The organism is Tsukamurella asaccharolytica, from assembly GCF_007858435.1.
Classification (GTDB): domain Bacteria; phylum Actinomycetota; class Actinomycetes; order Mycobacteriales; family Mycobacteriaceae; genus Tsukamurella; species Tsukamurella asaccharolytica.
Genome location: NZ_VIGW01000002.1, coordinates 166,520 through 277,391, shown reverse-complemented (window position 1 = coordinate 277,391; position 110,872 = coordinate 166,520). Strand labels below are relative to the sequence as shown.

The 110,872-nt window shown below is 71.4% G+C and carries 115 protein-coding genes, 2 pseudogenes and 1 riboswitch (2 of these 118 cut by a window edge); of the genes and pseudogenes, 72 read left to right on the top strand and 45 right to left on the bottom strand.

What is annotated here, in order from left to right; all coding sequences use genetic code 11:
• Positions 1–474, bottom strand: the beginning of a protein-coding gene (locus FK529_RS04575; RefSeq protein ID WP_438947175.1) for a (Fe-S)-binding protein. 2,751 nt of this gene lie to the left of the window's left edge; only the first 474 of its 3,225 coding nucleotides appear in the window; the start codon lies at positions 472–474; its stop codon lies off the left edge, out of view.
• A 194-nt stretch (positions 475–668) separates the two neighbouring features.
• Here FK529_RS04575 and FK529_RS04570 point away from each other — a divergent pair, with 194 nt between their 5' ends.
• The 4 genes from FK529_RS04570 (at position 669) to FK529_RS04555 (ending at position 3,136) form a co-directional block, all read left to right on the top strand.
• On the top strand, positions 669–1,244 hold the full coding sequence (locus FK529_RS04570) for a SanA/YdcF family protein (protein ID WP_146559842.1): 576 nt from the start codon (positions 669–671) through the stop codon (positions 1,242–1,244).
• 81 nt (positions 1,245–1,325) lie between these two features.
• Positions 1,326–1,832 carry an SRPBCC domain-containing protein gene (locus FK529_RS04565; RefSeq protein ID WP_146559841.1) on the top strand — a complete coding sequence of 169 codons (507 nt, stop codon included), beginning with the start codon at positions 1,326–1,328 and terminating at the stop codon, positions 1,830–1,832.
• A complete protein-coding gene (locus tag FK529_RS04560) occupies positions 1,829–2,350 on the top strand; it encodes a TetR/AcrR family transcriptional regulator (RefSeq protein WP_231702919.1) in 522 nt (173 codons plus the stop codon). Before FK529_RS04565 ends, FK529_RS04560 begins: the two co-directional genes overlap by 4 nt.
• Positions 2,351–2,629: 279 nt before the next feature.
• The gene (locus FK529_RS04555; protein ID WP_146559840.1) at positions 2,630–3,136 is read left to right on the top strand and encodes an FBP domain-containing protein; all 507 of its coding nucleotides are present in this window, start codon (positions 2,630–2,632) and stop codon (positions 3,134–3,136) included.
• A 6-nt stretch (positions 3,137–3,142) separates the two neighbouring features.
• On the opposite strand, the gene FK529_RS04550 is transcribed toward FK529_RS04555, so the two are convergent.
• Positions 3,143–4,003, bottom strand: a complete 861-nt coding sequence (locus tag FK529_RS04550) for an exodeoxyribonuclease III (protein ID WP_146559839.1) — start codon at positions 4,001–4,003, stop codon at positions 3,143–3,145.
• A 59-nt stretch (positions 4,004–4,062) separates the two neighbouring features.
• Between FK529_RS04550 and FK529_RS04545 the strand changes: the two genes are divergently transcribed.
• Entirely contained in the window at positions 4,063–4,881 is an 819-nt protein-coding gene (locus FK529_RS04545; protein WP_146559838.1) for a phytoene/squalene synthase family protein, read from the top strand.
• 58 nt (positions 4,882–4,939) lie between these two features.
• On the opposite strand, the gene FK529_RS04540 is transcribed toward FK529_RS04545, so the two are convergent.
• Genes FK529_RS04540 through FK529_RS04525 form a run of 4 tightly spaced genes read right to left on the bottom strand, consistent with a single transcriptional unit; the run spans position 4,940 to position 8,757 of the window.
• The gene (locus FK529_RS04540) at positions 4,940–5,809 is read right to left on the bottom strand and encodes an alpha/beta fold hydrolase (RefSeq protein ID WP_146559837.1); all 870 of its coding nucleotides are present in this window, start codon (positions 5,807–5,809) and stop codon (positions 4,940–4,942) included.
• On the bottom strand, positions 5,806–6,702 hold the full coding sequence (locus FK529_RS04535; protein WP_146559836.1) for an alpha/beta fold hydrolase: 897 nt from the start codon (positions 6,700–6,702) through the stop codon (positions 5,806–5,808). Before FK529_RS04535 ends, FK529_RS04540 begins: the two co-directional genes overlap by 4 nt.
• 10 nt (positions 6,703–6,712) lie before the next feature.
• Complete coding sequence (locus FK529_RS04530; RefSeq protein ID WP_146559835.1) at positions 6,713–7,849, bottom strand: PDR/VanB family oxidoreductase; 1,137 nt, start codon at positions 7,847–7,849, stop codon at positions 6,713–6,715.
• Positions 7,846–8,757, bottom strand: coding sequence for a metal-dependent hydrolase (locus tag FK529_RS04525; RefSeq protein ID WP_146559834.1), 912 nt, complete (start codon positions 8,755–8,757; stop codon positions 7,846–7,848). The genes FK529_RS04530 and FK529_RS04525 overlap by 4 nt, the downstream gene beginning before the upstream one ends.
• Positions 8,758–8,913: 156 nt before the next feature.
• On the opposite strand from FK529_RS04525, the gene FK529_RS04520 reads away from it, so the two are divergent.
• Positions 8,914–9,252 (top strand): ArsR/SmtB family transcription factor, encoded by a 339-nt coding sequence (locus FK529_RS04520; protein WP_146559833.1) that lies wholly within the window; start codon positions 8,914–8,916, stop codon positions 9,250–9,252.
• An 11-nt stretch (positions 9,253–9,263) separates the two neighbouring features.
• The gene (locus FK529_RS04515) at positions 9,264–9,743 is read left to right on the top strand and encodes an SRPBCC family protein (RefSeq protein ID WP_146559832.1); all 480 of its coding nucleotides are present in this window, start codon (positions 9,264–9,266) and stop codon (positions 9,741–9,743) included.
• A 75-nt stretch (positions 9,744–9,818) separates the two neighbouring features.
• On the opposite strand, the gene crtI is transcribed toward FK529_RS04515, so the two are convergent.
• Entirely contained in the window at positions 9,819–11,267 is a 1,449-nt protein-coding gene (gene crtI / locus FK529_RS04510; protein WP_146559831.1) for a phytoene desaturase family protein, read from the bottom strand.
• 68 nt (positions 11,268–11,335) lie between these two features.
• On the opposite strand from crtI, the gene FK529_RS04505 reads away from it, so the two are divergent.
• From FK529_RS04505 to FK529_RS04485, 5 genes are all read left to right on the top strand, one after another.
• The gene (locus tag FK529_RS04505) at positions 11,336–13,360 is read left to right on the top strand and encodes a heavy metal translocating P-type ATPase (protein ID WP_146559830.1); all 2,025 of its coding nucleotides are present in this window, start codon (positions 11,336–11,338) and stop codon (positions 13,358–13,360) included.
• A gap of 415 nt (positions 13,361–13,775) precedes the next feature.
• Positions 13,776–15,620, top strand: a complete 1,845-nt coding sequence (gene dnaK, locus FK529_RS04500) for a molecular chaperone DnaK (RefSeq protein ID WP_146559829.1) — start codon at positions 13,776–13,778, stop codon at positions 15,618–15,620.
• Entirely contained in the window at positions 15,620–16,171 is a 552-nt protein-coding gene (grpE, locus tag FK529_RS04495; protein WP_146559828.1) for a nucleotide exchange factor GrpE, read from the top strand. Before dnaK ends, grpE begins: the two co-directional genes overlap by 1 nt.
• A gap of 15 nt (positions 16,172–16,186) precedes the next feature.
• Positions 16,187–17,422: a molecular chaperone DnaJ gene (gene dnaJ / locus FK529_RS04490; protein WP_146559827.1), complete on the top strand. Its 1,236-nt coding sequence runs from the start codon at positions 16,187–16,189 to the stop codon at positions 17,420–17,422.
• Positions 17,422–17,820 (top strand): heat shock protein transcriptional repressor HspR, encoded by a 399-nt coding sequence (locus FK529_RS04485; protein WP_146559826.1) that lies wholly within the window; start codon positions 17,422–17,424, stop codon positions 17,818–17,820. Before dnaJ ends, FK529_RS04485 begins: the two co-directional genes overlap by 1 nt.
• An 81-nt stretch (positions 17,821–17,901) precedes the next feature.
• Here the strand turns inward: FK529_RS04485 and FK529_RS04480 are convergent, their stop codons facing one another.
• Positions 17,902–19,050, bottom strand: coding sequence for an FAD-binding oxidoreductase (locus FK529_RS04480; protein WP_158635046.1), 1,149 nt, complete (start codon positions 19,048–19,050; stop codon positions 17,902–17,904).
• 188 nt (positions 19,051–19,238) lie between these two features.
• Here FK529_RS04480 and FK529_RS04475 point away from each other — a divergent pair, with 188 nt between their 5' ends.
• The 3 genes from FK529_RS04475 to clpB all read left to right on the top strand — a co-directional run bounded on the left by FK529_RS04475 (position 19,239) and on the right by clpB (position 23,674).
• Complete coding sequence (locus tag FK529_RS04475) at positions 19,239–20,147, top strand: SGNH/GDSL hydrolase family protein (protein ID WP_158635045.1); 909 nt, start codon at positions 19,239–19,241, stop codon at positions 20,145–20,147.
• Positions 20,148–20,238: 91 nt separating this feature from the next.
• Entirely contained in the window at positions 20,239–20,880 is a 642-nt protein-coding gene (locus FK529_RS04470) for an SGNH/GDSL hydrolase family protein (RefSeq protein WP_146559823.1), read from the top strand.
• A 241-nt stretch (positions 20,881–21,121) separates the two neighbouring features.
• The gene (gene clpB, locus FK529_RS04465; RefSeq protein WP_146559822.1) at positions 21,122–23,674 is read left to right on the top strand and encodes an ATP-dependent chaperone ClpB; all 2,553 of its coding nucleotides are present in this window, start codon (positions 21,122–21,124) and stop codon (positions 23,672–23,674) included.
• Positions 23,675–23,734: 60 nt separating this feature from the next.
• On the opposite strand, the gene FK529_RS04460 is transcribed toward clpB, so the two are convergent.
• Positions 23,735–25,207 carry an FAD-dependent oxidoreductase gene (locus FK529_RS04460; protein ID WP_146559821.1) on the bottom strand — a complete coding sequence of 491 codons (1,473 nt, stop codon included), beginning with the start codon at positions 25,205–25,207 and terminating at the stop codon, positions 23,735–23,737.
• 65 nt (positions 25,208–25,272) lie between these two features.
• Between FK529_RS04460 and FK529_RS04455 the strand changes: the two genes are divergently transcribed.
• Positions 25,273–26,301, top strand: a complete 1,029-nt coding sequence (locus FK529_RS04455; RefSeq protein WP_146559820.1) for an alpha/beta hydrolase — start codon at positions 25,273–25,275, stop codon at positions 26,299–26,301.
• Entirely contained in the window at positions 26,298–26,675 is a 378-nt protein-coding gene (locus FK529_RS04450; RefSeq protein WP_146559819.1) for a PPOX class F420-dependent oxidoreductase, read from the top strand. The genes FK529_RS04455 and FK529_RS04450 overlap by 4 nt, the downstream gene beginning before the upstream one ends.
• Here FK529_RS04450 and FK529_RS04445 read toward each other — a convergent pair.
• The 4 genes from FK529_RS04445 to FK529_RS04430 all read right to left on the bottom strand — a co-directional run bounded on the left by FK529_RS04445 (position 26,672) and on the right by FK529_RS04430 (position 29,296).
• On the bottom strand, positions 26,672–27,586 hold the full coding sequence (locus FK529_RS04445; protein WP_193559667.1) for an aminoglycoside phosphotransferase/kinase family protein: 915 nt from the start codon (positions 27,584–27,586) through the stop codon (positions 26,672–26,674). The two genes, FK529_RS04450 and FK529_RS04445, sit on opposite strands and share 4 nt — an antisense overlap.
• A gap of 190 nt (positions 27,587–27,776) precedes the next feature.
• A complete protein-coding gene (locus FK529_RS04440) occupies positions 27,777–28,526 on the bottom strand; it encodes a type IV toxin-antitoxin system AbiEi family antitoxin (RefSeq protein WP_146559817.1) in 750 nt (249 codons plus the stop codon).
• Positions 28,527–28,634: 108 nt separating this feature from the next.
• Entirely contained in the window at positions 28,635–28,913 is a 279-nt protein-coding gene (locus FK529_RS04435; protein WP_146559816.1) for a DUF202 domain-containing protein, read from the bottom strand.
• On the bottom strand, positions 28,910–29,296 hold the full coding sequence (locus tag FK529_RS04430; protein WP_146559815.1) for a YidH family protein: 387 nt from the start codon (positions 29,294–29,296) through the stop codon (positions 28,910–28,912). The genes FK529_RS04435 and FK529_RS04430 overlap by 4 nt, the downstream gene beginning before the upstream one ends.
• A 115-nt stretch (positions 29,297–29,411) precedes the next feature.
• Here FK529_RS04430 and FK529_RS04425 point away from each other — a divergent pair, with 115 nt between their 5' ends.
• From FK529_RS04425 to FK529_RS04405, 5 genes are read left to right on the top strand one after another with little or no spacing between them, the layout of a single operon-like run.
• Positions 29,412–29,855: a hypothetical protein gene (locus tag FK529_RS04425; protein ID WP_146559814.1), complete on the top strand. Its 444-nt coding sequence runs from the start codon at positions 29,412–29,414 to the stop codon at positions 29,853–29,855.
• Positions 29,856–29,887: 32 nt separating this feature from the next.
• Positions 29,888–30,583, top strand: a complete 696-nt coding sequence (locus FK529_RS04420; protein ID WP_146559813.1) for a TtfA family protein — start codon at positions 29,888–29,890, stop codon at positions 30,581–30,583.
• Entirely contained in the window at positions 30,580–31,143 is a 564-nt protein-coding gene (pyrE, locus tag FK529_RS04415) for an orotate phosphoribosyltransferase (RefSeq protein ID WP_231702918.1), read from the top strand. The genes FK529_RS04420 and pyrE overlap by 4 nt, the downstream gene beginning before the upstream one ends.
• Before the next feature lie 10 nt (positions 31,144–31,153).
• Positions 31,154–31,846, top strand: coding sequence for a TrmH family RNA methyltransferase (locus FK529_RS04410; protein WP_146559812.1), 693 nt, complete (start codon positions 31,154–31,156; stop codon positions 31,844–31,846).
• A gap of 57 nt (positions 31,847–31,903) precedes the next feature.
• Entirely contained in the window at positions 31,904–33,019 is a 1,116-nt protein-coding gene (locus FK529_RS04405) for a glycoside hydrolase family 76 protein (RefSeq protein WP_146559811.1), read from the top strand.
• 11 nt (positions 33,020–33,030) lie between these two features.
• Here FK529_RS04405 and FK529_RS04400 read toward each other — a convergent pair whose 3' ends face one another.
• The 5 genes from FK529_RS04400 to FK529_RS04380 form a co-directional block, all read right to left on the bottom strand.
• Complete coding sequence (locus FK529_RS04400) at positions 33,031–33,921, bottom strand: oxygenase MpaB family protein (RefSeq protein ID WP_146559810.1); 891 nt, start codon at positions 33,919–33,921, stop codon at positions 33,031–33,033.
• Positions 33,922–34,135: 214 nt separating this feature from the next.
• On the bottom strand, positions 34,136–35,788 hold the full coding sequence (locus tag FK529_RS04395) for an ABC-F family ATP-binding cassette domain-containing protein (protein ID WP_146559809.1): 1,653 nt from the start codon (positions 35,786–35,788) through the stop codon (positions 34,136–34,138).
• 21 nt (positions 35,789–35,809) lie between these two features.
• The gene (locus FK529_RS04390; RefSeq protein ID WP_146559808.1) at positions 35,810–36,445 is read right to left on the bottom strand and encodes a DedA family protein; all 636 of its coding nucleotides are present in this window, start codon (positions 36,443–36,445) and stop codon (positions 35,810–35,812) included.
• A gap of 9 nt (positions 36,446–36,454) precedes the next feature.
• The gene (locus tag FK529_RS04385) at positions 36,455–37,177 is read right to left on the bottom strand and encodes a DedA family protein (RefSeq protein WP_231702917.1); all 723 of its coding nucleotides are present in this window, start codon (positions 37,175–37,177) and stop codon (positions 36,455–36,457) included.
• 31 nt (positions 37,178–37,208) lie between these two features.
• Positions 37,209–39,080, bottom strand: a complete 1,872-nt coding sequence (locus FK529_RS04380; RefSeq protein ID WP_146559807.1) for a Na+/H+ antiporter — start codon at positions 39,078–39,080, stop codon at positions 37,209–37,211.
• A 47-nt stretch (positions 39,081–39,127) separates the two neighbouring features.
• Between FK529_RS04380 and fbaA the strand changes: the two genes are divergently transcribed.
• A complete protein-coding gene (gene fbaA, locus FK529_RS04375; protein WP_146559806.1) occupies positions 39,128–40,156 on the top strand; it encodes a class II fructose-bisphosphate aldolase in 1,029 nt (342 codons plus the stop codon).
• A gap of 1 nt (position 40,157) precedes the next feature.
• On the opposite strand, the gene FK529_RS04370 is transcribed toward fbaA, so the two are convergent.
• A complete protein-coding gene (locus FK529_RS04370; RefSeq protein ID WP_146559805.1) occupies positions 40,158–40,676 on the bottom strand; it encodes a hypothetical protein in 519 nt (172 codons plus the stop codon).
• Entirely contained in the window at positions 40,673–42,604 is a 1,932-nt protein-coding gene (locus FK529_RS04365) for an Rv0361 family membrane protein (RefSeq protein ID WP_146559804.1), read from the bottom strand. The genes FK529_RS04370 and FK529_RS04365 overlap by 4 nt, the downstream gene beginning before the upstream one ends.
• A 152-nt stretch (positions 42,605–42,756) precedes the next feature.
• On the opposite strand from FK529_RS04365, the gene FK529_RS04360 reads away from it, so the two are divergent.
• Both FK529_RS04360 and FK529_RS04355 read left to right on the top strand, forming a co-directional pair.
• Positions 42,757–43,176 (top strand): DUF3151 domain-containing protein, encoded by a 420-nt coding sequence (locus FK529_RS04360; RefSeq protein WP_146559803.1) that lies wholly within the window; start codon positions 42,757–42,759, stop codon positions 43,174–43,176.
• A complete protein-coding gene (locus FK529_RS04355; RefSeq protein WP_146559802.1) occupies positions 43,136–44,326 on the top strand; it encodes an FUSC family protein in 1,191 nt (396 codons plus the stop codon). The genes FK529_RS04360 and FK529_RS04355 overlap by 41 nt, the downstream gene beginning before the upstream one ends.
• 4 nt (positions 44,327–44,330) lie before the next feature.
• Here FK529_RS04355 and FK529_RS04350 read toward each other — a convergent pair whose 3' ends face one another.
• Positions 44,331–45,527 (bottom strand): FAD-dependent oxidoreductase, encoded by a 1,197-nt coding sequence (locus FK529_RS04350; protein ID WP_146559801.1) that lies wholly within the window; start codon positions 45,525–45,527, stop codon positions 44,331–44,333.
• Between the two features lie 61 nt (positions 45,528–45,588).
• Between FK529_RS04350 and FK529_RS04345 the strand changes: the two genes are divergently transcribed.
• Positions 45,589–46,068: a MarR family winged helix-turn-helix transcriptional regulator gene (locus tag FK529_RS04345; RefSeq protein ID WP_146559800.1), complete on the top strand. Its 480-nt coding sequence runs from the start codon at positions 45,589–45,591 to the stop codon at positions 46,066–46,068.
• Here the strand turns inward: FK529_RS04345 and FK529_RS04340 are convergent.
• A complete protein-coding gene (locus FK529_RS04340; protein ID WP_146559799.1) occupies positions 46,061–46,702 on the bottom strand; it encodes a hypothetical protein in 642 nt (213 codons plus the stop codon). The two genes, FK529_RS04345 and FK529_RS04340, sit on opposite strands and share 8 nt — an antisense overlap.
• A gap of 84 nt (positions 46,703–46,786) precedes the next feature.
• Between FK529_RS04340 and FK529_RS04335 the strand changes: the two genes are divergently transcribed.
• Entirely contained in the window at positions 46,787–48,073 is a 1,287-nt protein-coding gene (locus FK529_RS04335; RefSeq protein WP_146559798.1) for an adenylosuccinate synthase, read from the top strand.
• A gap of 308 nt (positions 48,074–48,381) precedes the next feature.
• Here FK529_RS04335 and FK529_RS04330 read toward each other — a convergent pair whose 3' ends face one another.
• Positions 48,382–49,320 (bottom strand): PfkB family carbohydrate kinase, encoded by a 939-nt coding sequence (locus FK529_RS04330; RefSeq protein ID WP_146559797.1) that lies wholly within the window; start codon positions 49,318–49,320, stop codon positions 48,382–48,384.
• 57 nt (positions 49,321–49,377) lie between these two features.
• On the opposite strand from FK529_RS04330, the gene purT reads away from it, so the two are divergent.
• Complete coding sequence (gene purT / locus FK529_RS04325) at positions 49,378–51,102, top strand: formate-dependent phosphoribosylglycinamide formyltransferase (protein WP_231702916.1); 1,725 nt, start codon at positions 49,378–49,380, stop codon at positions 51,100–51,102.
• Here purT and erm read toward each other — a convergent pair.
• The 3 genes from erm to FK529_RS04310 all read right to left on the bottom strand — a co-directional run bounded on the left by erm (position 51,099) and on the right by FK529_RS04310 (position 53,516).
• Positions 51,099–51,863, bottom strand: coding sequence for a 23S ribosomal RNA methyltransferase Erm (erm, locus tag FK529_RS04320; protein WP_146559795.1), 765 nt, complete (start codon positions 51,861–51,863; stop codon positions 51,099–51,101). The two genes, purT and erm, sit on opposite strands and share 4 nt — an antisense overlap.
• 213 nt (positions 51,864–52,076) lie before the next feature.
• Positions 52,077–52,799, bottom strand: coding sequence for a siderophore-interacting protein (locus FK529_RS04315; protein WP_146559794.1), 723 nt, complete (start codon positions 52,797–52,799; stop codon positions 52,077–52,079).
• A gap of 9 nt (positions 52,800–52,808) precedes the next feature.
• On the bottom strand, positions 52,809–53,516 hold the full coding sequence (locus FK529_RS04310) for an SDR family oxidoreductase (RefSeq protein WP_146559793.1): 708 nt from the start codon (positions 53,514–53,516) through the stop codon (positions 52,809–52,811).
• An 80-nt stretch (positions 53,517–53,596) separates the two neighbouring features.
• On the opposite strand from FK529_RS04310, the gene FK529_RS04305 reads away from it, so the two are divergent.
• The gene (locus FK529_RS04305) at positions 53,597–53,905 is read left to right on the top strand and encodes a winged helix-turn-helix transcriptional regulator (protein WP_231702915.1); all 309 of its coding nucleotides are present in this window, start codon (positions 53,597–53,599) and stop codon (positions 53,903–53,905) included.
• 141 nt (positions 53,906–54,046) lie between these two features.
• On the opposite strand, the gene FK529_RS04300 is transcribed toward FK529_RS04305, so the two are convergent.
• Positions 54,047–54,451 carry an ArsR/SmtB family transcription factor gene (locus tag FK529_RS04300; protein WP_146559792.1) on the bottom strand — a complete coding sequence of 135 codons (405 nt, stop codon included), beginning with the start codon at positions 54,449–54,451 and terminating at the stop codon, positions 54,047–54,049.
• Between the two features lie 63 nt (positions 54,452–54,514).
• Between FK529_RS04300 and FK529_RS04295 the strand changes: the two genes are divergently transcribed.
• Positions 54,515–55,228, top strand: a complete 714-nt coding sequence (locus tag FK529_RS04295) for a hypothetical protein (RefSeq protein WP_146559791.1) — start codon at positions 54,515–54,517, stop codon at positions 55,226–55,228.
• A 102-nt stretch (positions 55,229–55,330) separates the two neighbouring features.
• On the opposite strand, the gene FK529_RS04290 is transcribed toward FK529_RS04295, so the two are convergent.
• The gene (locus tag FK529_RS04290; protein WP_146559790.1) at positions 55,331–56,719 is read right to left on the bottom strand and encodes an FAD-dependent oxidoreductase; all 1,389 of its coding nucleotides are present in this window, start codon (positions 56,717–56,719) and stop codon (positions 55,331–55,333) included.
• A gap of 143 nt (positions 56,720–56,862) precedes the next feature.
• Here FK529_RS04290 and FK529_RS04285 point away from each other — a divergent pair, with 143 nt between their 5' ends.
• The 4 genes and pseudogenes from FK529_RS04285 to FK529_RS04270 form a co-directional block, all read left to right on the top strand.
• Positions 56,863–57,330, top strand: a complete 468-nt coding sequence (locus FK529_RS04285) for an Rv0361 family membrane protein (protein ID WP_146559789.1) — start codon at positions 56,863–56,865, stop codon at positions 57,328–57,330.
• Complete coding sequence (locus FK529_RS04280; protein WP_146559788.1) at positions 57,327–57,740, top strand: rhodanese-like domain-containing protein; 414 nt, start codon at positions 57,327–57,329, stop codon at positions 57,738–57,740. The genes FK529_RS04285 and FK529_RS04280 overlap by 4 nt, the downstream gene beginning before the upstream one ends.
• Before the next feature lie 10 nt (positions 57,741–57,750).
• A complete protein-coding gene (locus FK529_RS04275; protein WP_146559787.1) occupies positions 57,751–58,953 on the top strand; it encodes an O-succinylhomoserine sulfhydrylase in 1,203 nt (400 codons plus the stop codon).
• A gap of 202 nt (positions 58,954–59,155) precedes the next feature.
• A pseudogene (locus tag FK529_RS04270) lies at positions 59,156–59,497 on the top strand (GNAT family N-acetyltransferase); the annotation flags it as partial.
• Between the two features lie 52 nt (positions 59,498–59,549).
• Here FK529_RS04270 and FK529_RS04265 read toward each other — a convergent pair.
• On the bottom strand, positions 59,550–60,224 hold the full coding sequence (locus FK529_RS04265) for a copper homeostasis protein CutC (protein WP_146559786.1): 675 nt from the start codon (positions 60,222–60,224) through the stop codon (positions 59,550–59,552).
• Positions 60,225–61,049: 825 nt separating this feature from the next.
• Positions 61,050–61,162, top strand: a riboswitch (SAM riboswitch).
• A gap of 52 nt (positions 61,163–61,214) precedes the next feature.
• Between FK529_RS04265 and FK529_RS04260 the strand changes: the two genes are divergently transcribed.
• The 6 genes and pseudogenes from FK529_RS04260 to FK529_RS04240 all read left to right on the top strand — a co-directional run bounded on the left by FK529_RS04260 (position 61,215) and on the right by FK529_RS04240 (position 67,303).
• Complete coding sequence (locus tag FK529_RS04260) at positions 61,215–62,516, top strand: aminotransferase class V-fold PLP-dependent enzyme (protein WP_146559785.1); 1,302 nt, start codon at positions 61,215–61,217, stop codon at positions 62,514–62,516.
• A gap of 14 nt (positions 62,517–62,530) precedes the next feature.
• Positions 62,531–62,914: a hypothetical protein gene (locus FK529_RS04255; protein WP_146559784.1), complete on the top strand. Its 384-nt coding sequence runs from the start codon at positions 62,531–62,533 to the stop codon at positions 62,912–62,914.
• Positions 62,915–63,025: 111 nt separating this feature from the next.
• Positions 63,026–63,502, top strand: coding sequence for a MarR family winged helix-turn-helix transcriptional regulator (locus FK529_RS04250; protein WP_146559783.1), 477 nt, complete (start codon positions 63,026–63,028; stop codon positions 63,500–63,502).
• Positions 63,499–65,190: pseudogene (locus tag FK529_RS20485) on the top strand (MDR family MFS transporter); the annotation flags it as partial. The gene FK529_RS04250 and the pseudogene FK529_RS20485, both read left to right, overlap by 4 nt.
• 48 nt (positions 65,191–65,238) lie before the next feature.
• The gene (locus FK529_RS20480; protein WP_231702947.1) at positions 65,239–66,576 is read left to right on the top strand and encodes a tRNA-ribosyltransferase family protein; all 1,338 of its coding nucleotides are present in this window, start codon (positions 65,239–65,241) and stop codon (positions 66,574–66,576) included.
• Between the two features lie 109 nt (positions 66,577–66,685).
• On the top strand, positions 66,686–67,303 hold the full coding sequence (locus tag FK529_RS04240) for a hypothetical protein (protein ID WP_146559781.1): 618 nt from the start codon (positions 66,686–66,688) through the stop codon (positions 67,301–67,303).
• A 103-nt stretch (positions 67,304–67,406) separates the two neighbouring features.
• On the opposite strand, the gene FK529_RS04235 is transcribed toward FK529_RS04240, so the two are convergent.
• Positions 67,407–67,910 (bottom strand): inorganic diphosphatase, encoded by a 504-nt coding sequence (locus FK529_RS04235; RefSeq protein ID WP_146559780.1) that lies wholly within the window; start codon positions 67,908–67,910, stop codon positions 67,407–67,409.
• 106 nt (positions 67,911–68,016) lie between these two features.
• On the opposite strand from FK529_RS04235, the gene dacB reads away from it, so the two are divergent.
• From dacB to FK529_RS04210, 5 genes are read left to right on the top strand one after another with little or no spacing between them, the layout of a single operon-like run.
• Positions 68,017–69,387 carry a D-alanyl-D-alanine carboxypeptidase/D-alanyl-D-alanine endopeptidase gene (dacB, locus tag FK529_RS04230; protein WP_146559779.1) on the top strand — a complete coding sequence of 457 codons (1,371 nt, stop codon included), beginning with the start codon at positions 68,017–68,019 and terminating at the stop codon, positions 69,385–69,387.
• Positions 69,378–70,424, top strand: coding sequence for a zinc-dependent metalloprotease (locus FK529_RS04225; protein ID WP_231702914.1), 1,047 nt, complete (start codon positions 69,378–69,380; stop codon positions 70,422–70,424). Before dacB ends, FK529_RS04225 begins: the two co-directional genes overlap by 10 nt.
• A complete protein-coding gene (gene tilS / locus FK529_RS04220; RefSeq protein ID WP_193559660.1) occupies positions 70,403–71,359 on the top strand; it encodes a tRNA lysidine(34) synthetase TilS in 957 nt (318 codons plus the stop codon). Before FK529_RS04225 ends, tilS begins: the two co-directional genes overlap by 22 nt.
• Positions 71,356–71,922, top strand: a complete 567-nt coding sequence (hpt, locus tag FK529_RS04215) for a hypoxanthine phosphoribosyltransferase (protein ID WP_438947174.1) — start codon at positions 71,356–71,358, stop codon at positions 71,920–71,922. The genes tilS and hpt overlap by 4 nt, the downstream gene beginning before the upstream one ends.
• The gene (locus tag FK529_RS04210) at positions 71,919–73,229 is read left to right on the top strand and encodes an amidase (protein WP_146559777.1); all 1,311 of its coding nucleotides are present in this window, start codon (positions 71,919–71,921) and stop codon (positions 73,227–73,229) included. The genes hpt and FK529_RS04210 overlap by 4 nt, the downstream gene beginning before the upstream one ends.
• Before the next feature lie 20 nt (positions 73,230–73,249).
• On the opposite strand, the gene FK529_RS04205 is transcribed toward FK529_RS04210, so the two are convergent.
• Positions 73,250–73,810: a LysR family transcriptional regulator gene (locus tag FK529_RS04205; protein WP_158635044.1), complete on the bottom strand. Its 561-nt coding sequence runs from the start codon at positions 73,808–73,810 to the stop codon at positions 73,250–73,252.
• 333 nt (positions 73,811–74,143) lie between these two features.
• Between FK529_RS04205 and ftsH the strand changes: the two genes are divergently transcribed.
• From ftsH to hsaB, 16 genes are all read left to right on the top strand, one after another.
• Positions 74,144–76,627: an ATP-dependent zinc metalloprotease FtsH gene (gene ftsH, locus FK529_RS04200; RefSeq protein ID WP_146559775.1), complete on the top strand. Its 2,484-nt coding sequence runs from the start codon at positions 74,144–74,146 to the stop codon at positions 76,625–76,627.
• Entirely contained in the window at positions 76,627–77,223 is a 597-nt protein-coding gene (gene folE, locus FK529_RS04195) for a GTP cyclohydrolase I FolE (protein WP_146559774.1), read from the top strand. The genes ftsH and folE overlap by 1 nt, the downstream gene beginning before the upstream one ends.
• Before the next feature lie 26 nt (positions 77,224–77,249).
• Complete coding sequence (folP, locus tag FK529_RS04190; protein ID WP_146560137.1) at positions 77,250–78,059, top strand: dihydropteroate synthase; 810 nt, start codon at positions 77,250–77,252, stop codon at positions 78,057–78,059.
• Complete coding sequence (gene folB / locus FK529_RS04185) at positions 78,059–78,439, top strand: dihydroneopterin aldolase (protein ID WP_146559773.1); 381 nt, start codon at positions 78,059–78,061, stop codon at positions 78,437–78,439. Before folP ends, folB begins: the two co-directional genes overlap by 1 nt.
• Positions 78,436–78,924, top strand: a complete 489-nt coding sequence (gene folK / locus FK529_RS04180; protein ID WP_146559772.1) for a 2-amino-4-hydroxy-6-hydroxymethyldihydropteridine diphosphokinase — start codon at positions 78,436–78,438, stop codon at positions 78,922–78,924. The genes folB and folK overlap by 4 nt, the downstream gene beginning before the upstream one ends.
• Positions 78,921–79,448 carry a DUF3180 domain-containing protein gene (locus FK529_RS04175; RefSeq protein WP_146559771.1) on the top strand — a complete coding sequence of 176 codons (528 nt, stop codon included), beginning with the start codon at positions 78,921–78,923 and terminating at the stop codon, positions 79,446–79,448. The genes folK and FK529_RS04175 overlap by 4 nt, the downstream gene beginning before the upstream one ends.
• Positions 79,449–79,484: 36 nt before the next feature.
• Positions 79,485–80,732, top strand: a complete 1,248-nt coding sequence (locus FK529_RS04170) for a DUF6779 domain-containing protein (protein WP_146559770.1) — start codon at positions 79,485–79,487, stop codon at positions 80,730–80,732.
• 110 nt (positions 80,733–80,842) lie between these two features.
• Complete coding sequence (locus tag FK529_RS04165) at positions 80,843–81,805, top strand: Rossmann-like and DUF2520 domain-containing protein (protein WP_146559769.1); 963 nt, start codon at positions 80,843–80,845, stop codon at positions 81,803–81,805.
• Positions 81,802–82,734, top strand: a complete 933-nt coding sequence (panC, locus tag FK529_RS04160; protein WP_146559768.1) for a pantoate--beta-alanine ligase — start codon at positions 81,802–81,804, stop codon at positions 82,732–82,734. The genes FK529_RS04165 and panC overlap by 4 nt, the downstream gene beginning before the upstream one ends.
• Complete coding sequence (panD, locus tag FK529_RS04155) at positions 82,734–83,141, top strand: aspartate 1-decarboxylase (RefSeq protein ID WP_146559767.1); 408 nt, start codon at positions 82,734–82,736, stop codon at positions 83,139–83,141. Before panC ends, panD begins: the two co-directional genes overlap by 1 nt.
• A complete protein-coding gene (locus FK529_RS04150) occupies positions 83,141–83,971 on the top strand; it encodes a type III pantothenate kinase (RefSeq protein WP_146559766.1) in 831 nt (276 codons plus the stop codon). The genes panD and FK529_RS04150 overlap by 1 nt, the downstream gene beginning before the upstream one ends.
• A gap of 162 nt (positions 83,972–84,133) precedes the next feature.
• Positions 84,134–84,508, top strand: a complete 375-nt coding sequence (locus FK529_RS04145) for a rhodanese-like domain-containing protein (protein ID WP_146559765.1) — start codon at positions 84,134–84,136, stop codon at positions 84,506–84,508.
• Between the two features lie 121 nt (positions 84,509–84,629).
• Positions 84,630–86,408 carry a lysine--tRNA ligase gene (locus FK529_RS04140; protein ID WP_231702913.1) on the top strand — a complete coding sequence of 593 codons (1,779 nt, stop codon included), beginning with the start codon at positions 84,630–84,632 and terminating at the stop codon, positions 86,406–86,408.
• Between the two features lie 185 nt (positions 86,409–86,593).
• Complete coding sequence (locus tag FK529_RS04135) at positions 86,594–86,938, top strand: histone-like nucleoid-structuring protein Lsr2 (RefSeq protein ID WP_146559763.1); 345 nt, start codon at positions 86,594–86,596, stop codon at positions 86,936–86,938.
• Positions 86,939–87,224: 286 nt separating this feature from the next.
• Complete coding sequence (locus tag FK529_RS04130) at positions 87,225–89,807, top strand: ATP-dependent Clp protease ATP-binding subunit (protein ID WP_146559762.1); 2,583 nt, start codon at positions 87,225–87,227, stop codon at positions 89,805–89,807.
• A gap of 194 nt (positions 89,808–90,001) precedes the next feature.
• The gene (gene hsaB, locus FK529_RS04125) at positions 90,002–90,553 is read left to right on the top strand and encodes a 3-hydroxy-9,10-secoandrosta-1,3,5(10)-triene-9,17-dione monooxygenase reductase subunit (RefSeq protein WP_146559761.1); all 552 of its coding nucleotides are present in this window, start codon (positions 90,002–90,004) and stop codon (positions 90,551–90,553) included.
• A gap of 171 nt (positions 90,554–90,724) precedes the next feature.
• On the opposite strand, the gene FK529_RS04120 is transcribed toward hsaB, so the two are convergent.
• Entirely contained in the window at positions 90,725–91,060 is a 336-nt protein-coding gene (locus FK529_RS04120) for an antibiotic biosynthesis monooxygenase family protein (RefSeq protein ID WP_146559760.1), read from the bottom strand.
• 41 nt (positions 91,061–91,101) lie between these two features.
• Between FK529_RS04120 and FK529_RS04115 the strand changes: the two genes are divergently transcribed.
• Together FK529_RS04115 and FK529_RS04110 are read left to right on the top strand one after the other, a co-directional pair.
• Positions 91,102–91,872: an alpha/beta fold hydrolase gene (locus tag FK529_RS04115; protein ID WP_146559759.1), complete on the top strand. Its 771-nt coding sequence runs from the start codon at positions 91,102–91,104 to the stop codon at positions 91,870–91,872.
• A gap of 2 nt (positions 91,873–91,874) precedes the next feature.
• Positions 91,875–92,669 (top strand): DNA-formamidopyrimidine glycosylase family protein, encoded by a 795-nt coding sequence (locus tag FK529_RS04110; RefSeq protein ID WP_146559758.1) that lies wholly within the window; start codon positions 91,875–91,877, stop codon positions 92,667–92,669.
• Between the two features lie 22 nt (positions 92,670–92,691).
• Here FK529_RS04110 and FK529_RS04105 read toward each other — a convergent pair whose 3' ends face one another.
• Both FK529_RS04105 and FK529_RS04100 read right to left on the bottom strand, forming a co-directional pair.
• Positions 92,692–93,399, bottom strand: a complete 708-nt coding sequence (locus FK529_RS04105) for a DsbA family oxidoreductase (RefSeq protein WP_146559757.1) — start codon at positions 93,397–93,399, stop codon at positions 92,692–92,694.
• Positions 93,400–93,440: 41 nt separating this feature from the next.
• Positions 93,441–93,995 carry a TetR/AcrR family transcriptional regulator gene (locus FK529_RS04100; protein WP_146559756.1) on the bottom strand — a complete coding sequence of 185 codons (555 nt, stop codon included), beginning with the start codon at positions 93,993–93,995 and terminating at the stop codon, positions 93,441–93,443.
• A gap of 51 nt (positions 93,996–94,046) precedes the next feature.
• Between FK529_RS04100 and FK529_RS04095 the strand changes: the two genes are divergently transcribed.
• The gene (locus FK529_RS04095; RefSeq protein WP_146559755.1) at positions 94,047–95,054 is read left to right on the top strand and encodes an NAD-dependent epimerase/dehydratase family protein; all 1,008 of its coding nucleotides are present in this window, start codon (positions 94,047–94,049) and stop codon (positions 95,052–95,054) included.
• Here FK529_RS04095 and FK529_RS04090 read toward each other — a convergent pair.
• The gene (locus FK529_RS04090) at positions 95,038–95,877 is read right to left on the bottom strand and encodes an SDR family NAD(P)-dependent oxidoreductase (protein ID WP_146559754.1); all 840 of its coding nucleotides are present in this window, start codon (positions 95,875–95,877) and stop codon (positions 95,038–95,040) included. The two genes, FK529_RS04095 and FK529_RS04090, sit on opposite strands and share 17 nt — an antisense overlap.
• A gap of 72 nt (positions 95,878–95,949) precedes the next feature.
• Complete coding sequence (locus FK529_RS04085) at positions 95,950–96,870, bottom strand: iron-sulfur binding domain-containing protein (protein WP_146559753.1); 921 nt, start codon at positions 96,868–96,870, stop codon at positions 95,950–95,952.
• Between the two features lie 9 nt (positions 96,871–96,879).
• On the opposite strand from FK529_RS04085, the gene FK529_RS04080 reads away from it, so the two are divergent.
• Both FK529_RS04080 and FK529_RS04075 read left to right on the top strand, forming a co-directional pair.
• Entirely contained in the window at positions 96,880–97,533 is a 654-nt protein-coding gene (locus FK529_RS04080) for a carbonic anhydrase (protein WP_146559752.1), read from the top strand.
• A 69-nt stretch (positions 97,534–97,602) separates the two neighbouring features.
• The gene (locus FK529_RS04075; protein ID WP_146559751.1) at positions 97,603–98,421 is read left to right on the top strand and encodes a hypothetical protein; all 819 of its coding nucleotides are present in this window, start codon (positions 97,603–97,605) and stop codon (positions 98,419–98,421) included.
• Between the two features lie 13 nt (positions 98,422–98,434).
• Here the strand turns inward: FK529_RS04075 and disA are convergent, their stop codons facing one another.
• Genes disA through FK529_RS04060 form a run of 3 tightly spaced genes read right to left on the bottom strand, consistent with a single transcriptional unit; the run spans position 98,435 to position 101,533 of the window.
• Positions 98,435–99,508, bottom strand: coding sequence for a DNA integrity scanning diadenylate cyclase DisA (gene disA, locus FK529_RS04070; RefSeq protein WP_146559750.1), 1,074 nt, complete (start codon positions 99,506–99,508; stop codon positions 98,435–98,437).
• Between the two features lie 9 nt (positions 99,509–99,517).
• Positions 99,518–100,921 carry a DNA repair protein RadA gene (radA, locus tag FK529_RS04065; protein WP_146559749.1) on the bottom strand — a complete coding sequence of 468 codons (1,404 nt, stop codon included), beginning with the start codon at positions 100,919–100,921 and terminating at the stop codon, positions 99,518–99,520.
• A gap of 21 nt (positions 100,922–100,942) precedes the next feature.
• Entirely contained in the window at positions 100,943–101,533 is a 591-nt protein-coding gene (locus FK529_RS04060) for a hypothetical protein (protein WP_146559748.1), read from the bottom strand.
• 282 nt (positions 101,534–101,815) lie between these two features.
• Here FK529_RS04060 and FK529_RS04055 point away from each other — a divergent pair, with 282 nt between their 5' ends.
• From FK529_RS04055 to FK529_RS04030, 6 genes are all read left to right on the top strand, one after another.
• Positions 101,816–102,304, top strand: coding sequence for a CarD family transcriptional regulator (locus FK529_RS04055; RefSeq protein WP_068523712.1), 489 nt, complete (start codon positions 101,816–101,818; stop codon positions 102,302–102,304).
• Positions 102,301–102,963: a 2-C-methyl-D-erythritol 4-phosphate cytidylyltransferase gene (ispD, locus tag FK529_RS04050; protein WP_146559747.1), complete on the top strand. Its 663-nt coding sequence runs from the start codon at positions 102,301–102,303 to the stop codon at positions 102,961–102,963. Before FK529_RS04055 ends, ispD begins: the two co-directional genes overlap by 4 nt.
• Positions 102,960–103,433, top strand: coding sequence for a 2-C-methyl-D-erythritol 2,4-cyclodiphosphate synthase (gene ispF / locus FK529_RS04045; protein WP_146559746.1), 474 nt, complete (start codon positions 102,960–102,962; stop codon positions 103,431–103,433). The genes ispD and ispF overlap by 4 nt, the downstream gene beginning before the upstream one ends.
• A 284-nt stretch (positions 103,434–103,717) precedes the next feature.
• A complete protein-coding gene (cysS, locus tag FK529_RS04040) occupies positions 103,718–105,130 on the top strand; it encodes a cysteine--tRNA ligase (RefSeq protein WP_146559745.1) in 1,413 nt (470 codons plus the stop codon).
• The gene (gene rlmB, locus FK529_RS04035) at positions 105,130–106,095 is read left to right on the top strand and encodes a 23S rRNA (guanosine(2251)-2'-O)-methyltransferase RlmB (RefSeq protein ID WP_146559744.1); all 966 of its coding nucleotides are present in this window, start codon (positions 105,130–105,132) and stop codon (positions 106,093–106,095) included. Before cysS ends, rlmB begins: the two co-directional genes overlap by 1 nt.
• A 25-nt stretch (positions 106,096–106,120) precedes the next feature.
• On the top strand, positions 106,121–106,729 hold the full coding sequence (locus FK529_RS04030) for a TetR/AcrR family transcriptional regulator (protein WP_146559743.1): 609 nt from the start codon (positions 106,121–106,123) through the stop codon (positions 106,727–106,729).
• Here the strand turns inward: FK529_RS04030 and FK529_RS04025 are convergent.
• From FK529_RS04025 to FK529_RS04000, 6 genes are all read right to left on the bottom strand, one after another.
• Positions 106,726–107,481 (bottom strand): LamB/YcsF family protein, encoded by a 756-nt coding sequence (locus FK529_RS04025; RefSeq protein ID WP_146559742.1) that lies wholly within the window; start codon positions 107,479–107,481, stop codon positions 106,726–106,728. The genes FK529_RS04030 and FK529_RS04025 overlap by 4 nt on opposite strands.
• The gene (locus FK529_RS04020; protein WP_146559741.1) at positions 107,478–108,380 is read right to left on the bottom strand and encodes a metal ABC transporter permease; all 903 of its coding nucleotides are present in this window, start codon (positions 108,378–108,380) and stop codon (positions 107,478–107,480) included. Before FK529_RS04020 ends, FK529_RS04025 begins: the two co-directional genes overlap by 4 nt.
• Positions 108,380–109,150 (bottom strand): metal ABC transporter ATP-binding protein, encoded by a 771-nt coding sequence (locus FK529_RS04015; protein WP_146559740.1) that lies wholly within the window; start codon positions 109,148–109,150, stop codon positions 108,380–108,382. The genes FK529_RS04020 and FK529_RS04015 overlap by 1 nt, the downstream gene beginning before the upstream one ends.
• The gene (locus tag FK529_RS04010) at positions 109,147–110,043 is read right to left on the bottom strand and encodes a metal ABC transporter solute-binding protein, Zn/Mn family (protein ID WP_146559739.1); all 897 of its coding nucleotides are present in this window, start codon (positions 110,041–110,043) and stop codon (positions 109,147–109,149) included. Before FK529_RS04010 ends, FK529_RS04015 begins: the two co-directional genes overlap by 4 nt.
• A 103-nt stretch (positions 110,044–110,146) precedes the next feature.
• Entirely contained in the window at positions 110,147–110,557 is a 411-nt protein-coding gene (locus FK529_RS04005) for a nuclear transport factor 2 family protein (protein ID WP_146559738.1), read from the bottom strand.
• A gap of 119 nt (positions 110,558–110,676) precedes the next feature.
• Positions 110,677–110,872: the final stretch of a pirin family protein gene (locus FK529_RS04000; protein WP_146559737.1), read on the bottom strand. It continues 776 nt past the right edge of the window; the window shows 196 of its 972 coding nt (coding positions 777–972); its start codon lies off the right edge, out of view; its stop codon occupies positions 110,677–110,679.

Genomic DNA, 110,872 nt, shown 5'->3' with positions numbered 1-110,872 from the left:
GATCGTGTACGCGGGCAGGAACTTGCTGCCGGCGAAGCGCGAGAACAGCGCGGGATTGCGCGGGTGCTTGACCTGGCGCACCACGATGAGCACGAGGATGCCGAGGAACGTCGCGATGCCGAGGACCTCGTCCATCAGGCGGTACACCGGCCACGAGCCGACGACCGGCCAGTGGAACGTCGGGTCGAAGGTCTGCGGGAGCGCCTCGAACCAGAAGACCATGCCGGCGAGGAAGCCGACCATGACGAACCAGTGGGCGATGCCCACGGTCCGGTTCTTGATCATCTTGGTGTGGGCGAGGAACTCGACCACGACCTCCGCGGCGCGGGGGATGAAGGGGAGCCAGCGGTCCTTCGCGGACTGGCCCTGGGCGATGATCCGCACCATGCGGAATGCCCCGCGGAAGAAGATTGCCCAGGCGACGGCAAAGGCGACTGCGCCGATCGTGCCGAGGGCGATGTTCAGCGGGGTGATGTCGGACTCGGCGGCGGCCAAATACGTCTGGTCCACGTCGTGCACCTTTCTGCCTCGCGGGCTGGGCTCAACGCCTGATGTTACTCGTCGGTAATATTAGCGCGAAACCACTGCGTCTGGCCTAACGGTAGATCGCGGACCTGCAGGGCTTCGCGTGAAGGTTCACCTAACTACGTGCTCAGTACGATGTGATCATGCGTTCCGTCGCGTCGTCAGGCGCCCGCCCGCTCGGGCGGATGCGTTCCGTGGTGACCGGCATCACGGGCGCGGGGCCGCTCTACCCGCCGGCGTCAGCGCCGCCCGCCCCCGTCGCGATCGCCCTGGGAGCCTCCGTGCGGGGCGGTCGGCCCGGCTCCTTCGTCGAGGGCCGACTCGAGGCGTCGCTGCAGCTCCTGCGATTGGGGAAGGTCGAGAAGATCCTGGTCTCGGGGAACTCCGAGGGGCTCTCCGGTGATGAGATCGCCGTCATGACGGGCTGGCTTCGCGCGCGCGGCGTGCCCGACTCGGCCCTGCTCACCGACGGCGCCGGCCTCGACACCTTTCTCTCCTGCCTCCGCGCGCGCGACGAGTTCGGGATCCATCGCGTCCTGCTCGTCTCCCAGGGCTTCCACGCCCGACGGGCCGTCGCCCTCGCTCGGCACCTCGGCCTCGACGCCGACGCCGTCCGCGCGGAGTGCGACTGCACCCGTCGCGCGTGGGTCCGCAACCTCGCGCGCGAGTACCTCCTGTCCCGACCCAAGGCCGCCCTCGACATCGCCCGGGGGCGCTGACCTGCCTCCGGCCGCCCCCGCCGTGCGAAGCTAACGTTGTTCGCCTATCCTTGGGCTAACAACGTTAGCCAAGGAGGAACAATGAAGTGGATCCTGTCCGTCGCCGCGGTGATCGTGCTGCTCGTGGGGGTGGGTGTGGTGCTGTACCGCGAGCGCACGGTCGAGCGGTCGGTCGAGATCGCCGCGTCCCCGGCCGAGGTCTGGCGCGTCCTCGTCGACTTCGCCGCGTACCCCCAGTGGAACCCGTTCGTGATCCGCGCCGCGGCTCCCGATGGTCTGGAGGTGGGGCGCGACCTCGACGTCCGGATTCGGAACGACGGTTCCGAGACCGGCTTCCGGCCGGAGGTCCTGGCGGTGGAGCCGGAGCGCGAGCTGCGATGGGTGGGCCGTGTGCTGGTGCCCGGGCTGCTCGATGGCGAGCACTCCTTCCGGCTGGAGGCCACCGCGGGTGGCACGCGGTTCACCCAGGCCGAGCGCTTCCGCGGCGTGCTCGTGCCCGTCGTCGGCGCGTCGATCGACGTGGCGAGCGGCTTCGACGCGATGAACTCCGCGTTGCGCGATCGGGTGCTCGCTACGATCGCCCGGTGATCCCAGACGAGCTGATACCGCTGCGCACGGCGTCCCCGCGTGCGCGCCAGATCGTGGAGGTCGCCCGCGCGCTGCTCGAGCGCGACGGCTGGGAGCGCGTCACGATGCGCGATCTCGCGGACGAGGTCGGCATCCGCGCACCGTCGCTCTACAAGCACTTCGCGGGCAAGGACGCCCTCAAGAGCGCGCTGGTCGCCGTCGCGCTCGCCGAGTCCGGCGCGGCGCTGCGCCCCGTCTCCGATGTCGCGGCGCTGCTCCGGGACTACCGCACCGTCGCGCGTGAGAACCCGAACCTGTACCGGCTCGCCACCGTCGGACCGCTCGACCGGGAGGAGCTGCCGGACGGCCTCGAGGAGTGGTCGGGACACCCGTTCTTCGAGGTGACCGGTGATCCGCATGCCGCACAGGCCCTCTGGTCGGCCGCGCACGGGATGGCGATCCTGGAGATCGACGGCCGCTTCCCCGGCGGCGGCGCGCCCGACGCGACCTGGGACGAGCTGGCCCGTCGCTTCGCGTGAACGGTGTCCGTGAATCCACGGCGCAGACCGACACGAGGCCGAATTCGGCCTCCCGCCGCTGTGAGCCGTGGATTCACAAAAGCGGCCTCGAAGCTCTTGCCGAAAAATTCGCGTGACACGGAGCGTAGGCTGGGGGACATGAACCGAGGAGGAGTGTCCGGCGCCCTGCGCCACGGCAGATGAACCCGCCCCGCAGCCGATCCACCGGACCGGCTGCGCAGCTCTGCCCTTCACACTCCCTCACCCGCGACATCGCGGGTTCACCAGAACGGTTCACTCATGGATCCCGTAACCCAGCAGCAGGTCATCGACGCCTTCCGTGGCGCCACCAAGAGCGAGGTCAAGCGCGTCACGTTCCCGACGGACTTCGACGACCTCGACTTCGCCGCGCTCGAATACGTCGGATGGCGCGACAAGAAGATTCCGCGCCGCGCCTACGTCAGCGTGCCCACCGGCGGGCCCGACGGCGAGGGCCTCGTCACCCTCCTGCTCACCCAGGCCGAGACCAAGCCCAAGGCGAAGGCCATGTGCACCTGGTGCCGCGACGTCACCATCACCAGCCAGGCCGTCCTGTACACGGTCCGACGGGGCGGTCCGGCCGGGCGCAAGGGTGACACCATCGGCGTGCTCGTGTGCGAGGACTTCCGCTGCGCCGCCAACGCGCGCAAGCTGCCGCCCGCCTTCCACAAGGGCACCGATACCGAGGAGATCCGCGAACAGAACCTCGCGGATCTGCGCCGGCGGGTCACCGGCTTCGTCGCTGAGGTGCTCAGCACGGAGGAGTAGCGGCGATCAGTCCCTGGCCTGGGGGAGCTTCGCGCCCCGGGGGGACACCCGCCCCGCCGACGGCGGCGGCACCATCGGGCCGACGTCGCCGTCGGGCGCGGTGTCCAGGTCGAGCATCACGGGGGCGTGATCCGACGGACCCTTGCCCTTGCGGGCCTGCCGGTCGATCCAGGCCGCCGCGGTGCGGTCGGCGACGTCGTCGCTGGCCAGGATGAGATCGATGCGCATGCCCAGGTTCTTGTTGAACATGCCGGCGCGGTAGTCCCAGTACGAGAACACCTGCTCGTCGGGCCAGTGCTCGCGCACCACGTCCCGGAGGCCGAGCGCCGTGAGCGCCGCGCGCTCGGGCGGGGTCACGTGGGTGTGCCCGACGAACGCCGCCGGGTCGAAGACGTCCGCGTCGGTCGGCACGATGTTCAGATCGCCGCAGACCAGCTGGGGCACGGTGTCCGCCTTCACCTGCGCGGCGAGCGCCGCGAGCCACTCCAGCTTGTAGGCGTAGTGGTCGGAGTCGACCTCGCGGCCGTTCGGCGTGTAGAGCGAGTGCACCCGGATCCCGTCGCACACGCCCGAGACGGCGCGCCCCTCGACGATCCCGTTGAACGCGGGTGCGCCGGGGATGCCGACGACCACATCCGCGAGGCCCACCCTGGACAGTAGTGCCGAGCCGTTCCACTGCGGTTGGCCCGCCGTGGCGAACTCGTAGCCGCGCTCCTCGAGGTCCGGCCCGATGAGGGTCGCGAAGGCGTCATCGGTCAGCTTGAGTTCCTGCAGGCAGACGACGTCCGGCCGGCGCGCATCCAGCCACTCGAGCAGCCTGCCGTGCCGCTGCTTGACCGAGTTCACATTCCAGGTGGCGACGCGCATGCACCCACCGTATCGGGGTGCCCTGACAGGCCCGAAGGGCCGGTCGGGACACTGGAGGCATGGATCCGAGTGAGCAGTACAGTCGCGCCGCCGTCGCGGCCTCCGCGGTGGTGATCCGCGACTACTCCACGTCGTTCTCCCTCGCCGCGCGCCTGATGCCGCGGCGCGTGCGCCACCACATCACGTCGATCTACGGGCTGGTCCGGGTCGCGGACGAGATCGTCGACGGTGCCTGCCCCACCGATCCGCGGGCCCACCTCGACGCGCTGGAGGAGGCGGTCGAGCGGGCGACGGACGAGGGCTTCAGCGCGAACCTCGTGGTGCACGCCTTCGCCCAAACCGCCCGCGAGACCGGCTTCGGCACCGAGCTGACCAGGCCCTTCTTCGCCTCCATGCGCGCCGACCTCACGCCCGCGCCGCATACGCCGGATTCGCTCGCCGCGTACATCCACGGCTCCGCCGAGGTCGTCGGGCTGATGTGCCTGCGCGCCTACCTGGTGGGGGTGGCACCGTCGGACTACGACCGGCTCGCGCCCGACGCTCTGCGCCTCGGCGCCGCCTTCCAGAAGGTCAACTTCCTCCGCGATCTCACCGACGACGAGCTGCGCCTCGGCCGCGCCTACCTGCCCGAGCTCACGCAGCAGGCGTTCGACGTAGCCCTCGACGACGCCGCCGCCGACCTCGCCGCCGGGCGCGCCGGCATCGCGCGGCTGCCGGGCGACGTCCAGCGCGGCGTGCGCGCCGCCGCCGACCTCTACGGCGAGCTCCTGCGCCGGCTCCGCGCCGCCGGGCTCGACGGTGCGCGGTCCGGCCGCATCCGCGTACCCACTGCGGCGAAGGCCGCCGTGATCGTCCGCGCACTGTCGCCCGCCCGATGATGCGGCACCCGTCCGCATACCCCTCCGTGAACGAGGGAGCCCCCTGCGGGCCGCGGACCTACTGCGACGCGGACTTCGGGAGCTCGGCCACCTGATTCCGCAGGAACGAGGCGATCAGGGCGACGAACTCGTGCGTGCACTCGATCTGCGGCATGTGGCCGACGCCCGGGATGAGGTGGGTCTCGGCGTGCGGCATCAGCTTCCGTGCGTGCTCCAGATGGGACGGCGGCAGGACCCGGTCGCGGGAGCCCCACAGCACCATGGTGGGCCGCGGCGTCGCCGCGATGGTCCGGTGCAGCTCGTCCCGCCACTCCTGGCGCACCCCGCCCAGCACGGTGCCGAGCGCGTCGGCCGTCTTCCAGGTGGTGAGTCCGGCGTCGGTCTCCCGGGCGATCGCCATCGCGTGATCGATCCGCGCGCGGGTGGCGAACGACGTGTCGGTGAAGATCAGCCGCTCCTGGACGATCGCACTCAGGCGGCTCGGGGTGGTCGCGATGAGCTTGCCCAGCACCGGAATCCCGAGCAGCCGGAGCAGCGGCGTGACCTCTTTGCCGAAACCGGCCGACGCCACCAGGGTCATCGACGCGACCAGCTCCGGGTGCCGGGCGAGCAGCGTCATGGTGACCGCGCCGCCCAGAGAATTGCCCGCGACGTGCACGGGTCCCGAGACGTTCAGCGCGGCCAGCGTCTCCGCCACCCCGTCGGCGAGCGCGGCGAGGTCGGCGCCGTCGGGGTGGGGCGCCGACCAGCCGGAGCCGGCGAGATCGGGTGCGATGAGCCGGTATTCGCCGTCGAGTGCCTCGAACGTCGGGTCCCAGTCCTCCAGGCTGCGCGTGATGCCGTGCAGCAGGACCAGAGTCGGTAGCGAGGCATCACCGGACTCGCGGACCCGCACCCAGCGGCCACGGACGGGGATGCGGCGGATCATCGGTTCGCCTCGATCCACTCGACGGTGGCGTCGGCCAGCGGGCCGGGATTCTGCGCCACCACCCAGTGCCCGCCGGGCACCGAGACGTGCCGCGAGCGCGGCGACTTCTCCAGGCCGGCCAGCTGCAGCGGCGGCGTCACGAACAGGTCGCCCTCGGGCGTCACCACCTGCACCGGTACCGACGTGGTGGCGTCCTCCGGCTTGAGGAACGGGGCGGGCATGTTGGCGCGGTACAGGTTCAGGCCGTTGGTGAAGTCGCGGTCGCTGCGCGTGTAGCCCTCGGCGACCTTGCCCCCTGTGCCGCGCTTCTCCAGCGTCTCGATGAGCTTCTGGCCCCAGCCGCGCTTGTACAGCGAATCCGCCAATCCGGGGATGAGGAAGAACGGGATGTACGTCGAGCCGGCGGCCTGGCGCAGCCGCGCCGGCAGGTCCTTCGCGCTGCGGACGCCCTGCAGGTACTCGCCGGCGTGGTTCAGGTTCGGCCCGGACACCGAGGTGTACGAGGCGGTCTTGTCCGCGACCGCGGGATCGACGACGGCGTGCCAGCCCTGGATCGAGCCCCAGTCGTGGCCGATGAGGTGCAGCTTCGAGCGGTCGCCGCTGACCTCGCGCACCGCGTCGATCACCCGCGAGATGTCCGAGATCAGGCGGTCGAAGCGATACCCGGTCTTGCCCGCCGGGGCCTCCGACTCGCCGGCGCCGCGCACGTCGAAGGCGTACACGTTCACGCGACCGTCGAGGGCCGCGGCCAGGCCGTCCCACACGTGGTGGTTGTCGGGGTAGCCGTGGATCGCGAGCACCGTCGGACGGGCGGCGTCGTGGTTGCCGTAGCGGAAGCCGGCCAGGGTGAGGCCGTCGGACGTGGTCACGTCGAAGCGGTGCTGCTCAGTCATGATGTGCGCCTTACAGATCGATGGTCAGATGATCGCCGGCCGCGCGCGAGACGCAGGTCAGCATCTGGCCCTGTTCCCGCTCGAAGGGCGTCAGGGTCTTGTCTCGATGATCGACGATGCCCTCGGTCACCGTCATCCGGCAGGTGCCGCAGAAGCCCTGCTTGCAGGAGTACGGGGTGTCCGGCTTGACCTTGAGGATCGCGGCCAGCAGTGTCTCGTCGGCGGCCACGCCCAGGGTCAATCCGGACTCGGCCAGGGTGGCGGTGAAGGGCCGTCCGCCGATCACCGGCGGCGCGGAGAAGCGCTCGTAGTGGAGTTCGACGTCGGTGCGCCCGATGAGGCCCACGCGCAGCGATTCGAGCATCGGGATGGGCCCGCACGCGTACAGCGCCGTCGGGCCGGGGGTGTCGCCGATGAGGACGTCGGCGGTGGGGATGCCGTGCTCGTCGTCCGTGCGGATCTCCACCTTGTCGCCGAACCGCGCCACCTCGGCGATGAACGGGATGGTGTCGGCCGATCGGCCGGTGTAGAGCATCGACCAGTTCAGGCCGAGCCGCTCGGCGGCGATCATCATCGGCAGGATCGGCGTGATGCCGATGCCGCCGGCGACGAAGCGCAGGTGCTCGGCGGAGGAGCCGTAGCCGGGCACCGCCATCGGCATGCCGTTGCGGGGCCCCTTGACGGTCACTGTCGAGCCGACGTGCAGGGTCTCGTGCACCTCGACGGACCCGCCACCGCCGCCGGGGATCCGCCGCACCGCGATGCGGTAGGTATCGGGGTCGGCCGGGTCGCCGCACAGCGAGTATTCGCGCATGCGGCCCGAGGGCAGGAGCAGATCGAGGTGCGCGCCGGGCGTCCAGCGGGGGAGCGGGGTGTCATCGGCCGAGACGAAGGTCAGGGCGACGACGTCCTTGTCGTGGGCGACGATCTCGCGTGCGACCACCCGCAGGTCGCGGCTGGTGCTGGGCTCGGCCAGGTTGCGCGGCTTCATCAGGTGCGCGAACGCAGGAATCGTCACGCCGAAGAAGGCGTTGGCGAAGCGCAGCAGCGGGTCGTGCTTCCACCGGCCGTAGAGGTGCGGGGGGATCTCGGTGACGGGCTCCCCCCAGGGGCGGAAGACCGACGGTGCCTTTCTCTTGCCGGTCATCCGTTCGCCGCCCGGGCGGCCGGCGACGTGGCGAGGTACGCGACGGCCTGCGCGGTCGAGCCGATGGAGGCGGGATCGAAGTTCGGCTTGAAGTAGATGAGCGTGAACTTCAGGACGTCGCGCAGCTTCGGCAGGATGTTCTTGCGCGAGCCCTTGAGGTACTCCCACCACAGGCGCGGGTACGAGTAGCTGAAGTTCGGGTCCTTGCGGAGCATGTAGCCGGACGTGCGGTGCAGGGCGAGGACCAGGAAGACGATGCCCACGATCATCGCGCGGCAGCGGTGGAAGTAGCTGGGGTCGAAGTACGTCGCCACGTCGTGCGCGACGGACCGGTGCTCGACCTCCTCGGCGCCGTGCCAGCGACAGATGTCGGCCATGGTCGGATCGACGTCGTAGTCGTCCCACGCGTTGTTCAGGGCGAAGACGCCGAGGATCGCGGTGTAGTGCTCGACGGCCGCGATGAGCCACAGGCGCTGCACCATGTCGTTGTACTGGGCGCGATCCGAGCGATAGGTCCGCGGCGCGAGGATCCTGCGGAAGACGTACTCGAACTGCCGGGCCACGGGCGCGGTATCGATACCGCAGCGCTCGAGGTACTCGGAGAGGGCACGGTCGTGCGACTCCGCGTGCATGGCCTCCTGGCCGATGAAGCCGCGCATGGTGCGGGCGAGGTTCTCGTCCTTCACGTAGGGCAGCGCCTCGGTGTAGACCTCGCAGAACCAGCGCTCGCCCTCGGGAAGCACAGAGTGCAGGACGCTGCTGATGATATCGCTGGCCACGGGCTCGCCGGGGATCCATTCCAGCGGCACATCGTCCCAGTCGAACTCCACGTTGCGGGCGTGGATCTCGACCTCCGCGGGCTCGTGCTGGTGAGCCGATGCGCGTGAACTCGATGTACGCGAACTCATCGTCCGACTCCTTCCACAGGGGTGTCTTGACATTCAACACCCTGATGTTCACTGAGCGCCACGGCGGTGAGAGCGCTCGGCACGGAACCTATCACTTTCCGGCGGACGCGCCGAAGCGCTTGCGGCGCGGATGTGACGCCGGTAACCTACAACCCGATGGTTGTAGATGATTTGGCGCCGGACGAGGCGGACCGCCTCTTCCACGCCCTCGCGGATCGCACCCGGCGCGACATCGTCGTCCGGGTGATCGAGCGGGAGTGCTCCGTCTCGGAGCTCGCCCGCGGCTACGAGATGAGCTTCGCCGGGGTACAGAAACATGTGGCCGTGCTGGAGAAGGCGGGCCTGGTCGTCAAGACCCGTCGGGGCCGCGAAGCCCTGGTCGGCCCGGACGTCGACACCATCGCGCGCGGCAGTCGGCTGCTGCGCGGCTACGAGGACCTGTGGCGGGGACGGGTGGCGCGCATGGACGCGCTGCTCGTCTCCCCGAACGACTGAGGAGTTCCGCCATGCCCGTACTCACCACCGGCGCCGATCGCGAGGCGCTCACCTTCACCCTCGAGGCGGAGTTCGCCGCCTCCCCGGAGCGGGTCTGGCAGCTGTGGGAGGACCCCCGGCTGCTGGAGAAGTGGTGGGGCCCGCCCGGATGGCCGGCCACCTTCGTGCGCCACGAGCTGCGAGCCGGCGGCGAGTCCCGCTACTACATGACCGGCCCGGACGGCACACGGGCCGGCGGCTGGTTCTCGACGGTGTCCGCGGACGCCCCGTCGACGTTCACCTTCCGGGATGGCTTCGCCGGGGAGGACGGCGAGCCCGTCGACCCCGAGGACTACTCGACGACCACGGTCGTCATCACGCCCGACGGCGACGTGACGCACATGACTCTGACCGCGACCCATCGTTCGCTCGAGCAGCTCGAACAGGTCCTCGAGATGGGCATGGAAGAGGGTATGACCCAGGCGATGAGCCAGATCGACGCCCTGCTGTAGAAATCCGTCGTGAAATCAGGCGAATTCTGCGACACGAGGCCGAATCGTCCCTCGTGATCGAAGAATCGCCCGGTTTCACGACGAGCTGAGCGCCTCCGCGGCCAGCCGGCCGGAGATCAGGGCGGGCGGCACGCCGACACCGGGGTGCGTCATCGACCCGGCGAGCACGGCGTTCGCGATGCCGGGGACGCGCTGCGGGCGACGCAGCGGCCCCGTCTGGCGAAGGGTGTGCGCCGCGGCGAACGGGGTGCCCGCGGACATACCCTGCCGCGCCCAGTCCGCGGGGGTGTCCACGTGGAGCACCTCCGCGTCGAGGATGCCGCGGTAGCCCCGGGCCTCCAGGGTTCGCAGCAGCTCGCGCACGTAGTCGGCGCCCAGCGCATCCCAGTCCAGCGGCGCCGACTCCAGATTCGGGCACGGCGCGAGCACACTCACCGGGCCGGGCTCGCCCGTCGTGATCGACGGCCGGGTGATGAGGAACGACGGGTCGCTCATCAGCGTGCCGCGTCCCCGTGTCGCGGTGATCTCCGCGAAGGTCTGCTCCCACGCCGCGCCGAAGTCGAGCGTGTGGTGCGCCTGCGTCGGCCAATGATCCTGCAGGTCCGGGTCCACGTCGAGGTGGGCGACCACCGCCGACGGCGACAGCCGCACCCGCCGCGGCGCCCGCCCGCCGAGCGGCGCGATGAGCCGGTCGGTGACCGGGGCGTCGGCGGTGATGATCACCCCGTCGAAGGGCAGTTGGTGCACGCGGGCCGACGTGCGGGCCCGCAGCCCGGTGACCCGGCCCCGTCGACCGTCCAGGCCGATCACCTCGTGGTCGAGCAGGACCCGGCCGCCGGCCCGCTGCACCTGACGGGCCATGACGGACGCCACCCAGCCCATGCCCGCCCGCGGGTACCAGACGCCGAGGCCCACATCCATGTGCGAGATGACGGCGTAGACGGCGCGCGCCGCGGACGGCGCGATCCCCGCGTACAGCGCCTGGAAGGTGAGCATGCGGCGGGCGCGCGGGTCGTCGACGCGGCGGTCCACCTGGTGCTGCATCGACCGCAAAGCGCCGAGGCGCACGAGCCGGCCGAGCGCGGCGAGATCGCGCGGATTCGCGTAGGAGGCCCACGCCGCGTCGCCGCCGATGAACCGCTGGTAGGCGGCGTCGAACATGCCCTGCTGCCAGGCCATGTGTTCGGGTTCGTCCAGTTCGTCGGGCACGTGGAGCACGCTGGGCGGGCGTCCGTCGAGCGCGGGGAAGCGGCCCGCGTACGCGGGCGTGACGGGCAGGAGGTCGAGCTCGTCCTCGGCATCGCCGCGGCCCAGCCCGCCCGCGGCGAGGGCGTCGAAGACCAGCCCCGGCATGGTCAGCACGCTCGCGCCCGGGTCGACGAGGTGCCCGCCGATCCGCACCGTGCCCGCGCGGCCACCCACCCCGCGCGACCGCTCGATCACGGTGACCTCGTGGCCGGCACCGATCAGATGCAGCGCCGCCGACAGCCCGGACAGGCCTGCCCCGATGATTCCGATGTGCACGGGACGAGTCTAGGAAAACCCGCCAGCAACACATTGCAATGTATGCATATATCCAATACGCTGAGGCCATGAGCGCAGAACACGACCACAAGTCCGGTCACTCGGCGCGGTGGGAAATCGGCTTCGCCATCGCCTCGGGTGTCACCTACACCGCGGGCATGATCGCCGAGTACGCCATGAAGCTGCCCGACGTCGGCACCGCCTTCTTCCTCGCGACCTACTTCTTCGGCGGCTTCTTCACCATCCGCTCCGCCATCAGGTCGACGCGCAACGGCAAGTTCGAGGTCGACTTCCTCATGTTGGTCGCGGCGATCGGCGCCGCCTCCATCGGGCGGTTCGCCGAGGGTGCGGTGCTGCTGTTCCTGTTCAGCCTCGGCCACGCGCTGGAGGAGCTGGCGCTGGCCCGCGCGTCGAAGTCGATCGAGGCGCTCGCCGGGCTCGCGCCCCGCACCGCACTGGTGCACGTCGGCGGACCGTCGACCACGGCGGGCGAGTTCGTCGACCGGCAGGTGGAGGACGTCGCCGTCGGCGACCTCGTGCTGATCCGGCCGAACGCCCGCGTCAGCTCCGACGGCGTGGTCGTGGACGGCCGGTCGGCGATCGACCAGAGCGCGGTCACCGGCGAGTCGATGCCGGTCGAGAAGGAGCCCCTGGATCCGGCCCGCGCCGGCCGCGTGGCCGACGAGAACAAGGTCTTCGCGGGCACGGTCAACGGCTCCGGCGCGCTCGTGGTGCAGGTCACGGCGCTGGCGAAGGACTCGACGCTGAGCAAGGTCGTCGAACTCGTCGCGTCCACCGACCAGGCCAAGTCGCCCACGCAGCGCTTCCTCGACAAGTTCCAGCGGATCTACGTCCCCGCGGTGATCGCCTTCGTCATCGGCGTCTTCGCCGTCGGCTACTTCGCGCTGGGAAATCCCTTCGACGATGCCTTCTACCTCGCGATGGCCGTGCTCGTCGCCGCGAGCCCCTGCGCGCTGGCGCTCGCCACCCCGGCGGCCGTGCTCGCCGGCGTCGCCCGGGCGGCCCGCGCCGGCGTGCTCGTCAAGGGCGGCGCCCCGCTCGAGACCCTGGGCCGCGTCACGTCGATCGCCTTCGACAAGACCGGCACGCTCACCTGGGGCGAGCCGCGGGTCACCGACACCATCGCCGCGCCCGGTGTCGAGCTCGACGAACTGCTCGCGACCACCCTGGCCGTCGAGAAGCTGTCCGATCACCCCCTGGCGGCCGCGGTCACCGAGGCCGTCGCCGCCCGCACGACGACGGTGCTCGCGGCGTCCGACCTGCAGTCCGTCACGGGGCGCGGCGTCCGCGCCGTCGTCGACGGGGAGAGCGTCGAGATCGGCAACGAGCGGCTCTTCACCGACGCCGGTGTCGCGCTGGACGGTGCCGTCGCCGCCGACGTCGAGCGGCTCCAGGCGGCGGGCCGCACGCTGATGATCGTGCGCCGCGGCGACCGCTTCCTCGGCGTGATCGGCGTCATGGACACGCCCCGTCGGGAGGCGGGACAGGTGCTGGACCGCCTGCGCGAGTCCGGCATGACCGACATCGTGATGATCTCCGGCGACCACCAGCAGGTCGCGGAGGCGGTGGGCCGCGAGGTGGGCGTCGACCGGGCGCTCGGCGGGCTGCTGCCCGAGGACAAGGTGACGGAGGTCCGGCGCCTCTCGGGGACCGCCGCGGGGCAGGATGTCCGACGGTGCGCCATGGTCGGCGACGGCGTCAACGACGCTCCCGCGATGGCGCAGGCCGACGTGGGCATCGCGATGGGCGCCGCCGGCTCCGCGGTCGCGCTGGAGACGGCCGACGTCGCGCTGATGAGCGACGACCTGGGTCGGCTGCCCTTCGCGGTGCGGCTGAGCCGGCAGACCAGCCGCATCATCCGGCAGAACCTCATCGCCTCGCTGGGCATCGTGGTCTTCCTGGTGATCGTCACCTTCCTCGGCATGCCGATGGGGCCGGTGGTCTTCATCCACGAGGGCTCGACGCTCATCGTCGTGGCCAACGCGCTGCGGCTGCTCCGATTCGAGGTGGGGCGGGAGCACGAGGGCGTGGAGCACGAGGCACGCCCCGAGAAGGTGCCCGCCGCGGCCTGATCCGCGGAGGTCGCCGCCACGTTCGACGGTGCGGGCGGGTCGCTACGGCGGCCCGCCCGTCGTCGTGCCGTGGGTGTGTGCGCTCGGCGGGGAGAGCCGGCTTCTGGTGGGGGAGCGGACGCCGCGCGGGGGACGGTCGGTCCCCCGTCGGGCGATCGGCGTCTGATGGGGGAGTGAACGGATGCGAGGGGATTCGGCGCGGCGCGGGGGACGACGACCTGGGGGAATGCTACTTGAGCGAACTGCGCTCAACTTTTTTCGAGAATCGGGAACATTCTCGTCCGGCCGCCCGTTGGACATGACGTACTACTTGAGCGTGATCGGCTCAATGGGGTAGAACGGAAGTGGTTCGCCCCTTGAGCCAGGGGCGCTGAAGTCTGGATCTGTAGCAGAACTACTCAGGAGGCAAATCAATATGGGACGTGCAGTAGGCATCGACCTCGGCACCACCAACTCGTGCGTCGCTGTCCTCGAGGGCGGCGACCCGGTCGTGATCGCGAACGCCGAGGGCTCGCGGACCACCCCCTCGGTGGTCGCCTTCGCGCGCAACGGTGAGGTCCTGGTCGGGCAGCCCGCCAAGAACCAGGCCGTCACGAACGTCGACCGCACCATCCGCTCGGTCAAGCGCCACATCGGCACCGACTGGTCGCAGAAGATCGACGACAAGGACTACACCAGCCAGGAGATCAGCGCCCGCACGCTGATGAAGCTCAAGCGCGACGCCGAGGCCTACCTGGGCGAGGACGTGACCGACGCCGTCGTCACGGTGCCCGCGTACTTCAACGACGCGCAGCGCCAGGCCACCAAGGAGGCCGGCCAGATCGCGGGCCTGAACGTGCTCCGCATCGTCAACGAGCCCACCGCCGCCGCGCTCGCGTACGGCTTGGACAAGGGCGAGAAGGAGCAGACCATCCTGGTCTTCGACCTCGGTGGCGGCACCTTCGACGTCTCGCTGCTGGAGATCGGCGACGGCGTCGTCGAGGTCCGTGCGACCTCGGGCGACAACAACCTCGGCGGTGACGACTGGGATCAGCGCATCGTCGACTGGCTCGTCGAGAAGTTCAAGGCGCAGCACGGCATCGACCTGACCAAGGACAAGATGGCCATGCAGCGTCTGCGTGAGGCCGCCGAGAAGGCGAAGATCGAGCTGAGCTCGGGCCAGAGCACGTCGATCAACCTGCCGTACATCACGGTGGACGCGGACAAGAACCCGCTGTTCCTCGACGAGAACCTGAGCCGCAGCGAGTTCCAGAAGATCACCAGCGATCTGCTCGAGCGCACCCGCAAGCCCTTCCAGGCGGTCATCAAGGACGCCGGCATCGCCGTGGGCGACATCGACCACGTCGTGCTCGTCGGTGGTTCCACCCGTATGCCCGCCGTGACCGAGCTGGTCAAGGAGCTCACCGGCGGCCAGGAGCCGAACAAGGGCGTCAACCCGGACGAGGTCGTCGCCGTCGGCGCAGCCCTCCAGGCGGGCGTGCTGCGCGGCGAGGTGAAGGACGTGCTGCTGCTCGACGTCACCCCGCTGTCCCTCGGCATCGAGACCAAGGGCGGCGTGATGACCAAGCTCATCGAGCGCAACACCACCATCCCCACCAAGCGGTCCGAGACCTTCACGACGGCCGACGACAACCAGCCGTCGGTGCAGATCCAGGTCTTCCAGGGCGAGCGTGAGATCGCCACGCACAACAAGCTGCTCGGCAGCTTCGAGCTCACCGGCATCGCGCCGGCGCCGCGCGGCGTGCCGCAGATCGAGGTCACCTTCGACATCGACGCCAACGGCATCGTGCACGTGACCGCGAAGGACAAGGGCACCGGCAAGGAGAACACCATCAAGATCTCCGACGGCAGTGGTCTGTCGCAGGAGGAGATCGACCGGATGATCAAGGACGCCGAGGCTCACGCCCAGGAGGACAAGGCGCGCCGCGAGGAGGCGGAGACCCGCAACCAGGCGGAGTCGCTGGTCAACCAGACCGAGAAGTTCCTCAAGGAGAACGAGGACAAGGTCCCGGCCGAGAACAAGACCAAGGTCGAGGCCGCCATCAAGGAGGCGAACGAGGCGCTCCAGGGCACCGACATCGCCGCCGTGAAGGCCGCGGTCGAGAAGCTCTCGACCGAGTCGCAGGAGCTGGGCCAGGCGCTGTACGCGCAGGCCGGCGCCGCTGAGGCGCAGGCTGACGGTGCCGCCGCCGGCGCGCAGCAGGACGACGGCGTCGTGGACGCCGAGGTCGTCGACGAGGACCCGAAGGACACCAAGTAATGACGAGTCCCGAGAATCCGGTGGATCCGGAGGAGGTGACCCCGGAGGCGGAGGTCGCGGCGGAGGAATCCGCCGCGGCCCCGGCCGACGCCGAGGTCGTGGAAGAGGCCGCGCCGGACAAGGAGGCGGAACTCACCGCCGATCTGCAGCGCGTGACCGCGGAGTACGCCAACTACCGCAAGCGCACTGCGCGCGACGTGGTGGACGCCCGCGCCGCGGGCAAGGCTTTCGTGGTCGGCGAGCTGCTGGTGGTGCTGGACGATCTCGAGCGCGCCCGCAGCCACGGCGACCTCGATGCCGGACCGCTGAAGTCGGTGTCCGACAAGCTCGACGGCGTGCTCAAGACCCTCGGGCTCGAGTCCTTCGGCGTGGTGGGCGACCAGTTCGATCCCTCCGTCCACGAGGCCGTGCAGCACGAGGGCGAGGGTGCCGATCCCGTGGTGGGAGCGGTGCTCCGTCAGGGATATCAGATCGATGGCAAGGTGATCCGTAACGCGATGGTCGCAGTGGTCGACCGTCCGGCGGAGGCCCCGAGCCAGGACGAGCAATAGAGGAGGTGATGCCCAGTGGCGCAGAGGGAATGGGTTGAGCAGGACTTCTACAAGGAGCTGGGCGTCAGCTCCAGCGCAAGTGCCGACGAGATCAAGAAGGCCTACCGCAAGCTGGCCCGCGAGCTGCATCCGGACGCGAATCCGGGCAACACGAAGGCCGAGGAGCGGTTCAAGCGGGTCTCCGAGGCGCACGCCGTGCTCTCCGATCCGGCCAAGCGCAAGGAGTACGACGAGACGCGACGCCTGTTCGGCGGCGGTCGATTCGGCTCCGGCGGCGCGGGCGGCTACGGCGACGGCGGTGGATTCGGCTCCGGCGGCTTCAGCAACACCGGCGGCGGCGCGGGCGGGTTCTCGTTCTCGGACATCTTCGAAGGTGCCGCGTCCGGCAACGGCGGGGGCGGCTTCGGGGACATCTTCGAGGGCCTGTTCAACCGTGGCGGCGGCGCCGGGCAGGCGTCCGGCCCGCAGCCGACGCGGCCCCGTCGGGGCAGTGACCTGGAATCCGAGCTGACGCTGGGCTTCCGGGACGCGACGCTGGGCGTGACCACCCCGATCACGCTGACCTCGCCGTCGCCGTGCACCACCTGCCACGGGTCCGGCGCCAAGCCGGGCACCAGCCCGCGGGTGTGCCAGTCCTGCAACGGCTCCGGTCTCGTGAGCCGGAACCAGGGGGCCTTCAGCTTCTCCGAGCCGTGCCCGGATTGCCGCGGCACCGGCTCGGTGATCGACGACCCCTGCACGGACTGCAGCGGGACCGGCGTCACCGTGCGCACCCGCACGGTGAACGTGAAGATCCCGCCCGGCGTCAAGGACGGCCAGCGCATCCGCCTGGCCGGCCAGGGGCAGGCCGGTATGCGCGGGGCGCCTTCGGGCGACCTGTTCGTCACGGTCCACGTCGGCGCCGACGACGTCTTCACCCGCAACGGCGACGACCTGCTCGTCACCCTGCCTGTGAGCTTCGCCGAGCTGGCGCTGGGCGCCACCGTCACCGTCCCCACGCTGGGACAGCCGGTGGGCGTGAAGATCCCGGCCGGTACCACCGACGGCCGCACCCTCCGGGTGCGCGGTCGCGGCGTGCCGAAGCGGGCCGGTGGGCACGGCGATCTGCTCGTCAAGGTGCAGGTCGCGGTGCCCTCGACGCTGAACGAGCGGGCCCAGCAGGCCCTGCGCGATTACGCGGAGGCCGAGCGCGCCGGGGGCTTCGACCCGCGGGGTGGCTGGGCCGGCAGCGCGAGCACCGCGGGGGCGTAATGATGAACGTCGACCAGCAGTTCCCCGACGATCCGGACGCGCACGTGTTCATGATCTCGGTGGCTGCGCAGCTCGCGGGGATGCACGCGCAGACCCTCCGCACGTACGACCGGCTCGGGCTCGTGACGCCCGAGCGGTCGGCGGGCGGGGGCCGGCGCTACTCCTCGCGCGATGTCGACCTGCTCCGCGAGGTGCAGCGGCTCTCGCAGGACGAGGGCGTGAATCTCGCCGGGATCAAGCGGATCATCGACCTGACGAACCAGGTGGACGCCCTGCAGCGGCGGGTCGAGGAGCTCGCCGCGCAGGTCGAGAACGTACGCCGCGGTGGGGAACTCGTGCACGTGCCCAAATCCAACGCCATGGTGGTGTGGCAGCCGCGGAGCCGCCGGAACGGTTGACGCGGCCCCGCCGATACGGCCCCGGGAGTCCGACGACCCCCGGGGCCGTCCCCTGTCCCGAGCCGAGTGGCCGCCGACCACTTACAACGGGTCGTACACCACGTCCTCGGGCGCGGCGCCCCGCTCCGCGGCCTTCTCGCTCGCGGCGCGCAGCAGGCCCCTCGGGCCGGCGATCAGCACGCGGTGGCCGGTGAGATCCAGTCCGTCCATGGCGTCCAGCAGCGAGCCGTGCCGCAGCGGCAGCGCGCGGTAGGCGGTGGCGGGCCGCTTGAGCCACCACGGATCCTGCCGTGCGTCCGTCACCTGCGTCACCTTGAGCCACGGGTTGGTCGCCGCCAGCGGCGCCAGCGAATCCGAGTCGTACAGCAACCCCGGTGATCGCGCCCCCACCAGGAGGTGCACGTCGGGGTTGTGGGCGTTCATGGACATCGCCAGCAGGATCGACTTCATCGGCGCGAGGCCGGTGCCCCCGGCGATCATCGTGAGGGGCCGGTCACCGTCGGGCCGCAGGAGCCCGTGGACCTGCCCGAACTGCCACACGTCGCCCGGGCCGCTCTCGGCGAAGACGGTGCTGGAGAGATAGCCGCCCGGCACAGAGCGGATGTGGAACTCCAACTGCCCCTGGGTGTTCGGCGGCATCGCCAGCGACAGCGGGCGCCACACGCGGGGCACCTGCGGGATCTGGGTCTCCACGTACTGGCCGGGCCGGAACAGCAACGGCTCGTCGGCCACGAGACGCACCACCGACAGCCCGGGGTGCGGGCGCAGGACGTCGACCACGCGGGCGGTGCGGCGGGCGGGCGTGGGATCGGAGTGCGCACCGCCGCGCATCACGCCGGTGAGGAGCCGGACGCTCTGCTCGAGCACCGCCGTGTCCTCCTCGTCGAGCCCGCCGTGCGCGGCGTAGAAGGCGTGCACCTCCGCGATGAGTGCCGCCGACATCGTCGCGTAGTGGTCCTCGGTGAGCCCGTACTTGCGGTGGTCACGGCCGAGCTGCGCGAGGAAGTCGACGAGCTCCTCGTGCCCGGTGGTCTTCGGGATCGAGGTGAAGACGTGATCGAGCACGCGCAGGAAGGTCGCGCGGTGCCCCGACATGTTCGCGGGGAAGAGGTCGCGCAGCGACGGGTCCATCGCGAAGAGGCGGGCGAACAGGCCCTTGGTGAAGTCGTCCGCCACCGGGCGGATATCGAGGGCGATCTGCGTCAGACCGTGCCGTGTGTGCGCACCCACTGCCGATCCGCTCCTGCCTTCCGAGCCCCGCATTGACGGATCTAGTCTAGCTGCGGCTTTGTCTCGGCCACACCGCCCGGCGCACGGCGCGTCCTATGCAGCGCGGCACCGCGCATTCGAGTATGTTTCTCGCGGGCGCGCACACCGTGCCGAGGGATCGACGAGCTCGAAGAGAGGGTTCCACCGCCATGATCGCTGTGCGAGTCAGCTGCCGCATGCGCCGCATCGGATACGGCATCGCTTTCGGGGCGGGTATCGCCCTCGCGCCGATCGCGGCCGGGGCCGCGTCCGCCGACCCCGGGCCGGTCGCCGATGCCCCCGCGCCGCCACCCGTGGCGGCGCAGCGCGTGCAGCCGGTCGTCGTGCCCAAGCCCGTTGCCCAGCCCGTCGCCGCGAAGCCGGTGGCCGCGAAGCCGGTGGCCGCGCAGCCCGTGGCCGCGAAGCCGGCGGTGGCGAAGCCGGTCGCTGCGAAGCCCGCGGCCAGGCCCGTCGCCGGACAGGCGGTCGCGGCCGAGCTCGCCGCGAAGCCGGCTGTGAAGGCGTCCGTCGCGCCCGCGGTGCGTGCACGCACCGTCGACACCCGCCCGGTCGTCGTGATCGGCGCCTCCGTCTCCTCGGGTAAGGAGGTCTCCGCGTCGGAGGCCTACCCGGGCCGGGTCGCCGCGATCTCGGGGCGCCCCGTGCAGGTCAGCTCCCGCGTGGGCGCCGGCTACGCCGACGGCTCGATCGCCGGCCTCACCCGCGCCGCGAACCTGCCCGCGCAGAATCCCTCGCTGGTCGTGCTGCAGGCCGGCACCAACGACGTCGGCGCGCCGCCGGCCCTCGTCGCGGGCCAGGTGCGCCAGGTGGTGACGACGGTGCGACAGCAGGCACCCGGGGCGAAGATCGCCTTGGTCACCGTGTTCCCGTCGATCCACAACGGCGCCGCGGCCCGGAGCACCGACGCCGCGATCACCGGTGCCGCCCGGTCCGTCGATCCGAGCGTCGCCGTGATCTCGCCCCTCGCCGAGGGCTGGATCTACGCCGCCTCGGAAGACGGTCACCCGGGTTCCTCCGCGCACGAGCGCATCGCCCAGCGCGTCTCCGGCCTGGTCTGAAGAATTCCGGGCTCGCTGGGGCGCACGATGCCCCTGTGATGATTTGCGGCGATTGTTACGCGTGTGACATGTGGTGTGTCACTATGTCGGCATGAGCGTGTCGCGTTTCGGTGCACTGATCGGAATCGGAGCCGTGGTGATCGCGTCGGCGGGCGGAATTTCCGCCGGTAGCGCCGCCGCCGACCCCGGCTCGGTCGTGCGCGCCACGGATGCCCGGCCGATCGTCGTGATCGGAGCGTCCATCTCGACGGGGTACGAGGTCGAGGGCGTCGTCGCCTATCCGCGAACGGTCAGCGCCATCGCCGGGCGATCGGTCTACCTCAGCGCCCGGAGCGGCGCCGGTTACAGCGACGGCAGCATCGCCGGCCTGACGCGCGCCGCGAAGCTCGCCGAGCGCGATCCGGCGTTGGTCGTGGTGCAGGCCGGCTCCAACGACGTGGGCGCCTCGACGGCCGCGATCGCCAACCAGGTCCGGCAGGTGATCACCGCGGTGCGATCCCAGGCGCCGAACGCCCGAGTCGCGCTGATCACGGTGTTCCCGACGGTGCGCGGGAGCGGCCCCGATGCCCGCGCCACCGAGGCCACGATCGTCGGCGCCGCCCGCGCCGTCGACCCCTCGGTGGCGGTGATCTCGCCGCTCAGCGAGGGATGGGCCTACGGCGCCAGCAGCGACGGTCATCCGGACGCCGCGACGCACCAGAAGCTCGCCGAACGCGTCGCCGCCCTGTCCTGACGGATCGTTCGACGGCCGCACCGTCGACCGCTCGGTGGCCTCCCGGCGGCCACCGGACGCTCTCTCCGGTTGCTCTCGCTCACAAAGCATGATGCGCTGCAGCGTGACGCGAGTCACCGCGGGCTCAATCATTGAGCGGAACAGACTCAAGTTTCTGTGCGTTGAGAAATGTAGAAGGCATACTTGAGTGGAGAACGCTCAAGGTGTGCGATCGTGTTCGAAACGACCCAGGAGGAAGTACGTGGATTCGTTCCAGCCCACCACCAAGACGCAGGCCGCACTGACCTCGGCTCTGCAGGCGGCGTCCGCCGCGGGGAACCCGGAGATCTCTCCGGCGCACCTGCTGGTGGCGCTGCTCGACCAGACCGACGGGATCGCCGCGCCGCTGCTCAAGGCGGTGGGCGTCGATCCCGTCGCCGTGCGCAACAGGGCGCAGGAGATCGTGGACCGCAAGCCCAAGGCCAGCGGGTCCAGCTCCACGCCGCAGCTCAGCCGCGAGTCCATCGCGTCGATCAGTGCGGCCCAGAAGCTCGCGACCGAGATGGGCGATCAGTTCGTCTCCACCGAGCACGTGCTCTACGGGCTCGCGGAGGCGGGCGGTGAGGCCGCGCAGGTCCTCACCTCCGCCGGCGCCACCCCGCAGGAGATCCGTGAGGCCTTCACGGCCGTCCGCGGCAGCGCGAAGGTCACCTCGCAGGACCCCGAGGGGCAGTACCAGGCGCTCGAGAAGTACTCGACCGACCTCACCGCGCGGGCCCGTGAGGGCAAGCTCGACCCGGTCATCGGGCGCGACAACGAGATCCGTCGCGTCGTGCAGGTGCTCAGCCGCCGCACGAAGAACAACCCGGTGCTCATCGGCGAGCCCGGCGTCGGCAAGACCGCCATCGTCGAGGGCCTGGCCCAGCGCGTCGTCACGGGCGACGTGCCCGAGTCGCTGCGCGACAAGACCGTGCTCTCGCTGGACCTCGGCGCCATGGTCGCGGGCGCCAAGTACCGCGGCGAGTTCGAGGAGCGGCTCAAGGCCGTCCTGGACGAGATCAAGGAGTCGGCCGGGCAGATCATCACCTTCATCGACGAGCTGCACACCATCGTGGGCGCCGGCGCGACCGGCGATTCCGCGATGGACGCGGGCAACATGATCAAGCCGATGCTGGCCCGCGGCGAGCTGCGGCTCGTGGGCGCGACCACGCTCGACGAGTACCGCCAGTACATCGAGAAGGACGCCGCGCTCGAGCGCCGCTTCCAGCAGGTGCTCGTCGGGGAGCCGTCGGTGGAGGACACCGTCGGCATCCTGCGCGGCCTCAAGGAGCGCTACGAGGTGCACCACGGCGTGCGCATCACGGACTCCGCGCTGGTCGCCGCCGCGTCGCTGTCGGATCGCTACATCACGTCGCGGTTCCTGCCCGACAAGGCGATCGACCTCGTCGACGAGGCCGCCTCGCGCCTGCGGATGGAGATCGACTCGCGTCCCGAGGAGATCGACGCCGAGGAGCGGTTGGTCCGTCGCCTCGAGATCGAGGAGATGGCGTTGTCGAAGGAGACGGACGCCGCGTCCGTCGATCGGCTGGAGAAGCTGCGCGGCGAGCTCGCCGACCACAGGGAGAAGCTGGCCCAGCTCACCTCCCGCTGGCAGAACGAGAAGGGCGCCATCGACTCGGTGCGCACCCTCAAGGAGCAGCTCGAGACGCTGAAGGGCGAGTCGGAGCGCGCCGAGCGCGACGGCGACCTCGGCCGCGCCGCGGAACTGCGCTACGGCCAGATCCCGGCGCTGGAGAAGCAACTCGACGAGGCCGTGGCCTCCTCGGGCGCCGCGTCCGACGGCGACGTCATGCTCAAGGAGGAGGTCGGCCCCGACGACGTGGCCGATGTGGTCTCCGCCTGGACCGGCGTTCCCGCCGGCCGCATGCTCGAGGGCGAGACGGCGAAGCTGCTGCGCATGGAGTCGGAGATCGGTAAGCGCGTGATCGGCCAGGAAGCCGCGGTCACCGCCGTCTCGGATGCGGTGCGCCGCACCCGCGCCGGTGTCGCGGACCCGAACCGGCCCACCGGCTCGTTCCTGTTCCTCGGGCCCACGGGCGTGGGCAAGACGGAGCTGGCGAAGGGCCTCGCGGAGTTCCTCTTCGACGACGAGCGCGCCATGGTGCGCATCGACATGTCCGAGTACGGCGAGAAGCACTCCGTCGCCCGGCTCGTCGGCGCGCCTCCCGGGTACGTCGGCTACGAGGCCGGCGGCCAGCTGACCGAGGCCGTGCGGCGCCGCCCCTACACGGTGGTGCTGTTCGACGAGGTCGAGAAGGCGCACCCGGACGTCTTCGACGTGCTGCTGCAGGTGCTCGACGAGGGCCGGCTCACCGACGGACAGGGGCGCACGGTGGACTTCCGCAACACGATCCTGATCCTCACGTCGAACCTCGGCGCGGGCGGCACGCCCGAGCAGGTGATGGCGGCGGTGCGTGCGAAGTTCAAGCCGGAGTTCATCAACCGCCTCGATGACGTGCTGATCTTCGACGCGCTCAGCTCCGACCAGCTGACCGGCATCGTCGACATCCAGCTCGACCAGCTGCGCAAGCGGCTCTCGCAGCGTCGCCTGGAGCTCGAGGTCTCCGACGAGGCCAAGGGCTGGCTCGCCGAGCGCGGTTTCGACCCGCTCTACGGCGCCCGTCCGCTGCGCCGCCTGGTGCAGCAGGCCATCGGCGACCAGCTCGCGAAGGCGCTGCTCGCGGGCGACGTCCGCGACGGCGACGCGGTGAAGGTCACCGTCAGCGCGGACGGCGACCGGCTCATCGTCGGCTGACGCACAGCACTAGGGCGGGCGCGACCACTCCGGTCGCGCCCGCCCTTCGTCGTCTCCGGTCTACTCCGCGGACGGAGCCGACAGCACGCCGGCGTGGAAGTCGGCGATCAGGGCGTCGACGGTGCCGCGGGCGTCGAACCGGTTCGTGCCGATGACTCCGGTCGGGCCGCGCTTGCACCAGCCGGCCACGTAGACGCCGGGGAGGACGGCGCCGTCGGGACCGAGGACGCGCCCGTCGGCGTTCGGGATGGTGCCGGTGGCCTCGTCGTACGGCACGCCCGGCACGGACGTGCCCTTGAGCCCGATCGAGGGCAGGACCAGTCCGCACGCCAGCTCCGACGGTGCGCCGTGGTCGTCGAAGGCGACGGTGAGCCCGCCGTCGGAGGCGGCGACGGCGGTGGGCGTCGTGCCGAACCGCAGGACCACCCGCCGCCCGTCCGGGGCGGATCCGGCGGCGGGCAGCGACCGCAGGAGCTCCACTTTCTGCGCGCGGTAGTAGCGGGCCTGCGCGGCGGTGGGCTCGTCGCCGTCGTCGTCCAGATCGCCGGGCTCGACGACGACCGGCACGGTGCGTGCGAGTCCCACCAGCTCCGGCGCGGTGAAGGCGGCGTGGCCCGGGCCCCGTCGGGCGAGGACCACGACCTCCCGCACCTGCGAGGAGCGCAGCGCCGATAGGGCCTCGTCGGTCATGTCGGTGCCGGCGAAGGTCTCGGGGTCGGCGGTGAGGATCCGCGCGACGTCGAGCGCGACGTTGCCGTTGCCCAGCACGACGACCCGCTCGTGCCCGAGGTCGGGTGCGAGCCCGGCGAAGTCGGGGTGGCCGTTGTACCAGGCCACGAAGTCCGCGGCGGCGGTGACGCCGGGCAGGTCGGCGCCCGGGAGTCCCAGGTCACGGCCGTGCAGCGAGCCCACCGCGTACACGACGGCGTGATGCGCAGCGGACAGCTCCGCGGCCGAGACGTCCTCGCCGACCCGCACGCCGAGGTGCGTCGTGACGCCCGACTGCGCGCGCGACGACGCGAACTGCTCCTGCACCTTCTTGGTCTCGGCGTGATCGGGGGCCACCCCGAAGCGCACCAGCCCGCCCGGCTCGGGGAGCCGCTCGTAGACGTCGATCGTCGCGCGGACGTCGATGCGGTGCTGCAGCTCGCTCACCACGTAGTGCCCCGCCGCCCCCGCGCCCACGACGGCCACGCTCAGCGTCTCGGCGTCCGACGACGGGCGCCTGCGGCCGATCCGGGGGTCGGTGAACGAGTGATCGCGGTCCGCGGCCGACCCCACCGCCGCGTAGTAGTCCGCGTTCATCGCCTCGAACGGGGCCATCTCCGCGGTCAGCTCGTAGTCGGTGGTGATCGCCGAGACCGGGCAGGCGTCGATGCAGGCGCCGCAGTCGATGCACACGTCCGGGTCGATGTAGAGCATCTCCGCCGTGGCGTAGTCGGGCTCGTCGGGCGTGGGATGAATGCAGTCGACGGGGCACTCGGGGACGCACGACGCGTCGTTGCAGCAGTTCTGGACGATCACGTGGGGCATGCCTTCGATACTGGGCCGCGGGCCGCTCGCGGGCAAGTGGTCGCGCCGCGTGTCAGGCTGGTTCCATGACGCCCCTCACGCCGCACATCGCCTCGACCGAGCGGCACACCACCGCCTACCTCGCCGCGGGTCCGGCCGACGGTCCGCTGCTGGTCTTCGTGCACGGCTGGCCCGAGCTCGGCTACACCTGGCGGCATCAACTGCGGGCCCTCGGCGCCCTCGGCTTCCGGTGCGTCGCGCCCGACATGCGCGGCTACGGCTCGTCGACGGTGCACGCCGAGAAGGACGCCTACCGGCGCGAGGAGGCGGTCACCGACATGCTGGAACTGCTCGCCGCGCTCGGCCGCGATTCCGCGATCTGGATCGGCCATGACTGGGGCGGGCCCGTGGTGTGGAACATCGCCACCCACCACCCCGAGGTCGTCGACGCCGTGGCCTCGCTCAACGTGCCGCACTTCCCGTCGAGCGGAGCGTCGCCCTTCGACCTCATCGACCGCGAGAAGTACCCCGCCGACGAGTACCCGTACGGCCAGTGGGACTACCAGGTGCACTACCTCAAGTCCTTCGACGAGGCCACGGCGCAGTTCGAGAGCGACATCCCGGCCCTTATCGCCGCGCTGTTCCGTCGCGGCGAGCCCCGGCATCTCGACGGTCCCGCGCCCACCGCCGTCATCACGCGCGACGGCGGCTGGTTCGGCGGCCGCCCCGTGCCGCGGCTGCCGCTGGACCCGGCGGTGCTCACCCCCGAGGATCACGCCGTCTACGTCGCGGCCTTCGAGCGCAACGGCATGGCCGGCCCGAACTCCTGGTACGTCAACGCCGCAGCCGACGCGGAGTACGCGAAGACCGAGCTGAACGGCGGCCGCATCGACGCCCCCGCCCTGTTCCTGCACGGCCGCTACGACGCGATCCTCGACACCGTCGGCACGCGGCTCGCCGACCCGATGCGCGCCGCGTGCACCGATCTCACCGAGGTGATCGTCGACTCCGGGCACTGGATGGGGGAGGAGAAGCCCGCCGAGGTCAGCGCCGCGATCGCGGGCTGGATCGCCCGCAGCGTCCCCGCTTCCTGGCCGGTTACGCTGGGAGTATGACCGCCACCGTCGGCTCCGTCGCGGATGCCAAGTACGTCCTGCTGACCACCTTCCGCAAGGACGGTACCCCCGTCGCCACGCCCCTCTGGGCGGTGCGCGACGGCGCCGACCTCGTGGCGTGGACCGTCGCGGACTCCTGGAAGGTCAAGCGGCTGCGGCGTAACCCGTCGGTGCTGGTCCAGGCCTGCGACGTGCGCGGGAAGAAGACCACGGGCCCCGAGGTCGCGGGCACCGCCGAGGTGATCGACGGCGGCGAGGCCGGGGCGAAGATCGCGAAGAAGTACGGGATCCTCGGCCGGCTCACGGTGACCGGCTCCAAGCTCCGCCGGGGCGCGGGCGGCACCGTCGGGATCCGGGTGCGCGACGCCGCCTAGGCGTTCCGCCACCGCTCGACGACGGGCTGCAGGTACTGGGCGAGTTCCGGAAGCTGCGGGACCAGCGCCAGCGTGCTGACCGCGCGCAGCACGCCGACGGCGTTGACGAACTCCAGCACGTCGGGACGCAGGCGCCGGATGCCCGCGGCGACCGCCCCGCGGTCGTAGGCGGCCTCCAACTCGGGGCCCAGCGCGGCGAGGTCCCACTCGACGGGGCCCAGCGTGACCAGTTCGAAGTCCGCGTACCGGATGCCGTCGACGGCGGCGAACATGTTGGCCGGCGGGCAGTCCCCGTGGATCGGCTGCAGGTCCACGTCGGGAAAGCGCTCCGCGAAGGCGTCGCGGGACCGGACCGCCGGTTCGAGCGCGGTCCACTCGGCGCGGGCGCGGGCGACATCGCCGGCGGGCAGCAGGTCCGGGCGGCCGGCGAGGAGATCGAGGCCGGCCGTGACGCCGTCCGGGTCGGCGGACGCGAGGAAGCCCAGCTCGCCGGGGTAATCGCGCAGTGCTGCGTGCAGCCGCGCGGTGCTCTCCGCGTTCGCGGCGTAGTCCGGCTCGGCGGTGCGGTCCTCCTCCGTGTACTCCCAGAAGGTCATCGAGAGCCCGTCGCGCTGCACCGGGACGGCGGGGACCAGCGGCGACGGCCGCAGCACCGGGACGCCCCGCGCGGCGAGCCACGCGGTGACGGCCAGCTCGTGGACCTGACGCCGAGCGAGAGTGTCCAGGGTCTCGGTCGCGGGCACCACCGTCGGGACGCGGACCACGACGGGCGCCGGTTCCAGCCGCACCACCACGGAGAACAGGTCGTGCAGCACCGTCGCGCCCGTGACGTCGAGGCCGAGCTCGCGGGCGGCTCCGATCGCGGCGTCGACTGCGGCGGAGGTCCGGGAGGTGCGCTCGGTGGCGGTCATGTCGTTCACGCGGGCCATGGTGTCCGATTCGCGGCGCGATGTCGAAGGATTTGCAGGTTGCGGCGGTGTCGCCCCGGCGTGTCGTCGCCGGAACCTGCAAGAACTCAGCCCTGCCACCCTCGCTTCGTCAGCGCCGCGCGCACCTGACGGAGGAACTCGGGGCGCCCTGTCCGAAGGATGTCCTTGGTGATCACGAGGACGTCCCAGTCGAAGTCCTGCCGTAGGCTGTTCCGTCGCGCGGCGTCGAGTGCTTGTTGCCCGGGATCGCCGTGGTCTCTACCGTCGTATTCGACCGCGACCAGGTAGTCCTCCGCACCGAGATCGAGCCGGCGGCGGCCACCGTCGACCTCGATCTGCGGGACGAACATGGAAGGCCGGCCCGGTGGAGCATCAGCCGCACATGGGTCTCCTGTGGTGACTCGGCGCGACCGTCGACCTCCCGCAGAACCTGGAGGACGCGCCGGCCCCGGTGCAGGTGCGGGTGGCTCGCGACGTACGCGGCGAGTTCGTCGACCGTGGTCATCGACCTTCCGTAGCGGTCGCGCCGGACGGCCTGATCGACGGCTGCGATCGCGCCGTCGCCGTCGATGAAACGGGCGAGGTCAATGCCGGTGCGCACCGGCGTGGTCAGAAGCATCGCCTCCCGCTCGAGGACGTCCTCGTCCGGCATCGCACCGCATCGGACGACGATGCCGGCTCGGGACCGTCGCGCGGGCAACCAGATCTCCACCGGCATATCGGCGGTGAACGCCATACCGTGCAGCGCGGCCGCCGTGAATCCACAGAGGACCGCCGACGGGTACAGCAGTCTCGCGGCGTCGATGCGTTCACGCAGGCCGGGGACGGTGTGGGCGGGGCCGCGCACCCCGCGGTAGATCACTCGGAAGTCCCGGCGGATCGCGTGCGCCGTCGCGACCGCGTCGAGCTCTGTGCGCCGCACCCCCATACTCATTGGACGCACCAGACCGCCGCGCGGATCCCGGGGAAATCTTCTGCAGGTTGTGGTGGTGCGGCCCCGGCGTGTCGTCGCCGGAACCTGCAAGAGATGTCAGGAGCCGAGGATCCCGACCATCGCGAGCGCGACCACACCTCCCGTGAGCACGAGGTGGGAGAGGGGCGGACGCGTCCCCAGGGTCGCGACGGCGGCGACCGCCACGCCGAGGCAGACCAGCGCGACGGGCGTGCTGGGCGCCGCGGCCCGCGCGACGATCGCGCAGGTCATCACCAGAGCAATGGCGGTGCGCACGCGCGCTAGGAGGGTCCGCTCCACCGCCTGGGTCGACGGCCGCCCCGCGTCGCCGGTCCCCGCGTCGCCCGACGGGCTCACGTGACCAGCAGCGCGACGGCCAGGACGACCCCGGCGAAGACGATGAGCGCGGCGAGGACCAGCGTCGCCGGAGTTCCGCTCAGCTCGCGGCGGGTGCGCAGCGCGCCCTCGACGGACAGCCACCGTCGGAACGCGTATCCGGCCAGCGCGGCCGCGACGAGGAGCAGCACCACGACGAGCGGCGTCCGCACGGACTCGGGCACGACGTGCGGCGCGAAGGCCTCGAGAGCGACGGCCGCGGCGACCAGCCCGAGCGACGTGCGGATCCAGGCGAGGAAGGTGCGCTCGTTCGCCAATGTGAAACGCGCGTCCGGCGCCTCACCGTCGGTGAGGGCGCGCGGCGGCCACAGTCGTCCCACGGAGACAACGTTAGCGGGGTGCATAGAGATTGGCCCGCCGCATTCACAGGCCCGTCTCAGACACGACGAATAGTTTCGCCAAGTGCGCTCGATGAGGCGCACGATGACGGCAGGACAGTGACGCGAGGAGGTGGTCGCCGTGGGCGGAGACGCGCGCTCCCGCGGCCCCTGGCCCGTCGTGCTGCTGTGCCTTCTGGGCATCGGCATCGTCGGCGCGGGCCTCGCGTACGCACTGCACATGTCCGCCGAACTGGGCAGCGCGCGGCGCACTCTCCCCGCCGCACAGTCCGCCGGGATCTCCGTCAACGACCAGCGGAGCGTCGCGATCACGCCCGGCCGCGAGGTCATCGGGGCCATCACCTCCGTCGGTGGCACCGCGATCACCGTGCGCTCGGCGCCCGACGGTGCCACCGTCGTCCTGAGCACCGGCCCCACCACCCAGGTGACCACCACGCACGGCAGCACGCTGTCCGATCTGGAGGTCGGCGATGTGGTCATGATCCAGGTGAGCGCCGACGGCAAGTCGGCCCTGGCGATCTACGCCGGTCAGATCTCGGTGGCCGGAAGCCCGTCTGTCGGGTGAACCCCCCGGTCGACGCGCTACTGTAGGTGGCGATGTCGTACGTAGTGTTCTTGATTCTCGCGGTGGTCTGCGCGGCGCTGGCCGCCGCGCTCATCTGGTATGAGCGCAACCACTCGCCCGCCATGAACTCCGATCGCGCCGATTGGGCCGCCGAGCGGGAATTCGTCTACAGCGCGGCCGACCCGTCGCTGCACGACGAGTTCCACCGCGGTGGCATGGCGATCCCCGGCGATCCCGCGATCGTCGACGTGGCCTACGGCAGCTACTTCGGTGCCGCCGCCTACGTCTTCGACCTGCGGGAGACCGCGACGATCGTCGCCGTCAGCCGGGGCGTCTCGTCGGGCGCGCTGCTCGACCTGCGGCCCGAGGCGCAGCACGCCCCGGGCGAGCCCGGCATGGAGCCGCTGGGCGCGCTGGGCCCCCGCGTCCTCTACACGAACAACGCCGAGGTCGCGCGCCGCGTCGCCGACCGCCGGATGATCACCTTCGCCGAGCAGGTGCCCGACTACATCGAGTCGCTGTGGAACGAGGGCGAGTGGACGCTGGCGTCGATGGAGGTCACCGACGATCCCGACGACCTCGACGAGGCGCTCGAGGCCGTCCGCCGCTTCGGTGACCTGCTGCGCGTCCTCCCGCCGGAGGGCCACGCCCGCGTCGTGACCGCGGGCGGGCCCCGCGATCCCGGCCAGCCCGTGCCCGTCCGCTCGGGCACGGAGTCCGGACGGTGACCTCACCGCTCGGCGCCGTGCCACTCGACTCCGTCGCCAAGGCCCGGCTGGCCGAGCTGGTGCGCGCGCTGGCCGTCGTGCACGGCAAGGTCACGCTCTCCAGCGGCCGCGAGGCGGACTACTACGTGGACCTGCGCCGCGCCACCCTGCACCACGAGGCGTCCGCCCTGATCGGCGCGCTGCTGCGCGAGCTCACCGCCGACTGGGATTTCGTCGCCGTCGGCGGCCTCACCCTGGGCGCCGACCCCGTGGCCACCGCCGTCATGCACGCGCCCGGTCGGCCTATCGACGCCTTCGTCGTCCGCAAGGCCGCGAAGGCGCACGGCATGCAGCGCCAGGTGGAGGGCCCCGACGTGGTCGGCAAGCGCGTCCTCGTCGTCGAGGACACCACCACCACCGGCAACTCGCCGCTCACCGCCGTCCGCGCACTACGGGACGTCGGCGCCGAGGTCGTCGGCGTCGCGACCGTCGTGGACCGCGCCACCGGCGCCGCCGACGTCATCGCCGCCGAGGGCCTCGAGTACCGCTCGGTGCTCGGCCTCGCCGACCTCGGCCTCTGACCGCGCCCGCGTGACCGGGCTCGAACCCGACGATGCGCTCGGCCCGACCGAGTGGGTGACGGGCCTGCCCGGACCGCACACCGTCGGGCTGGGGCCGTGGGTGCACGAGCACCCCGGCGAACCGGTTCCCGACGACCCGCGGTACGACCCCGAGCTCCTCACCGAGGGCGACCGCCGCAACGTCGTCGACGCGTACCGGTACTGGACGCGCGAGGCGATCGTCGCCGACCTGGACGCCCGCCGGCATCCCTTCGAGGTGGCGATCGAGAACCTGGGGCACGACGCGAACATCGGCACCGTCGTACGCACCGCGAACGCCTTCGGCGCCCGGGCCGTGCACATCGTGGGACGCCGCCGCTGGAACCGGCGCGGCGCCATGGTCACCGACCGCTACCAGCACCTGCATCACCACGAGGACGTCGACGCGCTCGCCGCCTGGTGCGCCGAGCGCGACCTGCCGATCGTCGCCGTCGACAACCTGCCGGGCTCCGTGCCGCTCGAGCGCGCCTCCCTGCCGGAGCGGTGCCTGCTGCTGTTCGGGCAGGAGGGGCCGGGCGTTTCCGGGGGCGCGCGGCACGTCGCCGGGACGACGGTGTCCATCGCCCAGTTCGGCTCGACCCGCTCGATCAACGTGGGCGTGGCGGCCGGCATCGCGATGCACGCCTGGGTCCGCGAGCACGCCGACCTCGACACGGCGTGGTGACCACTCGCTGACCTGGGGGGACGTGCACTCGTCGGTGACCCGTGATGTGATGTCTGCATGAGTTCGGTCGAGTGGAATCAGCGCGCGGCCGCGGCGCAGGCCGCGGTCGTGGAGCGGCACCTGAAGCCCGTCTGGGGCATCCCCGGCACCCTCCTCGGCATGCCGGCCTTCCCGGCCACCCGGCGCGATTCGCTGTTCGTCAGCTGGAACTACTGGTGGCAGGCCCACTTGCTCGACGTGGCGGTCGACGCCTACGTCCGGGACGGCGCACCGTCGACCCGGAAGCTGGTGCTGCGCATCGCCCGCGGCCACCGCGTGCGCAACCTGCTCCGCGTCACCAACTCCTACTACGACGACATGGCATGGCTGGGGCTCGCGCTCGAGCGGGCGCAGCGGCACGCGGGCCTGAACTCCGCGCGGCGGCTGCGCGTCCTGCGCGACACCCTCTACGACGCCTGGGTGCCCGACGCGGGCGGCGGCATCCCCTGGCGCACCACGGGCCTGTTCCTCAACGCGCCCGCCAACGGCCCGGCCGGCATCTTCCTCGCCCGGATGGGCCGCTTCGAACGCGCGGAGGAGACCTCCGACTGGCTGTACCGGCGGCTGCTCGACCTGGAGACGGGGCTCATCAACGACGGAGTCGACGGCGACTACGACAGCCCCGAGGTCGGGAAGATCTACCCGGAGAAGTACTCGTACAACCAGGGCGTGACGATCGGACTGGACGCGGAGCTCTCCTCGGACCTCGCGCCGACGCACGCGGTCCGGGCGGCGGGCCTCATCGCCGCGGTCGCGGAACACATGACCGACGGTGGCGTCATCACCGGCGGCGACGGTGGCGACGGCGGCCTGTTCAACGGCATCCTCATCCGCTACCTCGCGGTCGCCGCCCGGGCCCTGCGCGGACCGGACGCCGAGGACGCGCGCACCCTGGCGTCGGAGATCGTCTTCGCCTCCGCCGAGGCGGCGTGGCGCGGTACCCGGGAGCTCGACGGCCGCGTGCTGTTCTCCGCCGACTGGACCCGCGACGCCCGCATCCCCGGCACGTCCGACGCGCGCGCCTACTTCACCGGCGGCACCGTTCGCTCCAGTGCGACGCCCGAGCGTGACCTGTCCGTGCAGGTCGGTGGTTGGATGGCGATGGAGGCCGCGGCCGCGCTCGCGCGGAGCTGAGCCGGGCGGTTCTAGCGCGCTTCGAGGTGCGCGGCGTCGGCCGCGGGGTCCCGGTGGACGGGGCAGCCGGGAGTGAAGGTGCCCAGCGATTCGGTGCGGAAGCCCTTCGGGTAGCTGCGGATCCGGTGGTTGTCCTGCACCAGTGCGGGGGTGCGCCTGGAGGGGAGCACGGCCAGGATCCGGGCACGCAGCTTCATCGCGCCGACGGAGAGCCGGCGCACGACGGGCCCGGGATCGTCGTAGTGGAAGGCGCGCAGCAGCGGCGGGTCCATGAGGGCGCGGCTGAAGACGCCGATCGCCGGGCGGACGGGCGCGAGGTAGAAGCTCGTGAGCAGGTCCAGGGTGGAGTCGGCGACGCGGCGGGCGCCCTCGTCGAAGGCGAAGTGCGCGGCCTCGTAGCGGTCCATGTAGTCGGCGAACTCGTCGAACGTAGCGGGGATGTCGGGGATCGCCATGCGCTTGCCCAGGGCCTGGTAGTAGCGGACCGTCGCGAGCTTCTCCGCCTCGGTGAGGTCGCGCCAGCCGTAATCGGCGATCCAGCGGATCGGCACCACGACGAAGGTGCACAGCACGTACCGCATGTCGTCGTCGGAGATGTCGTACATCCTGTGCATCTGGTTGATGCGCCGGACTGCGACCCTGCCCTCGGGGCTGTCGAAGCCTTTGAGGAGCGGCGCCTCGAGCAGGAGCGCCGTGTCGTCGTAGCGCTTCTGCACGCGCTCGGTGAACTCGCCCGTGTCCGCCAGGAGACGGCCGATGCTGGGCACGGCGTAGGTGCGGAACAGCGCGAAGCTCAGCGCCTGGGTGATATCCCACGGGAAGTCGTACGTCCCGAGGTTGCGCGAGATCTCGACGTAGTCCGTCTCGGGGTTGAGGCCGCGGTTGCGGTCGATCTTCTGCATGCCGTCTCCTCGGTGGGCCGACCTCACTGTAAGTCGACTTATACAGATGTGCAAGAGGTCACAGCCAGTGGCGGTGGAGGGTGGTTCTCAGGTGCGGGACTCTCGGATTCCGTCCGGTACGGACACCGTGTCCGGAGAGGACGGAATCCGAGAGCGCGCTGATCGGAGGACGGCGCCGCAGCGGCGGCCACCGCGGCGGGGGCCCGGGCCGGATTCAGTCCTCGGTCAGGGCGCCGTCGGCCATGCGCCAGCGACGGGTCGCGCGGACGGTGTCGAGCATCCGGCGGTCGTGCGTGACCAGGATGACGGTGCCGTCGAAGGACTCGACGGCCTGCTCGAGCTGCTCGATCGCGGGTAGGTCGAGGTGGTTCGTCGGCTCGTCGAGGACCAGCAGGTTCACGCCGCGGGCCTGCAGTAGCGCCAGCGCGGCGCGGGTGCGCTCGCCGGGGGAGAGCGACGACGCCGGTCGCAGCACGTGGTGCCCGCGCAGCCCGAACTTCGCGAGCAGCGTCCGCACGTCGGCGGGCGGCGTCTCCGGCACCTCCGCGCAGAAGGCGTCCAGCAGAGAGCCGTCGGACAGGAAGCGTTCGCGGGCCTGATCGACCTCGCCCACCTCGACCCCCACGCCGAGGACGACCGACCCCGCGGAGGGCGTCAGGCGGCCGAGTAGAAGTCCGAGCAGCGTGGACTTGCCGGCCCCGTTCGGGCCGGTGAGCAGGATCCGGTCGCCGTACTCGACGCTCACCGTCACCGGCCCGACGGTGAGCCCGGGACGGGCGACAGTGGCCCCGGATGCGGTCACCACGACCGTCCCGCTGCGGGGTGCCGCGAGGATCTCCATCCGCAAGTCCCACTCTTTGCGTGGCTCGGCGACGACCTCCAGCCGCTCGATGGCGCGCTCGGTCTGCCGCGCCTTCGAGGCCTGCTTCTCCGTCGACTCGAGCCGCGCCTTGCGGCCCGCCTTGTCGGGGTCGGATCCGCTCTTCATCTTGCGGCGCGCGTTGCGCACCCCGTGCTCCATCCAGTTGCGCTGCATCTGCGCGCGGTCCTGCAGGTCGGTGAGCCTGCCCGAGTACTCCTCGTACTCCTCGCGCGCGTGTCGCCGTGCGACCTCCCGCTCCACCAGGTAGGCCTCGTAGCCGCCGCCGTACACCCCGATCTGCTGCTGTGCGAGATCCAGCTCCACGACGGTGGTCACCGTCCGGGCCAGGAACTCCCGGTCGTGCGAGACCAGAACCATCGGCGCCGCCACTGCATTGCTGACGACGAACCGCTCCAACAGCTCCAGCCCGGCGAGGTCCAGGTCATTGGTGGGCTCGTCGAGCAGCAGCACGTCGTACCGCGATGCGAGCACGGCCGCCAGGCCCGCGCGGGCGGCCTGCCCGCCGGAGAGTCCCGTCATCTCCGCGTCCGGGCCGTCCAGCCCCACCTCGGCGAGGATCGCGTCGAGGCGCTGCTCCAGGTCGGCGCCGCCGAGGGCGAGCCACCGGTCCAGGGCCGGCGAGTACGGATCGGAATCGGGGTCGTCGGCGAGGGCGACGGCGGCCGCGTCCATGGCCTCCTGCGCCGCCGCGACGCCGGTGCGTCGCGCGACGAACTGTGCGACGCTCTCGCCGGGCCTGCGCTCGTGCTCCTGCGCCAGGTAGCCGACACTCGCGTCGGCGGGGGAGAGGTCGACGGTGCCGGTGACGTCGGGCCCGCCGTCCACGCTCACCCCGGCGAGAAGCGTGAGCAGCGTCGACTTCCCGGCCCCGTTGGCGCCCACCAGCCCCACCACGTCGCCCGGCGCGATCACCAGGTCGAGTCCGGAGAAGAGCGTGCGGTCGGCGTAGGCCACGGACAGGCCCCGGGTCTGCACGACGGTCATGGCCGTCCCGTCGGCGGGCCGTCAGTCATCGAGGTCGACGGTGACGTTCGGCTTCCGCATCTCGCGCCGGTAGCCGATGATCCCGATGATGGTGCCCACGACGAGCATGACGATCATGCCGCGCAGCGCCCAGTCGAGGATCCACTTGTGGTCGTGCAGCGCCGACGAGGCGTAGTAGCCCACGAGCAGCAGGAACGGCGCCCAGATCAGCGAGCCCAGCACCGAGGCGAGGGTGAACTTCCGCTTGTCCATACCGACGGCGCCGGCGACCAGCGGGCAGAGCGTGCGGACCCAGGGGATCCAGCGGGCGATGAGCACGGAGAAGAAGCCGTGCTTGTCCATCAGCTGCTTCACCCGGTGCAGGTTGTGCGCGTTGAGGTAGCGGCCGTCCTGCTTGGCGAGCACGTGATCGCCCATCTTGACGCCGATGCCGTAGCCCACGTGGTTGCCCGCGATGGCCGCGAGGAAGGCGGCCAGCGCGAGCCCCCACACCGAGGCTGTGGAGTGGCCGGTCGTCGACATCGCGAGGCCCGCGGTGAGCAGCAGGGAATCCCCCGGGAGGAAGAGCCCGATGATGAAGGCGCACTCCAAGAACACGAATCCGGCCACGACGAGCCAGATCATCACCGGCCCGGCGGACTGGACGAACTCGAGCACGGACGGGGCCTAGGCGCCGGAATCGGCGGGGGCGCGACGCCCCGCGAGGTACTTCTTGAGCACGCCCCACACGATCGGCAGGACCGAGACCGCGACGATGGCGAGGAAGATGATGTCGATGTTCTCGCGGACGAAGGTGAAACGGCCCAGCCACATTCCGAGCAGCAGGATGCCGTCGGCCCAGATCACGGCGCCGATCATGTTCCAGATGAGGAACTTGGCGTACTGCATGTTCGCGGCGCCGGCGGCGATCGGCGCGAAGGTGCGCACGAAGGGCACGAAGCGGGCCAGGATCAGGGTGGCGGGGCCGTACTTCTCGAAGAACTCGTGCGACTCGTCGAGGTACTTGGTCTTGAGGAAGCGCGCGTCGGGCTTGAAGAACCTCTCCCCTCCGAACCGGCCGATGAAATAGCCGACCTGCGAACCGAGGATCGCGGCAATGGGCGTCGCGATCAGGAGCACCGGCAGTGACATGGCGCTGCCCGTGTACTGCAGTTCGCCCGCGGCGGCGCTGCTCGCGCCGGCGGCGGCGAGCAGGCCTGCGATGAACAGCAGGGAGTCCCCCGGGAGAACGGGGAAAAGGACGCCGGATTCGATGAACACCACCAGGAGCAGGCCGATGAGGGCGATGCTTCCGAACGCGTTGAGCACTGCGATGGGGTCGGTCAGGTCGGAGATCGCGAACGCCTGCATGGTGGTCGAGGCGGCCAGAGTCAGGTCGTTGAGAGGCACGCCGACCAGGATACCGGCCCCGACGCGGGTATTACTTCAACAGTTCGTCGATGTAGCACCAGCGCCACGACTCACCGGGCTCGAAACTGCGGATCACGGGATGGTTGGTGTGTTCGTGGTGGACCGTGGCGTGCTTGCCCTCCGAGGAGTCGCAACAGCCGACGTGTCCGCAGGTCAGGCATAGTCGCAGGGCCACGGGGTTCTGGCCGGATTCGGCGCACTCGAGACAGGTCTCGCTGAGCGCCACCGGGTCGGCGGCGTCGTCCGAAACGCGAAGATGGTCACACTCGTTCTGGGCCCACGGCGGGGTGAGCAACTCGGCCACGGCGATCCGCTCGCTGCGCATCGCCGAGATCTCCAGCATCGCCTCCTCCACGTCGAAGTTCGCGAGCACTTGCGCGAGCACCTCGTGATCGCCCAGCCCGGCGTCGCGCATGCGCAGCACCTCCTCCCGTTCGGCGGAGATCATCTGCAGCCGGATCGCGCGGAGCTGTGCCGCCGGGGTGTTCGCGGACTCCGGTCCGAGCCGCTCCCAGAACGCCCGCTCGCGGTTGATCGTGTGCTCCCGCACCCCGTCGAGCACGGCGGCGGGGACGGTGTTCTCGGGGCTGGCCGCGATCTCGTCCAGCCGTGCCAGGCCTGCGGTGAGGGCGGCACGCATCACCACGGCCTGCTGCAGAGCGTCGGTGCGCGCGTTCGGCCCCTGCACCTTGAGCAGTTTGGCGAGCGCGGGCAGCGTCGAACCCTGGATCAGGAGGCTGCCCGCCACGACGACCATCGCCGCGAAGACGAGGACTTCCCGGTCGGGGAAGTCCAGCGGCAGGATGAACGCCGCGGCCAGCGTGACCACGCCGCGCATTCCGGCCCAGGACAGCACCGTCGATTCGCCCGCGGTGAGCCGCTCGTTCGCGTCGTCCACCTTGATCGCGATGAGGGCCGACGGCGCGCACCACACCATCCGCGCGAGGATCACCGTGATCATCACCGCGACGCAGGTGGTGATGATGAGCGGCCAGCCGATCGGCGATCGGTCCGCGCCCTCGAAGATGGTCCGCATCTGCAGGCCGATGAGCAGGAAGACGGCGTTCTCCAGCAGGAACTGCACGGTGTTCCAGTTGATCCGCGCGGACATCCGGCCGATCGCGGTCTGGTCGGTGGGCGCCCGATACGCGACGATGAGGCCGGTGACGACCGTCGCGACGACACCGGAGCCGTGAATGTGTTCCGCCGGGAGGTAGGCGACCCACGGGCTGATCAGGGTCAGGCCCGTGGTGAGCACCGGGTCGGTGAGACGGCGCAGCAGAAACCGGAGGAGCAGGGCGGCGAGCACGCCGACCACGACGCCGCCGAGCGCGCTCAGCGCGAACGAGCCTAGGACCTCCCAGAATCCGACGGTGCCGGCGACGGCCGCGATCGCCGTTCGCAGGAGCACGATCGACGTGGCGTCGTTGAACAGCGACTCGCCCTCGAGCAGCGTCGTCACCCGGCGGGGCAGGCCGATGCGCCGGCCCACCGCGGTGGCGGCGACCGCATCCGGCGGCCCGACGATGGCGCCGAGCGCGAGCCCCGCGGCGAACGGGATGTCGAGGAGGTACGACGTCACGACGCCCACCGCCGCCGCCGTGAACAGCACCAGCCCGACCGAGAGCATCCCGATCGGCCGGATGTTCTCGCGGAAGTCGACGAGCGAGGCCTTGGACGCCGCGGCGTACAACAGGGGCGGCAGCAGGCCCAACAGCACCACGTCGGGGTTGAGCGGTACCTCGGGCACCGCCGGGATGAACGACGCCCCGATGCCGACCACCGTCAGGACCAGTGGGGCGGCGAGGCCGAGACGGTCACAGAATGCACTGACCACCAGAACGGTGGCGACGAGGGCGACCAGCCCTACAGCGAGCTCCATGGGCGATAGTCTTTCACTGAAACACCGAACCGCTCAGGAGGACAGACATGCCCATCGCCACCCCCGAGGCCTACCGGGAGATGTTGGACCGCGCCCGTGAAGGCGGTTACGCCTATCCGGCGATCAACTGCACCTCCAGCGAGACGATCAATGCCGCGATCAAGGGCTTCGCGGATGCGGGGAGCGACGGGATCATTCAGTTCTCCACCGGTGGTGCCGAGTTCGGCTCCGGCCTGGGCGTCAAGGACATGGTCGTCGGCGCGGTGGCATTGGCGGAGTTCGCGCACGTGGTGGCGGCGAAGTACGACGTCACCGTCGCGCTGCACACCGATCACTGCCCGAAGGACAAGCTGGACACGTACGTGCGGCCGCTGCTGGCGATCTCGCAGGAGCGGGTCGATCAGGGTCTGAACCCGCTGTTCCAGTCGCACATGTGGGACGGCTCGGCCGTGCCGCTCGATGAGAACCTCGAGATCGCGCAGGACCTCCTGGCGAAGGCGAAGGCGGCGAAGATCATCCTGGAGATCGAGATCGGTGTGGTTGGCGGTGAGGAGGACGGCGTCGAGAACGAGATCAACGACAAGCTGTTCACCTCGAACGAGGATTTCGCGAAGACCGTCGACGCGCTGGGCGCGGAGGGGTACCTGTTGGCGGCCACGTTCGGCAACGTCCACGGCGTGTACAAGCCGGGAAATGTGAAGCTGCGCCCGGAGGTGCTGCGCGACGGTCAGGCCGTGGCGTCGGAGAAGCTGGGCCTGCCCGCGGGGAGCAAGCCGTTCGATTTCGTGTTCCACGGCGGCTCGGGCTCGCTGAAGTCGGAGATCGAGGATTCGCTGAGCTACGGCGTGGTGAAGATGAACGTCGATACCGATACCCAGTACGCGTTCACGCGCCCGGTGGCGGGACACATGCTGTCGAACTACGACGGTGTCCTCAAGATCGACGGGGAGGTCGGCAACAAGAAGGTCTACGACCCCCGCTCCTACCTGAAGAAGGCCGAGACGTCGATGGCCGAGCGGGTCGTGGAGGCGTGCAACGATCTGCACTCCGCCGGCAAGTCCATCAGCGCCAAGTAGTTCAGGCCAGCGCCAGTCCCAGGAGGACGGCCAGCACGAGCACGATCATGGCCGCGGCCGCCGCCCACTCCGGGCCGGTGAGCCGCGGCCGTGCGCGTTCCGGGGCCGAGTCCTGCGCCTGAGGGGCCACCGGGTTCGGCGGCGCGGCCTGCCCCGGTGGCTCGGGTCGGACGTGGGCCCGTTCGCGCGGCGGCCGCGTCCCGGCCGCCTGCTGCTGCGGAGCATGGGGCGGCTGCTGCGCGCGCGGCCGGTGCGACGGGTGCCCGCCGTGCGTGGGGTGCGGGCGCGGCGCCATGCGGTGCGGGGCCGCCGTCGGCGGGATCGCGGTGCGCCGGGGCGGCGTCACGCGGCCGGCGCCGCGCGCGATCGCGTCGGTCCGGGGCGCGGGCCGGTCCGGCACTTCCGAGTAGGCGAGCTTGGGCTCCGACGGTGGGGTCCGCGGCCCGGGTGCCGCCGCCGCGCCGGGCCTCGGTGCGGGTTTCGGGTTGCGGAGGGTCGGATCCTCGGAGGGGTTGGTCATCGCGCCCCGACGCGCGTGCACACCTTCCAGGTGTCCGCGTCCTTCTCCAGAGTGAGGGTGTTGCGCACCTTCGCGGCCGGGTTGTTGGCGTAGTGCACCTCGACCTGCACCTCGGCCTTCTCGCCGCGCACGTCCACCGCCTGCAGGCCGTCGAGCTCGGGGAGCAGGCCGTCGGCCTTGGCGTTGCCGTAGACGCGCTGCCACTGGCCGTCGTTGAGGCCGTCGTAGTACGCCTTGGCGTTGCCGCAGGTCTGCGCGCGCAGGGCGGTGAGGTCACCGCGGCCCACGGCGTCGATGAAGGAGGTCGTGGCGTTCGCCGCCTGCTGCCGCGGGTCGCTCGACGAGCCGGAGCCCGCCTTGGGCACCAGCAGCGCGATCGCCGCCACGATCACCACGACCGCCGCCACCACGGCCGCCACGATCCACAGCTTCCGCTTGCCCTTCGCCGGCGCGTCCTGCCCGCCGGACGGCGCGTAGTACTCCGGCGACTGCCGCGCCGTACCCTCCTGCGGCGTCCCGGGCTTCGCGAGGTCGGGGCCGGGCCGCGCCCCCGCCGACGGTGCCGGGCCCGCCGCCGGCGCTACCGGCGCTCCCGGGGCCGCGACCGGCGGCGACAGGGGGATCGCCTCGGTCGCGGGTGTCGCGTCGGGCAGCTCGTTCGGTTCGGTGTCGATGACCGCCTGGTCGGGCCGCTCGGCGACGGGGATCGCCGTCGTCGCAGCGTCTGCAGGGTCTCCTGCCTCCGGCTCGGCATCCTCCGCCTCGTCCGTGTCCGCGCTGGGCTCGTCCGCGGCAGTCTCGTCCGACGCCTCGTCGGCGGTGTCATCGTTGACCGGCGCCTCGTCGGCGGTGTCGTTCTCGGCCGGCGCCTCGTCCGTGCTCTCGTCCGCTGCCGCGTCCGTGGTCGCGTCCTCTGCCGTGTCCTCGGCAGCGGGCTCGTCGACGTGGTCCTCGGTCGGGCCCGCCGAGTCTTCGGCAGCCGAGGCGTCCTGGTCGTCGGCCTTATCGTCATCGGCGAGCGCTGCCGCCCGAGCGGCGACGGCGGTGGCTCCGGCGATACCCGCGGCCGTCGTGGCGACGGCAGGCCCGGCCTCGTCGGTCTCGGTCTCGGTCTCGTCGTCTGCGGCGGCGTCCTCGGTGTCCTCGGCCGCGCTGTCGGCGGGGCCTGCGGTAACGGTGCTGTCGGCGCTCTCGGCGCCGTCGGAGTCGGTGTCGGACTCCGACGCATCCTCCGCGCTCGCCTTCTCCGCGGCGGTCTCCTCGGGAGTCTCGTCGGCAGGGCGGCTCTGTACGGGGATAGCGGTGGTCTCGGCGGAGCTGGGCCGCTGCGCCACGGGCAGCACGGTGGTCTCGGCCTCCGCCTCCGCCTCGGTCTTGTCGGCCTCGGCCGCGTCGGGCGCCGTGGTCACCACCGGCCCGACGGTCCGCAGTGGCGACGCCGCGGCCGAACCGGCGGGAGCGCCTCCGGCGCCGGCCTCGGCGTCTTCGACCGCGCCGTCATCCCCGGTCTCGGCGGCCTCGGTCTCGTCCGCACTCTCGGATTCGTCGGAGGCGTCCTCGTCGACGAGCGCGCGTCCGGCGGCGGGCAGCACCCGGGTCTCCGCCTCGGACGGCGTCCCGGCGCTTGCAGCGGAGGCTTCCGCTGCGGCGGCAGCGGGCGCGGCGGAGCGGACGGCACCGTCGACCGGGATGGCGGTGGTCTCGGCCTCGCTGGGCGACGGGGCGGGCGCCGCGTCCTCGACGAGCTTCGCGAGGGAGTCCGAGTGCGAGGGCGTCACTGCGTCGGCGGGCGCGTCGCCGGGTGAGCCGGCGGCCTCGGGCTGGTGGTCGTGGAGCGGGGCGGCGGGCCAGGACGCGAGGCGTCCGCGCAGGTCACGAAGTCGCGACAGTGGTCCCCGGTTGTCGTCCCGCGCCATCGCTTCTGCCATCCCCTCAGTCGTGAACCGTTCCTCCACCGCCGCAGCGCACCGCGCACGGAATACCTGACACCCTAGCGGGCGCGCACCCGGCGTGACCCGTGCGTTGTGCGGGCGTGCCCGTCGTCCGCCCGTCCGGGGGCGCCGCATGGAAGACTGGAGCAATGACGTCCTTCGGAGATCTCCTCGGCCCGCCCCCGGTCCTGCTCGACATCGACGAAGAGCCGGAATTGCAGCTGAACCAGGGCCGCCCGGCCGCCGAGGTGGCGGCCGACGCACCCACCTCCTCGCTGGCGTGGGCCGTGCTCGCGGAGAGCGCCCTCGACGCCGGCGAGGCCGTCGCCGCCTACGCCTACGCGCGCACCGGCTACCACCGCGGCCTCGACCAGCTCCGCCGCCAGGGCTGGCGCGGCTTCGGCCCGGTGCCCTTCAGCCACGAGAACAACCGCGGCTTCCTGCGAGCGGTGGCCGCGCTGGCTCGCGCCGCGCAGTCGATCGGCGAGGAAGACGAGTACCTCCGCTGCCTGGACCTGGTGAACGACTGTGACCCCGAAGCCGCCGGCGCCCTCGGACTCGGCGCGTAGCCGACTCCTCCGGCGGCACAACGCCCTGCCGCAGGCGATCCAGAGCCGCACCAAGCGGCTGTGGAACTCCAAGCTGCCCATCGTGCAGTGCGCCATCGCCGCGGGCATCGCGTGGTTCATCGCGAACGACGTGATCGGCCACGTCTCGCCGTTCTTCGCGCCGATCGCGGCCATCATCTCGCTCGGCCTCTCGCTCAACCAGCGGCTGCGCCGCTCCTTGGAGCTGGTCGGCGGCGTCACCGTCGGCATCGGAGTGGGCGACCTGCTGATCTCCACGATCGGTACCGGCCCCTGGCAGCTGGCACTCGTGGTCGCGATCGCCATGGGCGTCGCCGTGCTCGCCGACCGCGGACCGCTCGTGCCGATGCAGGCCGCGTCTTCGGCCGTGCTGGTCGCGACGCTGCTGCCGCCCGGCTCGACGGGCGGGTGGACCCGCATGCTCGACGCGCTGATCGGCGGCCTCGTGGGCGTCGTGATCGTCGCGCTGATCCCGAACAACCCGGCGCGGCGGCCGCGCAAGGACGCCGCGCACGTCCTGGACACGATGCGCCGCGTCGTAGCCTCGATCGCCGCCGGCCTGACGGATCGCGACATCTCCTCGCTCGAGTGGGCGTTGGAGACCGCCCGCGCCACGCAGCCCGACCTGGACCAACTCTCCAACGACCTGGCGGGCGGCATCGAGATCACCAGGGTCGCGCCGATGTTCTGGAGTTCGCGCCAACGGCTGGACAAGTTGCAGGCCATCGCGGACCCGCTCGACAACGCCGTCCGCAACGTGCGGGTCATGGCGCGACGGGCGCTCGCGTCCAACCAGCGTGGGGAGCGGATCGACCCGGCGTTGGTCACCGAGATCGGCCGCCTCGCCGACGCCTTCAAGATCCTGCGCGACGTGGTGCTCGCGGAACCGGGGACGCAACCCGACCAGGCCGAGGCCGCCCGCGTCCTGCGGTCGTCCGCGCGCCGCGCGAACGCGCTGCCCATGCACGACGAGATCCACGAGAGCGAGTCGCTCAACGAGGTGATGATCTACGGCCAGCTGCGGTCCACGATCGTCGACCTGCTGCAGGTCGCTGGCCTCTCCCGCACCTCGGCGGTCGCGCAGTTGCGGGACGTGCCGAAGAAGCAGGACGCCACGCAACCGCCCGAGTAGCGCATCAGACCGGAACGGCGAAGTCGATGTGATGTCCCTGCAGCCAGGTCAGCGAGCGGCCGTCGTCCCGCGCGGCACGCCGGAAGACGAGCGGCAGCACCAGGTCGCGGACCACGCGGCCGACGGGGCCCGCAGCCTTCGAGTTCGATGCGCGACGCCCCTCCGCGACGATCCGTTCGGTCCGTGCGCGACGCAGCGCTTCGAAGGCGGTGAAGGCCTCGCCGGTGGTGGGCCGGTCGCGCACGCACTGCGCGAGGATCACCGCGTCCTCGAGGGCCATCGCCGCGCCCTGACCCGCGGCGGGTGAGGTGGCGTGCGCGGCGTCTCCGATGAGGACCATGCGCCCGCGCCCGTCGTGCCACCGGTTCACGACGGGCAGGTCGTAGGTTGCCCAGCCGGTCAGCGGGCCCGGCGCGGCGTCGATGATCGCGGCCGCCGGGCCGGCGTCGCCGTCCATGAGGGCGTGCAGGCGCCGGCGCCATTGCGCGTCGTCGACGCCCGACAGCACACCTCGCGCCGGTTCCGTCGGCTCGGGCGGATTGGCGAACCACACGGTGCCGCCGTCGGGCGTGGGCATCCACGCGAAGAAGCAGCGGGTTCCGAACTGCATACGGAACTCGCGGGGCGGCACGTCGACCGTGAAGTCGGGGATGTACCCGCCCAGGTTGAGCACGGGGACGTAGCGCGGCGCGGCGGCGGCGGGGTCGATGAGCGTGCGCACGGGGGAGTGGATGCCGTCCGCGCCGATGAGGAAGTCGCCGCGGGCGGTCGTTCCGTCGGCGAAATGCGCGGTGACGCCGTCGTCGTCGACGGTGGCGGTGGTGAGCTCGGCCCCGTGCCGAACGGTGACGCCGCGGGAGCGTGCCTCCTGCGCGAGGGCGGAGTAGAGCGTCGCGCGCGGCATCATCAGCGACGTCAGTCCGTCGGGCCGGCGGGCGGCGAGCGGCATGCGACCGAGCGCGCGGCCTTTGCCGTTGACGAACGCGATGGTCTCGACGGGGTAGCCGACGCCGGTGAGGGGACCGGCCGCGTCGATCGCCTGGAGCGCGTCGAGCCCGTTGGCCTGCAGCGTGAGCCAGGCGCCGCGCTGCGCCGCGTCCTGCCCGTCCCGCTCGAAGACCTCGGAGTCGACGCCGACGCGCGCGAGGGCCATAGCGGCGACGGGTCCCGCGACACCGGCGCCGATGATGAGGGCTTTCATGACTTCTCCCACAGATCGGTATAGCTTGAATGTCAAGCAATCATGCGAGGAGGTAGCTTGAATGTCAAGCGATATTGCCGCCGAGGTCGGACCCGCCGTGCAGGCCTACCAGGCCTCGGTGGCCGGCTTCGATCGAGAGGTGGCACGGATTCTCGGCGTAGGCGCGACGGATCTGGCCTGCGTGGAGCTGGTACTGGGGGCAGACGGGATCTCGCCGCGGGAGGTGGCTACGGCGCTGGGCTTCACCACCGGCAGCGTCACCACGATGGTCGACCGGCTGGAGAAGCGCGGCTACGTCGCGCGCCACCCGCACCCCGAGGACGGGCGCAAGGTGCTCGTGCGCGCCACACCGTTGTTGACGGCTCGGGTGGAGGCGGCGATGGGGCCCATGCTCGCGTCGGCGGGGCCCGACGTGTTGGACCGGTTCACCGAGGACGAGCTGGCCACGGTGGTGCGCTTCATGCGCGTCGCCGCCGCGCACCAGGCGGCGCACACCGCGCTGCTGCGCGCCGAGCCGTCGTCCGGTGCGGGAGTCAGCTGATGAGTAGCCAGTCGTCGGTGTTGCGGTAGAAGGTCGCGCGGGTCACGACGCTGGGATCGGTGCGGCCGTCGCGCGTCACGACGAGCTCGAGTCCGCCGGTCTGGGCGGCGCGACCGGACAGCCACCGTCGGCGCACGCCCTTCGCGACCCGGGCGCGGACCCCGCCACCCTCGCTCGAGCCGGTCGGCTCGACGAGGACGGCCTTCGCCTGCCCGGTGAACAGCTTCTCCGAGTCCACGAAGGTCTCGCCGGTGAGCGGGCCGCCGTCGGGTCCGGTGATCTTGGCCTTGCCGACCAGCACGAAGCCGCGGTCGTCGCGGATGAGCGGCACGGCACGGGGCGTGCCGGTCAGGGGGTCACCCGGCGGGTAGATCGCCGAGGCGTGCGAGTTCTGGGTGGGCGCGTACGCCACCTCCACGTCGAGCCGTTCGGACGCCATGAGTCGGGCGATCACCGCCGCCAGCAGGTCGTCGGGGCCCGCGACGACGATCCGTTTCGGGTACGTCAGCTTCTGCTTCAGTTCCGTCTTCGCGGAGTCGAGGTCGACGGTGATCGTTTCGAGGTCGCGGAGGCTGCCCGGGATACGGACATCGGGGGCGCGCACCACGACGGTGCTCTGGGTCACGGAGCTCACCGCACCTACTGTAAGGTTGCGGCACGGCTCGACGTTATCCAGGTGATTCTTGACGGTGTATACCGAGCCGGAAGGGGAATTGTCATGCCCGCGATCGTTCTGATCGGTGCCCAGTGGGGCGACGAAGGCAAGGGGAAGGCCACGGATCTGCTGGGCGAGAAGCTCCAGTGGGTGGTCCGCTACCAGGGCGGCAACAACGCCGGCCACACCGTTGTCCTGCCGAACGGCGACACGTTCGCGCTCCACCTCATCCCGTCGGGCATCCTGACCCCCGGTGTGAAGAACGTGATCGGCAACGGCGTGGTGGTGGACCCGTCGGTGCTGCTCGCCGAGCTCGACGGCCTCGAGGCGCGCAACGTCGACACGTCGAACCTGCTGCTCTCGGCCGATGCGCACCTGCTCATGCCGTACCACGTGGCCATCGACAAGGTCACCGAGCGCTTCCTCGGCAACAAGAAGATCGGCACCACCGGCCGCGGCATCGGCCCGTGCTACCAGGACAAGATCGCCCGCGTCGGCGTCCGCGCGCAGGACGTGCTGGACGAGTCGATCCTCACGCAGAAGGTCGAGGCGGCACTGGAGTTCAAGAACCAGGTGCTCACCAAGATCTACAACCGGCGCGCCCTCGACCCGCGCCAGGTGGTCGACGAGACGCTGGAGCTCGCCGAGAGCTTCAAGCAGCGCATCGCCGATACGCGCCTCGAGCTCAACCTCGCGCTGGAGCGCGGCGAGACGGTGCTGCTGGAGGGCTCGCAGGGCACCCTGCTCGACGTCGATCACGGCACCTACCCGTACGTCACCTCGTCCAACCCCACGTCGGGCGGCGCGTCGGTGGGCTCGGGCATCGGTCCCACCCGCATCACGACGGTGCTGGGCATCCTCAAGGCGTACACCACCCGCGTCGGCTCGGGCCCCTTCCCGACGGAGCTGTTCGACGAGTGGGGCGAGTACCTCGCCAAGCACGGCGGCGAGGTGGGCGTCACCACCGGCCGGGCCCGCCGCTGCGGCTGGTTCGACGCCGTGATCGCCCGCTACGCGACCCGCGTCAACGGCATCACCGACTACTTCCTCACCAAGCTCGACGTGCTCAGCTCCATCGAGAACGTGCCGATCTGCGTCGCCTACGAGATCGACGGTGTGCGGTACGACGAGATGCCGCCCAACCAGACCGACTTCCATCACGCGAAGCCGATCTTCGAGACGATGCCCGGCTGGTGGGAGGACATCTCCGGTTGCCGGACCTTCGAGGAGCTGCCGAAGAACGCGCAGGACTACGTGCTGCGGCTCGAGGAGCTCTCCGGCGCGCACATCTCCTGCATCGGCGTCGGCCCCGGCCGCGACGAGACCATCGTCCGCCGCGCCATCGTCTGATCGGACTCGGTCCCTCCGAACCAGGCAGCTTCCGTAGGGCCGAGTGGGTTCGATGTCGCGCGGAGAAGCCATGCGCGCCACGCATGGCCTCGGATTCGACGGCGGCGATCCCCGCCGCCCGCCCCGTGCCGTGACCCGGCGAAAGCCGCCGCGTCGTCCCCCGCTCGACACCGGCCCGCGGCCACAGCGTTCCTACCCCCACTGGAAGCCGTTCGTGCTGCGGGGGAGCGGTTGTCCCCTGCGCCGCGTTCAGTCCCCCACTGAACGCCGGAACGACTGCCCGCGCCCGCGGCTCGACGAGGCGGCAGTCAGCGGCCCGTCGGGTCCTGCGCGGCACGCACCTCGTCCAGCGACGGTGCGTACGCCCCTGCCCGGCTCACGGTGAGCGCGGAGGTGATGACGGCGCGATCCAGCGCGGGCCGCACGTCGTCCCACGACGCCGAACGCAGCCGGTGCGTGGCGTCCCGCGAGCCGAGGTAGCCGGCGTCGAGCAGCCCGGAGACGAGTCCGGCCATGAAGGAGTCGCCGGCGCCGACGGTGTCGGCCACCTCGACGGTCCGCGGTGCCACGGATCGCAGCTCGCCGGCGACCAGGACCGACGCCCCGTCGGGGCCGCGCGTGAGCACCACGAGCGCCGGCCCGGCGGCGGCCCACCGCCGCAGCACCTCGTCGACGCGCTCGTCGGGGTACAGCCAGGCGACGTCCTCGTCGCTTGCCTTCACCACGTCCGACTGCGCGATCATCTCCGTCACCCGCGGCAGCACGTCGCCGGGAGTGCCCATGAGCGCGGGACGGATGTTGGGGTCGTAGGAGACGGTGGCGTGGTCCCGGATCCGGGCGACCACGTCGCGCACGCCGTCGGCGCCGGGCGCCAGGGTCGCGGCGAAGCTGCCGGTGTGCAGGTGGCTGTAGCGTTCCAGGGAGTCGACGGGCGGCACCGCCCAGGTGAGCTCGAAGTCGTACGACGCGCGACCGTCGGCGTCGACGTGCGCGCACGCCAGCGGTGTGTCGGCCGCGGAATCGGTGCCGGGCACCACCTCGACGCCGGCACGGGCGGCGGCTCCGGCGATCCGTTGCCCACGCGCATCGCGCCCCCACCACGACAGGATCGACGCCGGATCGCCGAGCGAGGCGAGCCCGCACGCGACGTTGAACAGGCTTCCGCCCACGTGTTCGGACGGCTCGGCGCCCTCGCGCACGACGACGTCGATGAGTGCCTCGCCGACGCACAGAGTCCGATCGGTCATGGGTCCGACCCTAAGCGCACTGTGTCCTCGCCTCACCTGTTTGTCATGATGGACCCCATGACGAACCTCAGCGAGACCGGTGGCAACCCCCGGATCGGCACGGCGCTCACCCCCGGTGCCACGAAGGCGCTGATGCTGGGTTCGGGTGAGCTGGGCAAGGAGGTGGTGATCGCCTTCCAGCGTCTCGGCGTGGAGACGATCGCCGTCGACCGGTACGAGAACGCGCCCGCGATGCAGGTCGCGCACCGCAGCCACGTCATCGACATGACCGACGCCGCCGAGGTCCGTCGCGTCATCGAGGAGGAGAAGCCCGACTTCGTCGTCCCCGAGATCGAGGCCCTCGCCACCGACGCCCTGGTCGCGATCGACGAGGAGGGCCTCGCCGAGGTCATCCCCACCGCGCGCGCCGTCTCCCTGACGATGAACCGCGAGGGCATCCGCAAGCTCGCGGCGGAGGAGCTCGGCCTGCCGTGTTCGCCCTACGCCTTCGCCTCGTCGCTCGACGAGGTGCGCGCCGCCACCCGCGAGGTCGGCTTCCCGTGCGTGATCAAGCCGGTGATGTCGAGCTCGGGCAAGGGCCAGTCGGTCGTCCGGTCGGTCGAGGAGCTCGAGGGCGCCTGGGACTACGCCGTCGAGGGAGCTCGCGTCCGCAACGAGCGGGTCATCGTCGAGGGCTTCGTCGACTTCGACTACGAGATCACGCTGCTCACGGTGCGTGTCTACGACGACGAGCGCGGCAAGGTGGTCACCCGCTTCTGCGAGCCCATCGGGCACCGGCAGTCCGACGGTGACTACGTCGAGTCCTGGCAGCCGCAGACGATGAGCCAGGCCGCGTACGACGCGGCGACGTCCGTCGCCGGCCGCATCACCACGGCCCTCGGCGACGGCGGCACCGGCGGCCGTGGCGTGTTCGGGGTGGAGCTGTTCGTGAAGGGCGACGACGTCTACTTCTCCGAGGTCTCGCCCCGCCCGCACGACACCGGCCTGGTGACGTTGGGCTCACAGCGGCTCTCCGAGTTCGAGCTGCACGCCCGCGCGATCCTCGGCCTGCCGGTGGACACCTCACTGATGTCGCCCGCCGCGTCGGCGGTGATCTACGGGACGAAGGACAGCAGCTCCGTCGCCTTCGACAGTGTCGCCCGCGCGCTCGACGTGCCGGAGAGCGACCTGCGCCTGTTCGGCAAGCCCGAGGGCTACGCCAAGCGCCGGCTCGGCGTGGCGGTCGCGACCGCCGACACCGTCGAGGTGGCACGAGCAAGCGCCGCGGAGGCGGCGGGCCGGGTCGTCGTGGTCGATAGCGCCGATCCCCTCCAGCAGGGAGTCCCCGAAACCACCGCGGTGCCGATCCAGCGGCCGCAGCCGCCCGAGGATCTCTCCACCCGCGCCATGCCGGTGCAGCGTCCGTCGCAGCCCGGGCCTGCGCAGTCCGGTCCGGCCCAGGGCCCGGCGCAGAGCCCGGCTCCGCAGCAGTTCCCGGCCCAGCCTGCGCCGCCGCGGCCGTCGGCCCCGCCGACCGCGGCGGCTCCGGTGGTGCCCCCGCAGAAGGCCTCGCGCGTGAGCCCGCCGGCCGGGCCGCAGCAGGCGCTCGAGGGGGAGCCCGTCGCCCCGACGACGGCGCACCCCGTCGCCGCCCGACGGCCCGCGGTGCCCCGCCCGATCCAGCCCGCGCCGCGTCCCGCCACGGGGGAGTACGCGACGCGACCGAAGACGCCGAAGACCGAGGAGTACGACCACAATCCGCCCACGTCGCTGGGCCTGCCACCGCAGCGTCCGCAGGACTAGGCGAACCGCTCGAACGCCTCCACCCACTCCTCCGCGCGGAGGTCGCGGGGGAGCAGGGAGCCGCGGTGGCTCCGCCGGGCGGCCCACTTCCGCGCCTCCGCCCGACGGTCGCGCGGCGCTACGCCCGCCAGCACCTCGGGCAGGCCGCGGCCGCGGCCGGTGTAGACGGCATGCACGAAGGCGGCGTAGTCGCGCCGCCGCGCCGGGGGAATCAGTGGTGCGTCCCGGCGCGTGATCGTGAGCAGTCCCGCGTCCACGGAGGGGCGAGGGGTGAAGGCGGCGGACGGGATCCGTCCCGCGAGACCGAACTCGTACCAGGGTGTCCACTGCGCGGTCATCATCGTCGCGCCGCCGACGCCGGCTCGCCGTCGCGCGACCTCCCACTGGACGACGAGGACCGCGCCGGTCCAGTGGGGAGCGTGCAGCAACTTGCGGAGCACGGCCGTGGTGAGGTGGAAGGGCAGATTGCCCACCACCGCATGGGGTTCGGCGGGCAGTCGGTGTCGTAGGAAGTCGCCGTGGACGATCGTCGCCTCCGGGAGCCGTCCGCGCAGGCGGCGGGCGTGGCCGCCGTCGATCTCGACGGCCGTGAGGGAGCGGCCCAGGCGGAGTAGGGGGTCGGTCAAGGCACCTGAGCCGGGGCCGATCTCGATGATGGGCCCGTCGGTGTGGCGGGTGAGGTCGACGAAGCGGTCGATGACGGCACCGTCGGTGAGGAAGTTCTGACCGTGCTCCTGACGGCCCCCGTGATGGGTGGGCATGAAGGGAGTTCTCCGGGTCGAGGATTACCCGGGCAGCACGAATCGCCGCCCAGCGGAAGGATGCTGGGGCGGTGAAGCCGAGATGGTGTGGGAGGCTTCGCCGCCGCTAGATGCGGCCGCGATCCACCACTGCCGCCGCTGCTGCTGCGGCGGCTGCTGCCGAAGAACTCATGGGACGCACCCTAGGCCGTCCTGCAGCCGGGCGCCACGGAGTTATCCGCGCTGCAGCCAGTAGGCCTGCGACTTGATCCGGTCCTTGGGCAGGCCGAAGTCGCGCTTCGCGGCCTTGGTGATCTCGCGCGTCGCCGTGGTCTCGGCGGCGACGAACAGGAAGGCGTCGGAACCGATTCCGCCGTCCAGAACGGTGGAGACCAGTGTGGCGCCGCGGTTCTCGCGCGGCACCCAGGTGACGGCCTCGCCGTGCACGGGCAGCTGCCGTTCGGCGTCGTGCTGGTACTCGAGGTACACGCGGCACGGGGACTGCGCGGTGTCGAGGATGCTGTTGATCGCGGGGATCGACGCGGGGTCACCCACGAGCACGTACTCCGACGGTGCCGGGTCCTCCGGGACGGTCAGGTCGGCGCCCATCATGGTCGCTGCGATGCGGTCGCCGGGCTCGGCGTCGAGGGCCCAGCGCGGCGCGGGACCGTCGTGCAGGGCGAACTCGATGCTGAACTGCGAGCCCTGCGGTGCGACGATGGTGTAGCCGCGCTGGACGAGCGCGCCCTCGTCCTCGTCGGTGGTGGCGGCGCCGCTCTTCGGGACCCACAGCCGCACCCACATCGTCGGGAACCAGGGGTTGTTCTGCAGGAAGTCGCCGCCATCGAAGCGAATCCGGCGGAAGTGCTCGCTGACGGCTTCCGCTCCGAGCACTGTGAACACGTAGTCGTCCGCCCGCATCGCCTTGAGGATTAGGCCGGTCACCCCTCTACCCATGAGCTAAGCCTACCCTAAATAGTCGTTGCCGCCCACATAGGTGGTGGCGGGCCCCTCGGAGTCGACGGTGGCGGCGATGGCGGCCGCGAACTCGGTCGTGGTCGGCAGCGGTCCGTGGCTGCGCCGTTCCTCGACGGCGTCCGGATCGCGCCGTTCCAGCAGGCGGACGATGATCGTGCCCTCGATCATGTCGCCCGAGACCACGCGCAGGTCCAGGCCGAGTTCCGCCGCGAGTGTGCGCAGGGCTCGCTCCCCGGCGAGCTTGCTCGCTGCGATCGGTTCGTAGCCGGCGGGAACGGGCCGGGTCTCGGAGAAGTGGGCCTGGTGGCTCGTGACGAAGACGATCCGGCCGCCGGGTCGCAGGCGCTGCGCCGCGGCTCGGGCCGCGGCGACCTGCGCGTCCCGGTTCAGGCGCATCGCGTAGTCCTCGTCGGCCCCTAGTTCCAGCCCGCCGGACGCGTTGAGGATCAGAGCATCGACGCCGCCGAACTCCGCGACGGCGGCGTCGAGCAGGCGGGTGGGGCCGTCGGCGGTGGTCACGTCCGCGCCCACTGCGATCGCCCGCCCGCCGGCGTCGCGGACCAGTGCGCACACCTTTTCGGCGCGACGCACCTTCTCGCGGTAATTGACCACCACGTCGTGCCCGCGCGCGCCGAGTGTCACCGCTGTCTCGGCTCCCACCCCGCGGGACGCCCCGGTTACCACTATGACCGCCATCGTCGGACCTCCGTGCTTCTGATTTCGAACTGCGGCCAGCTTGACACTTCGAATTCAGAAGCGCAAGTAGGCTCTGTTCTGTGTCAGTGCGCGATGTGGTGCCCCAGCGGCGCGAGGATCCGGATCCCGAGGTCGTCGGGGCAATGGATCTGCTCGGTCAGCGCTGGGTGCTGCGGATCGTCTGGGAGCTCGAACCGGGCTCACTCGGCTTTCTCGAATTGCGCAGGCGCATGGGCAATTGCAGCTCCAGTGTGCTCGCCACAAGGCTGGCCCAGCTGGTCGAGAAGGGTATCGCCCGCAAACTTCCCGACAAGCAGTACGAACTCACCGGTCGCGGTGAGGCACTCGGTCGCGCACTGTGGCCGGTCTGGGACTGGGCGGCCGACTGAGGTGCACTGCGCCGAGCGGCCCGACGCCTCGACAGTGCCGCCGTCGAGTGAGCGCTGCCGTGGGGTGGTGCGGCGCGCAGAGGCGCAGGTGCGAAGTGTGTACCGCGCGCTGATGGGTCTGCGCGTCGCTGTGTGGTGGGCTCAGTCGTGGTGCGGCTGGCCGTTCACGGTGTGATCGGCCTGGGCTAGGGATTCCGTCAGTAGGCGCACGACGTGCCCGCCGACGAGGCGATAGATCCGCGCTGTGCCCTCGGCGCGGGACTGAACGAGTCCCGCGAGGCGCAGCTTGCTCAGGTGTTGGCTGGCAGCGGTGGGTGAGCACCCGGCGGACTCGGCGAGGGCGCCGACGCCCGATTCGGTGTGCCGCAGCGCCCAGAGGATGCGAATGCGCGTGGGGTCCGCCAGCATCGCGTGGATTGCGGCGGCTTGGTCGACGCGATCGGGCGACAACTGCTCCGCGTGCTGGCCGCCGATCGGCTCGGTCGACGCAGAGGGGAGTGCGCCGCCTGGTGCGCCGACTGAGGAGAGGTGGTGCTCACGGGCCATTGCTGAATCTTAACATTCAGCTATCTTCGTAGATGTGCAGATTATGAGGTAGTGTCCCGAGGCATGACCTTCGCTGTCCCTGCACTCCTCCTCGCGGCAGCCGGCGTCGGCGCTGGGCACGCCGCCCTGCCCGATCATTGGGTGCCGCTGTCTGTCACTGCCCGCGCGCAGAACCACTCCCGTGGCCGCGTCCTGCGGACCGCTGCGACTGCGGGAGTCGTCCATGTCGCGTTGTCACTCGTGTTGGGTGGCATCGTGATCGCGGTGGGCGTGCAATTTCGATCGGTCATCGAGCGGAATCAGTCGCTCGTCGTCGGCGGGATTCTGATCGCGACGGGTCTGGCCTTCGGCATCGTCGAGTTCGTCGGACGGGGCCACGGGCACTCGCATGACCATGCACATCACCACGGCCACGAGCATCACCACGGTGACGCCGGTGCACACCTTCACCCGCACGGCGACGATCGCCGCAACGGTGGGTCGCCGGCCACGGGATGGGGGCGGTTCGCGGGTCTCGCGTCGTTCGCGGCGGCGGCCTCGCCGGACCTCACGATCCTGCCGGTGTTCCTCGCCGCGAGCGCGCTCGGCGGCGCCGCCGCGGTCGGCACTCTCGTCACGTTCTCGATCGGCACGGTCGCGACGATGGTCGGCCTCACGATGCTCGGTGCGGCCGCGGCGCAGCGCCTGCAGAGCGCTTGGCTCGATCGGTTCGCGAACCTGCTCACCGCCGCCGTCCTGATCGTCATCGGCGCGCTCATCGCGGTCGCCGTCCTCTGACAAGACCCGGTGTGTTGCGAATGGAATTAGAATCACCGTGAGCGAAAAGCGCCGCCGCCCCGAAAGATCGGGACGGCGGCGCCGTGTTTCCGGGCTCCGGAATCAGCTCTGCTGGACCTTGCCCGGCTCCGAGGCGGCGAGCATATCGTCGCGCTCAACGACCTTCACGCGCTCCCGGCCCTCGGCCTCGCCCAGGCTGCGCTCGCGCTCGTCCAGGCGGTACCAGCCGTCCCACGTGGTGTACGGGGTGTCGTGGTCGTCCAGCCACCGCGTGACGCCGTCGGTCGACGGGTCGGTCGGCTTGTTGAGCTTGCCGGCGTGGAAGTCCTCGAGCAGGCAGGCGATGGTCTCGTTGGCGTCGCCCTTGGTGTGACCGATGAGTCCGACGGGGCCGCGCTTGATCCATCCGGTCGTGTACACGCCCGTGAGGTGCTGCCCCGCGTCGATGACGCGGCCGGCCTCGTTCGGGATAACGCCGGCCTGGTCGTCGAAGGGGATCTCCGGCAGGTCGTTCGAGAGGTAACCGACGGCCCGGTAGACGGCGCCGACCTCCCAGTCGGTGAACTTGCCGGTACCGCGCACGTTGCCCGTGCCGTCGAGCTCGGTGCGCTCCGTGCGCAGGCCCGTGACCTTGCCGTTCTCGCCCAGGATCTCGACGGGCGACTCGAAGAGGTGGATGAACAGCTTGTGCGGGCGGTTGTTCGGCTCGCGGATCGCGTAGTTCTCGAGGATCGTGGCGACCTGATCGGTGATCTTCGACTCGCGGCGGGCCTTGGCCGACCCCTCGTCGTACTCGATGTCCTCGGGGTTCACGACGACCTCGATCGTCTGCGAGTGATCGAGCTCCTTGAGCTCGAGCGGGGTGAACTTCACCTGCGCGGGACCGCGGCGGCCGAAGACGTGCACCTCCTTGGCCTTGTTGACCTTGAGTCCCTCGTAGACGTTCGGCGGGATCTCGGTGGGGAGCAGCTCGTCGGCGGTCTTGGCGAGCACACGCGCCACGTCGAGCCCGACGTTGCCGACGCCCAGGACGGCGACCTTCTCCTCGGTGAGGGGCCACTCGCGGGAGAAGTCCGGGTGACCGTCGTACCAGGCCACGAACTCGGCGGCGCCGTAGCTGCCCTCCAGGTCGATGCCGGGGATCTCCAGGTTGCGGTCGGCGACGGCGCCCGTCGAGAAGATCACCGCGTCGTAATGGCGGCGCACGTCCTCCAGGGTGAAGTCCTTGCCGAAATCGAGGTTGCCGAGCAGGCGCACCTGCGGCTTGTCCAGCACCTTGTGCAGCGCGGTGATGATGCCCTTGATCCGCGGGTGATCGGGGGCAACGCCGTATCGGATCAGGCCGAACGGGGCCGGCATCTTCTCGAAGAGATCGATGCTGACGCCGGGGTCCTTCGCCTCGTCGGACTTCATGAGGGCGTCCGCTGCGTAGATACCAGCGGGGCCCGCGCCCACGATCGCGACGCGCAACGGGCGGTTCTGTTCGGTCATGTGAAGTCGGCTACCTTGTCTGCATACGCGGTTGAAGTTCCCCACCAGGTTAGTGCGGACTTATCAACTGTTCCTAGTGCGGGTGGGGATCCATCCCGTCCAGGAACTGGAACGTGTTCTAGTAGCAGAGGGTAGAGACTTCAGTGAGCGCAGACAAGGCACCCCCCGGACCGGCCCCGGAACGCCGCACTACGGCGACCCCGTTCGTCGTAGCGCTCGTGGTCACCGTCGTGCTGATCGGCGCCCTCCTGCTCTGGAACGTCATCCGTCCGTCCGACGAGCGACTCAACGACTCTGCGCAGGTCCAGGTCACGATCGGCCAGTATTACGGCGCGCTGAACAAGGGTCGGTACTCGGATCTGGTCGCCAATACCTGCGCCAAGGACCGCTCCGCCGCGGACTTCCCGAAGGAGGCCGGCTTCCCCGACGCGCGCAAGGCCGTCGTCGAGCGTGAGGGCGAGGCGAAGCTGGACGAGAAGGACGTCAAGAACCTCACCGTGAACGGCGACACCGCGTCCGCGGAGCTCACGGTGCGGTACGAGAAGGCGGGCGAGCGCACCGAGCAGGCGAAGTTCGTCCGCGAAGACGGCAAGTGGAAGAAGTGCTCGTGACCTACGCCGGAGACCTGACGCCCCGCGAGGCCTGGGAGCTGCTGGAGCAGGACCCGTCGGCCGTGCTCGTGGACTGCCGCACCGAGGCCGAGTGGAACTACGTCGGCATCCCCGAGCTCTCGCAGGTCGGCCGCAACCCCGTGCTCGTCGAGTGGCAGCGCTACCCCGACGGTGCGCTCAACCCGACCTTCGTCGAGGAACTCCGCGCCAAGGGGGTCTCCGACGATGCCCCCGTCGTCTTCCTCTGCCGCTCCGGGCACCGGTCGATCGGCGCCGCGGAGACCGCGACTGCCGCCGGCGTCCAGCGCGCCTACAACGTGCTCGACGGTTTCGAGGGTCCTATCGATGCACTCGGCCATCGGGGCGTCGCGGGCTGGCGCGCCGACGGCCTCCCGTGGCGGCAGTTCTAGGCTGAATCCCATGACGGAGTTCAGCCCCCTCCCCGACGGCCTGCGGCCCGAGACGTACGCCGTGCGCGGCGGCGTCCTGCGCACGAACTACGAAGAGACCTCCGAGGCGCTGTTCCTGAACTCGGGCTACACCTACGAGAGCGCCGAGGCGGCCGAGGCCGCGTTCAACGGCGACATCGATCGCTTCGTCTACTCGCGCTACGGCAACCCGACGGTGGCCATGTTCCAGGAGCGCCTCCGTCTCCTGGAGGGCGCCGAGGCCTGCTTCGCGACCGCCTCGGGCATGTCGGCCGTCTTCACCGCGCTCGGCGCGCTGCTGCAGGCCGGCGACCGCCTCGTCGCGGCCCGCTCGCTGTTCGGCTCCTGCTACGTGGTGTGCAACGAGATCCTGCCGCGCTGGGGCATCGAGACCGTCTTCGTCGACGGCGAGGACCTCGCGCAGTGGGAGGACGCGCTCAGCGTCCCCACCCAGGCGGTGTTCTTCGAGACCCCCGCGAACCCGATGCAGGGGCTCGTCGACGTGCGGGCCGTGGCCTCGCTGGCGCACGCCGCGGGCGCGCAGGTGGTGCTGGACGCCGGCTTCACCCCCGTCGGCTACCAGGACTCGCTCGGCATGGGCGCCGACGTGATCGTCCATTCCTCCACCAAGACCATGGACGGCCAGGGCCGGGTCATGGGCGGCGCGATCCTGGGCCGGTTCGACTACATCGATGGACCGGTGAAGCAGCTGATGCGGCACACCGGCCCGGCGATGGCGCCGTTCAACGCCTGGGTGCTCCTCAAGGCGCTGGAGACGCTGGACCTGCGGGCCGAGCGGGTCAGTGCGAACGCGCAGAAGGTCGCCGAGTTCTTGGGCGCCGACCCGCGCGTGTCGAAGGTGCTCTTCCCTTTCCTGCCCTCGCACCCGCAGCACGAGCTGGCGAAGCGGCAGATGAAGGCCGGGGGCACGGTGATCACCCTGGAACTGGCCGACGGTGCCTTGGCCGGCAAGGAGCGCGCCTTCGAGTTCCTCAACCGGCTGCAGGTCATCGACATCTCCAACAACTTCGGCGACGCCAAGTCGCTGATCACCCACCCCGCTACCACCACGCACCGTGCGACGGGGCCGGAGGGGCGCGCGAAGATCGGGCTCACCGATTCGATGCTGCGCCTGTCCGTGGGGCTGGAGAACGCCGACGACCTCATCGCCGACCTCGACCAGGCCCTCGGCTGAGCCGCTCGTGCCGGCTCTCGACCTTGCCCGGCCGACGACCGGCGACGTGCGGGCCCTGCATGCGATGCTCGGAGATCCGCGGGTGTGGACGCACTATCCGAGCCTCCGGCATACAGACGTCGAGCAGACGCAGGACATGGTGTCTCGGTGGATCGCGGCGTGGGACCGAGATGGATTGGGGCCGTAGACCGTCCGTGAGAACGGTGCCGTGATCGGGTACGGCGGGTGCGACCTGCGCGGCGGTCCGAGCGGCCGCGCTTTCTGGAACCTGGGCTATCGCCTGGCGGCGGAGGTCCACGGGCGCGGCATCGCGACGGCGGTGGCGCGCCGGGGGATCGATGCCGTGCGGGAACGGGACCAAGGCACGCCGATCGTCGCGTACCTGGTGGAACACAACGCCGCGTCAGCGCGCGTGGCGGCCAAAGTCGGCCTGACGCAGGTCCATCGCGGGCCGGATGCCGGAAACCCCGATCCGGCGGCGGTCCGGCTGGTGTGTTCGGACCGCCCGCTGACCGCCGCGCAACTCGCTGCCGCGTTGGAGTGAGGCCCCGGCTTCATCGCAGCTGGAACGTTCGGTCATTCGTCCTCACGATCGTTCAGACGGATGACCGCACATCGACCGCCTGTCTCCACCGGCGCACCTCGTCGGTGGATACGGGCGCGCCCCAGCCGTGCGGCCTCGCCGCGCTGCCGATGTGGAAGGCGTCCAGCCCCGCCGCCAGCAGCCGCGGGAGGTGATCGAGACGCAGCCCGCCACCCACAAGGACGCGCTGCGGTCCTGGATTCTCGGAGGTCAGGGTGGCGATGCCGTCGTCGACCCCGGTCGCCGCGCCCGCCGTGAGGATCGTGTCCAGCCCGGGAAGATCTGCGACGGCTGCGCGCAACGCAGCCCTGTTCGCGCAGTGGTCGATCGCGCGGTGAAACGTCCACGGCGCGCCGTCGATCGACTCGACGATCCTTGTCACGGCCGGCAGGTCCACTGCGCCGTCGGGGGTGAGGAAGCCGAGCACGAACTCCTCCGCTCCCGCGGCGCGCAGGTCGGCTGTGCGTCCGATCAGCGCGTCGAGGTTCCCGGCGGCGAAACCATCGGTGAGTCGGAGCATCACGCGCACCGGGATGTCCAGGGCAGCGCGGACCGCTGCGACGGTGGCGGGGGAGGGACTCAGCCCGTCGGCTGCCATGTCGGCGACAAGCTCGACGCGATCCGCCCCGCCCTCCTCCGCCGCGACCGCATCCCGCGCGTCCAGTGCGATCACTTCGAGCAGGGCCATTCGCCCACCCTAGGTGGCCGGTGCAACGACGCACGGACGGGCTGCGATCAATCTTCTGCAGCTTGCGTCGGCGACACGCCGATGTCCCGTCGCCGCAAGCCGCAAATGATTCAGGGAGAATCCGTGATCTGCGGCGCCGTCGCACAAATGTCCAGGTCGAGGTCTGCTCAGCAACTGTGTCCCTGGGCATCGATGTCGGCGGGCTCAGTGGCGGCGGCGTCAAGGGCCCACAGGCCGAATCGGGCGGTTCGGATGCCGCGCCGGGTCGGTACCAGGTCGCCCCGCGCGTAGGACAGAGTCGGCGGTGTGCCGCGTACTCGGGTGATGACCAGGGAGTCAAGGGCACCGCCGCTGAGCTGCAGAGACGCGACGGCGCGGTGGGGCGAGCGGCATGCCGGCGTGCGGATTGCCGCCCGGAGACAGGTAGCGGCCATCTCCAGCGAGCGGTATTCGAAAAACTACTGGCCTTCGCATACGCCGCTGAATACGCTTTCCGACATGGATATGCGCAAGCTCCCCGAATCGCTGCGGCAGTGCTACTGCCGTCGGTTCGGCATGCCCGCGTAACCTGCGGCAACCCGGGCCGTCGCTTCACCGCCGGCCCGGTGCCCATGCGTCAGATGCATGGCTTCTCGGACCGGTGACCATCACATCGAGACGAGAAAGACATGGAGAAGATCAGCAATCCTTGGTCTCGTGGGCGTCCATCCTGTACGAGAAGACCCGCGAGCAGGCGATCACCACGGCGAATCTACTCCCGGCAGTTTCGCGTCGCCCTGATTCGAACCTTGACGCCGGGCGGCGCGACAGGGCATTCTCGACGCAGGTCATGAGTGCCAGTGACAAGCCCCGGCTCGCTGGTCGGCAACCCTCCTCCGCGGTGGGGTGCTCCGGGTGACGACCTGGCCGTGCCGAACCGCGCACGGCAAGCGCGGACTCGCGGCACTCATCGTTCGGTGTCGTGCGTCCTGATACCGAAGGACATTTCTCATGAGCATCGCCACCACCGAGCGCACCGTCTGCCTCGCCCCCACCGTTACGTCGCCCGTCGCCGGTGCCCACAGCACGCCGCTGCCGCTGGGCCCGCTGGCCGCCGTCACCGGCGCCGACGAGTACGCCCCGCTCCGCGACGGCGCGACCGTCCGCTACGCCAACTTCGACTACGCCGCGAGCGCCCCGGCGCTGGTGGAGGTGCAGGCCGCAGTCCAGGAGGCGCTCGGCGAGTACGCGAGCGTGCACCGCGGCGCCGGCTACCTCTCGCAGCGCTCCACCTCCCGGTACGAGCGGGCCCGCGAGGTCGTCGCCGAGTTCGTGGGCGCCCGCGCCGACGACCACGTGATCTTCACCGGCAACACCACCGATTCGATCAACCTCCTCGCGGGCTGCGTCCCCGGCGAGGTCGTGGTCCTTGACTGCGAGCACCACGCGAACCTCCTGCCGTGGAAGCGGATCGGCGCGCGCGTGATCTCCGCGCCGCTGTCGATCGAGGACACCCTCGACGTGCTCGAGAAGGAGCTTCGCGCGCGACCCGCCGCCCTGGTCAGCGTGACCGGCGCGTCCAACGTCACGGGTGAGGTGTTGCCGATCCGCCGGCTCGCGGCACTCGCGCACCGGCACGGCGCGCGCATCGCGGTCGACGGTGCCCAGCTGGTCCCGCACCGTCGGATCTCGCTGCGCGAGAGTGGAGTCGACTACCTGGCCTTCTCCGGGCACAAGCTGTACGCGCCCTTCGGCTCCGGCGTGCTCGTGGGCCGCGCCGACTGGTTCGATGAGGCCGAGCCGGTCCGCTGCGGCGGCGGCGCCAGCTACGAGGTGATCGGTACGCCCGTGTCGAAGTCGGTCGAGGTGGCCTGGCACACGGGTCCCGCGCGACACGAGGCCGGCTCGCCGAACGTACTGGGTGCCGTCGCGATCGCCGCTGCGTGCGAGGCCATCACCCGCCTCGGCGAGGACGCGATCATCCGATACGAGCGGTTCCTCACCGACCTCCTGCTGGGTTCGATCGAGAACCTCGACGGGGTCCGCACCCTCAAGATCTGGGCCGACTCCACCGAGCGGGTGGGCATCGTCGCCTTCACCGTCGACGGTCACACGCCCCGCGAGGTGGCCCAGTTCCTCTCGTCGGAGTACGGCATCGGCGTGCGCGACGGGAAGTTCTGCGCTCACCCCGTTGTTCACCGATTGGGGTGCTACGACGGCGCCGTCCGGGCGAGCCTGGGCCTCGGCACGAGCGAGAACGATGTGCGTCGCCTGGTGCGCGCCCTCGAAGACCTGACCGCACGAGCGAAGTGATACCCGGAGGAACCATGACCGCTTCCCGCCCCGCCCTGGTAGTCACCGTCGACGGTGACCCCGGGGCCGTGCACCTGACCCGGGTCCGCGCCGCCGATCTGCGACTCGCGCAGCGGCAGCGCGGCTACCTCCGCGCCGAGGCCGAGCGCGCCGGGCGGGAGCCGGGCGCGGTCGCGCTCGAGGTCGACGTGGTGATCGACGAGCACGCCGCCGACGCCCGCGCCAGCTACTCTCCGAGCGGCGCCGGCGCGCAGAGCATCACCTACGTGGGCACCCCGTCGGGCCTGAAGTCTCTGATCGACGATGTCTACGCCGCCGAGGTCGCCGACGCGGTCGTGCTTCGCCCGGTGGGCGGCGCCCGCACCAAGGACCTGATCGCCACCCTTATGGCGGCGTAACGCGCGAGCCGGTTCGCCCGAGTCGACTAGCCCTTCTAATAGTTGTACGCTGCACGTAGTTTTTCATGTCCGATCACGGTGACGTGACCGGACGGAACCTGCGGAGGCGAGATGACGGACGAGGAACGCGCGGAGCGGATCGAGGGGATGGTCGGCGTGATCGCCGAACTCACCAGGCTCAAGGAGCGGCACGCGGTGATGACGCGCCACGCAGTCGCGCCCGACGGTGTCGAACTCGCGGCGTACACCGCGCTGTTCGCGCTGGTGAAGGGCGGGCCGATGCGCTCGTCCGTGCTCGCGGAGCAGATCCACACGGACCCCTCCACCGCGAGCCGGTACGTGACCACGCTGACCAATCTCGGCTACGCGGAGCGCACCGCGGACCCCTCCGACCGCCGTGCGGCCCTGGTGTCCGCCACCGTCGCCGGCAAGGCCAAGGCCGACGTCATCCGGGCGCAGCGCAATGAGAAGCTCCGGCCCCTCATGGAGCAGTGGACCGACGAGGAGATCGACCAGTTCGTCACGCTGGGGAACCGGGCCCTGGTGCAGTTCGAGCAGGCGCTCAAGTTGATGCGGGACGGCGAATGACCGCCGCGACGGCCGACCGCGGCGACACCGCGGGCGTGGAGACCGCGGGCGCCGGCCTCACGCACAAGCAGATCCTCTACATCCTGTCGGGCCTGATGACCGGCATGTTCCTGGCCGCGCTCGACCAGACGATCGTCTCCACCGCGATCCGCACCATCGCCGACGACCTCAACGGCTACAAGCTGCAGGCGTGGGTCACCACCGCGTACCTCATCACCTCGACGATCGTCACCCCGCTCTACGGCAAGCTGTCGGACATCTACGGCCGCAAGCCCTTCTTCATGTTCGCCATCACGGTCTTCGTAGTCGGCTCGCTGCTGTGCAGCACGGCCACCTCGATGTACGAGCTCGCCGCGTTCCGTGCGGTGCAGGGCCTGGGTGCCGGTGGCCTGATGTCGCTGGCGCTCACGATCATCGGCGACATCGTGCCGCCCCGCGAGCGGGCGAAGTACCAGGGCTACTTCCTCGCCGTGTTCGGCACCAGCTCGGTCCTGGGCCCGGTGCTCGGCGGCTTGTTCTCCGGCGCCGACAACATCCTCGGCATCTCCGGCTGGCGCTGGGTCTTCCTGGTGAACGTGCCGATCGGCATCGTCGCCCTGGCCGTCGTCTACCGCGTGCTGCGCCTCCCGCACACGCGCCGCGAGGGCGTGCGCATCGACTGGTTCGGGGCCATCGCGCTCTCCGTCGGCCTCGTGCCGCTGCTCATCGTCGCCGAGCAGGGGCAGGAGTGGGGCTGGGGTTCGACCAAGGCGATCGCCTGCTACGTCGTCGGCGCGGTCGGGATCGTCGCGTTCGTCCTGATCGAGAAGCTCATGGGCGAGGACGCGATCATCCCGCTCCGCATCTTCAAGAACCGGATCTTCGCGCAGGGCGTGCTCATCTCGATGGTCGTGGGCGCCGCCATGTTCGGCGGCATCTCGTTGCTGCCTCAGTACTTCCAGGTGGTCCGCGGTGCCAGCCCGACGAAGGCGGGCTTCCTCATGCTGCCCATGGTCGCGGGCCTCATGCTCGGCTCCATCCTCGCGGGCCAGATGATCTCGCGGACGGGGCGCTACCGGATCTTCCCGGTCATCGGCGCGGTGCTGCTCACGGCCGGCATGTTCGGCATGCACTACATCAGCGCCGACGTCGAGATCGGCTGGGTCATGGCCGGGGCGGCCGTGATCGGCTTCGGCCTCGGCAACCTGATGCAGCCGCTCACGCTCGCGTTGCAGAACATCCTCCCGCCGAGGGACATGGGCGTCTCCACCGCCGCGGCGACCTTCTTCCGGCAGATCGGCGGCACCCTCGGCGTCGCCGTCTTCCTGTCGGTGCTGTTCTCCCAGATGCCGAACAAGATGAGCACCCGGATGAGCGACGCCGCCGCAGACCCGGAGTACATGGCCGCGGTCCAGCGCGCCGCGGCCGGCAACGACGGCCCGGCCGCACAGGAGTTCGCCGCCAAGCTGATGCACGGCGACTCCAGCGCCGTCAGCGACGTCATGTCCGACACCTCCGCGCTGCAGACGCTGCCCGACGCCCTGGTCCATCCGCTCAAGGCCGGGTTCGCGGACTCGATGGACGTCGTCTTCCTCGCCGTCGCCGTCGTTTCCGCGATCGGTCTTCTTCTCGTGCTCTTCTGGAAGGCGGTCCCGCTCCGCACCGCGCCGGCCATCGAGGCGACGACCCCGGAGTCCGGCCCGGTCGCGACGCCTGACAGCATCGAGACCGCGGAGACCAGCGCCGCCGCGGCAGCGGTGGCGGGCACAGCAGCGACGGAGGAGACCGTGACCGAACCGCCGACCGGCCCCGTCCCCCTGTCGTCCACCCCCGCGCAGCCCCCGGCCCCGCGCTCGGAGATCGACGAGCTCCGCGCACAGAACGCCTCGCTCGCCGCCGAACTCGCGGAACTGAGAACCGGCTACCGGGCGATCGCCGGCAACACCCGGCTGCGCGCCTCCGGCACCACCGACCCCGTGCGGTTCACGGTCGAGGCCGGCGGCCCCGGCGGCGCGCGGGCCGGCGGCCTGGTGCTCCCGCGCGGGGAGATCGCCACGCCCGCCTTCGTCCCGGTGGCGAGCCGCGGCGCGATCGCCGGCCTCACCCCGCGCGAGCTGACGGGCCTCGGTGCCGCGGCGCTGACCGTCGACCTGCACGAGCTGTACCTGCAGCCCGGCGTCGACGTCATCGAGGGCGCCGGCGGCATCGGCGCCGCGATGGCCTGGGGCGGGCCCACGATCGCCGACACCGGTGCCGCCGCCGTGGCAGAGCAGCGCACGACGCGGATCACCGACGAGGGCATCGCCTTCCGAGGCCGACTCGACGGCTCGCCGCACCGGTGGGGCCCGGAGGATGCGGTGCGCCTCGCCCACCGCATGGGCTTCGACGTCGGCTTCGCGCTCGCCGACGCGGACGATGCCGCACGGACGGAGCGGTGGGCGCGCCGGGCGCTCGCGGAGCACGCCTGGCAGACCGCCGACCGTCACGACGCCCTCTCCCTCTGGGCCGTCGTGACGGGAGGCGCCGATCCCGAGGGTCGACGGTCCGCAGCCCGCGCGCTGCGCAGGCTCGCCGACGAGGACCGCCGGTCCGGGGGGCTGGGCTTCGGCGGATACCGGATCGAGGGCATCGCCGCGCCCGCGCACGAACCGGCGCTGCTGCGTGCCGCCGTCGAGGAGCTCGAGACCGACCGCCCGCGCTACCTCGGCGGCATCGCCGGCCCGGCCGACCTGCTCGCCGCGATCGAGGCGGGCGTCGACCTGCTCGACGGCACCGAGCCCGCGCGGGCCGGCGCCGAGGGCCGTGTCTACACGTCGACGGGCGTCCTGGACATCACGGCCCCGTCGCTGCGCGCCGACTTCCGGCCGCTCGACCCCGCCGAGGAGCGGCCGGGTGGGACCAACCGGACCGACGCCTTCACCCGGGCCTACGTGCACCACCTCTTCGCCGCGAACGAGGGCCTCGCCGTGACTCTGTGCACCCTGCACAACGAGCACTTCTTCGTGTCCCTCGCCGCCGCCGCGCGCCGCGCGATCCGCGACGGCGGATACCCGGCCTTCGCCGCGTCGTTCCTGAGGCGGTTCGGTAAGGTCTAGCGCGTTCCGGTACCCCGATCGGCAGGAGAAAGCCGTTGCGCCGCAATGACCCGACCCGTTCCCTCGGCATCCTCGCGGCGCTCGCCGCGTCGGGCCTCGTGCTCGCCGCGTGCGGCGGCGGGGCGATTCCACAACCTCCTCGTCGTCGCCGGAAGCCCCACGGGACGCCCCGCCGGTCGACGGGGCGAAGGCACTCGCCCAGGCCGAGGTGCCGGCCGGCCTGACCGTGGCGACGGTGCCCGCCGACACGGCGTTCCAGTCGGCGATGCAGTCCGTCGGTCAGGTGCAGGCCGCCGCGATCACGCCGGCCGCGTGCAAGGACAAGAACGTCGCCGCGCAGCAGGAGCTGCTCGACACCGTCAAGTTCGGGGTCCAGCAGAGCCTGTCCGCCGACAACGTGGTCAAGTTCGGCGTGACACTGCTCCCCAGCTCGGCGCGGCTGTCCGCATTCGAAGCGGCCGGCACCGGCGAATGCGCCTCGATCTCGTTCGGCGAGGCGCTCACGCAGACGACGGTCCGCAAGGATCTCCCCGCGGGGATCTCGGGGGCCCAGGGCTTCGTGTTCGAGATCGCCCGGACCACCAACGGGCAGACCGCGCGTTCGGCGTCGGCGTACTTCACCAAGAACGGCGTGCTGGCGATGGTGAACGCCAACCCGGGCGCCGACGGCGCCGTCGACACCGCCACGTTCGACGAGGTCGTCAAGCGGGTGGCGGCCAAGCTCTGACGACTCGGCCCGGGTCGGAAACCCCGACCCGGGCCGGAAAGAGACGAGAAAGCGGCGGCGAGGAGACCTCGCCGCCGCTCTCTCGTACGTGGAGAAGCCTGCGTCAGTGCGCGTCGGACCCGGCGGTCTCGGCGCGGGCGACCGACCGGGCGATCTCCTCCTCGGCCTCCTTCTTGCCCACCCACGACGAGCCCTTGACGAACTTGCCGGGCTCGAGGTCCTTGTAGTGCACGAAGAAGTGCTCGATCGCGTCCAACTCGAACTTGTCGATGTCGCCGATGTCCTGGATCGAGTCCCAGCGGGGATCGCCGGCGGGCACGACGAGCACCTTGTCGTCGCCGCCCTTCTCGTCCTCCATCTTGAACATGCCGATGGCGCGGCAGTCGACCAGCGATCCGGGGATCACCGACTCCTGCAGCAGCACCAGAGCGTCGAGCGGATCGCCGTCCTCGCCCAGGGTGTCCTCGATGTACCCGTAATCGGTGGGGTAGCCGAACGACGTGTACAGGTAGCGGTCCAGCTTGAGGCGGCCGGTCTTGTGGTCCACCTCGTACTTGTTCCGCGAGCCCTTGGCGATCTCGACGGTGACCTCGAATTCGACGCTCATTGTTTCCCTTCGCTCACGTCAACCATGCACGCCGAGGATACCCTTTGCCATCACCGTCCGACCGCTCACTCCGCTCCCGCTTTCGGGCTGCCGTTAGGCTGGTGCGGTGCGACGCTCCCGGATTCGACGGACCCTCGTGCGCCTCACGATCACCGTGGTCGTGCTGGCGCTGGTCGTCGTCGGTGCCGTCGCGGCCACCCTGGGCTACGGCGCCTACCGGGACCGGCAGGCCGTTGCCGACTCCGTGCCGCCGCGCCCGGCCGAGGTCGGGTACCGCCCGGCGATGACGCAGGTCGCGGGCACCGTCGCCCCGAGTGCGGCCGGGATCACGAGCCAGATCGACGGCGCGCTGCGCAATCCCGACCTGGGCGACCTCACCGGCGTCATCGCCGACGCCGGCACCGGGAAGGTGCTCTGGCAGCGCGACGAGGCCCGCCCGCGCACCCCGGCGTCGACGACCAAGGTGCTCACCGCAGCCGCCGCGCTGCTCACGCTTCCCGCCGACAAGCGGATCACCACGACCGTGGTCGCGGGCGTCGTCCCCGGCGAGGTGGTCCTCGTCGGCGCCGGCGATCCCACGCTCCGCGCGGGCGGCCCGTCGCTGTTCACGGACGCCCCGAAGATCGCCGACCTCGCCGCGCAACTGCGCCGCGCCGGGACGCCGGTCACGCGGATCGCGGTCGACACCTCGCTGTTCACCGGCACCGACTTCGCCCGCGGGTGGGAGCGCGCCGACATCGCCGGCGGCGACATCACCCCGGTGCAGTCGCTCATCGCCGACTCCGGCCGTGTCCGGCCGGCCGACGAGTACTCGCCCCGCGTCACCGACCCCGCGCTGACCGCCGGGCGCGCGCTCGCCGCGGCGCTGGGCCTGCCCGCCTCCGCCGTCGATGAGGGCACCGCGCCCCAGGGCGCCGCGCAGCTCGCCGCCGTCAGCAGCGCCCCGCTCAGCACCCGCCTGCACGACGCCCTGGTGCACTCCGACAACGTGCTCGCCGAGACGATCGGCCGGGAGATCGCCCTCGCCACGAACCAGCCCGCCTCCTTCGACGGGGCCACCCGCGCCGTGATCGGCGCGCTGCGGGGCGCCGGCTTCGACCTGACCGGCGTCGAACTCTCGGACACCAGCGGACTGTCCACCGGCAATCGCATCCCCGCGGCGGTGCTCGACGGCATCGTCACCGCGGCCGCCGGCGCCGGCAAGCCGCAGCTGCGGCCGCTGCTGGACCTGCTGCCCGTCGCCGCCGCCACCGGCACGCTCGCGGACCGGTACGTCACCGTCAACCGCCCCGGCGCGGGCTACGTGCGCGCCAAGACGGGGAGCCTGTCGGGCGTCTCGACGCTCGCCGGGTACGTCGCAGGGCGCGACGGCGCCGTGCTCACCTTCACGCTGATGTCGTCCGGCACCCCGGTCGACGCGGCCCGGCCGGCGATGGACGCCGTGGCAGCGGCGCTCCGCGGCTGCGGGTGCCGCTGATCGCGATGGAGGAGGCGAAGCCGGCACGCGCGCAAGTGGACTGGGCGCTGGCTGCTGCGTCCGGACGGCGCGTCGTCCGCGTCCTCGGCGACGGTCCCGCGACCACCTCCTACACCCGCGAGCGCGCCGCCGAGGAACTGCTCGCCGACGCGGTGGCGGCCGAGGAGCACGTCCTGCGCGTCACCGGGCTCGCGACCCCCGGGACGGCGCCGCCCGCCCGGACGGTGGATCGCCGCGAGTGGGTCTCCGCGGCGGCCCGGTCCATGGAGGCGCTGATCGAAGCCGAGGACGCGCGGCACCCCGGCCTCGGCGCCCGCCTCGCGGGCGTGCAGGCGGGCGCGATGCTCGGCATGGTTTCGGGATCCGTTCTCGGCCAGTACGACCCCTTCGGCGTCGCGGGCGGCGAGCTGCTGCTCGTCGTTCCCAACGTCCTCGCCGTCGAGCGGGGCCTACGGCTGCGGCCCGAGGACTTCCGCATGTGGGTGTGCCTGCACGAGGTGACCCACCGGGTGCAGTTCGCCGCCCACCCGTGGCTGCGGGACTACATGCGGGACAACGTCGCCGCGCTCGCCGGAACCGGCGGTGCGGGCTCCATCGGCGATCTCCTCGCCCGAATGCAGAAGGCCCTGTCCGGCGGCGCCCGGCACAGCGGCATCATCGGCGTGCTCCAGGTCGCGGCCCCGCCAGAGCAGTTCGCGGCGGTCGAGCGCCTGCTCATGCTCGGCACCCTGCTGGAGGGCCACGCCGACCACGTGATGGACGCCGCCGGACCCGCCGTGATCCCCACCGTCGAGTCGATCCGCGCCGCCTTCGACCGGCGGCGCGCGGCACCGTCGAACCCGTTCCAGCGGATCCTGCGCGCCCTGATGGGTATGGACGCGAAGATCGCGCAGTACGTGCGCGGCAAGAAGTTCGTCGATGCCGTGGTCGCCGAGGTGGGCATGGAGCGGTTCAACCGGGTGTGGACCGGGCCCGAGACGCTGCCGCTGCCCGATGAGCTCGACGAGCCGCAGCGATGGATCGCCCGGGTGCTGTGAACCGCCCCGGGCCGGCGGCGCTGCGCGTGCGGCACGCGGTCCGGGCCTGGCACGCTGCCCACGGAGCGGGCCCGACGGTGGCCGTGGCCCTCTCCGGCGGGGCCGACTCCCTCGCGCTGCTCACCGGCGCGCTCGCCGAGGATCTCGACGTGCTCGCCCTCGTCGTCGACCACGGCCTCCAGGACGGCTCGGCCGGCGTGGCCGCACGCGCCGCCGCGACGGCGCGTGCGCTCGGGGCGCGGCGGGCCGACGTCCTCACTGTCGTGGTCAACGGTGCCGGTGGGCCCGAGGCCGCCGCCCGCACCGCCCGGTACGCCGCCCTGGACGCGGCCCGCGCCGGGGCGCCGGTGCTGCTCGGCCACACGCTCGACGATCAGGCGGAGACGGTGCTGTTGGGACTCGGCCGGGGCAGCGGCGCGCGTTCCCTCGCCGGGATGACGCCCTGGGCCGCGCCCTACGGGCGGCCGCTGCTCGGAGTGCGCCGCGCCGATACCCGCGCCGCGTGCGCGGAGCTCGGACTACGCCCGTGGGAGGACCCCCACAACCTCGACCCGAGGTACACCCGCGTGCGGGTGCGCACCGAGGTGCTGCCGCTCCTCGAGGAGGTGCTCGGCGGGGGAGTGGCCGAGTCGCTCGCCCGCACGGCCGCCTCCCTACGCGCCGACAACGACGCGCTCGACGCGCTGGCGCCGGCCCCGTCGGGCCCCGAGCTGGAGGTGGACGCGATCGCGGGACTGCCCGCGGCCCTGCGCGTTCGCGCCCTGCGGACCTGGCTGGCCGGCCGCGGCGCGCGCGCGTTGACGGCGGCCCATCTGGCGGCCGTGGACGCCTTCGTCACCGACTGGCGCGGGCAGGGGCCGACGGCGATCCCGGGCGGAAGTGCGGGGCGACGGCTGCAGGTGCACCGGACAGGTGGCATCCTGAGGGCGTGGTGAACGGCACTGGTGAGTTGTACGCGGGAGACATCGCCTCGGTGGTCCTCTCCGAGGAGCAGATCAAGCAGCGGACCGCGGAACTCGCGGCACAGATCGCGCGGGACTACGGCGACCGGGAGACCGACCTCCTGCTGATCACCGTGCTCAAGGGTGCGGTCATGTTCGTCACCGACCTGGCCCGGGCCCTTCCCGTGCCCACCCAGCTCGAGTTCATGGCCGTCTCCAGCTACGGCTCCTCGACGTCGAGCTCCGGCGTGGTGCGCATCCTCAAGGACCTCGATCGCGACATCGCCGGTCGCGACGTGCTCATCGTCGAGGACATCATCGACTCCGGCCTCACGCTGAGCTGGCTGCTGCGCAACCTCGCGACGCGGCAGCCCAACTCGCTCGAGGTGGTCACGCTGCTGCGCAAGCCCGATGCGGTGCGCGTCGAGGTCGACGTGAAGTGGGTCGGCTTCGACATCCCCAACGAGTTCGTCGTGGGCTACGGCCTCGACTACGCCGAGCGCTACCGCGACCTGCCGTACATCGGCGTGCTGGAACCCAAGGTCTACAGCGAATGACCCCGCTCACCGCTGCGGCCACTGCGGAGCGGGTGCGATCGGGACGGCTCACCGCCGTCGACGCCACCCGGCAGGCGCTGGCCCGCATCGGTGACGATGCGGTGCACGGCTGGCGCGTGGTGCGCTCGGAACGGGCGCTCGACGAGGCCGCCGCGGTCGACGCGCGACCGGACCGCTACTCCCTGCCGATGGCGGGGGTGCCCATCGCGATCAAGGACAACGTCGCCGTCTCCGGTCACCGGATGCTCGACGGGGTCTCCGAGGCCTGCGGCGCGGGCCTGCCCGTCGAGCAGGCCGACCACCCCGTCGTGAAGCGGCTGCGCGCCGCCGGCGCCGTGGTCATCGGGCTGACCCGCGTCCCGGAGCTCTGCCTGTGGGCCATGACGGACGATGCCCGCGCCGTCGTGGGCAATCCGCACCGACCGGGGCGGACACCGGGCGGGAGCTCGGGCGGCAGCGCCGCGGTGGTGGCCGCGGGCCACGTCGCGCTCGCGCACGGCAACGACGGGCTCGGCTCGCTGCGCGGCCCCGCGGCGTGCACCGGGATCGTCGCGATCAAACCCGGCCGGGGCGTCGTGCCGGCGCAGCTCGGGTCCACGAACTGGTTCGGTATGTCCGAGAACGGTCCGCTCACGCGGACCGTCGAGGACGCCGCCCTTGGCCTGTCCGTCCTCGCCGGGCGGCCGGAGCTCGCCGTCGTCGGCGAGGGAGCGGGACTGCGTGTGGGGCTCGGCCTGAACCGCCCCTCGGCCGTGACGTTCCCCTCGCGCGCGATCACGCGGGCGGTGCGCGGCGCCGCCGACCGGCTCGCCGAGCGCGGGCACGCCGTGCGGAAGGTGAAGGTGCCGTACCCCGCCTCGCCGCTGCCGCTGCTCGCGCGCTGGGTCGCCGCCGCGGCGGCCGACGCCGACGACATCGTCGCGCGTGGGGCGAATCCCGCGCTCCTGCAGGCCCGCACGCGGCGACATGCGGCGATCGGCCGTTCCGTCGCACGGCGTGGCCTGGTCCGGCCCGCGGACGCCGCGCGGCTCGAGAGCGCGCTGGAGCGGTTCTTCGCCGACGTGGACGTCGACGTCCTCATCACGCCCGCGTTGGCCCGCCGACCCGCTCCGGCCCGGCGGTACGCCGAGCTGCCGTGGGCGGCCAGTGCGCTCCCGAGCCTCGCTTTCGCACCGTTCCCGCCGCTGTGGAACCTTGTCGGCTGGCCCGCGATGACGGTGCCCTTCCTCGGCGAGGGCGTGCAACTCGTCGCCCGGCCCGGGGGCGAGGCGGACCTCCTCGCGCTCGCGGCGAAGATCGAGGCCTGAGGCCCGCATCGCCGCGCACGTCACGCGAGGGCGAGGGCCTGGAGGAACTCGGCGATCGGACCGGTGGGTGGGTCGGCGTAGACCAGGTCGAGTCGGGAAGCCCGGATGATCCGCAGCGGCCGATGGCCGAGCCCGTCGGGGAACGGCGTTCCCGAATAGGGCGCGACCGCGAACTCGGCCTCACCGGCCTGCAGCTCGGCAACAGGGTCCGCGCATTCGATCAGCTTCGCGGGCAGCATCCTCTCTCGGTTCCAGTGCGCCATCGCGCTGTCGAGGATCGTGGGGAGCTCGCCCTCGCGGTACGCGAACCGCAGGACGGTGACGGGTGAATCGTCGAGGGAGGCGAGGCCGTCGTAGTTCTCGAGGATGGTTTCGATCCGCCGGAACGCCGCGGGGGCGTCGCCGGTGGGGACGGTTCCGTCCGGCGTGCGGTGGAACAGCGGGAATCCGACGAGCCGTTCCGTCGCCCTCACGGCGCGGGTGACGGTGGGCTGCGACAGCCCGGTCAGCTGCGCGACCTCGCTGATACTTCTCGTGCGGGCCACGGCCAGTACCAGCCGGAACTGGTCGATCTCAGACATGCGCGCGACTCTATGCTGGGCGGAAGGGTGGTGTGGAGCATTCGAGTGTCGCGACGCGGCGTCCATACAGAAAGTGAATAGCCGCTGGTGGAGTCGATCATCGCTGCCTGGAACTGCGAGTATTCCTTTTCTGTATGGACGAGCGCGACGAGTATCGAGCACCTGAGGGGTGTGCGGCGTCGTGCGCTGTCCGCGGAACGGGCGGTGTTCGCTCAGGGCGCACCCACGCGACCGGATCGGCACCGGCGCTGCACGGTAGCCTGGGAAGTCGACTCAGCGCGGCTCGCCGCGCGCCGGAAGAAGAAGGACTGACGAGCCGCGAGGCGAAGCCATATGAAACGGAAATCACTCATCCGCACGCTGGCGATCATCGCCGGATTCGTCCTGATCGTCTGGGCGTTCACCATGGTCGGCGGCGGCAACCGCGACTACAGGCCCACGTCCACGTCGCTGGTCGTGCAGCAGCTCGAGGCGAAGAACGTCACCGACGTCCAGATCGACGACCGCGAGCAGACGCTGCGTGTGACTCTCGCGAAGCCCGTCGAGGGCGAGAACGGCACCGACGGCTCGACGAAGGTCTTCGCGAAGTACCCCGCCGGCACCTCGCGCGACATCCTCGGCCTCGTCGAGGACGCGCAGAACCCCGACGGCAAGCCCATCACGTACACCACGAACGTGACGCAGGAATCGCCGTGGATCTCGATGCTGCTGTTCACGCTGCTCCCGATCCTGCTCCTGGTCGGCCTGTTCTTCTTCCTCATGAACCGCATGCAGGGCGGCGGCCGCGGCGGCGTCATGGGCTTCGGCAAGAGCAAGGCCAAGCAGCTCACCAAGGACATGCCCAAGACCACCTTCGCCGACGTCGCCGGCGCGGACGAGGCGGTCGAGGAGCTGTACGAGATCAAGGACTTCCTGCAGAACCCGGCCCGCTATCAGGCGCTGGGCGCGAAGATCCCCAAGGGCGTGCTGCTCTACGGCCCGCCCGGCACGGGTAAGACACTGCTCGCGCGCGCCGTCGCGGGCGAGGCCGGCGTGCCGTTCTTCACCATCTCCGGCTCCGACTTCGTCGAGATGTTCGTCGGCGTCGGCGCCTCGCGCGTGCGCGACCTGTTCGAGCAGGCCAAGGAGAACAGCCCCTGCATCATCTTCGTCGACGAGATCGACGCCGTCGGCCGCCAGCGCGGCGCCGGCCTGGGCGGCGGCCACGACGAGCGCGAGCAGACCCTCAACCAGCTGCTCGTCGAGATGGACGGCTTCGGCGACCGCCAGGGCATCATCCTGATCGCGGCCACCAACCGGCCCGACATCCTCGACCCCGCGCTGCTGCGCCCGGGCCGCTTCGACCGGCAGATCCCCGTCTCCAACCCGGACATGGCGGGCCGCAAGGCGATCCTCAACGTGCACGCGCAGGGCAAGCCGCTGGCGCCCGACGCCGACCTCGACGGCCTCGCCAAGCGGACCCCCGGCATGTCCGGCGCCGACCTCGCGAACGTCATCAACGAGGCCGCGCTGCTCACCGCCCGCGAGAACGGCACCGTCATCACGGCGCCCACCCTCGAGGAGGCGGTGGACCGCGTCGTCGGCGGCCCGCGCCGCAAGAACCGGATCATCTCCGAGCACGAGAAGAAGGTCACCGCGTACCACGAGGGCGGGCACACCCTGGCCGCGTGGGCCACGGAGGGCCTCGACCCCGTGTACAAGGTGACGGTGCTCGCCCGCGGCCGCACCGGCGGCCACGCGCTCGCCGTGCCCGAGAACGACAAGGGCATGTACACCCGCAACGAGATGATCGGCCGGCTGATCTTCGCGATGGGCGGCCGCGCCGCCGAGGAGCTGGTGTTCGCCTCGCCCACGACGGGCGCGTCGAGCGACATCGACCAGGCCACGAAGATCGCCCGCGCCATGGTCACCGAGTACGGCATGAGCGCGCGCCTCGGCGCGGTGAAGTACGGCCAGGACGAGGGTGACCCCTTCCTGGGCCGCGGCATGGGCGGGGGCGCGCAGTACTCCGACGCCGTGGCCGCGCAGATCGACGAGGAGGTGCGCACGCTCATCGAGGCCGCGCACACCGAGGCGTGGGCCATCCTCAACGAGTACCGCGACGTGCTCGACGTGCTGGCGGGCGAGCTGCTGGAGAAGGAGACGCTGGTCCGCAAGGACCTCGAGCGGATCTTCGAGTCGGTGGAGAAGCGCCCCCGGATCACGCAGTTCGACGACTTCGGCAGCCGCATCCCGTCGACCAAGCCGCCGATCAAGACTCCGAAGGAGATCGCGATCGAGAAGGGCGAGCCCTGGCCGCCCGTCGACGAGGAGGCCGAGCGCCGCAAGGCCGAGCAGGAGAAGGCCGCGGCCCTCGCCGCGGCCCAGCCCGCGCAGAACGGGTACGCCGGGCAGAACGGCCAGTGGGGCGTGCCCGCACCCGCCGGGCAGCCCTGGCCCGCGCCCGGCGCACCGTCGGGCTACGGCCAGCAGGGTCAGCCCGTGTACGGCCAGCAGGGCCAGCCCCGGTACGGCCAGCCCGGCTACCAGTGGGGCGGGCAGCAGACCTACCCCGGCCCGCAGTACCCGGCACCCGGCCCGTACGGCGGTCAGCCGCAGGGACAGTACGGGGAGCAGCAGCCGCAGGGCAGCCGCCCCGACTACGGCGCCCCCGCTGGCTGGTCGGCGCCCGGGTGGCCGCCGCAGGAACAGCCGCCGCAGGGACAGCCGCCGCAGGGACAGTCGCCCCAGGGGCGGCAGCCCGAGGGCGGCGCCCCGGGCGAGCACGGCCGGCAGGGCGGGGAGCAGTCCGGCTCGGACCGATCGAGCGAGAGCTGATGGGCGAGGACAACGGGGCCGCGGTGGCCCCGTTCGACCACGACCGCGCCGCCGCCGCGGTCCGTGAGCTGCTCATCGCGGTCGGGGAGGACCCGGACCGCGAGGGCCTGCAGCAGACCCCCGACCGCGTCGCGCGTGCCTTCCGGGAGGTCTTCGGTGGGCTGCACACCGACCCGGACGCGGTGCTGGACACCACCTTCGGCGAGGATCACGACGAGCTGGTGCTGGTCAAGGACATCCCCATGTACTCGACGTGCGAGCACCACCTGGTCTCCTTCCACGGCGTCGCCCACGTGGGCTACCTGCCCGGCGCCAGCGGCCGGGTCACGGGCCTGAGCAAGCTGGCCCGCGTCGTGGACCTCTACGCCAAGCGGCCGCAGGTGCAGGAGCGGCTCACCGCGCAGGTCGCCGACGCGCTGGTCCGCAAACTGGATCCCCGCGGCGTGATCGTGGTGATCGAGGCCGAGCACCTGTGCATGGCGATGCGCGGCATCCGCAAGCCCGGCGCGAGCACCACGACATCGGCGGTGCGCGGCGCCTTCAAGGACAGTGCGACCTCGCGCGCCGAGGCGCTCGAGCTGATCCTGCGCCGGTGACGGGGGAGCCGGGCCGCACGCTCATCATGGGCGTCGTGAACGTGACCGCCGACTCCTTCTCGGACGGCGGCCGTTACCTCGACCCCGGCGCCGCCGTCGTGCGGGCGCGCGAGCTCGTGGCGGACGGTGCCGCGATCGTGGACGTGGGCGGAGAGTCGACCCGGCCCGGCGCGCACCGCGTGCCCGCCGAGCTGGAACGCGACCGCGTCGTGCCCGTGATCTCCGCGCTCGCCGCCGAGGGCGTCGTCGTCTCGGTGGACACCATGCGTGCCTCCGTGGCCGCCGCCGCGCTCGAGGCGGGAGCCGCGATCGTCAACGACGTCTCGGGCGGCCGCGCCGACCCGGACATGACCCGCGTGGTCGCCGACTCGGACGTACCCTGGATCCTCATGCACTGGCGGCCCTCGCCCGGCGCGCCGGGACCGGTGTGGGCCGGCATCCACCACGAGATCACCGAGTACGACGACGTCGTCGCCGAGGTGCGCGACGAGCTGCTGCACCAGGCCGACGCCGCGATCGCGGCGGGTATCGCCCCCGAGCGGATCGTGCTGGACCCGGGCCTCGGCTTCGCGAAGAACGCGGCCCACAACTGGGAGCTGCTGCGGGGTCTCCCGGCCCTGCAGGCGACGGGCTTCCGGATCCTCGTGGGCGCCTCCCGCAAACGCTTCCTCGGCGAGCTGCTCGGCGGCCGCGAACCCGCGGGCCGCGAGGTGGCGACCGCCGCGGTCTCCGCGCTCGCCGCTCGGGCCGGCGTGTGGGGCGTGCGCGTGCACGACGTGCGGTCGACGGCGGACGCCGTCGCCGTGGCCGAGGCCTGGATGAAGGGCGGTGCCTGATGGCGGACCGGATCGAACTCACGGGCCTGCGCGTGCGGGGCAATCACGGCGTCTTCGAGCACGAGCGCCGCGACGGCCAGGAGTTCGTCGTCGACCTGGTGCTCTGGGTGGACTCGCGGCCCGCTGCGGCCTCCGACGATCTGGCCGACACCCTCGACTACGGGGCACTCGCGCAGCGCGCCCACGAGATCGTCGCGGGGGAGCCGCGCAACCTCATCGAGACCGTGGCCGCGGAGATCGCCGACGACATCGCCGCCGATGAGAAGGTGTACGCCGTCGAGGTCACGGTGCACAAACCGTCCGCGCCGATCCCGTTGGCCTTCGCCGACGTCGCGGTGACGGCCCGCCGGTCCCGGGCCGCGGAAAGGCGCGGGCAGTGAGCCGCGCCGTCCTCTCGCTCGGCGCCAATCTCGGCGCCGCGGACGCCGCCGTCCGCGCCGCGATCGACGCCCTCGGCCCGGCGTTGGTGCGCGCCTCGGCGCTGTACCGCACGCCGCCGTGGGGCGGCGTCGAGCAGGACGATTTCGTCAACGCGACCGTGCTCGTCGACGATCCGGCGCGCGACGCCGCCGGCTGGCTCGCCTTCGCGCGTGACCAGGAGGCCGCGGCGCAGCGGGTTCGCGAGGTCCGGTGGGGCCCGCGCACCCTGGACGTCGACGTCATCGCGGTGTGGGAGGGCGACGAGCCCGTGGTCTCCGACGACCCGGAGCTGACCCTGCCGCACCCCCGCGCGCACGAGCGCGCCTTCGTGCTCGTGCCCTGGCGGGACGCCGATCCGGACGCGCGGCTGCCCGGACGAGGCACCGTCGACAGCCTGCTGCGGGCCCTGCCCGCCGACGAGATCGCGGAGGTGACGCGCCTGTGACCGGAGCGCCGAAGGGCACGGAGAAGAAGCCCGAGGATCCGGGCGGACCGACGGTGCGCGCGACCGGCTGGATCGAGCTGCTGGTGATCGTGCTGGGCGTGGGTTTCGGCTCGTACCTGCTGGTGCGCAACGTGGTGCCGGTGGTGCCCGTGTGGGCCGGGGCGTTGCTCTACGGCGTCGCCGCCGCCGACCTCTACATCGCGCAGCTCGTGCGCTCGCGCCTGGCGCGCGGCCAGGTCGGCTGGGGTCCCGGGCGGATCCATCCCATCGCCGTCGCGCGGGCCGTCGCCCTCGCTAAGGCATCGGCCTACCTCGGCGCCGTGGCCCTGGGCTTCTTCGGCGGCATGCTCGCCTTCCTCCTCACTGAGGGCGCGAGCCTGTCCGCAACGCATGCCGACCGTCCGGGGGCGTGGATCGGCGCCGCGGGCGCGGCGCTACTCCTGGCCGCGGCGTTGTGGCTGGAGCGTTGCTGTCGCACACCCGACGATCCCGACGATCAGCCCGCCGACACATCGCCAGCCTGAGGAATCCGACCTCAGGTAAAAGGTAAGGTCGCGGACATGACGCAACCACCGATCCCGAGTTCACGAAAGCGTGTCCCGCGCCGTTCCTCGGGAGCGGGGCAGTGGATGCTCGGCGTGGTGATCCTGCTCGCCGTCGTGGGCACCGGGATGTGGGTGTTCTCGGAGGACCGCCGCTGGGGCCTGGTCTCGCTGATCCTGCTGGTGTGGGGCCTGGTGATCGCGGCCTTCCTCATCGCGCGCTACTCACGCGACCTGCGCGCCGCCGAGTCGAAGGAGAGCGGCCTCAAGACCGTCTACGGGCTGCAGCTGGAACGGGAGATCAGCGCGCGCCGCGAGTACGAACTGCAGATCGAGCGCGATATCCGCGCCGAGCTGAAGAACGAGTCGAACGAGGAACTCACCGCCCTCAAGGCCGAGGTCCTCGCGCTGCGCGCGAACCTCGAGGAACTCCTGGGCCGAGACCTCGGCCCGTCGTACACCGAGCTGTACGCCGCCGCGGAGCAGCGGGCGCTGGCCGCCCAGCGTGCCAAGTCGGTCTTCGAGGACGACGACCGGTTCCGGGCGCAGCAGGACTTCGCCGGCGTGCCCGAGCCCGCCACGGCGGACGTCGACGACTACTACGGCGCGGCGTCCGTCGCGGCGGAACCCATCGACGAGGCGACGGTGACCGACGTCCCGGCGGCGCCCGTCCCGGGCACCTCGGGGCCGACGGGGCCGTCCGGACCTCCGCGCACCGCGGCCGCAGACCGTCCACAGGAGGATTCGCCGACCACCGTCTTCCACGTCGTCACCGACGAGCCGGCTACGGCGCCCTCGGCGTCCACGACCTCCGCGGATGCGCAGCCGCCCGTCGACGTGGAGCACGTCGACCACGTCCCCGGCGGCGACGAGCCCTTCGTGCCGCTCGCCCCGCAGTCCGGTTACCGGTCGCCGCTGCCGCCCCGTCCGTACACGCCGGGCGCCACGTCGACCCCGTCGTCGACGCCCCCGTACTCTCCGTTCCAGTCCGCTCCGCCGGAGGCCCCGCAGTTCCCGGGCGCACAGTTCCCGGGGCATGGCCCGTCGGCGACGGGGCCGCAGCCGCAGGACCGCCCGTGGGCGCAGGAGCAGGAGCCCACTTCGCCGCAGCAGGCGCCCGAGGACCGCGACGACCGCGAGGAGGAGCAGGCCGAGACCGGTCACGCCGGCCAGCACAGCTCCGGCAACACCGTCGCCGACCTGATCGCGCGCATGAACGCCGACACCGAGCGCTCCAGCGGCGGACGCCGCCGCAAGCCGGAGTGATGATCTAGCTCACACGCCGTTGCTCGGGCCACCTGCACGGGCATAGCCTTTCGGTGACCGTCTGGTACCCGCGGCGCGGGACTGGAACGACCCCTTGGAGGCGTACGCCCATGCCCGAGTTCTCGGACTCGCCTGACGCTGTGCATCAGCTGGCGGGCATCCCCAATCCCCCCACCCCCGCGAGACTGTCCGTGGGCGTGATCTCCGCCGGCCGCGTCGGCACCGCCCTCGGCGCCGCGCTCGAACGTGCGGGCCACGTCGTCACCGCGGCGTCCGCGCCGTCGAAGCACTCCCGCGAGCGCGCCGCCCGGCGCCTCCCCGAGGCCCGCGTCGACACCCCCGCGGTCATCGCCGAGAAGGCCGAGCTCCTGATCCTTGCCGTACCGGACACCGAGCTCTCCGCCCTCGTCGACGAGCTCGCCGACCGGGTCAACCCGTCGGCGATCGTCCTGCACACCTCGGGCGCGCTCGGCGTGGGCGTGCTCGCGCCCCTCGCCCGCCTCGGCTGCACGACCGTCGCCTTCCACCCCGCGATGACCTTCGTCGACGATCCCGACGACACCGTCCGTCTCGCCGACTGCTGCGTCGGCGTCACCGCCGCCGACGAGATCGGCCACGCGGTCGGCCAGGCGCTCGCGCTGGAGATCGGCGCCGAACCCGTGCGCGTGCCGGAGGGGGCGCGGCCGCTGTACCACGCGGCGCTCGCGCACGGCGCCAACCACCTGGTCGCCCTGGTCGACGACGCCCTGCTCGCGCTGCGCGCCGCCCTGGCCGGCGGGGCGGGCCTGGACGATCCCGAATTCCTGGCCGGCGGCTCCATCGACGCGCTGGCCGAGCGGGTGCTCGCGCCGCTGGCCCGCGCCGCGCTCGAGAACGCACTCTCCCGCGGTCCGTCCGCCCTCACCGGGCCGGCCGCCCGCGGCGACGCCGCGGCCGTGACCCGGCACCTCGCCGCGATCGACACCGTCGACCCGGCCATCGCCGACGCCTACCGCGCCCAGTCCCGGCGCGCGGCGGCCCAATCCGGGACCTCAGCCACGATCGATCCCGCCCTCGAGAAGGAAAACCGATGAGCGCACCCACCCGTCCGTACACCCCCGGCCAGCTGACGGTGCACCACGACCCGGCGCAGCTGACCAAGGTCACCACCGCGCTGAAGTCCACCGGCCGGCAGATCGCCTTCGTGCCCACCATGGGCGCGCTGCACGCCGGGCACTTGGAGCTGGTCCACGCCGCCAGGCTGAACGGCGCGGTCGTCGTGGTCTCGATTTTCGTCAATCCGCTGCAGTTCGGCGCGAACGAGGACCTGGACGCCTATCCGCGGACCCTCGACGCGGACGTGGAGAAGCTGCGCGCGGCCGGCGTCGAGCTGGTCTTCGCGCCGTCGGCCGCCGACATGTATCCGAACGGCCCGCGCACCACGATCCAGCCCGGCCCCGCCGGCCTCGGACTCGAGGCCGACAGTCGGCCGACCCACTTCGCGGGCATGCTGACCGTGGTGAACAAGCTGCTCAACATCGTGCGGCCGCACGCCGCCTACTTCGGTGAGAAGGACTACCAGCAGCTGGTGCTGGTGCGGCAGATGGTCACGGACCTGAACATGGACGTCAGGATCGTCGGCGTCCCGACGGTCCGCGAGGCCGACGGCCTGGCGTTGAGTTCGCGCAACGTCTACCTCTCCGATGACGAGCGCGAGGCCGCGACTGCCCTGTCGGCGGCGCTGCTCGCCGGCGCCTACGCCGCGCAGGGCGGCGAGCCCGCCATCCTCGCCGCGGCGAACGAGGTCCTCGCCTCGCGCCCCGGCATCGAGGTGCAGTACCTGGAGCTGCGGGCCCCCGACCTGGGTCCCGCGCCGGAGAAGGGCGACGGCCGCCTGCTGGTGGCCGCCAAACTCGGGACGACCCGGCTGCTCGACAACGTGGGCATCGCCATCGGCACCGGGTTCCTGGAGGAGTCGGATGCGGAGCGAGCGGCCCTCGTCGATGAAGTGGAGGCCCAGTGATGTTGCGCACCATGATGACCAGCAAGATCCACCGCGCCACCGTGACCGAGGCGAACTTGCACTACGTCGGGTCGGTCACCGTCGACGCCGACCTGCTGGACGCTGCGAACCTCCTCGAGGGCGAGCAGGTGGCCATCGTCGACGTGACCAACGGCGCACGGCTCGAGACCTACACCATCGCCGGCGAGCGAGGGAGTGGCGTGATCGGGATCAACGGCGCCGCAGCGCATCTCGTGAATCCAGGCGATATCGTCATCCTCATCGCCTACGGCCAGCTGAACGAGGAGGAGCTGCGCACCTACGCGCCCAGCGTCGTCTTCGTCGACGCCGACAACAGGCCGGTCGAGCTCACCGCCGACCCGGCGCACGTGCCCGACGGTTTCGGCCTGGCGACGGGGCGCGTCTAGTGCTGCTGGCCATCGACGCCGGCAACACCGCGGTCACCGTCGGGCTCTTCGCGTCCGCCGACGGCGAGGACCTGGTGGGCAGCTGGCGGCTGCGCAGCGACCCGCGGATGACCTCGGACGAGCTGGCACTCATCCTCAACGGCGTGCTCACGGGCGCGGGCGTCGACCCCGCGGCGGTCACCGGCGTCAGCGTGCTCTCGACGGTGCCCGAGCTGCTGCGCTCGCTGCGGGCGGTGATGCCCCGCTACTACGCGGCGGCCGAGCACGTGATCCTCGAGCCGGGCGTGAAGACGGGGGTGCCGCTGCTCGTGGACAACCCGCGCGAGGTGGGCACCGATCGCGTCGCCAACGCCGCCGGTGCCTTCGAGCTGATCGGCCGACACGCCGGCGCTCCCTGCATCGTCGTCGATTTCGGCACGTCGACGCGCGTGGACGTGGTCAGCGCGAAGGGGGAGTTCCTCGGCGGCGCGATCGCGGCGGGCGTGGGGAGTGCCCTGGACGCGCTCGCCGAGCGCACCGTCGCGCTGCGCCGGGTCGAGCTCGCTGCGCCGCGGTCGGTGGTCGGGAAGAACACCGTCGAGGCGCTGCAGTCGGGCATCATCTACGGCTTCGCCGGCATGGTGGACGCGCTCGTCGGCCGGGCGCTCGATGTGGTGCCCGGCGCCCGGGTGGTCGCGACGGGTGGCTTCGACGAGGGCATCGCGCCCGAGTGCTCGACCGTGACGGACCACCGCGCCGACCTGACCCTGCAGGGGCTGCGCGCGGTCTACCTGCGCGAACGCGCCAACCGGGCGCAGCGGGACAGGCGCGCGCGGGATTCGCGGCACTGATGATTGCAATCCTTGCCGGTGCCGGCGCCGGGGTGCTACGTTCCCTGTCATGAGCCAGGTGCGCAGCTGCATGGAGTGTTGTCGGGTCCGTTAGGTACCCGACCCCCTTCCGCTGCCCGGGCGCGCTCTCCGCGCGCTCCGCCTCCCTCCTGGAGACCTCCGATGAACCCCGTGCACTTCACGCCGGCCGCAGGCCAGATCGTCGTCGACGTCCGCGATCAGTCCGAACGCAACCGCGACGGCATCCTCCCCGGTGCCATCGCCCTCGACGCGGCCGCCGTCGCCGCGCGGCTCGTTCCCGGCCTTCCCACCAGCCTCGCCGCCGCAGGCCCCGACGCCCACTGGCTGCTGGTCAGCGGTAACGGCGCCACCGCCGCCGCGATCGCCACCCGCCTCCGGGACCGGGGCGTCCAGGCCTCGTCGGTCGACGGTGGCTACCGGGCCCTGGCCCTGGGCATCGCGCGCGGCGGGGGCCCCGCCGGCACCTCCGCGGAGTACGAGCGGGCGCTGGCCCAGTTCGCCGCCCACGAGGCCTGAGACCGACGCCGCCCGGGTGCTGCGCCGCCGATGATCGTGGGCGGCGTGGTCCCGGTGCGCATCACGAATCCGGGGTGACCGCGGCCGAGCGGTAGAATCATCAGACGTGACTGTTGAGCCCGTGACTGCACCCCTGGACGACTGGGTCTCCCGACTCGCGGATGACGCCCTGGCCTTCGCCGAGCGGAACGGGACGCCGGTGAAGGTGGCCTCGGGCATCTCGCCGTCGGGGCCGATCCACTTGGGCAACCTCCGCGAGGTCATGGTGCCGCACCTCGTGGCCGACGAGCTGCGGCGCCGCGGACTGCAGGTCGAGCACATCATCTCCTGGGACGACTTCGACCGGTTCCGCAAGGTCCCCGCCGTGCCCGGAGTCGACTCCTCGTGGAACGAGCACATCGGTAAGCCGCTGACGCGCGTCCCGGCGCCGCACGGCTCCGACGCCGACAACTGGGCCGAGCATTTCCGTCGTGAATTGGAGGACGCGCTGGAGGAGCTGGGCGTCGAGTACCGCGGAATCAGCCAGACGCAGATGTACACTTCCGGAGCGTATTCGGAGCAGGTGCTGCACGCGATGGCCCAGCGCGGGCGCATTGATTCGATCCTTGAGCGCTATCGCACGCTCGATCGCGGAGAAACCCCGTCGGCCCCGGAAAATGCGGCGGAAACGGACGCGGACGCCGACCGCGCTATCGCCGAGGCGGGCTCCGGTGCGGCGGAGGACACCGACGGATCGGGCGATTCGGGCTACTACCCGTACAAGCCTTACTGCGCCGTATGCGGGACCGATTTCACCACCGTGACGGCGTACGACCACGAAAAGACCGACCTCACCTATGTTTGTCGGTGCGGGCATACCGAAACTGTGGTGCTCCGCGATCATTGCGACGGAAAGCTCGTGTGGAAGGTCGATTGGCCTATGCGCTGGGCTTTCGAGAAGATCACTTTCGAACCCTCCGGCGTCGATCACCAGTCACCCGGGTCGTCCTTCGCGGTCGGCAAGGACGTGGCGCCGATCTTCGGCTGGAAGCGACCGCTCGGCCCGATGTACGCCTTCGTCGGCATCCGCGGCATGGCGAAGATGTCGTCCTCGAAAGGCGGCGTTCCGACGGCCGCCGTCGCGCTGCGCTACCTCGAGCCGCCGCTGCTGCGCTGGCTGTACGGGCGCAAGAAGCCCAACCAGTCCTTCGACGTCGCGCTCGACGGCGAGCTACCCCGGACCTATGACGAGTGGGACGCGCTGGTGCGCAAGGTCGGGGACGGTCGCGCGCAGCCGGGCGACATCGCCGCCCTCGCGCGCGCCGCATCCGTGCTGGACACGGCGTCGCAGCAGGTGCGCGAGCTGCCGCTGACCCCGCGCCCGATGCCCTACAAGACGCTGGCCTCGGTGGTGGACATCACCACCGGCGACGACGAGCAGACGCTCCGGATCCTGGCGGCCCTCGAGCCCGATCAACCGCTGGACGGGCTCGCCCCGCTGCGCCCGCGGCTGGACCGAGCCACCGCCTGGGTGGCCGAGCAGATGCCCCCGGAGGAGCGCACCGTCGTCCGGAGCGAACCCGATGCCGCGCTCCTGGCGTCCCTCACCGAGGAGCAGCGTGAGGGCCTACGGCTGTTGCTGGAGGGGTCCGGCGCGCCCGCCCCGGCGGGTCTCGGCCGGCTCGAGGACGATTGGTCGCTCGCCGGAATCACCCATCAGGTGTACGGCGTCGCGAAGGTGCAGCGCGGGCTCGGCGCCGATCAGATCGTGAAGGGCGATAAGGAGCTGGCGGCAGCGCAGCGTGCATTTTTCGTCCTTCTCTACCGACTCTTGGTGAGCAGCGATACCGGCCCCCGCCTGCCTACTCTCCTGCTCGCGATCGGTGCGGATCGGGTGCGTTCCCTCGTGCAGCCCGCATAGCCCGGGTATCCGCGAATAACGCGTCACTCGCGTGGTTCGTCCGAATTACGACTGCGCCGCGCCGCGAATCGTTACCTGATCGCGACCGAATTCGGCGACGGTCGAATTGAATCAGTGCGATCGGTGTGTATACACTCGATTTGAACGACGTAATACAGTCATTACTTTGAGAAGGAGCCAATATTATGGCGCGCAAGGTCACCGTTACGCTGGTCGACGACGTGGACGATACGCAGACCGCTGACGAGACCGTGGAGTTCGGGCTGGACGGTGTGACGTACGAGATCGACCTCTCGACCAAGAACGCCGCCAAGCTGCGCGGGTCGCTGGAGGACTGGGTCGCCAACGCCCGCCGGGCCGGCGGACGCAAGCGCGGCACTCGCGCCCTCGCCGCCCCGCGCGGCCGCACGCCGATCGACCGCTCGCAGAGCGCCGCGATCCGAGACTGGGCCCGCAAGTCCGGTCTGAAGGTGAACGACCGCGGTCGCATCAGCCAGGACGTGATCGACGCCTACAACGCCGCCAACTGACGGCTCCTCGCTTCCACCCCGGCGCCCGGTGCGCCGGGGTGGAGGCGTCTCCGGGGTCGTTTCGCTCACGGCGGAACGGGGATCAAATCCCGTCGGGGGTGCGTTTGACCTGGTGTATCAGGAACGGATCGGGGGTGACGGTGCCTGCGAGCCCCGGGAGCGGGGCACTGCCGACACCATCGCTGACCGGTCCGAACTACAGTGAGAAGACGTTTATTGCAGACGGCTATCTGCGGGTTCGGCCTCGGCCGGTCCCCGAAGTAACCGGGATGTGAGGAAAATGGCCATGTTCGAGAGGTTCACCGACCGCGCTCGTCGCGTCGTCGTCCTGGCGCAAGAAGAAGCCAGGATGCTCAATCACAACTACATCGGCACCGAGCACATCCTCCTGGGGCTGATCCATGAGGGTGAGGGCGTGGCGGCCAAGGCCCTCGAGTCGCTGGGCATCTCCCTGGAGGGGGTGCGCAGCCAGGTCGAGGAGATCATCGGGCAGGGCCAGCAGGCCCCGTCGGGCCACATCCCCTTCACGCCGCGCGCCAAGAAGGTCCTGGAGCTGTCGCTGCGCGAGGCGCTGCAGCTCGGACACAACTACATCGGCACCGAGCACATCCTGCTCGGCCTGATCCGAGAGGGTGAGGGCGTCGCGGCCCAGGTCCTGGTTAAGCTGGGCGCTGATCTCAACCGCGTCCGCCAGCAGGTCATCCAGCTGCTCTCCGGCTACCAGGGCAAGGAGGGCGGCGGCGAGCCGGCCGGCGCCGGGGCCCGGACGAGCGGTGGCGGCGAGGCGGGCACCCCGTCGACCTCCCTGGTCCTGGACCAGTTCGGCAGGAACCTGACCGCCGCAGCGGCCCAGGGCAAGCTGGACCCGGTCATCGGCCGGTCCAAGGAGATCGAGCGCATCATGCAGGTGCTCTCGCGGCGCACCAAGAACAACCCCGTGCTGATCGGTGAGCCCGGCGTCGGCAAGACCGCCGTCGTCGAGGGCCTGGCGCAGGCGATCGTCAACGGCAACGTGCCCGAGACGCTCAAGGACAAGCAGCTCTACACCCTGGACCTGGGGTCCCTGGTGGCCGGCTCGCGCTACCGCGGTGATTTCGAGGAGCGCCTGCGCAAGGTGCTCAAGGAGATCGACACCCGCGGCGACATCATCCTGTTCATCGACGAGCTGCACACGCTCGTCGGCGCGGGTGCCGCCGAGGGCGCGATCGACGCCGCATCGATCCTCAAGCCGAAGCTGGCCCGCGGCGAGCTGCAGACCATCGGCGCCACCACGCTCGACGAGTACCGCAAGTACATCGAGAAGGACGCCGCGCTGGAGCGCCGCTTCCAGCCCGTCCAGGTGGGGGAGCCGAGCGTCGAGCACGCCATCGAGATCCTCAAGGGCCTGCGCGACCGGTACGAGGCGCACCACCGCATCTCGATCACCGACAGTGCGCTGGTCGCCGCCGCCACCCTGGCGGACAGGTACATCAACGACCGCTTCCTGCCGGACAAGGCGATCGACCTCATCGACGAGGCGGGCGCGCGCATGCGTATCCGCCGGATGACCGCGCCGCCGGACCTGCGCGCCTTCGACGACAAGATCGCCGATGCGCGTCGCGAGAAGGAATCGGCGATCGACGAGCAGGACTTCGAGAAGGCGGCCTCGCTGCGCGACAAGGAGAAGCAGCTCATCGGCGAGCGCGCTGAGCGCGAGAAGCAGTGGCGCGCCGGTGATCTCGACGTCGTGGCCGAGGTCGACGAGGAGCAGATCGCGGAGGTCCTGGGCAACTGGACCGGTATCCCCGTCTTCAAGCTCACCGAGGAGGAGACCACCCGTCTGCTCCGCATGGAGGATGAGCTGCACAAGCGGATCATCGGCCAGGAGGACGCCGTCAAGGCGGTCTCGAAGGCGATCCGTCGTACCCGTGCGGGCCTGAAGGATCCGAAGCGCCCGTCGGGCTCGTTCATCTTCGCCGGCCCGTCCGGTGTGGGTAAGACGGAGCTGTCGAAGGCGCTCGCCAACTTCCTGTTCGGCGAGGACGACGCGCTCATCCAGATCGACATGGGCGAGTTCCACGACCGCTTCACAGCTTCGCGCCTGTTCGGTGCCCCTCCCGGGTACGTCGGCTACGAGGAGGGCGGCCAGCTCACCGAGAAGGTGCGCCGCAAGCCCTTCTCCGTGGTGCTCTTCGACGAGATCGAGAAGGCGCACAGCGAGATCTACAACACGCTGCTGCAGGTGCTCGAGGACGGTCGCCTCACCGACGGTCAGGGACGCACCGTCGACTTCAAGAACACCGTGCTGATCTTCACGTCGAACCTCGGTACGGGTGACATCTCGAAGGCGGTCGGTCTGGGCTTCACGTCGGGCGACTCCGACGGTGCCAACTACGACCGGATGAAGCAGAAGGTCAACGACGAGCTCAAGAAGCACTTCCGGCCCGAGTTCCTCAACCGCATCGACGACATCGTCGTGTTCCACCAGCTCACGCGGGATCAGATCATCGAGATGGTCGACCTGATGCTCAACCGTGTGGGCGGCGCGCTGAAGAACAAGGACATGGGCCTCGAGGTCAGCGATCAGGCGAAGGCGCTGCTCGCCAAGCGCGGCTTCGACCCGGTCCTCGGCGCCCGGCCGCTGCGCCGCACCATCCAGCGGGAGATCGAGGACGCGCTGTCCGAGAAGATCCTGTTCGGTGAGATCTCCGCGGGCCAGATCATCGAGGTCGACGTTGAGGGCTGGGACGGCGAGAGCAAGGGCGAGGACGCGAAGTTCACCTTCACCGGCAAGCCCAAGCCCGCGATCGACCTGGAGAAGTCCGACGACGCCGTGCCGGCCCTGGTGGCCGACGCCTCGTCGGGCACGACGCCCGGCGAGACCGCGTAGCGAACACCCGACGCCGTCGGGGCAGAGGAGCCGTCACCCTTCGGGGGTGGCGGCTCCTCGCGGTTAAGGATCATGTCGAGCGAATCGGTGGCGCGGGGCGTCGTCCGTGCGCAGGCTCGGTGCACCCGGCCGCGAGGCGTACCGGGCGGCGGTCGGGTGCGCACCGTCGGGAACGGCGGGAGTAGGTTGACAGCATGACCGAGGCCGGATTCGACCAGCGCACGTTCCGACATGTGATGGGGCAGTTCTGCACCGGGGTCACGATCATCGCGACGTCCAACGCCGAGGGGAAGCCGGTGGGCTTCGCCTGTCAGTCCTTCGCCGCGCTGTCGCTGGACCCGCCGCTCGTGCTGTTCTGCCCCATGAAGACCTCCCGCACGTGGAAGCACATCGAGGCGTCCGGGAAGTTCGCGGTCTCCGTGCTGGGGCAGGAGCAGGAGTCCGTGAGCGCCGCGTTCGGGCGGTCGGTGGACGACAAGTTCGAGGGGCTGCGGTGGACGCCGTCGCCGCTCGGCAATCCGACCATCGACGGTTCGCTGACCTGGATGGACTGCACCCTCGAGAACGTGCTCGACGGCGGCGATCACCACATCGCGATCGGCCGGGTGCACCACCTCGGCGACGTCGACGACGCGAAGCCGCTGCTGTTCTACCGCGGCGCGTACCTCTCCACCAACCACCCGCAGCAGCACCCCGCGTCCAGCCTGGAGTCGTTCCTCACCTGGGACTCGGGCGCCTGGCTGTGACGCTCAGGCGCGTCGATCGGGCAGGTGTAGCTGGACGAAGCTATGCGCCACACGCATGGCTCGAATTACCGCACGTCAGCCCTGATTTCTTCGGGGACGGCCATGCGCGGCGCGCATACCCCGACGAGCGGCGCGTGGTGCCGGCGTCGGGCTCGTGCGAGTCCCGCGGAGCTACTGCGCGGCCTTGCCCTGCACGTCGAGGACGACCTCGAACTCCAACAGGTCGGCGCCCGAGGCGACGGGCTTGCGAGCGTCGCCGCCCTCGGGGGTGCGCTGGCCGGCGTGGGCCTCGCGGGCCTGGCCGTCGCGCCACGCGGCGAACGCCTCCTCCGACTCCCACTGCGTGACCACGAAGTAGCGGTCGTCGCCCTTCACCGGGCGCAGTAGTTGGAAGCCGAGGAAGCCGGGGGAGTTCTCGACGGCGTGCGCGCGCTGCGCGAACCGCGTCTCGAGCTCCGGGCCCGCGCCTTCGGGGATGCGGATGGCGTTGATCTTCACTACCGACATGCTCCGACGATACAGTCGCCCGACCCGGTAGGTTGGGCCGCGTGGATGAGTGTGTGGGCCTGAGAGATTGGGGCGGCCGCGACGAGGGCGGGCCGATCGTGTTGCTGCACGGGCTCATGGGCCGCGGCCGCACGTGGCGCAGGCAGATCCCGTGGCTGCGCCGGTACGGCCGCGTCTTCACCTTCGACGCCGAATTCCACCGCGGGCCAGACTTTCCCGTACCCCCCGACGACATCACCACGGAACGCTTCGTCGCCGACGTCGCCGAGATCCTCACCTACCTCGACCAGGGCCCGGCCACGCTGGTCGGTCACTCGATGGGCGGCCTGCACGCCTGGTGCACCGCCGCCGAATACCCCGAACTGGTGCGCGCCCTTGTCGTCGAGGACATGTCGCCCGAGTTCACGGGCCAGTCGACCGACACCTGGGCGCCGTGGTTCGCCAGCTGGCCGGAGCGCTTCGCCTCGCAGGCCGAGTGCGAGGCGCTGTTCGGCCCCGTCGCCGGGCGGTACTTCTACGAGGCCTTCGACGACGGCGCCCTGCACGGTGACATCGACGTCTTCCGCGCCATCGCCGACCACTGGGGCCCGCGCGATCACTGGGCGCAGTGGCGCGCGGTGCAGGCGCCGACGCTGCTGCTCGAGGCCGAATTCACCGTCGTGCCGCCCGGCGTGGGGGAGCGGATGATTCGCGCCTACGCGGGGCCCGACCTTCGGTACCTCAAGGTCGACGGTGCCGGCCACCTCGTCCACGACGACGCCCCGGGCGTGTACCGCGGGGCGGTCGAGGCCTTCCTCTCCGGGCTGGACTAGCCGTGCCCGAGGGAGACACCGTCCACAACCTGGCCGCACGACTGCGGCCGGTGCTCGCGGGCAAGGTGCTCACCGGCTGCGACATCCGCGTGCCGCGGTTCGCGAGCGTGGACTTGTCGGGTGGCACCGTCGATTCGGTGACTGCGCGCGGCAAGCACCTGCTCATGGACGTCGGCGGCGCGGTGATCCACAGTCATCTCAAGATGGAGGGCGAGTGGCACGTGTACCGTCCCGGCCAGCGCTGGCGGCGGCCCGCGCACACCGCCCGCGCCGTGCTCGCCGTCGACGGGGCGCAGGTCGTGGGATTCTCGCTCGGCACCCTCGAGGTTCTCACGGCCGCCGAGGCCGACGGTGCCCTCGCCCGCCTCGGTCCCGATCCGCTCGGACTCGACTGGGACGCCGGCCGCGCCGCGGCGAACCTCGCCGCCGAGCCGGACCGCCCCGTCGGGCTCGCACTGCTCGACCAGCGCAACCTCGCCGGGGTGGGCAACGTCTATCGCAACGAGCTCTGCTTCCTGCGGGGCACGCATCCGACGACGCCGGTCGGGGAGTGCGGCGACCCGCTGGCCTGGGCCGACGGCGCCGCACGGCTGCTGCGCGCCAACCTCGGGCGCACGCGCAGGGTGACGACGGGTGTCGATCGGAACGGCATGCGGGCCTTCGTCTACGGACGCGCGCGGCGTCCCTGCCTGCGCTGCGGGACGACGATCGTCGCGGGCTCCCTCGGCGGTGCGACAGACGCAGAGCGGGCGATCTGGTGGTGTCCGCGCTGCCAACCCAGACCGCCTGCCGCATAGCCGCCGCTACCGCGTGCCGTGGTCAGTCGCGCGGCGGCAGCTCGCAGCCGTCCGGACCGCACGCCTCCGCGTCGTCGCCGCCGATGACGGTGAGCGGCTCGTCGCCGCGGGCCTTGGTCAGCGCCTCGGTGAAGACCTCGGGCGGTTGTGCGCCAGAGACGGCGTACTTGCCGTCGAAGACGAAGAACGGGACACCGCCGATGCCGATCCGCTTGGCGGTCTCCTCGTCAGCGCGCACCGCATCCGCGTACGCCGTCGGATCGTCGAGGACCGCGCGGGCGGCGGCACCGTCGAACCCGGCGGACTCGGCGATTCCGACGAGGCGGTCGATGCTGCCGAAAGCTGTCTCGGACTCGGCGAAGTTGGCGGCGTAGAGCGCGTCGAGTAGCGCCTCCTGGCGGCCCAGCTCGAGGGCCCAGTGCAGCAGCCGATGCATGTCGAAGCTGTTGCCGCTGTCGCGGCCGTCGACCTGGTAGGGCAGGCCCAGCTGCTGCGCCTGCGCGCCGAGGCCCCGCTCGTTGGCGGCGGCCTGCGCCTCGCTGATGCCGTACTTGGCCGCGATCCGAGGGATGACGGGCTCGGAAGGGCCGGCGGTGGGGTCGAGCTCGAAGGATCGATGGATCACCTCGACCTGATCACGCTGCGGGAACGCGGCCAGTGCCTCCTCGAAGCGGGCCTTCCCGATGTAGCAGAAGGGGCAGTTGATATCGGTCCAGACGTCCACGCGCATGGACGGTGCAACAGTCCGTGGCCCGCCGGCATTCCGAATGGTCAGGCCGCGAGAGCGCGCTCACAGAGGTCGACGAGCGCGTCCCGCAGCTCGGGATCGGGCAGATGGCCCAGGCCGCGCAGCGCGGGGCCCAGGTCGCTCAGTTGCAGCCAGCCCGCGAGTTGTCGCGGCGAAGGCTCAGGGCCGAGGAGGAGCGGAAGGGCGTCGGCCGCGATAGCGTCGAGGTCTGCGGTTCCCGCCATCGCGCGCCGGAGCGCGGGGTCGCCCCCGATGCCGACGGCGCCGATGCGCCGGAAGGCGCGGACTGACTGGTTGACGTAGCCCGCGATGAGCGCGCTGCGGCGCGCGGCGGGGTCGGGCAGTGCCGCGGCGTCGTCCACGAGTGCGCGCAGCGCCTGCGCGTGCGGCGCGACGACGCCGCCGAGCAGGGCCTCCTTTGTGCGGAAGTAGTAGTAGACGTTCGCCTTCGTCACGCCGGCGCGGTCCGCGACCTGCTGCAGGGAGGTGCGGTCGAAGCCCTGCTCCGCGATCAGCGCCTCGGCGGCCGCCAGGATGGCCGTCCGGGTCCGCTCCGCCTGCTCCGCTCGCCTGCTCACGCTCCCATGCTACCTTTGGTTAGCCGATCGGCTAACCAAAGAGGAGAGACCATGGCCACAGCACTCGTCACCGGTGGCACCGGCTTCGTCGGTGGATGGACGATCGCGGCGCTGCTCGACCGCGGCGACACCGTGCGCACGACGGTGCGCGACGCGGCGAAGGCGGACGCTGTTCTCGCGCGGTTCCCGGATGCCGACGGGCGGCTCACGGTCGTCCAGGCGGACCTACTCGGCAACGAGGGTTGGGCCGAGGCGACCGCCGGGTGCGACGTCGTGCACCACGTCGCCTCGCCGCTCACCGCGACGCGAGACGAGGAGCAGGTGATCCGCCCCGCGGTCGACGGGGTGCTCCGGGTGCTCCGGGCCGCACGGGATTCCGGCGTGCCGCGCGTGGTGGCGACCTCGTCGTGCGGCGCCGTGTACTACGGCCACCCGCCGCAGGCGGAGCCGTTCGACGAATCGGACTGGACCGACGTCGACGGCGAGTCGATGAGCGCGTACGTGAAGTCCAAGGCGCTCGCCGAGCGCGCCGCGTGGGATTTCATGGACCGCGAGGGCGGCGACCTCGCACTCACGACGATCTGTCCGACCGGCATCTTCGGACCGGCCCGCTCTGCCGACGCGACCTCGTCGCTGCGGCTTATCGACGGGCTGCTGTCCGGTCGCCCGCCGGCCGTCCCCAACGTGAGGCTGAACATCGTGGACGTGCGCGACGTCGTCGACCTGCACCTGCGGGCCGCCGACGCTGACCTGGCCGCGAACCGTCGCTACATCGCCGCGACGGACGGCGTGATCTCCATGCTCGACATCGCCCACGAGCTGCGTGCTCGCCTCGGCGATCGCGCGAAGCGGGTGCCGACCCGCGCGATCCCCGACGTGGTGCTGCGCATCGTCGGGCGGTTCGATCCCGAGGTCGGCGACCTCGTGCCGCTCCTCGGACAGACACGCTCCGCGTCGAGCGCGCGGGCCCGCGACGAGCTCGGCTGGCGGCCCCGCGCCTGGCAGGACGCGGTGACCGCCTCCGCCGAGAGCCTGCTGGACCTCAAAGCGCGTAACTGACACCCGTGAGTTTCTCGGAGACGGCCCACAGCTCCGCCCACTTGGCCTGATCCTTGGAGACCGCGGTGCTGGCGCACTTGCCCACGGGGCCGCGGGACTGGAAGAGCTGCGTCGGGCCCCACCACGGGTGCGGGTCGAGGTCCGGGTCGGTCGCGGCGAGGATCAGCGACTGCGCGGCCTTCTCCGGCGGGTTGTTCAACAGCGCGACGGCGGGCTTCAGCACCAGGTCCAGCGGGGTGTCCGTGCGGGCGAACAGGCCGGTCGGGGAGACGCCCGGGTGCACGCAGTACGCCTTCTTAGGCGAGCCCGCGGCCTCGAACCGGCGCTGCAGCTCGCGCGCGAACATCATGTTCGCGAGCTTGCTCTGCCCGTACGCCTCGGTGCGCAGGTACGTGCGGTTCTCGTAGTTCGGGTCGTCCATGCGCCAGCGGTAGTTCTGCCGGTGCGCGACCGAGGAGACCGCGACGACGCGGTCCGTCAGGCGGTCCAGCAGCAGCCCGGTGAGCGCGAAGTGGCCCAGGTGATTCACCCCGAACTGCATCTCGAAGCCCTGCTTCGTGCGGCGCAGCGGGATGTTCATCAGCCCGGCGTTGTTGACGAGCACGTCCACCTCGCCGGTGCGCTCGGCGAACGCACGCACCGAGTCCAGGTCGGCCAGGTCCAGGGCCTCGACGATCACGTCGCCGTCGATCTCGTCGGCGATGCGCTGTGCGCCCGCGACATCGCGGCACGCCATCACGACACGGCCGCCGGTGGCGGCGAGGCGACGCGTCACGACCTCGCCGAGGCCGCCGTTCGCGCCAGTCACTACATAGGTGGTCATGGTGGCCAGCCTACGAGGCGGTCGCGTGCCGCGCGCACCGCCGCAGCGCTCCCAGCACGCGGCGTCGAGTGGTCAGGTCTCGCCCGCGAGCGCGAAGCGGCCGTCCCGCGTCTGCTCGATCAGCCCGTCCACCAGCAGGGAGTCCAGCGCTCGGTCGCGTTGCGCGGGATCGCGCTCCCAGGCCAGGTCGAGCGCGGCCCGGGGAACGGCGCCGTCGGTGCCGCGCAGCACGTCGAGTAGGCGCCCGCGCGCCTGCCGATCCGTGCCCTCGTACTTCTGCGCCTTCCGCGGCGCCACCGTGCCCGACGGTGCCCCCGCAGCGAGCCAGGCGCAGTCGGCGTGCAGCGGGCACTCGCCGCACCGCGGCGACCGCGCCGTACAGACCAGCGCGCCCAGCTCCATCAACCCTGCCGACAGCCGCGGTCGCCGGTCGGCGGGAACGGTGGTCACGGCCGCCGTCGCTGCCGCCAGGTCGCGCGTGGTCGACGGTGCCGCCGCGTCGGAGTCGCCGGCCACCGCGCGGGCGAGGACCCGGCGCACGTTGATGTCGACCACGGGGACGTCGCGGCCGTACGCGAAACACGCCACCGCGCGGGCGGTGTAGTCGCCCACCCCCGGCAGCGACAGGAGCTGGTCGACGTCGGCGGGGACGGAACCGTCGAACCGCTCGACGAGGGCCTGCGCGCACGCGTGCAGCCGCATCGCCCGGCGCGGGTAGCCGAGCTTGCCCCAGGCGCGCACGGCATCGGCGCCGGTGGCGGCGGCGAGGTCGGCCGGGGTGGGCCAGCGTTCCATCCACGCGCGCCACACGGGCTCGACCCGCACGACGGGTGTCTGCTGCAGCATCACCTCACTGACCAGGATCGCCCACGCGCCGACATCCGGTGCTCGCCACGGAAGGTCGCGCTCCGCGAGGTCGAACCAGGAGAGCACCGGAGTGAAATCCGGGACAGAATCGCCGCTGGCGTCTCGCGTGGAAGTCACGACGTGCATTATGGACCCATGCCCACCTCGACTCCTCCCGGCGCCTGGCGCGCCCTCCGTGACGGCAACCGGCGCTTCGTCGAAGGAGTGCCCGCGCATCCGAATCAGGGCGCGAGCCGGGTGGCGGAACTGGCCGCCGGCCAGCAGCCCACCGCGGTGCTCTTCGGCTGCGGCGATTCGCGCGTCGCGGCCGAGGTGATCTTCGACCAGGGCCTCGGCGACATGTTCGTCGTCCGCACCGCCGGACACATCATCGACGCCGCCGTGCTCGGCTCCATCGAGTACGCCATCGAGGTGCTCAAGGTGCCGCTCATCGCGATCCTCGGCCACGACAGCTGCGGCGCCGTCGCGGCCACGGTGAACTCCATCGACACCGGAACCATGCCGCCCGGCTACATCCGCGACATCGTCGAGCGGCTCACCCCGTCGGTCCTGGCGGGCCGCCGCGAGGGGCTGACGGACGTCAACGACATCACCGCCCAGCACGTGATGGAGACGGGGCGCCTGCTCCGGGAGCGTTCGCGGATCATCGCCCAGGGGGTCGACGAGGGTCGGGTCGCGATCGTCGGCCTGACGTACGAGCTCGCCGAGGGCAAGGTGCACCTGCGCAGCGCGGTCGGCGATATCGGCGAGGCCGCCACCTCGCCGTTCCAGGCCGTCGCGCCGGAGTGATCTGTCCCGATTCGTGACACGCCGCCGCAGGTCAGCGGCGTGAGGCGACGGAAACGTTACGGTTGAGACGTGCTGGAACCCCATGGACCCCTGCCGCCCGAGATCTACTGGCGCCGACGCGTGCTGGCCGCCGTCGTGGCGCTGTTCGCCGTGGTCGTGGTGGTGCTCCTGATCGTCTTCGTCGGCGGTGGCAACGACTCGTCGCAGAACGCCGCGACCGCCTCGTCGACCACGCCCGTCACCACGAGCGGCCTGCCCCCGTCGCAGGCGCCCTCCGGCGACCCCTCGGCGGCGAACAACAGCGGCGGCGGCGCGGGCGGCGCTGGCGGCTCCGGTGCGCCCCAGTCCGGTGCGAACGCCTCGGGTGCCTCGGGTGCGGCGTCGGCGTCGGCGAGCCCCTCGGGCGGCGGCGTCCCGACGCCCGGCGCGGTCGTCGCCGGCGGGCCCTGCCCCGACGCGAACATCTCCGTCGTGGTCGGCGCCGACAAAGCGACGTACACGCTCGGCGAGCAGCCGACCTTCGAGGCGACCATCACCAACGCCGGACCGGTGCCGTGCGCGCGCGACGTCGGCACCGGACAGCAGCAGCTGATCGTGCTCACCCTCGACGGCAGTAAGCAGCTGTGGACGAACTTCGACTGCACCTTCCAGCCCGGCATCAAGAACGAGGTGCTGCAGCCCGGCCAGCAGCTGCGCTACAAGCTGCAGTGGGCCGGCACCACCTCTGCGCCCGGCTGCCAGGCGCAGCGCGCCCCCGTCGCGCCCGGCGCGTACCAGGTGGTCGCGCAGCTCGGGGCGAAGCGCAGTGCACCGGTGACCTTCAACATCGTCCGGGCGGCGCCTGCGCCGGAGGGCGGCGCGGCCCCGGAGACGGGCACCGGCAACTAGCCTTCGCCGCCGGTCAGAACCGCTCGACCGAGGCCTCGGCGAGGCGGGAGAGGCCCTCGCGGGCCTGCCGCGCACCGTCGGTCCCGATACCCGGGACGGCCTGCAGGTCGGCGGCGGACGCGGCGAGCAGCGTCTGCAGCGAGCCGAACGTACCGACCAGGGCCTCCACCTGGGCGGCGCGCAGCCGCGGGATCGAGCCGAGCAGGCGGTGGCCGCGCGGGGAGACGGGCTCGTCCTGCGCCTCGACGGTTTCCGAGAAGCCCAGCGCCGCAGCGATGGTGGTCGCGGCCAGCAGGTCGGCGTCGGTGAGCGCGTCGATGCGGGTGACGGCGGCGGGCACGGAGTCGCCGTCACGGAGGTAGTCGCGCAGCACCGGCTCACGAAGCGAGATCGACTCGCCCAGAAGGTCCTCGAGCTGCAGCGCGATCTGCCGGCCCGACGTGCCGAGCTCCAGCACGTACTGCTCGATCTCGACGGCCAAGCGCCGCACCAGTTCCAGCCGCTGCACGACCTGCGAGACCTCGCGGACCGTCACGACGTCCTCGATCTCGGCGCGGGAGAGGTGGGCGAGCACCTCGTCGAGCCGGTGCGCGTAGCGCTCGAGCGTGGCGATCGCGAGGTTGGCGCGGGCGAGGATCGGCGCGGCATCGTCGACGAGGTGCCGCACGCCGCCCACGTAGGCGTGCACGATCGCCATCGACGCGCTCACCGAGATCACCGGGTAGCCGGTCTGGATCGCGGCGCGCTCGGCCGACCGGTGCCGCGTACCCGACTCCTGCGTGGGGATCGTGGGATCGGGCACCAACTGCACGTTCGCCCGCACGATCCGGCTTCCGTCGGTCGAGAGCACCACCGCGCCGTCCATCTTCGCCAGTTCCCGCAGGCGGGTGGGGGCGAACTCGACGTCCAGGTGGAAGCCGCCGTCGCAGATGCCCTCGACCCCGTCGTCGTAGCCGAGCACGATGAGCGCGCCCGTGCGGCCACGGAGGATCCGCTCGATCCCGTCGCGCAGGCCGGTGCCCGGGGCCACCCGGATCACGGTGTCACGCAGCGGCGCGTTCCCGACGAACGCGGCTTCGAGGTCCATAGCGGTAGGTTAGCGGTCCCGCTCGCGGGTGGGCGCGAGGGAGCCCAGACGCAGAGCATCGGTCAGGGTGGCGGCCTCCCCGATGTGGATGCCGTCCACCTTCAGGCGCTGCCCGTCGGGCGAGGGCGGCACGATCGCGTGGGTGAAGCCGAGCCGCGCGGCCTCCGCGAGCCGACGCTCGAGGCCGGTCACTCGCCGCACCTCGCCCGCCAGGCCCACCTCGCCCAGCACGACGGTGTTCGGGCGCAGCGCCTTCTCCACCGCGCCGGACGCCACGGCCAGCGCCAGCGCCAGGTCGGCGGCCGGCTCGGTGATCTTCATCCCGCCGACGGTCGCCGCGTAGACGTCCTTCTGCGGCAGGCTCTCGATGCCGCCGTGCTTCGTCAGCACCGCGAGGATCATCGCCACCCGGGCCGAATCGAGGCCCGAGACCGCCCGCCGCGGGGACGGCAGGGGCGTCGGCGTCACGAGGGCCTGGAGCTCGCCGAGCATCGGCCGCTTGCCGTCGAGGCCGACGGTGACCGCGGTCCCGGCCGCGGCCTGGTCGCGGTGGTGCAGGAACAAGCCCGATGGGTCCGTCACCTCGACGATGCCGGACTCGCGCTGCTCGAAGCAGCCCACCTCGTCGGACGCGCCGAAGCGGTTCTTGATGCCGCGCACCATGCGCAGCGTGGAGTGCTTGTCGCCCTCGAAGCTGAGCACCACGTCCACCAGGTGCTCGAGGGAGCGCGGCCCGGCGACGGCGCCGTCCTTGGTGACATGGCCCACGAGGATCACCGCGATCGACGAGGCTTTCGCCAGCGACGTGAGGGTCGTCGTGATCGCGCGGACCTGCGTGACGCCGCCGTGCACCCCGTCGACCCCGGACGCCGAGAGGGTCTGCACCGAGTCGACCACCATGAGAGTGGGGGAGATCTGCTCGACGTGGCCGAGCACCGTCCCGAGGTCGGACTCGGCGGCCAGGTAGAGCCGGTCGTCGAGGGCGCCGGTGCGCTCGGCGCGCAGCCGCACCTGGCCCGCGGACTCCTCGCCGGTGACGTACAGGGACTTCCCGCGGCCCGTCGTGGCCCAGCGGTGCACGACGTCGAGCAGCAGCGTCGACTTGCCCACGCCCGGCTCGCCGGCCAGCAGGATCACCGAGCCGGGGACGATGCCGCCGCCGAGGACGCGGTCGAGCTCGCCGATCCCGACGGGCAGCGCGCGCGTCGAGTTCGGGTCGATCTTCGTAATCGGGACCGCGCGGGTCTTCGGCAGCGTCAAGCCGACGTTCGCCGCGGGCCCCGAGCCGGCGGCGCGGGCGGGCGCGCCCTCCTCCATCGTGGACCAGGCGCCGCACGCCGGGCAGCGCCCCACCCACTTGGCCACGGTGTGGCCGCACTCGGTGCAGGTGTACTGCACCTTGGCTTTCGCCATATCTTGTCGAGAGCTGAGGGCCTAGTGGCCGCCGGTGCCCTCGCCCGCACCGTGCTCGCCGGCGGTGGGGGTGATCCCGGCGGCGGAAGCGGGGGCGGCGCCGGCGTCGATGGGGACGTCGATCGGGAGCGAACCGGCCTTCTCCAGGTGGAACCAGAGCTTGTTGGTCAGGCCCGGCCGCCACGTGGCGTCGACGGGCACGCTGACCGTGAGGCGGGTGATGCTGGGGGCCTTGCTGTCGCTGCCCTGGGGGGCGGTGCCGTACAGCGAACCGTTCGGGGCGAGGGTGGTGTCGCCGCCGATGGTGGCGAAGCGGCCCTTCTCGTCCGAGATGCCCTTGAGGGTATCGGCCTGGTACGGGTTCAGGTTCGTCAGCACGAAGGCGAGCCGGCCCTGGCTGCCCGAGACCGGGAACAGCACGTGCACGTCACTGAGTGCGATCTTCTGATCCACGAAGGTCTGATTGGCGCCGTTGATCGCGGCGACCTGGTTCGCGGTCTGCGAGATCTGGCCCGCGCCGCAGGCGGACACCGAGAGCAGGGCGCCAGCGGCGAGCAGGGCGCCCGCGACGGTGGTGGCGGTGCGGCGGGTCGAGACGGTGCGTGCGGACACGGTTCCTCCAGTTTCCTCCCCGTGCGCGGCGACACCCGCGTGCGGACGGTGCTGAGTATGTCACCACGCAGCGTAGTAGAAGGCGGGTCGCGCCGTGCCGTCGGGCGGCATCTACGGCGTGAGTGCTCCGTGCCGTGACCCGCGCCGTCGGTCACCGGAACCGGCGGAGAGCATCCACGACGTCGTTTGTCAAGCCCAGGAGGAGTCCTGACCTGCGATGTTGCCTCGCAACCCGAATTCGCCCCGTGTTATCCTGGTCATATCGAAAGGGGCAAGGATCAGATGATTTTCAAGGTCGGAGACACCGTTGTCTACCCCCATCACGGTGCCGCACTGATCGAAGCAATCGAGATCAAGACCATCGGTGGCCGTGAGCGCGAGTACCTGGTGCTCAAGGTCGCACAGGGTGATCTGACGGTCAAGGTTCCCGCGGAGAACGCCGAGGTCGTCGGCGTTCGCGACGTGGTCGGCCAGGAGGGCCTGGACAAGGTCTTCCAGGTGCTGCGCGCGCCGCACACCGAGGAGCCCACGAACTGGTCGCGCCGCTACAAGGCGAATCTCGAGAAGCTCGCGTCGGGTGATGTGAACAAGGTGGCCGAGGTCGTCCGCGACCTGTGGCGTCGCGAGCAGGACCGCGGCCTGTCGGCCGGCGAGAAGCGCATGCTGACCAAGGCCCGTCAGATCCTCGTGGGTGAGCTCGCGCTCGCAGAGGCGACGGACGACGGCAACGCCGAGTCCCGCCTGGACGAGGCGCTGGCGGCGGCCTCCTGACCGTCGTCGCGCTGGTTCCCGCCGCTGGGCAAGGGACGCGCCTGGGCCTGAACCGTCCGAAGGCTTTCGTGACTCTGCAGGGCCGTTCACTGCTCGAAAGGGCGGTGGACGGCCTTTTCGCGTCCGGGGTGATCGACGAGGTGGTCGTCATGGTTCCCGCCGACCTGGTCGACGGCGCCCGAGCCCTGGTCCCGCGCGCCCGCGTCGTGGTGGGCGGAGTGGAACGGACCGATACCGTCCGGGCCGGCCTCGCCGCCGTGGGCGACGCCGAGCTGGTGCTGGTGCACGACGCCGCCCGCCCGCTCACGCCCGGCCCCGTGATCGAACGGGTCGTCGCCGCCCTGCGCGCCGGCGCCTCCGCCGTCGTGCCTGTACTTCCCGTGGTGGACACCATCAAGCGCGTCGACGCCGACGGTGCCGTCGCGGCCACCGTCGACCGGGCCGACCTGCGGGCCGTCCAGACGCCCCAGGGCTTCACCACCGCGGCGCTCCGCGCCGCCTACGATGCCGCACCCGGCGCGGTCGCCACCGACGACGCCGGGCTCGTCGAGCGGGCGGGCGGCGCCGTCGTCACCGTCGCGGGCGATCCGCTCGCGATGAAGATCACCACAGCCTTCGACCTGCGGGTCGCGGAAGCTCTTGCGCAGGAGTTGAAATGATCGTTCCCCGCGTCGGGATCGGCACCGATGTCCATCCGTTCGAGCCGGGCCGGGAGTGCTGGATGCTCGGGCTCCTCTTCGACGGCGACGGCTGCTCCGGCCACTCCGACGGCGACGTCGCGGTGCACGCGCTCTGCGACGCGCTGCTCTCCGCCGGCGGACTCGGGGATCTCGGCGGCGTCTTCGGCGTGGGGCGTTCCGACAACGAGGGCATCACCGGTGCGCAGATGCTGAGCCACGTGCGATCGCTGCTGTCCGACGCCGGGTTCGTGGTCGGCAACGCCGCGGTGCAGCTGATCGGCAACCGGCCCAAGGTCGGGCCGCGACGAGCCGAGGCGCAGGAGGTGCTGAGCGGGCTGCTCGGCGCCCCGGTCTCCGTCTCCGCCACCACCACCGACGGCCTGGGGCTCACCGGCCGCGGCGAGGGCGTGGCCGCGATGGCCACGGCGCTGGTCTACGCCCCGAGCTGACTCCGGCACGGAAGGTCGCGGACGCCTGCCATGCGTGGCGCGCATGCCCCACTGTCGTCTCGGCGCGGGTCGTCCCCCGCGCGGCGCCGATCCGCCCGCCCCGCGTTCGAACCCCCACCCGAAGTCGCGCTTCTGGCGGGGGATCGGCCGCCCCCTGCGCGGCGTTCGGTCCCCCGCCGGACGCCATCAAGGGTATGCACTGCGCGCATGGCTTCGTGAAGCAACGCCGGGCTACGCCGCGGCAGCCGCGGTCGGGGATGCACGGCACCGTAGAATCAGTCGACGTGACGCTGCGCCTGTACGACTCCTTGACCCGCGAGGTCCGTGACTTCGTGCCCCTCGTGGACGGCAAGGCGGGCATCTACCTCTGTGGCGCGACGGTGCAGGGCGTCCCCCACATCGGCCACATCCGCAGCGGCGTCGCCTTCGACGTGCTGCGCCGCTGGCTGCTCGCCAAGGGCCTCGACGTGGCCTTCGTGCGGAACGTCACCGACATCGACGACAAGATCCTGCGCAAGGCCGCCGAGGCCGGACGCCCCTGGTGGGAGTGGGCCGCGACGCACGAGCGCGAGTTCACGCGCGCCTACGACGCTCTCGGAGTGCTGCCGCCGTCGGCCGAGCCGCGGGCCACCGGGTTCATCACGCAGATGGTCACCTACATGGAGCGCATGATCGAGCGTGGCCACGCTTACGCCGCGCCGTGCGGCACGGGCACCGACGTGTACTTCTCCGTCCGTAGCCTCCCGACCTACGGCGAGCTCAGCCGGCAAAAGGTCGACGACGTGCAGCAGGGCGAGACCCTCGCCGAGGGCAAGCGCGACCCGCTGGACTTCACGCTGTGGAAGGCCGCGAAGCCGGGCGAGCCGAGCTGGCCCTCCCCGTGGGGCGACGGCCGGCCCGGCTGGCACCTCGAGTGCTCCGCGATGGCCACGAGCTACCTGGGCGCGCAGTTCGACATCCACTGCGGCGGCATGGACCTCGTCTTCCCGCACCACGAGAACGAGATCGCGCAGGCCCACGGTGCCGGCGATCCGTTCGCCAACTACTGGCTGCACAACGGCTGGGTCACCATGTCGGGCGAGAAGATGAGCAAGTCGCTCGGCAACGTCGTCTCGATCCCGAACCTGCTCATGCAGTACCGCGCCGTCGAACTGCGGTACTACCTCGGGTCGGCGCACTACCGGTCCATGCAGGAGTACTCCGCGGGCGCGCTGGACGAGGCCGTGACGGCGTACGGCCGGATCGAGGCGTTCGTGCGGCGCACCGTCGAGCGGGCGGGGGACGTGCCCGTCGGGGAGTGGACCGACGGTTTCGCCGCCGCGCTCGACGACGATCTGGGCGTACCGTCGGCGTTGGCGGAGGTCCACGGGTGCGTGCGGGCCGGGAACGCGGCGCTGGAGTCGGGCGATCTCGACGAGGCGCGGCGGCTCGCGGGCGCGGTGCGGGCCATGACGGCGATCCTCGGCGTCGACCCGCTGGATCCGCACTGGCTCACGGAGAACGCCGGCGACGGCCACGCCATGGACGCCCTCGGCGTGCTGGTGCAGGCCGAGCTCGAGCGGCGCGCCGCCGCCCGGGCCGAGAAGAACTGGGCGGAGGCCGATGCGTCGCGCGACCGGCTGGCAGCCGCGGGTATCGAGGTGACCGACGGTGCCGACGGTTCGGCATGGACACTCACGAAGAAGGCGGGCAACTGATGGCAGGCAACTCGCAGCGCCGCGGCGCGGTCCGCAAGGCGGGCACCAAGAAGGGGCAGGTCCAGGGCTCGGGCGGCGTGCGTCGCCGCGGGCTCGAGGGGCGCGGTGCGACGCCGGCCGCCAAGGATCGCCCGTACCACCCCGCGCATAAGAAGGCGCGGGCCGCGGCGAAGGCCGCGACCACGCCGCAGCGCCGGCCGAAGGTCGCCGGCCGCGCCGCCGACGACGGCCCCGAGTACGTGCTCGGCCGCAACCCGGTGGTCGAGTGCCTCCGAGCGGGCGTGCCCGCGACGGCGCTGTACGTCGCGATCGGCTCGCAGAACGACGAGCGGCTCACCGAATCGGTGCAGATCGCGGCCGACACGGGCATCGCGATCCTCGAAGTGCAGCGCGGCGAGCTGGACCGGCTGAGCGACAACGGCCTGCACCAGGGCATCGCGCTGCAGATCCCGCCGTACACCTACGCGCACCCCGACGACCTGCTCGCCCGCGCGCAGGACCGCGGCGAGGCGCCGCTCATCGTCGCGCTCGACAACATCACCGACCCCCGCAACCTGGGCGCGGTCATCCGGTCGACGGCCGCGTTCGGCGGGCACGGCGTGGTCATCCCGGGCCGACGGTCCGCGGCGGTCACCGCCGTCACGTGGCGTACCTCCGCGGGCGCGGCTGCGCGACTCCCGGTGGCGCAGGCGCCGAACCTCAACCGCGCGCTGGCCGACTACGCGGCCGCGGGCCTCCAGGTCGTCGGCCTCGACGCGGGTGGCGACGTGGACCTGGACGACTACCGCGCCGACACCGGCGTGGTCGTGGTCGTGGGCTCCGAGGGCAAGGGGCTCTCGCGGCTGGTGCGGGAGAACTGCGATTCGATCCTGTCGATCCCGATCGCCTCGTCGGTGGAGTCGCTCAACGCCTCGGTCGCGGCGGGCGTCGTCCTCGCCGAGTTCGCCCGACAGCGACGTCAGTAAATTTCGTCTGCGGTAGAATGAACGAATGACCTCACTCGAGGAGCGTCGGGAGACTCGGCGTCGCCAGATGCTGGACGCGGGCATCGCGCTCCTCGGCGACCCTGAGGCCGGGGCGCTCGGCGTGCGGGCCGTCTGTCGCACCACCGGCATCACCGAGCGCTACTTCTACGAGGCGTTCAGTACGCGCGATGGCTTCGCGCACGCCGTCTACGACGATGTCCTCAGCCGCGCCCAGGACGCGCTGGTCCGCGGCGTCCGCGAGGCCGCCGAGGGCATCCCGCAGGGCGCGGCGCCCGATGCGCTCGCGGTCGCCCAGGGCGCGGTCAGCGGATTCGTCGAGTTCGTCGTCGACCAGCCGGACATCGGGCGGGTGCTGCTGCTCGGCCCCTACCGCGAGCCCGTTCTCGCGGAGCGGGGTCTCGCCGGAATGCCGGGATTCTTCGACGTGGTCGCCGCATCGCTGCCCGACTCGGTCGACGCGATCACGCGCCGCCTCGTCGCGACGGGCCTCGTCGGCGCGCTCACCACGCTGTTCACCGAGTACATCGAAGGCCGCCTCGGTGTCACGCGCGAGCACCTCGTCGACCACTGCGTCCGCCTCGTCCTCACCGCCCCGCGGCGGTTCCGCGATTAGCTGAACCGCGCGACCGTCACGCCGGCACCGTCGAGCACGGTGCGCAAGCGCCGCGCCACCGCCACCGCCGACGGGTTGTCGCCGTGCACGCACACGGAATCGGGCGCGATATGCACCTCGGTTCCGTCGATCGCCTCGACGGTGCCGTCGCCGACCATGCGCAGCACCCGCGCGGCGATCTCGTCGGGGTCGTGCAGCACGGAGCCCTCCCGCGACCGGGGGACGAGCGCACCGTCGGGCAGATAGGCGCGGTCGGCGAAGGCCTCGCGTATCACGGCGAGCCCGCGCTCCGCGGCGATGCGGAGGAACGCGGATCCGGGGAGGCCGAGCACCGGCAGGCCCGGCGCGGCGGCGAGCACGCCGTCGACGACGGCCGCCGCCTGCACCTCGTCGGCGACGATCCGGTTGTACAGCGCGCCGTGCGGTTTGACGTACGCGACGGTGCCGCCGACGCTCCGCGCGATCGCTCGGAGCGCGCCGATCTGATAGATCACGTCGGCGGTGAGGTCGGCGGTGGGGACGTCCATGGGGCGGCGGCCGAAGCCGCGCAGGTCCGCGTAGCCGACCTGTGCGCCGATCGCGACCCCGGCGGCCACCGCCGCGGCACAGGTCTCGCGGAGAGTTGTCGGGTCGCCTGCGTGGAACCCGCACGCCACGTTGGCAGAGGTCACCACGCCGAGAAGCGCCGCGTCGTCGCCGAGACGCCAGGCGCCGTAGGACTCGCCGCAGTCCGCGTTGAGGTCGATTCTCACGACCTTGACGGTAGCGGGTGCCGGCAGTCGTGTGCGGGGGCGTCGACGGTCGCGACGGTGCCGCGGCGGCCCCGCTGCCCGAGGAGGCGGCACACCATGTAGATGAGGAAAGAGATCGACGTCACGAACACCGAGACCGGCAGCGCGGGCGCGAGCGAGAGGATGATGCCGCCGACGGCCGCGACCAGCGCGAAGATCAGCGACAACACCGTGGCCCTGCCAGGGGAGCTGGTGACCCGAGCGGCCGCGGCGGCCGGCGTGATGAGCAGGCTCATGACCAGCAGCGCCCCGACGATCTGCACGCCCTGCGCGGCCGCGGCGCCGACCAGCATCGCGAAGACCACCGACAGCGTCTTCACCGGGACGCCGTGCGCGGCGGCCACGTCGGGGTCGGTCGAGAGGAACAGCAGCGGCCGGTAGATGAAGGCGAGGATCAGCAGCACCACGACGGTGGTGATCGCCATGAGCGTCAGCCCGCTCATCCCGACCGCGACGATCTGCCCCGTGAGCAGGGCGAACGCGGTGCCCTGCCGGCCCTCATGCAGCGCCAGGAACAGGACGGACAGGCCGAGGCCGAAGGCCATGATGACGCCGATCACCGAGTCCCGCTCGCGCGCGTAAACGCCGAGCAGGCCGAAGAGCAGGCCCGCGACCAGGGCACCGAGCAGCGCGCCCGAGCCCACGCTCCACCCCATGAGCAGGGCGAAGGCGGCGCCGGTCAGCGACAGCTCGGACGTGCCGTGCACGCTGAAAGCCATCTGCCGGGAGACGATGAGCGGACCCATCACCCCGGCGAGGACGCCGAGCAGCGCCGCGGCGAGCAGCGCCTGCTGTACGAAGGGCTGCTGCAGCAGCTCCCAGGTGAGGGAGAAGTTCGTCAGGTTCTCGAGCCGGTCCATCAGTGGTCCCCTCCCACCACGACCAACCGGTCGCGCACGTGCAGCACGTCGACGGGGGTGCGGTACAGCCGGCTCAGCCGCTCCGAGGTCATCACCTCGGCGGTCGGCCCCACCTCGAACCGCCCGTCCACCAGGTACAGGACGCGGTCGCAGTAGGGGAGCACCGGATTGATCTCGTGCGTGACGAAGAGTACGGCGGTGCCGTGCTCGCGGCGGCGGCGCTCGATGAGCGAGACGGCCAGCTGCTGGTGGCCCGGGTCGAGCGAGAGCAGCGGCTCATCGCACAGGAGGATCGTCGGGTCCGAGGCCAGGGCCTGCGCTACCCGCAGCCGCTGCTGCTCGCCGCCGGAGAGGGAGCCGACGGGGGCGTCGGCGAAGGCCTCGGCGTCCACCTGCCGCAGCGCGGCATCCACGGCGGAGCGTCGGGCCGCGCGGTTGCGGACGCCGAGTCCCCAGGATGCGCCGTCGAAGCCCAGGCCCACGAGGTCGCGCCCGCGCAGGGGCACCGCGCCGTCGAGCGCGCGCTGCTGCGGGATGTAGCCGATGCGCCCGTTGACCTCGACGGTGCCGGCGGACAGACGGCTCTGGCCCAGCAGGATGCGCAGGAGCGAGGTCTTGCCGGCGCCGTTCGGGCCGAGCACGGCGACGAACTCGCCGGGCATGATGTCGAGGTCCAGGCCGTCCCAGAGGGTGCGGTCGGTGTAACGCAGGGCCGCGTCGTGCAAGCGGATGACGGGGGCGCTGTCCGACGGTGCGTCGTGCGGGGTCACGGGCGCGGCGCGAGCGCGTCGGAGAGCGCCTTGACGTTGCCGCCCTGCCAGGCGATGTAGTCGTCGACGCCCGCGGGCAGCGACTCGGTGACCCGGACGACGGGCACGCCGGCGGTCTCCGCGGTCTTCGCCAGGGCGGAGGTCACGGGGCTCTCGGTCTGCGCGTTGAGCACCACGGCCCGCACCTGCTTTTCGCTGACCAGCGCGTTCGCGGCGGCGATGTCGGCGGGCGCCGGGTCGGTGCCCGACTCGATGGCGGCCGTGTAGCGGGCCGGCGCGACGTCGGTGAGGCCCGCGAGGGTCAGCAGGTACCCGGCGACGGGCTCGGTCGCGGCGACCTTCGCGCCCGGGTTGGCCTGGCCGATCGCCCGGGCCTGCCCGATGACGGTGTCGAGCTTGGTGGCGAAAGCGGTGGCGCGACTCTCGTATCCCTCGCGGTGAGCGGCGTCCTTCTCGGCGAGCGCCTTGGCCACGGCGGCGGCGACCTTCTGCACGGTGGGCAGGTCGTAGAAGACGTGCTCGTTCTCCGCCTTCGGTGACTGCAGTGAGACGGCGTCGACCTTGGCCGCGGAGGTGCCCTCGGCGGCCTGCTCCATGTAGGCGTCGTAGTGGCCGCCGTTGTAGACGAGCACCGCGGCCTTCTTGACCTTGAGGGTGTCCTGTGCGGAGGGCTCGAACTCGTGCGGGTCGCCCGTCGGGTTGGCGAACAGCGAGGTCACCGTGGCATCGCTGCCTGCGACGGCCTGCGCGATCGCGCCGTAAACGTCGGTCGACGCCACGACCGCGGGCTTGCCGTCGCCGGACCCCGACGAGGCCGTCCCGCACGCGGTGAGCGCGAGGGCGGCGACGGCGACGGCGCCGGCGGCCCGGGCGAGACGAAGGCGGTTGCGCACGACGGAGCTCCTCTGACAGCAATGGGAATCGTTGTCATTTAGAGTAGCGGCGAGGTCCTGCGGATGTCGAATAGGTGAATGCGCATGTATCGGCGCATCAGTCTCAGGCCCCGGCGGCCTCGGCCTGCGCGGTCGCCGCGGCCTCCTCGGCGATGGCGGCGAACCGCGCGCCCATCGCAGCGGCGAGTGCCTGCGCGGCGGAGAGTGGGCGGACCATCACCATGAAGTCGTCGATCTTGCCCTCGGCGTTGACGTGGATGAAGTCGCAGCCGGTGATCGTCTTCCCGTCGACGACCGCTTCGAAGACGAGCGCGTGGTCGTCGCCGTCGTTGATCTCGCGGACGTAGCGGAAGTCCTCGAAGACGCGCAGCACGCCGCGCAGGATCGCCGCGGTGATGTGCCGGCCCTCGTAGGGCTTGAAGGCGACGGGGCTGGTGAAGGTCACGTCGTCGGCGAGCAGGCCGTCGAAGGCCGCGTCGTCGCGGGCCTCGACGGCGGCACGGAACTCACGCATGGCATCTCCTAGTGAACTAGTTGAGTAAATGAGCCAAGTATGACCCGGCGGCGGGCCCTACCTGACCCTGCTGCGCGCCCGCGCCGGGCGGTGACGCCCGCAGATCGCCGAATTCTCGATCAGCGCACGACGTGCGGCATGAGGGCGTCGGGCGGGATCACACCGAACGCGCCGGCGTTGTAGTCCTCGAGCGCCTGGATCAGCTCGGCCTTGGTGTTCATGACGAACGGGCCGTACTGCGCGACGGTCTCACGGATCGGTCGGCCGCCGAGGATCAGCACCTCCATCGCGGGCCGGCGCGAGTCCTGCGACTCG

Coding starts and splice junctions, on each gene's coding strand:
- FK529_RS04135 (WP_146559763.1), top strand. CDS start 86,594: ATGGCGCGCAAGGTCACCGTTACGCTGGTCGACGACGTGGACGATACG.
- FK529_RS04430 (WP_146559815.1), bottom strand. CDS start 29,296: ATGCACCCCGCTAACGTTGTCTCCGTGGGACGACTGTGGCCGCCGCGC.
- FK529_RS04265 (WP_146559786.1), bottom strand. CDS start 60,224: ATGGCCCTGCTCGAAGTGATCGCACTGGACGCGCGGGATGCGGTCGCG.
- FK529_RS04085 (WP_146559753.1), bottom strand. CDS start 96,870: ATGCACGTCGTGACTTCCACGCGAGACGCCAGCGGCGATTCTGTCCCG.
- FK529_RS04550 (WP_146559839.1), bottom strand. CDS start 4,003: ATGCGCGTCGCCACCTGGAATGTGAACTCGGTCAAGCAGCGGCACGGC.
- FK529_RS04540 (WP_146559837.1), bottom strand. CDS start 5,809: ATGATCCGCCGCATCCCCGTCCGTGGCCGCTGGGTGCGGGTCCGCGAG.
- FK529_RS04530 (WP_146559835.1), bottom strand. CDS start 7,849: ATGACCGGCAAGAGAAAGGCACCGTCGGTCTTCCGCCCCTGGGGGGAG.
- FK529_RS04255 (WP_146559784.1), top strand. CDS start 62,531: ATGACCGCTTCCCGCCCCGCCCTGGTAGTCACCGTCGACGGTGACCCC.
- FK529_RS04165 (WP_146559769.1), top strand. CDS start 80,843: ATGCCCGAGTTCTCGGACTCGCCTGACGCTGTGCATCAGCTGGCGGGC.
- rlmB (WP_146559744.1), top strand. CDS start 105,130: ATGGCAGGCAACTCGCAGCGCCGCGGCGCGGTCCGCAAGGCGGGCACC.
- purT (WP_231702916.1), top strand. CDS start 49,378: ATGACGAACCTCAGCGAGACCGGTGGCAACCCCCGGATCGGCACGGCG.
- FK529_RS04275 (WP_146559787.1), top strand. CDS start 57,751: ATGACGGAGTTCAGCCCCCTCCCCGACGGCCTGCGGCCCGAGACGTAC.
- FK529_RS04485 (WP_146559826.1), top strand. CDS start 17,422: ATGATGAACGTCGACCAGCAGTTCCCCGACGATCCGGACGCGCACGTG.
- hsaB (WP_146559761.1), top strand. CDS start 90,002: ATGACCGAGGCCGGATTCGACCAGCGCACGTTCCGACATGTGATGGGG.
- FK529_RS04350 (WP_146559801.1), bottom strand. CDS start 45,527: ATGAAAGCCCTCATCATCGGCGCCGGTGTCGCGGGACCCGTCGCCGCT.
- FK529_RS04055 (WP_068523712.1), top strand. CDS start 101,816: ATGATTTTCAAGGTCGGAGACACCGTTGTCTACCCCCATCACGGTGCC.
- FK529_RS04210 (WP_146559777.1), top strand. CDS start 71,919: ATGACCCCGCTCACCGCTGCGGCCACTGCGGAGCGGGTGCGATCGGGA.
- FK529_RS04260 (WP_146559785.1), top strand. CDS start 61,215: ATGAGCATCGCCACCACCGAGCGCACCGTCTGCCTCGCCCCCACCGTT.
- FK529_RS04330 (WP_146559797.1), bottom strand. CDS start 49,320: ATGACCGATCGGACTCTGTGCGTCGGCGAGGCACTCATCGACGTCGTC.
- FK529_RS04445 (WP_193559667.1), bottom strand. CDS start 27,586: ATGACCGCCACCGAGCGCACCTCCCGGACCTCCGCCGCAGTCGACGCC.
- FK529_RS04420 (WP_146559813.1), top strand. CDS start 29,888: ATGTCGTACGTAGTGTTCTTGATTCTCGCGGTGGTCTGCGCGGCGCTG.
- FK529_RS04300 (WP_146559792.1), bottom strand. CDS start 54,451: ATGGCCCGTGAGCACCACCTCTCCTCAGTCGGCGCACCAGGCGGCGCA.
- FK529_RS04090 (WP_146559754.1), bottom strand. CDS start 95,877: ATGACCACCTATGTAGTGACTGGCGCGAACGGCGGCCTCGGCGAGGTC.
- FK529_RS04290 (WP_146559790.1), bottom strand. CDS start 56,719: ATGACCGAACAGAACCGCCCGTTGCGCGTCGCGATCGTGGGCGCGGGC.
- FK529_RS04170 (WP_146559770.1), top strand. CDS start 79,485: ATGACGCAACCACCGATCCCGAGTTCACGAAAGCGTGTCCCGCGCCGT.
- grpE (WP_146559828.1), top strand. CDS start 15,620: ATGACGAGTCCCGAGAATCCGGTGGATCCGGAGGAGGTGACCCCGGAG.
- FK529_RS04095 (WP_146559755.1), top strand. CDS start 94,047: ATGGCCACAGCACTCGTCACCGGTGGCACCGGCTTCGTCGGTGGATGG.
- panD (WP_146559767.1), top strand. CDS start 82,734: ATGTTGCGCACCATGATGACCAGCAAGATCCACCGCGCCACCGTGACC.
- FK529_RS04020 (WP_146559741.1), bottom strand. CDS start 108,380: ATGGACCGGCTCGAGAACCTGACGAACTTCTCCCTCACCTGGGAGCTG.
- FK529_RS04555 (WP_146559840.1), top strand. CDS start 2,630: ATGGATCCCGTAACCCAGCAGCAGGTCATCGACGCCTTCCGTGGCGCC.
- FK529_RS04380 (WP_146559807.1), bottom strand. CDS start 39,080: ATGGAGCTCGCTGTAGGGCTGGTCGCCCTCGTCGCCACCGTTCTGGTG.
- FK529_RS04565 (WP_146559841.1), top strand. CDS start 1,326: ATGAAGTGGATCCTGTCCGTCGCCGCGGTGATCGTGCTGCTCGTGGGG.
- FK529_RS04295 (WP_146559791.1), top strand. CDS start 54,515: ATGACCTTCGCTGTCCCTGCACTCCTCCTCGCGGCAGCCGGCGTCGGC.
- FK529_RS04365 (WP_146559804.1), bottom strand. CDS start 42,604: ATGGCAGAAGCGATGGCGCGGGACGACAACCGGGGACCACTGTCGCGA.
- FK529_RS04335 (WP_146559798.1), top strand. CDS start 46,787: ATGCCCGCGATCGTTCTGATCGGTGCCCAGTGGGGCGACGAAGGCAAG.
- FK529_RS04030 (WP_146559743.1), top strand. CDS start 106,121: ATGACCTCACTCGAGGAGCGTCGGGAGACTCGGCGTCGCCAGATGCTG.
- FK529_RS04455 (WP_146559820.1), top strand. CDS start 25,273: ATGACGCCCCTCACGCCGCACATCGCCTCGACCGAGCGGCACACCACC.
- disA (WP_146559750.1), bottom strand. CDS start 99,508: ATGGACCTCGAAGCCGCGTTCGTCGGGAACGCGCCGCTGCGTGACACC.
- FK529_RS04475 (WP_158635045.1), top strand. CDS start 19,239: ATGATCGCTGTGCGAGTCAGCTGCCGCATGCGCCGCATCGGATACGGC.
- FK529_RS04470 (WP_146559823.1), top strand. CDS start 20,239: ATGAGCGTGTCGCGTTTCGGTGCACTGATCGGAATCGGAGCCGTGGTG.
- dnaK (WP_146559829.1), top strand. CDS start 13,776: ATGGGACGTGCAGTAGGCATCGACCTCGGCACCACCAACTCGTGCGTC.
- FK529_RS04535 (WP_146559836.1), bottom strand. CDS start 6,702: ATGACTGAGCAGCACCGCTTCGACGTGACCACGTCCGACGGCCTCACC.
- FK529_RS04235 (WP_146559780.1), bottom strand. CDS start 67,910: ATGAGCGTCGAATTCGAGGTCACCGTCGAGATCGCCAAGGGCTCGCGG.
- ispF (WP_146559746.1), top strand. CDS start 102,960: ATGATCGTTCCCCGCGTCGGGATCGGCACCGATGTCCATCCGTTCGAG.
- fbaA (WP_146559806.1), top strand. CDS start 39,128: ATGCCCATCGCCACCCCCGAGGCCTACCGGGAGATGTTGGACCGCGCC.
- FK529_RS04005 (WP_146559738.1), bottom strand. CDS start 110,557: ATGCGTGAGTTCCGTGCCGCCGTCGAGGCCCGCGACGACGCGGCCTTC.
- FK529_RS04370 (WP_146559805.1), bottom strand. CDS start 40,676: ATGACCAACCCCTCCGAGGATCCGACCCTCCGCAACCCGAAACCCGCA.
- FK529_RS04080 (WP_146559752.1), top strand. CDS start 96,880: ATGCCCACCTCGACTCCTCCCGGCGCCTGGCGCGCCCTCCGTGACGGC.
- FK529_RS04520 (WP_146559833.1), top strand. CDS start 8,914: ATGGTTGTAGATGATTTGGCGCCGGACGAGGCGGACCGCCTCTTCCAC.
- FK529_RS04460 (WP_146559821.1), bottom strand. CDS start 25,207: ATGCCCCACGTGATCGTCCAGAACTGCTGCAACGACGCGTCGTGCGTC.
- panC (WP_146559768.1), top strand. CDS start 81,802: ATGAGCGCACCCACCCGTCCGTACACCCCCGGCCAGCTGACGGTGCAC.
- FK529_RS04205 (WP_158635044.1), bottom strand. CDS start 73,810: ATGTCTGAGATCGACCAGTTCCGGCTGGTACTGGCCGTGGCCCGCACG.
- folB (WP_146559773.1), top strand. CDS start 78,059: ATGGCGGACCGGATCGAACTCACGGGCCTGCGCGTGCGGGGCAATCAC.
- FK529_RS04145 (WP_146559765.1), top strand. CDS start 84,134: ATGAACCCCGTGCACTTCACGCCGGCCGCAGGCCAGATCGTCGTCGAC.
- FK529_RS04130 (WP_146559762.1), top strand. CDS start 87,225: ATGTTCGAGAGGTTCACCGACCGCGCTCGTCGCGTCGTCGTCCTGGCG.
- folP (WP_146560137.1), top strand. CDS start 77,250: ATGGGCGTCGTGAACGTGACCGCCGACTCCTTCTCGGACGGCGGCCGT.
- FK529_RS04515 (WP_146559832.1), top strand. CDS start 9,264: ATGCCCGTACTCACCACCGGCGCCGATCGCGAGGCGCTCACCTTCACC.
- FK529_RS04450 (WP_146559819.1), top strand. CDS start 26,298: ATGACCGCCACCGTCGGCTCCGTCGCGGATGCCAAGTACGTCCTGCTG.
- FK529_RS04315 (WP_146559794.1), bottom strand. CDS start 52,799: ATGGGTAGAGGGGTGACCGGCCTAATCCTCAAGGCGATGCGGGCGGAC.
- FK529_RS04105 (WP_146559757.1), bottom strand. CDS start 93,399: ATGCGCGTGGACGTCTGGACCGATATCAACTGCCCCTTCTGCTACATC.
- FK529_RS04545 (WP_146559838.1), top strand. CDS start 4,063: ATGGATCCGAGTGAGCAGTACAGTCGCGCCGCCGTCGCGGCCTCCGCG.
- erm (WP_146559795.1), bottom strand. CDS start 51,863: ATGCCCACCCATCACGGGGGCCGTCAGGAGCACGGTCAGAACTTCCTC.
- FK529_RS04310 (WP_146559793.1), bottom strand. CDS start 53,516: ATGGCGGTCATAGTGGTAACCGGGGCGTCCCGCGGGGTGGGAGCCGAG.
- tilS (WP_193559660.1), top strand. CDS start 70,403: ATGGATCGCCCGGGTGCTGTGAACCGCCCCGGGCCGGCGGCGCTGCGC.
- folE (WP_146559774.1), top strand. CDS start 76,627: ATGGGCGAGGACAACGGGGCCGCGGTGGCCCCGTTCGACCACGACCGC.
- FK529_RS04120 (WP_146559760.1), bottom strand. CDS start 91,060: ATGTCGGTAGTGAAGATCAACGCCATCCGCATCCCCGAAGGCGCGGGC.
- FK529_RS04360 (WP_146559803.1), top strand. CDS start 42,757: ATGACGTCCTTCGGAGATCTCCTCGGCCCGCCCCCGGTCCTGCTCGAC.
- FK529_RS04395 (WP_146559809.1), bottom strand. CDS start 35,788: ATGACCGTCGTGCAGACCCGGGGCCTGTCCGTGGCCTACGCCGACCGC.
- FK529_RS04345 (WP_146559800.1), top strand. CDS start 45,589: ATGTCAAGCGATATTGCCGCCGAGGTCGGACCCGCCGTGCAGGCCTAC.
- radA (WP_146559749.1), bottom strand. CDS start 100,921: ATGGCGAAAGCCAAGGTGCAGTACACCTGCACCGAGTGCGGCCACACC.
- FK529_RS04250 (WP_146559783.1), top strand. CDS start 63,026: ATGACGGACGAGGAACGCGCGGAGCGGATCGAGGGGATGGTCGGCGTG.
- FK529_RS04525 (WP_146559834.1), bottom strand. CDS start 8,757: ATGAGTTCGCGTACATCGAGTTCACGCGCATCGGCTCACCAGCACGAG.
- FK529_RS04570 (WP_146559842.1), top strand. CDS start 669: ATGCGTTCCGTCGCGTCGTCAGGCGCCCGCCCGCTCGGGCGGATGCGT.
- FK529_RS04405 (WP_146559811.1), top strand. CDS start 31,904: ATGAGTTCGGTCGAGTGGAATCAGCGCGCGGCCGCGGCGCAGGCCGCG.
- FK529_RS04505 (WP_146559830.1), top strand. CDS start 11,336: ATGAGCGCAGAACACGACCACAAGTCCGGTCACTCGGCGCGGTGGGAA.
- FK529_RS04400 (WP_146559810.1), bottom strand. CDS start 33,921: ATGCAGAAGATCGACCGCAACCGCGGCCTCAACCCCGAGACGGACTAC.
- ftsH (WP_146559775.1), top strand. CDS start 74,144: ATGAAACGGAAATCACTCATCCGCACGCTGGCGATCATCGCCGGATTC.